The following is a 113454-nucleotide window of genomic DNA, read 5'->3' as shown; positions in this document are numbered from 1 at the left end:
GTCCTCGATGGAGTCGATGGCCACGCCCACCTTGCCCACCTCGCCGTGCGCGATCGGGTCGTCGGAGTCGTACCCCATCTGGGTGGGCAGGTCGAAGGCGACCGACAGGCCCATCGTCCCGGCCCGCAACAACTGGTGGTAACGCGCGTTGGACTCGGTGGCGGTACCGAAGCCGGCGTACTGACGCATGGTCCACGGGCGGGAGGTGTACATGGTGGGGTAGACCCCACGGGTGTACGGGAACTCGCCCGGCCCGCCGAGGCGGGAGTCCAGGTCGCCGGGAAGGTCGTCGGCCGTGTAGACGCCCTTGATCGGGAAACCGGACTCGCTTGACCGCCGTTCGCTCATCACCGGATGGTAGGACGGGTGGAACGGGTGGCGGGTGAGGGATACCGCACACCGCGTCGCCCGGCCGCGACAAGGCACGACAAGAGGTGAGTGGCTGCACACGTACCGTCGAGTACTGGAAACGTCCGCCGCGCCGGCTTTCGCATCGGGCGTCTGAACCAGCAAGATAGGGGGGTTGTGTCCCAGCCCTCTCGACTTCCCCCGGTGGCTTTTCTGTGACTCAGATCCCGACGTGGAGCGGCGGACCAGTCAGCACTCCCACCAACGGACGCGCGACACCCGGCACCGTCATCGGTGACCGGTACTCGCTGCGCTCGGCGGTGGGCAACGGTGGCATGGGTACGGTCTGGCGGGCCACGGACACCCTGCTGCGCCGTGACGTGGCGGTCAAGGAGGTCGTCCTCCCGCCCGGCCTGGCGCCGAGCGACCGCGACGCGATGTACGAACGCACCCTGCGCGAGGCCCGCGCCGCCGCCGCCATCGCCCATCCGGCGGTGGTCCAGGTGTACGACGTGGTCACCGAGGCCGGCCGCCCCTGGATCGTGATGGAGCTGCTGGACGCCCGCAGCCTCGCCGACATGGTGATCGAGGACGGGCCGATCGCTCAGCGCGTGGTTGCCAAGATCGGCATTGCGCTGCTCGGCGCGCTCGAGGTGGCGCACGCGATCGGCGTGCTGCACCGCGACGTCAAGCCCGCCAACGTGTTGATCTGCTCCGACGGCCGCTGCGTGCTTACCGACTTCGGTGTCGCCCGGATGCCCACCGACGTGCAGCTCACCACCCCGGGGATGGTGCTGGGCTCACCGCACTTCATCTCGCCAGAGCGGGCCATGGGGCAGGAGTTCGGCCCGCCCAGCGACCTGTTCTCCCTCGGGGTGACGCTCTACACGGCCGTGGAGGGCCGCCCGCCCTTCGACCGGGGCGACCCGATCGAGACCATGCACGCCGTGGTCGAGGATCCGCCCGCCCCGCCACAACGCAGTGGTCCGCTGACCCGGGTGCTGATGGGTCTGCTGGAGAAGGATCCGGCCCGCCGGCTGGACGTGCACACCGCCCGCGCCATGCTGCGCGAGCTGCTGGCCGGCCCGCTGAGCAGCAGCGCCGCCGGGGTCAACTCGATGACCGACCAGTACTCAGTGATGCCGGTGCCGCTGCCCGCACCGATCAGCGCGCCGGCCGCGCCGGCAAAGCCGGTCCCGTCCGGGCAGATCGGCGGCCGGGCGATGCTTGGCCCCGGCGAGTCGCTGACCGACCGGCTGGCCGCGCTGCGCCGGGGCGAGCGCCCCGGCCAGGCTGCCGCGGCCGGCGCCGCCGCGATGGAGGACACCAGCGCCGACGCCCTGGCCCGTCCCGGGCAGCGGGGTGCCGCGATGTCCCCGCCCGCCGGCCGCACCTACGGTGGCGCCGAGGCGACCCAGCGGGTCGGTGGGGACACCACCCAGCGGGTCGGGCCGGAGATCTTCGGTTACGGCGGGCAGCCCGACGCGACCCAGCGGATCGGCGGCTACGGCGCCGGGCCGGACGCCACCCAGCAGCTCGGCGGCTACGGCGCCCAGCCCGAGGCGACCCAGCGGGTCGGCGGCTACGGCGGTGCCCAGCCCGACGCGACGCAGCAGGTCGGCGCCTACGGTGCCGCGCAGTGGCCGGCCGCGCCGAACCAGCCGTACGGCACGCCGGCCCCGGCTCCGGGTGGCGGCAGCAGCCCGGTCGACCGGGCGAAGGCCGCCGGCACCCGGGTGGTCGATACCGTGAAGGGCTGGCCACGCAAGATGCAGCTGGCGGCGGCCGGTGGCCTCGCGGTGCTGCTGCTGATCGGCATCGTGGCCTTCTCCAGCGGCGGCGATGAGACGCCCACCACCCCGGTCGCCGAGCCGTCCGCCTCGGCGGACGAAGGCCCCGGCATCGAGATGCAGGAGCACTCGGCACGCGGGGTGCAAGTGCTGGTGCCCAAGGGCTGGAAGCGGGCCGCGCCGGCCGGTGGGGTCTACATCGACTACACCGACCCGGAGGACAGCGGCCGTCGGGTACGCATCCTCAACGAGAAGTGGAGCGGCACCTCGGCCCGTTGGGCAGAGGTGGCCGAGAACGGGCTGAAGACCCGTTCGGCCTCCTGTGCCAAGCCATACACTCAGGTCGCCATGGCCGAGAAGGAGCTGGCCGGTAAGCCGTCGGCCGAGTTCGAGTACACCTGCGGCGAGGGCGACGAGATGCGGCACGGCATCTGGCACGGGGTGGCCCACGACGGCCGGCTCTACTCGTTCTACCTCACCTCGACCGACGCCCGCTTCGAGGAGAGCAAGCCGATCTACGCGGAGATGCTCAAGTCGTTCCAGCTCACGTCGGCTGGCTGAGCCAGGGCACACGCCCGTGGAGATCCGCGCCGTGCTATCAAGAGGCCATGGCGGCGGAGACCAGCGACATCGACACCATCCGCGAGCGGGCCGAACGCTGGCTCGCCGACGATCCCGACCCGGCCGGTCGGGCGGAGCTGCGGGCGGTGCTCGACCAGTTGCCGGGTAGCGCACCGGAGCTGGCCGACCGGTTCGCCGGGCCGCTGACCTTCGGCACGGCCGGCCTGCGCGGGCCGCTGCGCGCCGGCCCCAACGGGATGAACCTCGCGGTGGTCACCCAGGCCGCCGCCGGGCTGGTCGCCTGGCTCGCCGCCCAGGGCGGCACCGGCCCGCTGGTGATCGGGTACGACGCCCGGCGCGGCTCCCGCGAGTTCGCCGAGCGCACCGCCCAGGTGGCCACCGGGGCTGGCCGCCCGGCGCTGCTGCTCCCCCGCCCCCTGCCCACCCCGGTGCTCGCGTACGCGGTGCGTCACCTGTCGGCGGTGGCCGGGGTGATGGTGACCGCCAGCCACAACCCGCCGCAGGACAACGGCTACAAGGTGTACCTCGGTGCCGAGTTGGGTGGAGAACTGGGCGCCGGGGCGCAGATCGTGCCGCCGGCCGACGCCGGCATCGAGGCCGCCATCCGCGCGGTCGGCCCGCTGGCTCAGGTGCCGCTCGGCCCCGCCGGGCAAGTGCTCGGCGACGACCTGGTCGCCGCGTACGTGGCGCGGGCGGTCGGTGTCGTCTCCCCGGGCGGTCCCCGGGAGCTGACCGTGGCGTACACCCCGCTGCACGGTGTCGGTGCGGCGGTGCTCACCGCCGCGTTCGCCGCCGCCGGTTTTCCGACGCCCGGCGTGGTGCCCGACCAGGCCGAGCCGGACCCTGACTTCCCCACCGTCAGTTTCCCGAACCCGGAGGAGCCGGGCGCGGTGGACCGACTGGTCGCGCTCGCCGAGCGCACCGACGCCGACCTGGCCATCGCCAACGACCCCGACGCCGACCGCTGCGCCGTCGCGGTCCGCGACGCTGCCGGCGGGTCCGACGGTTCGGGTTGGCGGATGCTGCGCGGGGACGAGGTGGGTGTGCTGCTCGCCGATCACCTGATGCGACGCGGGGTCACCGGCCTGTACGCCACCACCATCGTCTCGTCGTCGCTGCTGCGGACGATGTGCGCCGCGCGCGGGCTGCCGTACGGGGAGACGCTCACCGGATTCAAGTGGATCGTCCGGGCCGGTGACGGCAGCGAACCACTGGTGTTCGGTTACGAGGAGGCGCTCGGCTACTGCGTCGCCCCGGAGCACGTACGCGACAAGGACGGCATCACCGCCGCGCTGACCGTGGCCGAGCTGGCCGCCGGCCTCAAGGCGCAGGGGCGCACGCTCGCCGACCGGCTCGACGAGTTGGCCGCCGAGTTCGGCGTGCACCAGACCGACCAGCTCTCGGTACGCGTCGACGACCTGCGCCTGATCGCCGACGCGATGGCCCGGATCCGCGCCGCCACCCCGACCACCCTGCTCGGTCAGCCGGTCACCGAGACGCAGGACCTGCTTCCCGACGCCGACGTGATGATCCTGCGTACCGCAGCGGCCCGGGTGGTGATCCGACCCTCCGGCACCGAACCGAAGCTCAAGGCGTACCTGGAAGTGGTGGAACCGGTCGCCGACGGCGACGTAGCCGCGGCCCGCACCCGCGCGGCGTCCGCCGTCACCACCCTCCGCACCGAAATCGCCCACGCCCTCGGCATCCCACCCGGTTGATCATGAGGTTAGCGACGAAGTTGATCCAGGAGTGCCGCCAACCTCATGATCAACGCGATTCGGGCGGGCGGCGGGGGCCGAGGGCGTGCTCGACGGCGCGGCCGAGGGCAGCCACCACCAGGGCCACCGACGGGCGGATCACGCTGTCCTCCAGGTTGACCTCGCCGGAGAAGCCGGCGCCGCTGGCGATCTCCTCCAGCCGGCGTCGGGCGGCGTCGGCGTCCTCGCCGGTGACCCCGAGTGCGGATTCCATCCGCAGCACGGCGACCAGGGTCGCGAGCGCGGCGGTCCGCTCGTCCGGAGCAGCGCCGGTGAGCACCACGGCGAGCCGCTGCCGGGTCTCCTCCTCCACCGACGGGTCCACCACCGGGTAGCGGTGGACGTGGATGAAGCCCAACTCGGTCTCGTCGACGTCCCGGACGACGCCCTGCTCGCAGAGGTCGCCGAGGATCCGGTCGCGCAGGCCGTGCCGGAGCCGCTGCACCCAGGAGGAGGGGCTGTGCGGCGTGTCGGCCACGATCTTGGCCAGCACCGCGTCGGTGACCGGTTCGCCGGTCGGCGTCGGGTCCACCGCGGTCAAGGCGCCGTCGGTGTACGCGATCCGCCCGGCCAGGGCCAGTTCGATGAGAACGGCGGCGGCCATGCCCAGGTCGAGGCTGATCCGCGGCAGGGTCGCCTTACCCGTTTCGTCGTCGTAGGCGAGCAGGAGCAGTTCCTCGGCGAGTGGCACACCAGTCATGGCCCGAGACGCTAGCCGCTGAACGCCATCATCCGCAGCACAAACCGCCGCCGGGGTCAGCGGCCGTCGCCATGCTCAGAAGCGGGGCATGCCGCCGAACTGCCGGTCACCGGCGTCGCCGAGGCCCGGCACGATGAACATGCTGTCGTTGAGGCCGTCGTCGATGGCGGCGGTGACCAGGCGCAGCGGCAGTCCGGAGCGCTCCAACCGCTGAATGCCGGCCGGCGCGGCGAGCACACAGAGCACGGTGATGTCGGTGCAGCCCCGCTCGGCCAGCAGTCGACAGCAGTGCTCCAGGGAGCCGCCGGTGGCCAGCATCGGGTCGAGGACCAGCACGGGCAGGCCGGCGAGGTCCCGGGGCAGCGACTCCATGTAGGCGCGCGGCTCGAAGGTCTCCTCGTCGCGGGCCAGGCCGACGAAACCCATCGAGGACTCGGGCAGCAGCCCCAGCGCGGCGTCCGCCATGCCGAGACCCGCCCGCAGCACCGGCACCAGCAGCGGCGGGTTGGCCAGCCGGGTGCCCTGGGTGGCGGTCACCGGCGTCTGCACCGGGTACGTCTCCACCGGGAAGGAGCGGGCGGCCTCGTACACCAGCATTGTGGTGAGTTCGTGGAGCGCCGCCCGGAATGTCGATGAATCGGTGCGCTCGTCCCGCATGGCGGTCAGCCGGGACTGGGCGAGCGGGTGGTCAATGACGAGTACGTCCACGATCGCTCAACCTACCCGCCCGGAATGTCGGCGCGCGGGTCCCGGCCGCGACCAGCGACCTCGCTCACCCGTGCGCGCTCGTCGACCGCGGTGACCAAGATCACTCGGTGTCAACCTGCGTAGACTTCGAGACATGACGGCGACAGCGACGTCGGCCCGCTCGGACCTCTCCGAGCTGGGACGATCCGAGACCGCTCTGCGGACCTTCCTGCACGGCCTACCGGGCGTGGACCAGGTCGGCGCGGAGCAGCGGGCAGCCCAACTCGGCACCCGATCCATCAAGACCACCGCCAAGGCCGAGGCGATCGACCTCGCCATCCGGATGGTCGACCTGACCACGCTGGAGGGCGCGGACACCCCGGGCAAGGTACGGGCGCTCGCCGCGAAGGCGCTGCGGCCCGATCCGGCCGACCCGTCCTGCCCGCACGTCGGCGCGGTCTGCGTCTACCCCTCGATGGTCCCGTACGTGGCCGAGGTGCTGCGCGGATCCGGGGTGCACCTGGCCAGCGTGGCCACGTCCTTCCCGTCGGGTCAGGCGCCGCTGGAGATCAAGCTCGCCGACACCCGCGCCGCCGTCGAGGCGGGCGCCGACGAGATCGACATGGTGATCAACCGGGGCGCCTTCCTGGCCGGCCGCTACGCCGAGGTGTACGACGAGATCGTCGCCACCAAGCAGGCCAGCGGGGACGCCCACCTCAAGGTGATCCTGGAGACCGGCGAGCTGGCCACCTACGACAACGTGCGCCGCGCCTCCTGGCTGGCGATGCTCGCGGGCGGCGACTTCATCAAGACCTCCACCGGCAAGGTTCCGGTCGCCGCCACCCTGCCGGTGACCCTGGTGATGCTGGAGGCGGTACGCGACTTCCGGGCCGCCACCGGGCGGCAGGTAGGCGTGAAGCCGGCCGGCGGCATCAAGACCACCAAGGACGCGATCAAGTACCTGGTCATGGTCAATGAGACCGTCGGCCCGGACTGGCTGCACCCGGACTGGTTCCGCTTCGGCGCGTCCAGCCTCCTCAACGACCTGCTGATGCAGCGCACCAAGCTGACGACCGGCGTGTACGCCGGCCCCGACTACTTCACCCTGGACTGACCGCGATGTTCGAATACGCACCCGCCCCCGAGTCACGCTCGGTGGTAGACCTCAAGCCCTCGTACGGGCTCTTCATCGACGGTAAGTTCGTCGACCCGGCCGACGGCGGCAGCTTCAAGTCGATCAACCCGGCCTCCGAGGAGGTGCTGGCCGAGATCGCCGAGGGCGGCGCACAGGACGTGGACCGGGCGGTCCGGGCGGCCCGCAAGGCGTACGACAAGGTCTGGGGTCCGATGCCGGGCCGGGACCGGGCCAAGTACCTGTTCCGGATCGCCCGCATCATCCAGGAACGCTCGCGTGAGCTGGCCGTGCTGGAGTCACTTGACAACGGCAAGCCGATCAAGGAGTCCCGCGACGTCGACCTCCCGCTGGTCGCCGCCCACTTCTTCTACTACGCCGGCTGGGCCGACAAGCTGGAGTACGCCGGGTTCGGCCGGAGGCCGACGAGCGAGCACAGCGGCACCAACCCGCAGCCGCTCGGCGTGGCGGCGCAGGTCATCCCGTGGAACTTCCCGCTCCTGATGCTGGCCTGGAAGATCGCCCCCGCGCTGGCCGCCGGCAACACGGTGGTGCTCAAGCCGGCCGAGACCACCCCGCTCACCGCACTGCTCTTCGCCGAGATCTGCCAGCAGGCCGACCTGCCGGCCGGCGTGGTCAACATCGTCACCGGTGCCGGCGAGACCGGCCGGGCACTGGTCGAGCACGCCGACGTGGACAAGGTGGCTTTCACCGGCTCCACCGACGTCGGCCGGGCCATCGCCCGCGCGGTCGCCGGCAGCCGCAAGAAGCTCACCCTGGAACTCGGCGGCAAGGCCGCCAACATCGTCTTCGACGACGCCCCGGTCGACCAGGCGGTCGAGGGCATCGTCAACGGCATCTTCTTCAACCAGGGGCACGTCTGCTGCGCCGGCTCCCGGCTGCTGGTTCAGGAATCCGTCGCCGAGCAGGTGCTGGAGTCACTCAAGCGGCGGATGGCCCAACTGCGCCTCGGTGACCCGCTGGACAAGAACACCGACATCGGTGCCATCAACTCCGCCGCCCAGCTCTCCCGCATCCGGGAGCTGACCGAAGCCGGCGCCGCCGAGGGCGCGCAGCAGTGGTCGCCACCCTGCGAGCTGCCCGAGCGGGGCTTCTGGTTCGCGCCGACCATCTTCACCGGCGTCACCCAGGCACACCGGATCGCCCGCGAGGAGATCTTCGGCCCGGTGCTGTCCGTACTCACCTTCCGCACCCCGGCCGAGGCCGTGGAGAAGGCAAACAACACTCCGTACGGGTTGTCGGCCGGGATCTGGACCGAGAAGGGCTCCCGGATCCTGTGGACGGCCGACCGGCTGCGCGCCGGAGTGGTGTGGGCAAACACGTTCAACAAGTTCGACCCGACCTCGCCGTTCGGCGGCTACAAGGAGTCGGGCTACGGTCGCGAGGGCGGCCGGCACGGGCTGGAGGCGTACCTCAATGTCTGAGCGGGTCGCGGTACGCAAGACGTACAAGCTCTTCATCGGCGGGAAGTTCCCGCGTAGCGAGTCGGGACGGTCGTATCTCGTGCAGGACTCCAACGTGTCGCTGGCCTCCCGCAAGGACGCGCGGGACGCCGTGGTGGCCGCCCGCGCCGCCGGAAAGGGGTGGGCCGGGGCGACCGCGTACAACCGGGGTCAGATCCTCTACCGGGTCGCCGAGATGCTGGAGGGCCGACGCGAGCAGTTCGTCGCGCTCGGCGTACCCGCCGACGAGGTGGACGCGGCGACCGACCGCTGGGTCTGGTACGCCGGCTGGTCCGACAAGCTCCCGCAGGTGTACGGGGGCGCGAACCCGGTCGCCGGGCCGTACTTCAACCTGTCGGCGCCCGAGCCGACGGGTGTGGTGGCGGTGGTCGCCCCCGAGACACCGGCCCTGCTCGGGCTGGTCAGCGTGATCGCCCCGGCGATCGTCACCGGCAACACGGTGGTGGTGGCCGCCTCACCGACGGCGCCACTGGCCGCGGTGACCCTTGCCGAGGTGCTGGCCACCTCCGACCTGCCGGGCGGCGTGGTCAACATCCTCACCGGCCGGCTGTCGGAGACCGTACCCACGCTGGCCGCGCACATGGACGTCAACGCCATCGACCTGACCGGGGTGACCGACCCGGAGCTGGCCGCCGACCTGGAGGTCAAGGCCGCGGAGAACCTCAAGCGGGTGCTGCGGCCGGTAGCGGCAGGTCACGACTGGTCGGCGGATCCCGGGCTCGGCCGGATGACGGCCCTGCTGGAAACGAAGACCGTCTGGCACCCCAAGGGGGTCTGACTCTCCCTGCTTCCGGGATTTCCAGTCCTCGCTCGAGTGGGTTTCCGGGGAGCCTTGGCTTGAGTGGGTTCCGGGGAGCCTTCGCTTGAGTGGGGTTTCCTTCCGGGGGGCCTCCGCTCCTGGGGTTTCCGGGGAGCCCCACCCGCTCCGGGCGGTCAGGCTTGATCCCTGCGCGGGCGGGGCTCCCCGGAAACCCGGACCTGGGCGCGGCAGTCCGTGGGTCACGGCTTACGGGGGGCTGCCCAGCGTCGGTTGCCCGGCCTGCCATCTCTCCTGCCTGCCGTCTCTCCTGCTCGATCGTCTCCCCGCTCGGTCGTCCTCGTCCTCCCGCTCGGTGGTCTCGCCGCTCGGTCGTCTCACCGGCCTGCCGTCTCCCCTCTCGCCCCTTCCCCTTCCGGCCTCTGTTGCCTGGCGCCGCCCCGGGTGCTCGCTCAAGATCCGGACAACTTCGCGGAAACTGCTGGGTCGAGTGGTGACGAAGCAGCAGTTTCCGCGAAGTTGCTGGGATGGCCGGAGGTGGACGTGGGTGGGGTGGGGGTGGGTGCGGCGGAGGTGGGTGCGGGGGTGGGTGGGGTGGGCGCGGGTGCGGGTGGGTGGAACGTCCGGGGTGGGGGTGGGTCTACTACGGGGGGTAGGATTGCGGGGTGACTCGGCTGGGGGATCTTGAGCGTGCGGTGATGGACGTGCTGTGGGACACGGTTCCCGCCACGTCCGATGGGGTCACCGTGCGCGAGGTGGCCGAGGCGCTGGACGGACGCGAGTTGGCGTACACCACGGTGATGACCGTGCTGGACCGGCTGGCCGGCAAGGGCATGGTGCAGCGCGAGCGGGAAGGGCGGGCGTGGCGTTACCGCGCCGCGGCCAGCCGTGAGGCGTACATCGCCCAGCTCATGCTCGATGCGCTCGATCTGGGCGGCAGCCGGGACGCGGCGCTGGTCCGATTCGCCCGCTCGGTGACCGGCACCGAGGCCGACGTGCTGCGCGCCGCGCTCTCGGCGCAGGCCGGGTTGGCATCCGACACACCTGGGCAGGCGGCGGACAGCCCGGACCGTGGGCTGACCGACCGGGTCGAGTCGCCAGCAGACCGGGCGTCGCGCGCCGGCCTGGCCGACGAGGCCGCGGAGCGGTAGGGCGAGGCCGTGGCGCACACCCTGCACTTCGCCGCCTCGATGGTGGCGTGCTGGCTGCTCGCCCAGGTGCTGGCCCGCTCCACCTGGACGTGGCGCAGCCCTCGGGTGGCGATCCTGTGCTGGCAGGCGATCGGTCTGGGGGTCGGTCTTTCCGCGATGGGGCTGCCGATCGCGCTGGGTTTCGCCCCGTACCAGCGGGGCACCGGCAGTGCACTGCTGGCGCTCGCTGACGATCTTTGGCGCGGTACCCTGCCGGCCGGTCTCGGTGCCGTGCACCTGGGGCTGGTCGGCGTCGGTCTCGGCATCGGGGCGGTGCTGCTGACCACCACGGTACGCAGCGTCCACGGCGCGGTACGCGCTCAGCGTCGGCACCGGGATCTGCTCACCCTGGTCGCCCGACGGGATCCGACCGTGCCGGGCGCGCTGGTGCTCGACCATCCGGGTGCGGCGGCGTACTGCCTTCCGGGGGTGAAGCCCCGGGTGGTGGTCAGCGCCGGCACCCTCAGCCTGCTCGACCGGGCCGAGTTGGCGGCGGTGCTGACCCACGAGCGGGCGCACGCGCAGGAGCGGCACGATCTGGTGCTGCTGCCGTTCACCGCGCTCTGTCGGGCGCTGCCCTGGTTCCGCTGGGTCCGGCAGGCACACGAGCGGGTTTCGCTGCTGGTCGAGATGCGCGCCGACGACAAGGCCCGTGAGCTGCACGCCGAGGCCCCGCTGGCCGGTGCGCTGCGCCGGTTCGCGGCCGCCGGGAATCGGATCACGCCGGCCGGCGCGCTCGGCATGGGCGACCGGGATCTGGACGTACGGGTGCAGCGGCTGCTGGTCACCGCACGCCCGCCTCGGCTGCTCGGTGCCATTGCGCTGTCCGTGACCACGACCGTGGCTGCTTTGCCCGTCTCGCTCTTCCTCAGCTGACGGACCCTGAACTAACCCTGATGATGTCGGCCCGACTCGCACTGCGGACCTATATGTAGCGTCGCTACGTGTAGTCTCCCTATCCGCAACGAACCCGCCCCGGGAGAGCCGACATGGACACCCTGCTCCTCGCCCGCCTACAGTTCGCCACGACCGCCTCGATCCACTTCCTCTTCGTGGCTGTCACGCTCGGGCTGGTCACCCTGCTGGTCGGGATGCAGACCGCCTGGGTGCTGACCGGCAACCATCGCTGGGAGCGACTGACCCGATTCTGGGGCCAGCTATACGTGATCAACTACGTGCTCGGCATCGCCACCGGCATCGTGATGGAGTTCCAGTTCGGGCTGAACTGGAGCGGGCTGTCGCGCTACGCCGGCAACGTCTTCGGCGCGCCGCTGGCGATCGAGACCCTGGTCGCCTTCTTCCTGGAGTCGACCTTCCTCGGCATGTGGATCTTCGGCTGGCACCGGCTACGTCGCGGCGCGCACCTCGCACTGCTCTACGGGGTCGCAATCACCGCGTACGCCTCGGCTTTCTGGATCATGGTGGCCAACTCCTGGTTGCAGAACCCGGTCGGCTACGAGGTACGCGACGGAGTCGCCCACCTGACCGACTTCGCGGCACTGCTGACCAACCCGACCCTGTGGATGGCGCTCGGGCACGTGGTGTCGGCGGCGCTGCTCACCGGCGGCCTGCTGATGGCGGCGGTCAGCGCCTGGCACCTCAATCGGCGCACCACCGACCATGCGCTGTTCCGCACCTCGCTGCGGATCGGGCTGGTCACCGCCGCGCTGTCGATCACCCTCGTGCAGGGGTTCGGCTTCACCCAGTTCGGGCCGGTGGGCGGCGTACAACCCACCAAGTTCGGGAGCAACCCCGAAGCCGACGCGCTGATCGCCGACTGGACCACCAGATTCGGCCCCGGCGACTACCTGCCTCCCGCGCTGGCCAACGTCGGGCTCGGCTTCATGATCCTCATCGGATTCGCCCTCGGCCTGCTCTGGCTGCTCGTCCCGCTGCTCTGGCGGGACTGGATCATCCGCCTCCGGTTCCCGCTCTGGCTGATCATGCTCACCCTGCCCCTGCCGTTCGTGGCGCTGATCCTCGGCTGGATCGCCCGCGAGGTCGGCCGTCATCCCTGGGTGGCGTACGGGCTGCTGCCGGTCGACCAGGCGGTCTCGCCGATCAGTCCGTGGTTGATGGCGACCTCGCTGATCGGCTTCACCCTGCTGCTCGGCACGCTCGCCGTCACCAACTGGACGCTGCTCGCCCGGCACGCCGCCCGGGGTGCCGGCGACCCCGCTCTCGGCCGCCCACCGGCCCAACCGCCGGCCGACGACCCCCGCCCCGAACCCGCGTTCGCCTGAGGAGCCGGAGATGGAACTCGCCTGGTACGCCCTGCTCGGCCTCTTCTTCGCCGGCTATCTGGTGCTCGGCGGCTACGACTACGGCGTCGGTCTGCTGCTCGCCCGCGGAGCCGACGCGCCACGCCGACGCGCCGCCCTCAACGCGCTCGGGCCGTTCTTCCTCGGCAACGAGGTGTGGCTGGTGGCCGCCGTCGGCATCCTGTTCGGCGCGTTCCCCGTACTGGAGGGCGAACTGCTCGCCGGCAGCTACCCGGCGGTGGCCGCCGCGCTCGCCGGGGTGATCCTGGTGACCGCCGGGGTGCAGCTGCGCAGCCGGCCGGGCGGCGGACGGGCTCGGACCGCCTGGGAGCGGGTGATCGTGGTCGGCAGCCTGCTCGCCGCGCTCGGTTGGGGCGTGGTGCTCGCCGGACTGCTCCAGGGGGTACCGCTGCGGGCCGACGGACATGTGGCCGGGGTGACGCACCTGTTCACCCCGTTCGCCGCCGCCACCGGGCTGGCCGTGCTGGCACTGGTCGTGGCGCACGGTGCGACCTTCCTCACCCTCCGGCTACCCACCGTAGAAAGCGACCGGCTCCGTCCGCTGGCGCGCCGGCTGCTCCTCACCGCGACCGTCGCGGTCGGCGCAGCCGCCGTCGTCGCGCTTTTCTCCGACCGGGTACGCACCGCCGCGCAGCGCCCCGCGGTCGGCGTACTACTGGCGATGTTGCTGGTGGCGGCCCTGCTCGCGGCGCGGGTGGCGCTCGGGCGGCGACGGCCCGGCGTGGCCTTCGCCGCCACCGCGACGGCGCTCGCGCTGCCGGTGCTGCTGGTCGGGGTGACGCTCTGGCCGTACGTGCTGGTGTCGACCGTGGAACCGGGCGCGTCACTGACGGTGACCGACGCCGCCGCCAGTGGTCCAACCCTGCGGCTGCTGGGCTGGCTGGCGGTGCCGCTGCTGCCGGCCCTACTAGGCTTCCAGGCGATGTGCTTGTGGATTTTTCGAGGACGAACCGACGGCAGGGCACCGGTGTACTGGTGAACCGCCGCCCCTTCGACCCGCGGCTGCTGCGCCGGGTTCCTGCTGCCCGACGCGACCTCGCCCTGCTCGCGCTGCTCGGCGTACTCGCCGCCGGGCTGGTCGTGGCGCAGGCGACCGCCCTGGCCGTGCTGCTGGCCACGGCCTTCACCGGGCAACTGGACCGCGCCGCGCTGGTCGGGCTGCTGGCCACGGTCGCGGCCCGCTCGCTGGTGGTCTGGGCGCAGGGCGCGGTGTCCGCGCAGGTGGCCGCCACGGTCAAGGCGGCGCTGCGAGCCGACCTGCTGGGTGCCGTCGCCCAACATGGACCCGGCTGGGTGGCCGGACAGCGCGCCGGCCAACTGGCCACGCTCGCCGGTCGGGGTCTGGACGCACTCGACGCCTACTTCACCGGCTACCTGCCACAACTCGTGCTGAGCGTGACAGTGCCGGTCGCGGTGCTGGGCCGAGTCCTCTTCGCCGACTGGAGTTCGGCGGTGATCATCGCGCTGACGCTGCCGCTCATTCCGATCTTCGGGGCGCTGCTCGGCTGGCAGGCGCAGGCCGCCACCGAGCGCCAGTGGCGACGGCTTTCCCTGCTCGGCGGGCACTTCCTGGACATGGTGGCCGGGCTACCCACACTGCGCGCGTTCGGTCGGGCCCGAGCGCAGACCGACGCGGTACGACGGATGGCCGACGGGCACCGGGTCGCCACCATGAAGACGCTGCGGATCGCCTTCCTCTCCGCGCTGGTGCTCGAACTCGTCGCCACCCTGTCGGTGGCGCTGGTCGCCGTACCGGTCGGCATCCGGCTGCTCGGCGGCGGGCTGGCCCTCCAGACCGCGCTGCTGGTGCTGCTGCTGACCCCGGAGGCGTACCTGCCGCTGCGGGCGGCCGGTAGCCGCTTCCACGCCAGCATGGAAGGGCTCACCGCGCTGGACGAGGCACTCACGCTCTCCGGCTCGGCGCCGCCGGCACGGGCGGGTCGAGCGAGCACGCAACCGGACGGGCCCGCCGAGATCCGCTTCGAATCGGTGACGGTGGCGTACGAGCGCACCACTGCGCTGCGCGACGTGACGCTGACCATCCGACCCGGCGAGCGCATCGCGATCATCGGGCCGAGCGGCGCCGGCAAGAGCACCCTGCTCAACCTGCTGCTCGGCTTCGTGCGCCCGACCGACGGCCGGGTCACCGTCGGCGGGATCGACCTGACCGAGATCGACCTCGACGGCTGGCGGCGACAGGTGGCGTGGGTGCCGCAAAGGGCCCACCTGTTCGCGGCGTCGCTGGCCGACAACATCCGGCTCGGCACCACCGATGCCACGCCCGCCGCCCTCTCCGCCGCGGTCCATGCCGCCGCGCTGGACGAGGTGGTCGCCACCCTGCCCGACGGGCTGGACACCCTGCTCGGCGAGCGGGGGTACGGCCTCTCCAGCGGCCAGCGGCAACGGGTGGCGCTGGCCCGGGCCTTCCTGCGGGACGCGCCGGTGGTGCTGCTCGACGAGCCCACCGCGCGCCTCGACGCCGCCGCCGAGGCGGTGGTGCTGTCGGCCACCCGCAGTCTGGTCGCCGGCCGTACCGCCCTTCTGGTGGCCCACCGGCCAGCGCTGCTCACCGACGTCGACCGCATCCTGCGGGTCGAGGACGGGCGGGTCACCGAACTGACTCCGGTACCGGCCGGTGAGCGCCCATGAGCGAGCGGATCGTTTGGCGCCGCGCGATGAACGAGCGGATCGTGCTGCGGCTGGCCCGGCCGTACCTGAGACGCCTGATCGGTGCCGGGCTGCTCGCCGCGGCCACCGAGTTCGCCGGGCTGGCCCTGATGGCGACCGCGACCTGGCTGCTGATGACCGCCGCCGGTCAGCCGCCGCTGGATCGGCTCACCGTGGCGATCGTGGCGGTACGGGCGCTGGCGGTGAGCCGGGGCGTGCTGCGTTACACCGAACGCCTGGCCGGGCACGACGCGGTGCTGCGTCTGATCACCGACGTGCGGGCCCGGGTCTTCGCCACCCTGGCGACGCGGCGCGGCGACCCGCCCCGCAGTGGGGACGCGCTGAGCCGACTGGTTTCCGACGTGGACGCGGTACAGGACCTGCTGCTGCGGGTGCTCGTGCCGGCTGCGGCGGCCGGGCTGGTGAGCGTACTGGCCGTCGGGCTGACCGCACTGGTTTCATTGCCGGCCGCGCTCGCGCTCGCCGTCGGGCTGCTGGTGGCCGCCGTTGCCCTGCCGGCGTTGGCGACCGCGCTGACCCGACGGGCCGGCGCGGAGGTGGCGCCCCTGCGCGGAGCGCTCGCCACCGACGCGGTCGATCTCACCCACGGCGCCGCCGACCTGGCCGCCTTCGGGGCGACCTCGGACGCGCTGGCGGCCGCCGGGCGGCGGGCCCGCCGACTGGCGCGGCTGGAGCGGCGACTCGCGGCGCTCGGCTTCGCCGTCGACGCGGCCGGGGTGCTGGTGGCCGGTCTGACCGCCGGGGCGGTGGTGTACGTGGCCCTCGGCGCCGATGTGGACGGGGTGCTGGTCGGCGTCCTGGCCGTCGGCACCCTGGCCGCCGTGGAGATCGCCCTCGCGCTGGTCGGCGCGGCCCGTCAATGGACCGGACTGCGGTCCGGCCTGGCCCGGGTCGCCCAGCTCCTGGCACCCGGCGACGCCAGCTCCGAGACCCCCCGGGACTCCGTCAGCGCTCCTGCGGTCGCCCCGGCACCGTCGGTCCGGTTCGAAGCGGTGACGGTTCGATACCGGGTCGGTGCTGCCTCCGCACTCGACGGCGTCGACCTGGAGCTGCCACCCGGACGTCGGGTCGCGGTCGTCGGTCCGAGTGGCGCGGGCAAGAGCACCCTGGCCGCCGTGCTGACCGGCGCGGTTTCCCCCACCGCCGGCCGGGTCACCCTGAACGGGCGGGACGTGTCTGCGTACCCGTCCCAGGAGCTGCCCTACCTGGTCGGGGGGTTGCTCGCCGAGGCGTACGTCTTCCACGCCACCGTCCGGGACAACATGCTGCTCGGTAGTCCGAATGCGGACGAGGACGCGCTGCTCACCGCCGCCACCGCCGCCGGGCTGGCGGACTGGGTCCGGGCCCAGCCGGACGGCTGGGACACGGTCGTCGGCGAGGAGGGCGGGCAGCTCTCCGGTGGTCAACGGCAGCGTCTCGCGCTGGCCCGCGCCCTGCTCGCCGCGCCGGGCGTCCTGGTGCTCGACGAACCCACGGAGGGCCTCGACCCGACCGCCGCCGACCAGGTGCTGGCCAGCGCGTTGGCCGCCACCGTCGGGCACTCGGTGCTGCTGATCACCCACCGGCTCAGCGGCCTCGCCGAACTCGACGAGATCGTGGTGCTGGACGCCGGCCGGGTCGTGCAGCGGGGCCGACACGCGGCGCTCGTGGCGACGCCCGGCTGGTATCGGGAGCAGTGGGTGTTGCAGCAGGCCGCCGAGCACGGCTACCTCGCGCTGTCGGGCTGATCCGTCGGGGCCGCCTCCGGGATGTCCCCGAGGCCGGGACGCCAGCGACATGGCAGGGTTGGGCCATGCCGGTCGGGGATGACGTGTTGGTCGAGGAGCACCTGCGGCAGCTCGCCGGTCGGCTCCGTGGGCCACGCCGGCTGCGGGCCGATCTGATCACCGAGGCGCGGCACGGGCTGCTCGACGCCGCCGAGGCGTACCGGGACAGCGGCCTGCCGGCCGGTGAGGCGTCGCGCCAGGCGGTCGCCGATTTCGGTACGCCGGATCAGCTCGCCCCGGCCTACCAGGCCGAACTCGCGGTGGCCGCGCTGCGCGGGTTGTCTCTGCGAGTGGTCGCCATCGCCGCGATCGGCTCGATCGCCGGTGACCTGACCTGGCACGGATCAAGCTGGAGCAGCGGACCGCGACCACCCTCCGGTTACCTGCTGTTGTCGCAGTCGGTGGAGTGGATCTGGGCGGGTGCCTTCCTGCTCGGTCTGGCCGGGCTCGTGCTGGTCGCGGCCACCGCCCGCTCGGCGCGTCCCGCCTTGACCGCGCTGGCGCGCAGCGCCGGTGTCGCGCTGACCGGGACCGCTCTGCTGGGCGCGGTGGCCGGAGCCGGGCTGTTCTCCTGGTCGATAGTGCTGTGGGATGCGGCCCTCACCTGGCCACCGATGATCATCGGAATCACCGTCGGCGGCGCCGCCCACCTGTGGCTGGGCAGCGCCGCCCGCACCTGGCTGCTGGCCGCACGCTGACGGTCAGCCCGCCGGGGTGGGTGTGGTGCCCGGGCCCAGAAAGCGGCCGACCGTCGAACTGAACTCACGCCACCCCGACCGCTGGTCGGCAAGCGCCCGCCGGCCGGTGTCGGTCAGCTCGTAGGTCCGCCGTTCCCGCCCGTTGACGGTGCTCCACGCGCTGACCACGTGTCCGGCCCGCTCCAGCCGTCGCAGCGCCGGGTAGACGGTGCCGGTAGGCAGGTCGAGTCGACCGTCACTGCGCGCCCGCAGGGCCTCGATGATCGCGTAGCCGTGCAGGGCCCCCCGCTCCAGCACGGCCAGGAGCAGGGCGTCGAGGTGTCCGTGCAGCGCCTGGGCGTTCATGCGTAGACACGCTACTTGTTATCCGCCTGGCGAGCCATCGGGGTGCGGCCAGCGGTTACCGAGCGCAGCCAACTAGGGTATGTGCCCAGAGTCACTCACCGGCATCAGCGCCGGGGGTGGTAGCCCGACGCACACGGAGGTCACCGTGGCACGCCAGTCGCCCCAACGGCCGGACGCCGACGAGCCCGAGCTCGATGACACGACCGGCACCAGCGAGCCGGACGTCGCCGAGCCGGCCGACGCCGCGCCCGACGTCGCCGCGGCGGAGACCGCGAACCGCGCGCTCTGGGACGAGCTGCGGATCGATCCGGTGGAGATCGCCCTGCCGGCCGGCACCGGCTTCACCCTGCGCGCGTACCGGTCGGCCCGTGAGCTGACCCCGACCGACGTTGCCGAGCGCGATGCCGACGACCCTTTCCTTGCCCGTCGGCAGGTCAGCCCGACCGAGAGCGACGACGAGGAGGAGGGTGACGTCGTCATCCTCGACGAGGACGTCGCCCGCGAGTTCGCCGAGAGCGAGGACGAGGAGAAGCAGGCGCAGCGCGGCGACGCCGCCGAAGACGGGAAGGAAGACGCCGACGAGGTCACCGCCGACGAGGCCGGTGACGAGGAAGTCCCGGTCTTCCTGACCCACAAGGGTCGGCTGCTGCTGTTCAAGACGCCCGAGTCGCTTGTCAGTTTCGTCCGTTCCGGCGCACCCAACGATCTGTCTCAGCTGGACAGTTGGGATGAACTGTCCGAACGGGTGGAACCGGCCGACATCGCGCCGCTGGACGATGACGTCTACGAACTCGACCTCGTCGTGGAGAACCTCCGCGGCGGGCACGACACCTGGGACCCGACGCTGCTCATCGAGGCCGGCGAGGTAGCCCGCGACCTGGCGTACGCCCTGCGACTGCCGGCGGTGCTGGACATGCTCTCCACCGGCTCCAGTCTCGACGACCTGGACGAGGCGCTACGGGCATCGGTCGGCGGCGGCATCGGCGGCTTCATGGGACGGCGTAGGCTGAAGAAAATCGGGGCACAAACCGCAAGTCTGGGTTGGCGGACCATTGTCGGAAAGATCTCTGCGGTCGTGGACTGGCGCGACTGACCCACACCAGGGAGCATCAGTCTCTGGCAGAGAAAGCCCTGTGTCCCGGGAGGAGGACGACGCCGTGGCGCTCGTGCGCGTGTACTGCGGTCTGACCTCGGCGGACCCGGCCGACCGACCGGTCTCGACCGGATCGGCGCTGACGTCCGCTGTGGTCGACGACGCAGGCCGTCTGCTGCATGTCTGCGAGATCGGCGACGACCCGACGGGCTACGCCCGGCTGGTCACGCTGCTCGTGGAACGCTCGGGCGGGCCGAGCGGAGCGGCGATAGCCGCCGACAGCGACGACCACACCATCACCTCTCTGCTCAGCGCCGCCGGTCGCCCGCTGGCGATCGCCGACGACGACTCGGTCGACGACTTCGCCGAACGGTTCGCCGACGACGACTCGCTTGAGGAGATGCAATCGCCGCCGGCCGTCCGGCGCGCCGTCGGTCTCGCCCGGGCGTTGCAGGCCGGCGCACTGTCGGCGGTGACCCTGCCGGCTCCCCGTGAACTCGCCGGGTACAAGCAGGTCCTCGCCGCACACGCCGCGCTGGCCAGCGGTCGGCACTCCGCCGCGGTCGCGCTGCGCGAGGTGCTCCGCGAGCTCTACCCGGCGGCGTTGCGCGCCTACCCCGACCCGGCCGAGTCGATCCCGCTTGCCGTACTGGACGCGCTGCCCGAGCCGGGCATGCTTACCGACGCGGCCGGCCGGGGCCGCGACGCCGCGGTCACCGCGGACGCCGTCACCGCTCAACTCACCGCCGACGGGGCAGGCGACGCGGAGGCGATCGACGAGGCGGTCACCGCGCTACGCGTCGCCATTTCCGAGACCCCACGGCGGGCCACCGTCAACCGGGCCCTCACCTCAGCCGCCGCGGAGACCATCCGACAGGCGGTCGCCTCGGTCCGCGCCTGCGACGCCGGCTGCGAGGCGCTCGTCGGTGCGCTGCGCGCCCGTACCGCCGGACCAACGGCGGCGTCCGGCCGGCGAGCCGCCGCGCGACGCGGCGAACAGGTCGGCGAACTGTCGGCGAGCACTCCCGGCAGCCAGACCGGCCTGCGGTCGGTGCGCCCTGGCGGCCCCGAGCCGGCCGGTGGCCGTCGCAGTCGGCCGGAGCCGGTGCCGGGCAATGCCCAGCCGGCCGCTCCGCGTCCACTCGGCCCCCCGCCGGTGGCACCCGCGCCGATGACTCCCCCACCGGTCGCGCCCGCGCCGGTGACGCCGGCCGCTGTGGCCGGGCCGCCCGCCTCGCCGTCGCGGGCCGAGTCGCACCCGTCCCGGGTGGACGGCCCGACCAACCGGCCGATCTCCGCGCCGCCACCGCCGCCGCCCGGCATCACGCCGATCGCACCGACGCAGCGCGGCTCGATCCCGCCCGCCGAAGCGGGCGAGCCGTTCCGGCCGACCCTCACCACGGCGGCGATCAACAGCGCCCGCGCCGAGCGCCAGCGCACCGTCATCCCGCCCCGGCCGAAAACGAACGGCGAGCCACCGACACCGACCGGCGGATTCAGCGCCACCGACCTCAGTGTCCCGGTGCCCGCACCCCGCCCCGAGCAGGAGAAGACCGCTCCCCCGGGATCCCGCTCGAACTGGCCCCTGGTCAACAATCCGGAGAACCCGGCCGACACCTCGCCCCGCAATCCGGTCGTCGGTTCGTACGACGACCGTGGCCGGCGCGGTGCTCCCGAGCCTCCCACCGACCAGGGTGCAGACCGCCGGGTCACTCCGCCGTGGCTCGCCGACGACCTGCCGCCGGAACCGCCCGTGCTGCGGCTGGTCGAGCCGCCGCCGCTGGCCGACCGGGCGTTGCGCAACGGCACCCAGCCGTCACCGGAGACGCCGCCGCTACGGCTCGTCGACCGCAGCGGCACCGAACGCGGCAATCGGGGGGACGAGCGACTGGAGCTACCGGCCCGCCGTGCGGCGGAACCGCCGGTCGAGCACCGGCCGCCGCCGGTCTCCGACGAGGGCGACGGCGATCTGCTGATCTTCGCGCAGGCCCGTTCCGCCTGGTTCGTGGGGCACGGCGAAGAGGCCGACCTGGACTGGTCGACCACGGCCGACACCGGATGGCAGGCCGCCGAGCAGGCGGCCCGTCCCGCAGTGGGTGCCGAGACGAACGCGGGGCTGCCCAAGCGCGTACCGCAGGCCAACCTGGTGCCCGGTTCGCCGCTACGGGAGGAGCGCCCGCTGCGGATAGTGCGTGACGCCGCCAGCCTGGCCGAGAACACCACCGGATACTTCCGCGGCTGGCGTCGGGGGCAGGAGATCGGCGGGTTCGCGGTCGGCGGGCGCCCCGGGCGGGAATCGGCCGGCGGCTGGGACTTCAGCCGCGACACAGGTGACCGCGACGACGATCGGGAGTACGAGTACCGCTCCGCCGGCTACCGCTCCTGATCCGCGCCGCAGTGCTGCCGATTGACCTCTTCAAGGCCGTTCACCTGCGTGTTTCTGCCCACACCCGGATAATTTGACGCCGGGTCGGCAGGGCCGGGAGCATACCCGCGGAACATCCGGCGGCAGTTCGCCGGGCGGGAAGGCGACTCATGGCGACACCGGTAACCGGCCCATCCGTGGTCACTCGACGTGGCGTACTGGCTGCGGCGGCGAGCACCCTGCTGCTGAGCGCCTGCGGGCGCGACGGCGGACGGGAGGATGCCGTCGCCCGGCCCACCCCCGGTCATGAGTTGGTCATCGGCGCCACGCTGGAGCTGAGCGGCCCCGGTGCGGCGCTGGGCGTGCTCCAACAACGGGCGCTGGCAATCAGTGCGGCGGCTCTCAACGAGAAGGGCGTGGCGGTCGGCAACCTCCGCCGACGGGTACGCGTCGAGGTGCTGGACAACCGCAGCGATCCCCGACTGGCTGCCCGGCAGGCGACCGAGCTGGGCCGCCGGAACGACGTGCACGCCCTGCTCGGTGCCACCCTGGCGGAGACCTCCATGTCGGTCATCGGGGTGGCGCAGAAGCTCCGGCTGCCGTTCGTGTCGTTGGCGTTCGGCGACTCCATCGCCGTGCCGCTGGCCCAGCGGGCCTACGTCTACAAGGTCACCCCGGACGCGGGCGACGTGGCACGGCGGCTCGCCCAGCTGATCAGCTCCGAAGGGCTACGCCGGGTCGTGGTGCTGGCCGAGGACGGGCTGCACGGCGACTCGGGTGTCCGGGCCATGCGGGGCGCGTTGCGCACCGCAGAGGTCGGTCTGACCAGCACCGTGCGGCTGCCGGCCGGCAGGGCCGGCATGGCCCGCGCCGCCGAGCAGGCCGTCGCGGCCGGCGCGGACGGTGTGGTGGTCTGGGCCACCGCACCCCATTCCGGTGCCGCCGCACGGGCACTACGCGCGGCCGGACATGACGGCGAGTTGTTCTTCGACGCCGGGGCGGTGGCCGAGGAGACCCTTGACCGTCCCAATCTGGCCGCCGTCGAGGGTTCCTACGCGGTCCATCCGTCCTCGCTGGGCGGCTCCACCATCGCCAACAGCAGCGCCGCCGGGCGCGCCTACCGCGACCTCGTCTCGGCGTACATCCGCGCGCACGGCGCCTACCGTGGCTTCGCCCCGTACGCCTCCGACGCGCTGCTGCTCATCAGCACGGCGGCCCGGTTGGCCGACAGCGTGGACCGTGGTCGACTACGGGCGTACCTGCAGAACCAGGTCACCGATGGCCTGGCCGGGATGTACTCGTTCACGCCGATCCGGCACAGTGGCATGGACCGCCACTCCCTCGGGGTGTACCGCGTCGACGGCGGTGCCTGGAACCGGCTCAGCTGACGACGGTGGGTGCCCTGGGGCACCCACCCACGTCACCGGGGCAGCACCCAGCGCCCGGTGTCGGCGGTGGCCGTCACCGGACGCTGGTGCCGAACATCAGGCGGGCGCGACGGCCCGGGAGCGACGCATCGTGAGCACGTACTCGACCAGCGAGATCAGTACGTGCTTCGTCGACTCCCGGTTCCGGGCGTCGCAGGCCACCACCGGCACGTCGCTGGAGATGGCGAGCGCATCCCGGACGTCCTGCGGATCGTGGTACTGCATCCCGTCGAAGCAGTTGATGGCCACCAGGTACGGCAGCCGCCGGTGCTCGAAGAAATCGATCGCCGCGAAGCAGTCGGCCAGCCGGCGGGTGTCCACCAGCACGACCGCGCCGATCGCTCCCCGCACCAGCTCATCCCACATGAACCAGAAACGGGTCTGACCCGGCGTACCGAACAGGTACAGGATCAGGTCACGATCGATCGAGATGCGGCCGAAGTCCATGGCCACCGTGGTCGTCGTCTTGCCCGGCACCTGCCGGGTGTCGTCGACGCCGACTCCGGCGGAGGTCATGATGGCCTCGGTGGTCAGCGGCGTGATCTCCGAGACCGAGCCGACCAGCGTCGTCTTGCCGACGCCGAATCCACCGGCGATAACGATCTTCGCCGACGTCACGCGCCCGCTCGGGGCCGGCGGCCGGTGCGACATGTCAGAGCCTGCGAAGTCCACTCAGCACCCTCTCCAGCAATTCAGTGCCCACCGCGTCGTCCGAGTCGTCCAGGATGGTCGGCTCGTGGACCGCGACCAGGCCGTCCGTCGCCATGTCGGCGATGAGCACCCGGGCCACGCCGAGCGGAAGCTGCATCCGCGCCGCGATCTCCGCGAGCGACTGCACGCGTCCGTCACACAGCGCGGCGATGTACTGGTGCTCACGGCCTTGGCCACCATTGCCAGTGGCAGCGGCCCGACCGCGCACCGTCGTCTCGACAAGCGCCTCCAGGGCGATGTCGAGGCGGGGACGGGTACGACCGCGGGTCACGGCGTATGGACGGACCAGCGCGCCGGTCGGCTCGTCACGATCAGCCATGTTGCCGCTCACCTCCTTCGTACCCGGCACCGGTTGGACCGGTGCTACCCGTCGTATGCAATGTTGTCGCCCCGCCTGCCCCCACCGGCCGGCGCGACGATCAGCCCATCATCCCCACAGCCGTACGCGGCTGCGGGGTCAGGGCGTCGCCCACCCGGTCAACGAGCAGGGCCATTTCGTAACCGACCTGTCCCACGTCGCAACTACGCGCGGCGAGCACCGCGAACGACGAGCCGTCGGAAATCGACATCAGGAACAGGAAGCCATTGTCCATCTCGACCACCGTCTGCAGCACGGCGCCTCCCTCGAAGCAACGGGCCGCGCCCTGGGTCAGGCTGACCAGGCCGGAGGCGATCGCCGCCAGCTGGTCCGCCCGGTCCCGGGGGAGGTCTCGGGACGACGCCAGGAGCAGGCCGTCCGCGGAGACGGCGACCGCATGCGCGACACCGGGTACCCGATCGGCGAAGTTGGCCAGCAGCCAACCGAGATCCTGCGTACTAGTCATCCTTCTTGCTCCTTCTGCCCGCTCCCGGCCACCGGGCCAGAGCCAGACTGCGAGGATTGCTGCCCGCCCGGAGTTCCGTCCGGGCCGGTCGGGTTGCTGTCCGAGGGGTGACTACGTCCCCGTTGGACACCCCGGTGGTAGGCGGACAGCAGACCGCGTACCGATTCCGGGTTACGACGCTGCACCGAGGTGGTGGGCTTCTCCACCGCCCCCGGCACGAGCTGTGCCATCGGCGTACGCTTCGGCAGCCCGGTCTCGGTGGTGCCGGCCGCCGGCGCCTGGCTGGCGGCACTTGCCGCGCGCCAACCGTCGTCGGCCGCGGTCCGCCACATGTTCTCCTGAGGTGTCGGGCGGTGCGAGGGCGCGCTGTCGGCAGCGCCGGGCCGGGGCCCGCCACTCGCTGCCGCGCCGCTCCCGCCGGAAGCGCCCGCCCCCGTCGGAGTCTTTGGTGCCATCGGTGCGTTACCTGTCGTCCCGGTCTGGGTCTGCTGCTGGGCCGGCCGATTGACGACGTCGACCGTGGAGAGCTGCTGGGTCGTCGCGGCGGCCGTGGCGGACTGACGCGCGCCGGCCGACTCCTCCGGACCCGGCCGGCGGGTGCGGAACCACGCCGACTCCAGCTCTCGGAAGATCGGCAGTTCCATCGTCTCGTCGGCGTACCGCTGCCGGTTCTGGGCCTGCGGCGGCGTGGGTGCGGTCGGCTGGTGCTGCGCGGGAGCGGGCCGGGCTGCCGGGGTCTGACGCTGCACCCGGGGCAGTTCGGTGGTCATGTCCAGGGCGGCGGCCAGCCGCTCGGGCACGGGCGGTGCGGCCGACTCCCCGGCGACCGGCGGCCAGGCCGGGGGTGCCGAGGGCGCACCCGCGCTGGGCGCCGCCGAGACGGGCCGCTGCGGCAGCGGACCACCGGGCGGAGTCGAGACGGGTGAGCCGGAGACGGGCGAGGCCGACACGGGGTGACCGGAGACCGGGGCCGCCGAGACCGGCGGGGCCGAGTACGGCGTGCCGGAGACGGGGGGCGACGACACCGGGGGCACCGGCGGCGCCGACACCGCCGGCGGAGCGTAGGAACCGGTCTCCGGGCTGCTCGGCAGCTGACGCGGGATGGCCGGTGGCTGACCGCTTGGCTCGTCGGTGGACCGGCGCTGCGGCAGCGGATCGATCGGGTGACCGTTCGAGGTGAGCGGCGCGAAGCCGTTGCCGTTGCCGTTGCTGGCCCCGGTCAGATCCGACCAGGCGGGCAGGTTGCCGCCGCTACCCACGGTGGTCGGCGTACCGGAGCCGTTACGGCTGGCCGGGTCGAAGGGCCGACCGCCGAGGGTCACCTGGTTGCCCGAGCTGCCCGGGGTACGCGCGGCGGGCGGGGCCGGCGGGTGAGCGCCATTGCCGAGCGCGGCCAGCGCGCCGAACGCCGGAGTCGGCCCGGACGACGGGCCGGCCGCGGCCGGCAGTGCGGGAGGCTGCTGCCCCCGGCCGGACAGTGCCCGAGGCACCAGCACGGTGGGCGGCAGCGTGACCTCGGCGACGGTGCCCCGGTCGCCGCCGGGCCGCAGCTCGACCTTCACGCCGTGCCGGGAGGCCAGGCGGGCGACCACGACCAGGCCCATCATCCGGGAGACGGCGACGTCCACCTGCGGCGGCGTGGCCAGTCGCTCGTTCAGCTCGGCCAGCTGCTCGCCGCTGATGCCGATACCCCGGTCCTCGACGTACAGCGAGGCACGGTCGCCGACCCGGCGAGCCTCCACCAGCACCTGAGAGTCCGGTGGTGAGAAGGCTGTCGCGTTGTCGAACAGCTCGGCGACGAGGTGGACGAGATCGTTGACCGCGTGCGCGGCGACCTCGATGTCCCGGTCGATCACCCCGAACTCGATCCGGGTGTAGTGCTCGACCTCGGACTGGGCGGCCCGCAGCACGTCGATCAGTGCGGCCGGCTCGCGCTGCACGCGGGTCGAGTCGGCACCGGCGAGGACCAGCAGGTTCTCGTCGTTGCGGCGCATCCGGGTGGCGAGGTGGTCCAGCTGGAACAGCTCCGCCAGCCGGTCCGGGTCCTCCTCACCGCGTTCCAGCCGGTCGAGGTGGCCGATCAGCCGGTCGACCAGGATCTGCGACCGGCGAGCCAGGTTGACGAACATCGTCGCGACCGACGACCGCAGCGCGGCCTGCTCGGCCGCGGTACGGACCGCCTCCAGGTGGACCGCGTTGAACGCCTCGGTCACCTGGCCGAACTCGTCCTTGCTGCGTACCGGCAGCGGCTCGGCGATCTGGTTGGCCAGCTGCACCGGCGAGAGCTGTCCGGTGACCTGCGGGTCGCGCAGTCGGGCCACCGCCTGGGGCAGCCCGTACTGGGCGATGGAGAGCGCACCCTGACGCAGCTCACGCAGCGAGCGGGCCATCGAGCGGGCCACCAGGAACGCCAGGAAGATGGCCAGCAGCAGCATCGTGAGCAGCAGGCCGGTCTCCAGGAACACCGTGCGCTGCACCTCGGAGCGCAGCTCGCCGGCCTGCTCCACCACGTCGGAGTCGAACTTCGACTCGACCGAGCGGATCAGTTGGCCGTTGGCGACAAGCGCGGCGTCCCACTGCTCAGGGGTGAACGAGATGCCGGCGAGGTTCTGCGAGTTGTCGGCGTTGACCTGGCTGATGTAGATCGTTGCCTGCCGGCGGTCACCGCCGCCGATGGTCTGGGCGTGGAACTCGGCCTCCGCCTCGGTGGCCACCGCGTCGAAGCTCTGCTGCGCCTGCTGCTGACCGGTCTCGCTGGAGATGTAGTCGGTCCGCAGGGTCGAGCTCATGCCGCCCAGGATCAGCGCCCGGTGCACGACCACCCGGCGGACGGAGAGCCACTCCTTCTCCCGGGCCACCGCGGCGGCGGCCCGCATCCGGTCGCTCAGGTCGTTGTCACCGGCCAGCTGGCTGGCCGAGTCGCGAACGGTGAGCAGCTGATTGATCAGCTCGTCGTAGGACTGGATCGCGTCGGTGATCCGGAACTTGCCGTTCAACACCTGGCTGCGGGCGCCGGGCAGGTCACCGAGACCCTCGTCGATCTGTTCGAGCAGCCCGTTCAGGCTGACGGGCAGATCGCTGAGGTCGGACCGCTGCTGCGAGTAGGGGGCCTTCTCCTGGTCGACCCGCGACGAGACGTCGTTGTAGCGGGTGGCCGCCGCCTCCTTCTGCGCCGCGGTGGCCTTCTCCGGGTCCAGGCCCAGCAGCAGCACCGCCGCGGTCCGCTCGTCCTGCAAGCCGTCCACCAGGTCACCGGAGTGGCTGATGAGTTCGGCGAGGTCGCCGGCCCGGTTGGCGTCGTTGAGCGCGTCCAGGTGGTCGACCAGACCGCTGGTACCCACGACGACCGTGGCGATGGTCGGCACGATCATGATGAGACCGAGCTTGGACCAGATCGGCATGTCGCGGAGCCGACCTGCCGGCCGGCGTAGACGCGACAGGAGAGAACCTGCCGTCTTCGGCCGTTTGCTCACGTCACCGCCCTCGTGATTGCAGCGTCCGCGTTGCCCCCGGACAACGCCCAGCAGCCGACCCGGCGGGTCGGACCATCCGAGATTCCATCACGCCGCCACGGAAAGAGAAAGCCCAGGTTGGCCGCAGCCGGAGGTGTGATGAGATGTTGATGCAATTTGATCGCGGTCCGTCTGTTCGGAGTTACTTGAAGTAATGAGCAACCCGCACCGAGTCGTCCTCCTCGCCGGCCCCTCCGGCTCCGGAAAGTCGTATATAGCGCAACAAACCGGGCTGCCAGTGCTCTGTTTGGACGATTTCTACAAGGACGGCGATGACCCAACGTTACCGATACGGAACGGTCAGATCGATTGGGAGTCGCCCGATTCGTGGGACGCCGAGGCAGCGGTGGAGGTTATTGACCAATTGGTCCGACACGGCCGGGCGGACGTGCCGGTGTACGCCATCAATGAGGATCGCCGGGTGGCCACTCGGCGCTTCGAGCTGGCCAGTTCGCCACTTTTCGTAGCCGAAGGGATCTTCGCCGCCGAGATCGTCGGGGAGTGCCGGCGACGCGGGCTCCTCGCCGGGGCGTACGCCCTGCGCCGGCCGCGCAGCGCGACCTTCCTCCGTCGGCTCGCCCGGGATCTCGCCGAGCAGCGCAAGGGCCCACGGGTCCTGCTGCTGCGCGGCCTGGCGCTGCTGCGCGCGGAACCGGCCGTGCTGCGTCGGCAGACCGGTCTCGGTGCGGAGGCCGCCCGTGGCCGGGACGTGCTGCGCCGGGTGGCCGGTCTGCTCGCCGCCGGCCACCCGCCGCAGATCGGCTGACCGCCGACCGGACGTCGGTCAGCCGAGCAGCTTCGCGTACGCCGGTTTGATCACCTCGTCGATGATCCGCAGCCGCTCGTCGAAGGGGATGAAGGCGGACTTCATCGCATTGATCGTGAACCACTGAAGCTCGCGCCAGCCGTAGCCGAACGCGTCGACCAGCAACGCCATCTCCCGGGACATCGAGGTGCCGCTCATCAATCGGTTGTCGGTGTTGACGGTCACCCGGAAACGCAGATCCCGCAGCAGCCCGATCGGATGCTCCGCGATGGACGCGGCGGCACCGGTCTGCACGTTCGACGACGGGCACAGCTCCAGCGGGATCCGCTTGTCCCGCACGTACGCGGCCAACCGGCCGAGCTGGGCCTGCGGGCCGGGGGTGATGTCGTCGACGATGCGGACTCCGTGGCCGAGACGGTCGGCGCCGCACCACTGGATCGCCTGCCAGATGGAGGGCAGCCCGAACGCCTCGCCGGCGTGAATGGTGAAGTGGAAGTTCTCCCGCTGGAGGTATTCGAAGGCGTCCAGGTGCCGGGTGGGTGGAAAACCCGCCTCCGCACCGGCGATGTCGAAGCCCACCACGCCGTGGTCGCGGTGCCGTACGGCCAACTCAGCGATCTCCTGCGAACGAGCCGCGTGCCGCATCGCGGTGAGCAGCGTGCCCACCCGGATCGGCGTGCCGGCCTCGGCCGCGAGCGTGCTGCCCTCCACAAAACCGGCCAGCACCGCCTCGACCACCTCGTCGAGGGTCAGGTCCTGCTCCAGGTGCTGCTCCGGAGCGAACCGGACCTCGGCGTAGACCACCCCGTCGGCGGCCAGGTCCAGGGCACACTCCCGGGCCACCCGGCGCAGCGCGGAGGCGGTCTGCATCACGGCGACGGTGTGCGCGAAGGTTTCCAGGTAGCGCTCCAGGGAGCCGGAGTCGGCCGCCGCCACGAACCAGCGCCCCAGCTCCGCCGGGTCGGTGGTGGGCAGTTCATGACCGATCTCCGCGGCCAGGTCGACGATCGTCGCGGGGCGCAGGCCGCCGTCCAGGTGATCGTGCAACAACGCCTTCGGCGCCCTGACGATGTCCTCGTACCCGATATCCGTGCTCATCGCCCCTCGCCCCGCTCACAGCCCATGCTCCCGACCCTAGTCCGCGCTTCCTGTCGAGTGCCCGCGCAGGGCGTGTGTCGAGGCCCTCCGTAGGCAGGATGGCTCCGATGCCCGCCCTAGACTCGACGCGTGAGACAGCCGTGATGCCTTCCCGCGTCGTGGCGTGGCTGCGTTGCCCCGTCTGCCAGGACCCGCTCGCCGAGGTCGTCACCGGTGGATCCCGGGCGTTGCGGTGCCCGCGCCGACACAGCTTCGACATCGCCCGCCAGGGCTACGTCAACCTGCTCACCGGCCGCGCTCCGCACAGCGGTGACACCGCCGAGATGGTCAGCGCCCGGGCGGACTTCCTGTCCGCCGGTCACTACGACGTGATCTCCGCCGCCCTGGCGGACGCCGCCGACACCGCCCTCGCCGCCGACACCGCCCTCGCCGCCGACCCGACTGCCCCCGGCGCGCACCCGCTGGTGGTGGACGCGGGCGCGGGTACCGGCCGGCACCTCGCCGCGGTGCTGGCGGCCGTGCCCGCGGCCGTCGGTCTCGCGCTGGACATCTCCAAACCGGCGCTCCGTCGGGCCGCCCGCGCCCACCCGCGGGTCACCGCCGCGCTGGCCGACACCTGGCAGCGACTACCGCTGGCGGACGCCTCGACGGCGCTGCTGCTGAACGTCTTCGCACCCCGCAACGGCGCCGAGTTCCGCCGGGTACTCGCCCCGGGCGGGCGGCTGCTGGTGGTGACCCCGGCCGCCGACCACCTCACCGAACTGGTCGCCGCACTCGGCCTGCTGCGGGTCGACCCGGCCAAGGCGGACCGGGTGGCGGCCAGTCTGGCCGGGCACTTCACCGAGGAGTCGACGACCGTGCACCGGCAGGAGTTGACGCTCTCCCGCCCGGAGGTCGCCACCCTGGTCGGCATGGGCCCGAGCGCCTGGCACACCGATCCGGCGGGGCTGGCCGCCCGGGTCGAAACCCTCGGCGAGCCGGTCCGGGTGACCGTCGCGGTGCGGCTCGGGACGTACCGGCTCCAGGGCGCGTCTCCCGGAGACCCGCCCTAGGTGGAGAGGTCGACCTCTTCCCAGCCCGGGGGCTCGTCGTGGTACGGCCCGCGCAGGATCACCGCCCACTCCAGCGCCCACCGCCGCTGACCTATCGCGTTGGCGTCCACCAGCCCCGGCAGGCTCCGGCCGGCGCGGCTCACCTCCAGGTACGACCAGTCCAGGCAGTAGTGCAGGTCGAGCAGGGCAGCCGCGTCCGCCGGATGCTGCGGCGCGGCCAGGATCCGGGACCGCCACTGCCGGAAGGTCTCCCCCTCGGCGATGTGCGGCAACCGCTCCACCAGCCGGTCGTCGGCCGGCATTGTGGGATCCAGCTGCTTGGTCAGGCCGAGCACCCAGGCCAGCGAGAACAGCGCGTCATGGTGCAGCACGAAGGAGCGGTGGTCGCCCTTGGCCCCGGTGACGAAGTGGAACTCCGGCGGAGTGACCATCTCCACCAGGTGCGAGGCGAGCAGCCAGCTCATCGCGGCCTGGGGCGGCATGCCGAAACAGCGGGCCAGGATCAGGTGCAGCACCGCGATCCGCGCCTCGATCTCCGCCGTCGGCCGCAGCTCGATGTCATCGCCAGGCTCCCAGACCAGCGGAAACTGCGGCGGGGGCAACGGCAGCCGCAACCGGGACAGTTCGTCCAGGCTCGCCTCACGCACCTCACGGGGGTCGGGGGCAGGCACGATCACGGCAACATCCCTGTCTGATCACGATGTCTCGGCGCCGACGGTCCCCCCTGGCCTGCGAGAATAGCGGCCCTCACGCTCCGACACCATGGCCGGGACCGGGGTTTCGTCACTCGACGCGCTCGATGACGAGCGGCACCGCGACCGGTGGCCGGGCGGCGACGGTCACCGCCGGGGCGGCCTCCGCCAACGCCGCCGGGATCAGCTCCGCCCGTTCGGCCCGCAGCTCGTAGAGGGGTTCCCCGGCGCGTACCGGGTCGCCGGGACGCTTGTGCAGCAGCACGCCGGCCGGCACGCTGACCGGGTCTTCCTTGCGCGCCCGACCCGCGCCGAGCCGCCACGCGGCCACCCCCATGGCGTACGCGTCGACCGCCGCGACGTGACCGTCCGTGTCGGCGCGGACCACCTCGACCTCGGGTGCCCGGGGCATCGGAGCGTCCGGGTCCCCGCCCTGTGCCTGGATCATCGACCGCCAGACGTCCATCGCCCGCCCGTCGCGCAGCGCGGCGGCGGGGTCGGCATCGGGCAGCCCGGCCGCGTCGAGCATCTCCCGGGCCAGCGCCAGGGTCAGCTCCACCACGTCGGCCGGCCCGCCGCCGGCGAGCACCTCCACCGACTCGGTCACCTCGATGCCGTTGCCGATCGCCCGACCGAGCGGGGTGGACATGTCGGTGAGCAGGGCGACGGTCTTCACCCCGTGCGCGCCACCCAGCTCCACCATGGTGCGGGCCAGCTCCCGGGCGTCGTCGACCGACTTCATGAACGCGCCGGAGCCCACCTTCACGTCCAGCACCAGCGCGCCGGTTCCCTCAGCGATCTTCTTGCTCATGATGGAGCTGGCGATCAGCGGAATGGCCTCGACGGTGCCGGTGACGTCACGCAGCGCGTAGAGCTTGCGGTCGGCCGGGGCGAGCCCGGAGCCGGCAGCGCAGATCACCGCGCCGACGTCCCGCAGTTGGGCGGTGAACTCCTCGTTGCTCAGCGCCGCCCGCCAACCCGGGATCGACTCCAGTTTGTCAAGCGTGCCGCCGGTGTGGCCGAGACCGCGCCCGGACAGCTGCGGAACCGCCGCCCCGCAGGCCGCCACCAGCGGGGTCAGCGGCAGAGTGATCTTGTCACCGACCCCACCGGTCGAGTGCTTGTCGACGGTCGGCCGGGTCACCGAGGACAGGTCGAGCCGTTCGCCACTGGCGATCATCGCAGCCGTCCAGCGGGCGATCTCCGGGCCGGTCATCCCGTTCAACAGGATCGCCATGGCCAGCGCCGACATCTGCTCGTCGGCGACCACCCCCCGGGTGTACGCGTCCACCACCCAGTCGATCTGCCCGTCCGACAACACCCCCCCGTCCCGCTTGACCCGAATCACATCAACCGCCGCAAAACCACTCATCAAAGGATCTTCCTAGTCGTCTGCAATGCAAGATTCGCGCACCGTGCCCACCGCCGGGCAAGCGCGCCGTGACCGTCGCACGGCCGCTGACCACGACGGGCCGGGGGCCTGCCGTGCCCGGCGGAGGGATCAAGCCTGACCGCCCGGAGCCGGGTACGGCAGGCCCCCGGCCCCAACCGCAACCGCGGTCGCACGGTCGACCCCGGCCCCAAGCGCAACCAACGACAAGCTCAACCCCAGCGAACCGGGATCTCCGACGGTGGCTCGCCCTCACCGGCCCAGAAGATCGTGCCGGACGCGTCGACCACCACCACCCGGGGCGTACGCGCCAGCCCCCAGCCGATCGCCTCCGCCGGGTCGTCCCAGCTCGGCCCCTCCTCAAGCACCCCGGTCTCGGCACCCGCGTCGTCACCGGCCGAGCGCTCCCAGTAGGCCGTCCAGACCTGCTGGCCGTCCGACAGGTCCGGGTGCACGAAGACGGTGCCCCGGCCACGCCAGGCGGCCAACCGGTCGGGCACCACCGGCACCGGCCGCTCCCCGGTGACAGCCTCGATGTCGGCCACGTCGAAGGCGTGCGGCAGCAGTTCGGCCATCCGCAGCGGGCCGCCCTTGGCCTCGACGAGACATTCCGGCCCGCCCTGCTCCCAGAGCAACTGCCGGCAGCGCCCGCACGGCATCAGCGGTTCGCCGGTGGCGTCGACGCAGGACAGCGCGACGATCCGACCGCCGCCGGTAGCGTGCAGTGAGGAGACCACCCCGCACTCGGCGCAGAGCACAACGCCGTACGCCGCGTTCTCGACGTTGCAGCCGACCACGACCCGCCCGTCGTCGACGAGCGCCGCGGCACCGACCGGAAATTTCGAGTACGGCACGTACGCGTGCCGCATCACCTCGGTGGCGGCGGCCCGCAGCCGCTCCCAGTCGATCTCACTCATCCCGACATTCTGCCGCATGGCTGCTGACCAGCTTTAACGCGGCGTCACCCACGGCAGTGGCACCGACCCTCCTGAACCGCGACGCCCGGGAGGCAAAGGCCCAGCCCGATCACGCTCCCAAGATCCGCACAGATTCAGGGATGCTGCTGCCTCAACTCCGGCCGAGGCAGCAGTATCGGGGAAGTTGCGTGGAGACTGGACGGCGGCACCCGACGACCTCGTCGAGGGGTAAGAGCACGGTCAGCCCTTGATGTACGGCTTGCCGTCGGCGGCCGGTGCCCGTACCCGACCGACCAGCCCGGCCACGGCCAGGATCGTCGCCAGGTAGGGCAGCATGGCCAGGAACTGTCCCGGGATCACACTGTTGATCGCGCCGAGGTAGGTGGCCAACTGGTCGGCGAACCCGAAGAAGAGCGCGGCGAGCAGCGCGCCGGTCGGGCTCCACCGGCCGAAGATCAGTGCCGCCAGGGCGATGAAGCCCTTGCCACCGATCATGTTCTTGGTGAACGAGAAGAGCGCCAGCGTGTAGGAGGCACCACCGATGCCGGCGACGGCACCAGCCATGATCACGTTGCGGTAGCGCAGCCCGAGCACCCGCACACCCAGGGTGTCCGCCGCCGTCGGGTGCTCACCGACCGACCGGGTCCGCAGGCCCCACCGGGTCCGGAACAGCGCGATGTGGATCACGAGCACCAGGAGCAGGGCGAGGTAGAGGAAGATGTTGCCCCGGAACAGCGCCGGCCCGAGCAGTGGGATGTCCGACAGCAGCGGGATCTCCCAGTTGCTGAACCGCGGCGCGCTGTTGTACCGGGCGGCGTCGGTCTGCATCAGCCGCTCGTAGAGGAAGCCGGTGATGCCGAGCGCCAGCAGGTTCAGCACGATGCCCATGACCACCTGGTCGACCAGGTAACGAATGCTGAACACGGCCAACAGCAGCGAGATGAGCGAGCCGCCGATGGCGGCGGCGACGAGTCCCACCCAGACGCTGCCGGAGATGCTGCCGAACAGCGCGCCGCTGAAGGCACCCATCAGCAGCTGCCCTTCGATGGCAACGTTCACCACGCCGGAGCGCTCGCAGAGCACGCCGGCCAGCGAGCCGAAGATCAGCGGCAGGGCGAGCAGGAAGGTGCCCCGCACGATGTTGACAAGCGGCATGAAGTTCTGGCCGGTCGGTGCGGCGGAGACCTGCCAACACAGGAACGACAGCACGAAGGCGACCAGGCCGACGGCGAGCACCGGTACGAACCAGCGCTTCGGCAGCCCGGCGAGCATCGAGCCGCCGGCCGCGAGCGCGATCAGGCCGAAGACGATCGCACCGACGGTGCCGTTGATCTCCAGCGCGGCGCCGGCGGCATCCTCGCTGAGCGTGAAGCGGGCCTGCTCGCCGGTGGCGAGCGCGCCGAACAGCACGGTGGCCAGCAGGCCCAGTGCCACCAGCACCAGGCCGACCTTGCGGGTACGGGTCCAGAAGCCCTCGTTTACCGACGCGACAGCGACGTCGGGAACAGCCGTGGTGGACATGCCTCACCAGCCCTTCGCGAGGCTCGTCTGCAACCGGGCGGCCCGCGCGGCCCGGAGCTGGAAGATCGCCTTCACCAGTGCCGGCGCGGCGATGAAGATGACGATCAGGGCCTGGAGCACGGTGACCAACTCCAGCGAGATCCCCGAGTACGACTGCATCCGGTTGCCGCCGGCCTGCAACGCGCCGAAGAGCAGCGCGGCCAGCGCCACCCCCCACGGTTTCACCCGGCCGAGTAGGGCGACCAGGATGCCGTCGAAGCCGATCTGGGCGACCACCAGGGGAGTCAGGGCCGCGGCGGTCGTGCCGAGCACCATCTGCGAGCCGCCGAGTCCGGCCAGCGCCCCGGCGAAGACCATGATCAACACGTACGTCCGGGTGACGCTGATGCCGGCGGTGCGGGCGGCGTCCGGGTTGGCGCCCACCGCCCGCAGCTCGAAGCCGAGCGTGGAGCGGTTGAGCAGCCAGGCGACCGCCCAGGTGGCCAGCACGGCCAGGATGATGCCGGCGTGGGCCCGCAGCCCGTCACCGAAGAGTCGCGGCAGTTGCGCGGAGGCGTCCACCGGCCGGCTGATCGCATCGGTACGGTTCGGGTCCTGCACCCCGTTCTGGACGATGAGCCAGGTGAGGAAGTAGACCGCGATGTAGTTGAGCATGATCGTGTTGATCACCTCGTGGGCGCCGGTCCGTGCCTTGAGGATGCCCGGGATGAAGCCCCAGATGGCCCCGCCGAGCGCGCCGGCCAGGACGGCGACCAGCAGGTGCAGGCCCGGCGGCAGCGGCAGCAGGAAGCCGGCCAGCGCGGCCAGGATGACGCCCATCGTCGCCTGCCCCTGAGCGCCGATGTTGAACAGGCCGCCGCGGAAGGCCAGCGCCACCGAGAGACCGGTGAAGACCAGCGGCGCGGTGTAGGTGAGCGTCTCCGAGATGGGGCTCAACGCCGCGTTGAAGCTGCTCGCGGCCGGGTCGAAGACCGAGCCCTTGAACAGGTTCGCGTACGCCTCACTGACAAGCGTCCAACTGGCGTTTATCGCGTCCGAGGGACGGGCGGTGATGTAGCTGTAGGTGGCCAGCACCTCCGGGTCGGAGATGATCATCAGGACGGCGCCGACGACCATCGCCAGCACCAGCGAGAGCAGGGTCACCGTGAAGGTGTTGGCGGCCCACAGGTTCTCCAGGAAGAGCCGCCCCAGTGTGGGGCGGGGTCCCGGCCCACCGGTGGTGGTGGCCGTCTCCGCGCGTTCGGTGTTGCCGACCGCGGTCCGGGCGGCCTGGTCCTCACTCGCCGGTTCCTTGTCCGGGGAGCCCGGCTGGGCGTTGGGGTCACTCATGCCGGCAACTCCGCTCCGCTCCGTGCCGCCGCAGGGCCGCCGTGCCTGATGGTTCGCTCGCTCATCGGTCCTTCTCGTCTTCGCTGCCTGGCCCCTCGGCCGACACCACGCCGTCGGTGGTGGCCGGGACGTCCCGGTCGGTGGTTGCCGGGGTACCCGCGTCGGACACGACGTCCGCGTCGGTGGTGGCCACCACGTCCGGGTCGGTGGTCGCGGTCGGCGCGGACCCGTCCTGCGGGGAACCACCCGTCGCGTCCGGGGTGATGCCGGCCATCAGCAGGCCGATCTCCTCGCGGGGGGTGTCCGGGCCGACCACGCCGATGATCCGCCCGCGGTACATCACCGCGATCCGGTCGGCCAGCCCGATCACCTCGTCGAGTTCGCTGGAGACCACCAGCACGGCGGTGCCGGCGTCGCGCTCGTGGACGACCCGGCTGTGGATGAACTCGATCGAGCCGACGTCCACCCCCCGGGTCGGCTGGGCGGCGATGAACAGCTTCAGCGGCCGGGACAGTTCCCGAGCCACGATCACCTTCTGCTGGTTGCCGCCGGAGAGGGTGCCGACCGGCGCATCGGCCGACGAGGTACGCACGTCGAACTGCTCGATCCGTTCCCGCGCCGACCTGTTGATCTCGTCCGGCCGAAGGGACAGGCCCCGGCCGAAGGGCGGCCGGTCGTACATGTCCAGCACCAGGTTCTCGGCGACGGTGAACTCCTTGACCAGGCCGTCGACGCTGCGGTCCTCCGGCACGTAGCCGACGCCCGTCCGGAGCACCTTCTTGGTGGACCAGCCGTCGATGCGCTGCCCGTTCAGGGTGATGGTGCCGGCGAGCACCGGACGCAGCCCCATGATCGCTTCGATCAGCTCGGTCTGTCCGTTGCCCTGCACACCCGCGACACCGAGCACCTCGCCCGCGCGTACGGTCAGATCGACGCCGTCCACCGCCCGCACCTGACGGTCGTCGTCGACCACCAGGCCGGAGAGTTCCAGGACCGGCTCGCCCGGGGTGGCCGGGGCCTTGTCCACGGTGAGCCGGACCGTGCGGCCGACCATCAGCGCAGCCAGCTCGTCCCGGCTGGCCTCGGGCGAGGCCGTACCCACGGTCTTCCCGCGTCGGATCACCGTGATCCGGTCGGCGATCGCCTTGACCTCGCCGAGCTTGTGGGTGATGAAGACGATCGACTTGCCGGCGGCCTTGAGCGACCGCATCACGGTGAGCAGTTCCTCGGTCTCCTGCGGGGTGAGCACGGCGGTGGGCTCGTCCAGGATGAGCAGGTCGACGTCCCGGGTGAGCGCCTTGACGATCTCCACCCGCTGCTGGATGCCGACCGGCAGGTCCTCGATCACCGCGTCCGGGTCGACCCGCAGGTTGTACCGCTCGGACACCTCGGCGACCTCGCGCCGGGCGCGACGCCGGTCCAGGAAGCCGGCGATGCCGCCGCGTACCTGCTCGGCGCCGAGCATGATGTTCTCGGTGACGGTGAAGACGGGCACCAGCATGAAGTGCTGGTGCACCATGCCGATGCCGGCCGCGATCGCGTCGGAGGGGCCGCGCAGCCGCAGCGGCTTGCCGTCGACCAGGATCTCGCCCTCGTCGGGCTGGTAGAGCCCGTACAGCACGTTCATCAGGGTGGACTTGCCCGCGCCGTTCTCGCCGAGCAGGGCGTGGATCTCTCCAGGCTCCACCGTCAGGTCGATGTGGTCGTTGGCGACCAGATCACCGAACCGCTTGGTGATGCCGCGCAGTTCGAGTCTCAGCGCAACCTCCTGGAGTGCGAAGCGATGGTGCAGCGTAGCTGCTGGCGGGCGGGCCTGGCGTCGGCCGGACCGGTGGCGCGGATCGGCCGCTGCGGCACGGCGGGTCTCCCCCGTGCCGCAGCGGCCGGATCAGGTGTGGCTCTGCGCGCCGGCCGCCCTCGGTGATCGTCTCACCGGGGACGGCCGGCGACGGGTCACTTCGGCTGGGCGGCCGACTCGACCTTGACGGTGCCGGCGGCGATGTCCGCCTTCAGCTTGTCGACCTCGGCCTTCAGCTCGGCCGGAACCTTGCTGTCGAAGTCGTGGTACGGGGCGATCGAGACGCCGTCGTTGGCCAGGGTGCCGATGAAGCCCGGGTCCGCCTGGAGCTGCTCGCCACCGGCGGCCTTGAGCACGGCCTCCTTGACCGCGCCCGGGATGTTCTTCACCACGGTGGTGATGATCGCCGGGCAGTTCGGGGTGCTCTCGCAACCGTCGACGTCCACCCAGATGGTGTTGTACTTGCCGTTGGAGGCCTGGGCCGCACCGGTGGTGCCGAGGCCGGCGCCGCCGGCCACCGGCATGATGATGTCCGCGCCCTGGGCGACCAACGCGTCGCTGACCTTCTTGCCCTCGTCCTGCTTGACGAAGTCGTTGGTGAAGGAGCCGTTCTGGGTCTCCTTGTTCCACCCGAGGACCTGGACGTCCTTGCCCTTGGCCTCGTTGTAGTAGGCGACCCCGTCGGCGTAGCCGTCCATGAAGATGGTCACCGGCGGGATCTTCAGACCGCCGTAGGTGCCCACCTTGCCGCTCTCGCTCATGCCGGCGGCGACGTAGCCGGCCAGGAAGGCAGCCTGGGCGGTGTCGAACTGCATCGGGTAGACGTTGGCCACCCCCGGGTCGGCGTCGACGATGCCGAACTGCTGGTCCGGGTTCGCCTCGGCGATCGCCTTGGTCGCGTCGCCCATCAGGCCACCAACCGCCAGGATGAAGTCGCAGTCCTGGTTGACGTACTGGGTGAGGTTCGGCTCGTAGTCCGCCTCGGCCTTGGAAGCGACGTACTTGATGTCGATGTTGTCGTTCTCCGCCTTGGCGTCCTCCAGGCCCTTCCAGGCGGAGGCGTTGAACGACTTGTCGTCGATGCCGCCGACGTCGGTGACCATACAGGCGGTGTACGCCTCGCCGCCGGAGCCGGCGTTGTTGTCCTCATCCGGGGCCTCGCCACAGGCGGCGGCGCTCAGCACGAGCCCACCCGCCGCGATGATCGAGGCGATCCGCATCCCACGCACCGAGCGCAAGACGTCTCCTTCCCATTGCACACCGCGGGGTACGCGGTGGCAGCCCTTGAGCCGGCCTGCGCCTTGCCGCCGGCGTCCCACGTTACGGGAGCAGAGCGTACGCCCGCGCCCACCTGCCGACCGACAATCGTGCAGGACTGTTGGAGCCCTGTTACCCCTACGTAATGCTTGGGTGGGGCACATCACTCAGGGTGCCGGCAGGCGGGCGCACTCGCGCCGGAAAAGCCCTTTTTACCCGGCGGCCCGATGGTTCGCCGGCTATCGCCAGAAGACCGCAACGGCCGCGTTGGCCAGGGTCAATCCCACGATGGCGAGGAAGTGCCCCCGGTTGACCTCGGCCCGCTTACGGGAGAAGAACACCATTACAAAGATCAACAGGGCGAGCACCAGCTTTGTCACAAGCTTCGCCGGTGCCGGCTCGTCACCGTCGCGCAGTGGCGCGCTCAGGCCGATGCCGGTCAGCAACTGGATCACCGAACCCCACAGCATGGCGGCGTTGATCCGGATCTTGCCAGTGAGATATTGGGCGATCGCGCCGCCGAGCAGCAACGCGAACCCGATCAGATGGACGTAGAGGAGGATGAGTCGAAGTGCTTCCACCTGACCCATCCTGCCCTATCAACGACGGTTCGTAGTAGAGGCATCTCGGCGAATCCGGGATGCCACAAGCACCAGCGCCAGTCCGACCACCGCGTAGCCCGCCAGTACGGCGATCGGGCGACCGGCGCCGGCACCGTCGAAGAACGCGACCGAGCGCAGCAGCGTGCCGCCGGCGCCCACCGGCAGCCACTGGCCGAGCGCGCCCCACGGCTGGGGCAGCAGCTCCGGCGCGGCGCCGACCGCGGAGAGCGGGTTGCCGATCAGGAAGACCAGCAGCGCGCCCAGTCCGATGCCGGGTCGCCCGAGGAGTGCACCGAGACCGGCCACCACCGCCGACGCGGCCAGGGCGAACAGGCCGATGGCGGCAGCCTCGGCGAGCCAGTCCCCGGCGATGACGCCCAGCCAGCCATCCAGGACCACCACGCCCACCAGACCCGCCAGTACGCCGGTCGCCGCCAACCCGACCAGGCGCGCCAGGCCACCGGCGACCAGCAGGACGAGCAATGCACCGGCGAGCAGGCTCGTCATCGCCAGGGGCAGGAAACCGGCGGCGAAGCCGGCTCCCCGAGGATCGTCGGCGATGGTGGGCACCACCTCGACCACGGGCACCGGCCGCCCTCCGCCCAACTGGCCGGCCGCCTCGGTGAGCAGTGCGGCAACCGTGGGGCTGGCGGCCGACGCGGTGTGCAGGGTGACGCCGTCGGCTCCGATCACGAATGCGCCATAGACCTCCCGGTCGCGCAGCGCCCGGTCCGCAGCCTCCGCGTCGGGCAGCGTGGTCACCGAGAAGGCGCCGGGACGCGCGGCGGCGAGCCGCCCGGCCGCCTCGGCCACGGCGGGCGCCGGGCCGGCGACGGCGACCGGCAGGTCGCGTGGGGCCAGGTTCGCCGCCGGAGCCGCGAACAGGGGTACGAGCAGTGCCTGCCCGGCGACCGCGAGGGCGGCGACGAGGACGGCTAGTAGCAGGGGTGACCGGTTCCTGGTCGACATCGCTCCACTCTCCAAAACGAATGCTCGTTCTTTTATGCGTCCCAGACTCCTCCCGCCCATCGATTCCTGTCAAGAACGAACGCTCGTCTTACGATGTAACCCGTGCCACGTGTCTCGGAGGAACACCTCGCCGCCCGTCGCCGTCAGATCGTCGAGGCGGCACGCCGTTGCTTCCTGCGTGAGGGTTTCCACCGCACGACGATGCAGGACGTGATCGCCGAGGCAGGGCTTTCGGTAGGCGCGGTCTACCGCTACTTCCCGAGCAAGGCGTCCCTGATCAGCGCGATCGCCGAGGAGACCATCGGCGGCGCCGAAGAGGTTCTCGACGAGTTGGCCCGGCAGGATCCGCCGCTACCGCTGGACAAGGCGCTGGAGTACGCGCTCGCGTACATGGAGAACCAGGCCGGCGACGAGGGGATGCTGCGGATCGCGATCCAGGTGTGGGGCGAGGCCCAACGGGATCCGGCACTTGGCGAGTTCGCGGCAAGCAGATACACCAAGCTTCGCGGCCACTTCGAGGTGCTGGTCAGAAGGGCTCAGGAAGCCGGCGAGTTACCCGCCGACGCCGACCCGGCGGCCGTGGCCGCGGCCCTGTTCGGCCTCTTGCCAGGCTGGTTCCTGCAGCGCATCATCACCGGCGGTCCAGATGTGGCGACCTATCTGTCCGGCGTCCGCGTCCTGTTCGGCCGGCAGCGCTGACGACCACCGTCGGCGCGGGTGGGCGCTGTCAACTGCGCCCACCCACGCCCGGTCGGTCAGCCCTTCGTGCCGCCGGCGGTCAGCCCGGAGACCAGGTGCCGCTGGGCGATCATGAACACCACGCCCGCCGGCACGGTCACCAGGACCGCCGCCGCCGTCAGGTACTCCCACTGCGGGTTGAATTGCGGCACGAACTGCTGGAGCCCGTACGCCAGGGTGAACTTGTTGTCGGTCTGGATGAACGCCGACGCGTACATCACCTCGCCCCAGGCGGTGAGGAAGGTGTAGAAGGCGGTGACCGCGATGGCCGGCCGGGCCAGCGGCAGCACCACCCGCCAGAAGATCGCGAACGGGCCGCAGCCGTCCAGCGCCGCCGCCTCGTCAAGCGAGGTGGGGATGGAGTCGAAGTAGCCCTTGAGCATCCAGGCGCAGAACGGCACCGCGATGGTCAGGTACGCGATGATCAGCGCCGGCAGCGTGTTGATCAGACCGAACCGCGCCATGATCGTGTAGATCGGCACGATCAGGATGGCCGCCGGGAACATCTGGGTGATCAGGAAGGTCATCATCAACGGGCGACGCCCGGGGAAGTTGAACCGGGAGACCGCGTACCCGGTGGTGGCCGACAGGAAGATGCCGATGAGCATCGTGAACGCCGCGACGATCACCGAGTTCAGCAGCCACTTCGGGAAGTTCGTGTCGAACAGCACGTAGCTGTAGTTGGCCAGGGTCGGGTCCTTGACCAGCGTCAGGTCGCTGCTCTGCACCGCGTACCCGGGCTTGAACGAGGACAGCAGCACCCAGACGATCGGGCCGAGCGCGATAAGCGAGGCGACGATCAGCGTGCCGTGCAGCAGCAGCGACTTCGCCGGGCTGCGCCGGCTGCGGCCGGGCCGCTTCGCGGTCTTCGCCGGGGCGGCCGGGACGGCGGCAGCCGGCGTCGCGGCTGCGGGAGTGGTCAGTTGGCTCATGTCACCACACCTCGCCTTGCTTACGCAGCGCCCGCCGGTAGAACATCGAGAACACCAGCAGGATCGACAGGATCAGCACGCCGTACGTGGACGCGAGCGAGTAGTTGCGGATGCCCTCGAACGCCGCCCGGAAGGCACCGGTCACCAGGATCTCGGTTCCGCCCGCCGGCTGACCCTCGGTCACCAGGAAGATGATCGGGAACATGTTGAACGTCCAGATCGTGCCGAGCAGGATCACCGTCATGCTGACCGGGCGCAGGCCCGGCAGGGTGATGTTGCGGAACCGCTGCCAGGCGGACGCGCCGTCGATCTCGGCGGCCTCGTACAGCTCGCCGGGAATCGTCTGCATCCCGCCCAGCAGGGCGACCATCATGAACGGCACGCCGAGCCAGATGTTGGTGATGATCGCGGTGAACAGCGACGTCCACTGGTTGGCGAACCAGTCGACCGGGTCGATGCCGAGCGAGGTGAGCAGCGAGTTGGCCAGGCCGAAGCGCTCGTTGAAGATGAACTTCCAGGCGAAGGCGCTGACGAAGGCCGGCACCGCCCAGGGCAGCACCAGCAGCACGCGGTAGAGGCCGCGGCCCCACATCGGGCGGTTGAGCATCACGGCCAGGCCGAGGCCCAGGCCGTAGTGGAACACGACGCATCCGAGGGTCCAGATCAGCGTGATGCCGGTCCACTGCCAGAAGTCGCCGACGTTGCCGCTGAGCACGTTCAGGTAGTTGTCGAGGCCGACGAACTCCCACCTGTTCGGGTTCTCGGCACAGACCTCACCACCGGTGATCGACCTGGTGCAGATCTCCGCGGCCTGGTTGGCCTCGGTGAGGTTGGTGAGGGAGAGCCAGATCCCGCGGAACAGCGGGTAGAAGATCAGAATCGCCAGGACGATGACGACGGGCAGCACCATCGCCCAGGCGTACCAGTGCTTCTCCCAGCTGCGGCGCAGCCGGGAGGGACGAGCGGATCGGCCGGACGGCGTCGAGGGAGGCGCCGGATCGGCTGTCACGGTGGTCATCAGCTGCGCTCCATGAGGGGAGGTCCGGCAGGGCCGCGCGATCGGGTACGGTCACGCGACCCTGCCGGGTGCCGAGAGGTCACCGGCGGGAGAGCCGGCGGTGAGATCAGTTCTCGTAGGTGGGGACGACCTCGGCCTTGTACTTCTTGGCGACGGTGTCCAACGCGGCCTTCGGGTCCTTGTCCTGGATCAGGACCTCGGTGGCCATCTGGTCGAGCGGGCCGAAGAACTGACCGGCCTCGGGGATCCACGGGCGACCCACCCCGGCCTCCACGACCGGCTGGAACGCGGCCACGGTCGCGTTGTCCTTGACCGCGTCGAGTTCGTACGCCGAGGTGCGGGTCGGCAGCAGGCCCAGCTTCTCCGAGAGGAACGCCTGCGACTCGGCGGAGCTCATGAACTTGACGAACGCGACGGCGGCGTCGACCTTCTCCTGCGGCATGCCGGACCAGATCACGTAGTTGTGGCCGCCGACCGGGCCACCGGCCTTCACCGAGCCACCCGGCACCGGCGCGATACCCAGGTTCTCCAGGCCACCGAAGCCCGGTGCCTGCTGGACGTTGTTGACCTCCCACGGCCCGTTGATGATCATGGCGACCTTCTTCTCCTTGAAGAGGGTCATCATGGTGCCGTAGGCGTCGTTGGCGGACGGCTTGGCGGCCGCACCGCTGTCGATCAGGTCCTTGGCGATCGCCAGTCCGGCCGCGTTCTGCTCCGAGTTGATGACGATCTTCTTGCTCGCGGTGTCGACCAGGTCGCCACCCTCGCCGTACATGAACGGCAGCAGGAAGTAGCCGGCCGGGTTGATGTAGACACCCTCGGCGTCGGTCTTCTCCTTGATGGTCTGCGCCGCGGTCTTCAGCTCGGCCCAGGTCTTCGGGGGCGCACTGATGCCGGCCTGGCTCAGCAGTTCCTTGTTGTACATCAGCGCCAGGCTGTCGGTGACCTGGGGAACGCCGTAGGTCTTGCCGTCGAACTTGTTGGAGGCGAGCGGGGTCTCCAGGAAGTCGGACTCGTCGGCGAGCAGCTCGGAGCCGTCCAGCGCGTACAGGTAGCCCAGCGAAGCGAACTCAGGCACCCAGGCGACCTCGGCCCGCAGGATGTCCGGGGCACCGTTGTTGGCCTGGGCGGCGGTCTTGAACTTGTTCTGCGCCTCACCGAACGGGACCGACTGGTAGTTGATCTTCACGTTCGGGTAGGTCTGGTTGAACTTGGCGATCAGCTCCTGGAACGCCGGGCCCTCGTTCTTCGGGTCCGAGGTGTCCCACCAGGTCAGTTCTGCGGTGAGGGAAGCGGGGTCTACCGCCGGCTGCTCCTCGGCCGCCTTGTCGTCCCCTCCGCCGCACGCGGCGACGGAAAGGGCGAGAGTGGCAGCGGCGAGTACGGCGGTCCCCCTGGCTGTGCGGCGCATGTTCGCTCCTAAATTGCCTGCCGGGTAACGGCGGGGACAGTAGCAAGAACTTTCGTAACTAGAAACCCCTTGCGAACACCCCTGCAACAACCGTGCCCCATCCGCAACTTCAGCAGTTGACAACTGCGGCCATCTGGGCATTTTGCCCCCGACTGGGGTGACCGAACTCCCAACCAGCGTCACCTTGCGCATACCTTGAGACCACCCATCGTCCCGTCAGGGCTCGACCCGGGCCGACGCTATGGGAACGCTCCCGACGGACGCTGCTCGATTCTGCAAGTTCTTGCTGACTAATGCGCAAGAACTTGGCGGTGAGCTACAGTGCCGCCATGCGCGCTCGCCTGTCCGACATCGCCCAGCAGGCCGACGTCAGCGAGGCCACGGTGTCGCGGGTGCTCAACGACCGCCCCGGCGTGGCACCCGAGACTCGGCAGGCCGTCCTGACCGCCCTCGACGTGCTCGGGTACGAGCGTCCCGCCCGGCTGCGCAAGCGCAGCGCCGGACTGGTCGGTCTGGTGGTCCCGGAGCTGGACAATCCGATCTTCCCGGCGTTCGCCCAGATCATCGAGTCGGCCCTGGCCCCCACCGGCTACACCCCGGTGCTGTGCACCCAGACCCCCGGCGGCGTACGCGAGGACGAGTACGTCGAGATGCTGCTGGACCGGCAGGTCTCCGGGATCGTCTTCGTCTCCGGCCTGCACGCCGACACCGCCGCCGACCACGACCGGTACCGGACCCTGCTCGCCCGCCCGCTGCCGATCGTAATGATCAACGGGTACGCGCCGGGCATCCCGGCGCCCTTCGTCTCCTGTGACGACCGGGAGGCCGCCGAACTGGCCGTGGCCCACCTGGTGGCCCTGGGCCACCGGCGGATCGGCCTGATCACCGGCCCCGACCGCTTCGTGCCGGTCCAGCGCAAGGTCAGCGGCTACAAGGCGGCGATGGAGCGCCTCGCCGGTGTCGACGACGACGAGTTGGCCGAGCTGACCGAGCTGTCGTTGTTCGGCGTCGAGGGCGGCGAGGCGGCGGCCGGTCGGTTGATCGAGCGCGGCGCCACAGGCATCGTCTGCGGCTCCGATCTGATGGCACTCGGCGCCATCCGGGCCGCCCGGCAGCGGGGCATGTCCGTACCGGAAGACCTCTCGGTGGTCGGCTACGACGACTCGCCACTGATGGCCTTCACCGATCCGCCGCTGACCACGATGCGGCAGCCGGTGGCCGCGATGGCGGTCGCCGCGGTGCGCGCCCTGGTCGACGAGATAAACGGACACGGCGCCCCGCACTCGGAGTACCTGTTCCGGCCGGAGCTGGTGGTGCGGGGGTCGACGGCGGTGGCCCGGCAGGACGCCGCGTCCACGCAGAGCGGCCCGGGCCGGCAGCGGCCGACGCCGTCCGCACTCGCCGTCCCGGCGTGACGTAGCCCGCAGCAACAGCATCACCAACCTTTCTTGCGCAAGAAATGCTTGACTCTTGCAGAGCTGGCGCGGCATTCTGCTCAGACACCCGTGCGTCCCCACCTCGCCAACGCCGGGTTACCGCCGTCCCGCGCCACAGAACGGGGAACACCCGATGACCGTCAGCACCCCCTCGCCGCTGACCTCCGACGCCGACTGGTGGCGATCCGCCGTCGTCTACCAGGTCTACGTCCGCAGCTTCGCCGACTCCGACGGCGACGGCATCGGTGACCTCCAGGGCATCCGGGAACGCCTGCCCTACCTGCGCGAGCTGGGCGTCGACGCGCTCTGGCTGACCCCCTTCTACACCTCGCCCATGGTCGACGGCGGCTACGACGTCGCCGACTACCGCGACGTGGACCCGATGTTCGGCAACCTCGCCGACTTCGAGGCGATGATCACCGACGCCCACGCACTCGGCCTGCGGATCATCGTCGACATCGTGCCGAACCACACCTCCGACCAGCACCCCTGGTTCGCCGCGGCACTGGCCGCCGCCCCCGGGTCGCCGGAACGGGCGCGCTATCTCTTCGCCGACGGCAAGGGCGACGACGGCGAGCAGCCCCCCAACGACTGGGAGAGCATCTTCGGCGGCCCGGCCTGGACCCGCGTCCCCGACGGCCAGTGGTACCTGCACCTGTTCGACCCCGCCCAGCCCGACCTGAACTGGCGGCACCCCGAGGTACGCACCGAGTTCGAGGACATCCTCCGTTTCTGGCTGGACCGGGGCGTCGACGGATTCCGGATCGACGTGGCCCACGGCATGATCAAGGCCGATGGGCTGCCGGACGTCGGGTTCAACTCGATGACCACCGGCCAGCGCCAGTCCGAACTGCTCGGCAAGGGTCGGCTGCCCTACTTCGACCAGGACGAGGTGCACGACATCTACCGCGCCTGGCGACCCATCCTGGACAGCTACCCGGGCGGCCGGATGGCCGTCGCCGAGGCGTGGGCCGAGACGCCGCAGCGGCTGGCGCGCTACATCGGCCCGGACGAACTGCACCAGGCTTTCAGCTTCGACTTCCTCGACGCCACCTGGTCGGCCGACTCGTTCCGCAAGGTGATCGACACGGCGTTGGCCGAGTCGACGATCGTCGGCGCCCCGACCACCTGGGTGCTGTCCAACCACGACCGGCAGCGGCACGTCACCCGCTACGGCGACGGCGAGATCGGGCTGCGCCGCGCCCGGGCCGCCGCGCTGCTGATGCTCGCCCTGCCCGGCTGCGCCTACCTCTACCAGGGTGAGGAACTGGGCCTGCCCGAGGTGCTCGACCTGCCCGACGAGCTGCGACAGGATCCGGCCTTCCTGCGCACCGGCGAGAGCCGGGACGGCTGCCGGGTTCCGATCCCGTGGAGCGGCGACCTGGCGCCGTACGGCTTCGGGCCGGCCGGCAGCGAGTTGAGCTGGCTGCCCGCCCCGACGACCTGGCGTGCCCTCTCGGTGGGCGCGCAGACCGGCACGCCCGGTTCCACACTGGAGCTGTACCGCGCGGCGCTACGGATCCGCCACACCCATCCGGCGCTGGCCGGCCTCGGGGGCATCACCTGGCTGGAGTCCGGCCCGGGGGTGCTCGCCTTCCAACGCGAGGCCGGCGACACCGTACTGACCTGCGTGGTCAACATCAGCGACGCGCCGGTGGTGATCGACGGGTACGGCACGCCGCTCGTCGCCAGCGCGACGCTCACCGAACGCGACGGCGGCCACCTGCTGCCGGTCGACGCGGCGGTCTGGTTCGAGCGGAACTGACCGGGTAAGCCCGCCATCGACTCGGCCGTCCGGCGTGCTCCGCGCCGCCGGGCGGCTGGGCACGACCCCTTGTGGTGGGGGGTGCGACGGTGCCGGTGTCCTCGGGGCGATCCCCCGGGGCACCGGCACCTGTGTTTCGGCCACCTATCGACCGGTTCAGCCGCTGGTGAGCTGGGCCGCGATCCGGGCGAGCCCGGCACGCAGTTCGGCCGCGTCCGGCACCGCCAGCGGGCCGGCGGCCCGGTCGTGCTCGGCCGCCTCCAACTCCTCCTCGTCGATGGTGTCCTCGTAGTCGCCGTAGAGGTCGGCCTGGTCCACCCGCGCCACCTCGTCCTGCGCGGCGAGTTGCGCGGCGGCGATCTCGCCCCGGATCTGCTCCAGCGACACCGCCGGCACCAGCGGTTCCACCACCGCCATCAGCTGTTCGTCGGCGACCACCGCCTCGGCCAACGCCAACGCGTGCGGTCGCTCGTACGGGCCGCACACCACCGGCTCCCACTCGTCGGCGTCACTGAGCGGACCGAACGTGATGATCCACGGCAGCTCCAGCATCGGCGAGTCGGCCGGCAGGTCCAACGTCACGAGTGCCCCCACGATCCCCATCATCGTCGGTGTCCGGGCAGGTGGGGGTGGGTTCGGCGGAACGTTCAGCCGGCCGGATCAGCGGCTCAGCCCGCCCCGCCGGGTGTGCCGGGATCGGTGTCCACGTCAAGGTCGACCGGCGGACGTCGACCGGCCAGGTCCACCGTCCGCCCGCGCCGGCTCGTCGCCGCCAGCGCGGCGCCGAAGAGCACCAGCTGGTTGAGCAGGTAGAGATAGACCAGCAGCCCGACGGCGGTGGCCACCACCGTGTACGCGGGGTTGTGTTCTACCCGGCCCACCCAGAACCGGCCGACGGTGTTGAGCAGGGTGATGCCGACCGCGACGATCAGCACCACCGGCCGCAGCCGGGACCGACTCATCCGCACCCGAGGGACCGCAACCAGCAGCAGCGTGGCCAGTACCGCGTTGACCAGCACGCTGAGCAGCGCACTGACCGTGGTGAGCGCAAACGAGCCGGTGCTGCGCAACAGGAACCGCAGCAGCGTCTCCAACGCGTCCACGGCCGCCACCGAGAGGCCGAGCAGCACGAAGACGACCAACAGCACACCCAGGTCGACCAGGCGGCGCACGACCAGGTTGCCCGGGTGCTGGTTGAGCCCGTGGATCAGCCGCTGCGAGGAACGGATCGCCTCCACCCAGCCGATCCCGGTCAACACCAGGATCAACAGACCGACCACCCCGGCGGTGCCGCTGCTGTCGGCCACCTGGGCCGGATCGAGGAACGGCAGGTTCTCGCCGAGGAACTCCTCCGCCGCCGCGCTCACCTCGTAGTTGTCCTCCAGTATCGCGCCGAAGATCGCGTACGCGACCAGGGCCAGCGCGAAGACCGCGAAGAAGCCGTAGTAGGCGATCGCGGCGGCCAGCCGGCCGCCCTGGAGATCGGTGTAGAGCACCCCGGCACGCCACAGGTGACCGAAGGCAGGGGAGCGGCGGCGCGCGGCGGTCAGCCGACTGTCGACGGCCGCCTCGACCCGCCCCAGAACGTTCACGTCGTCATCCTCACCGATCCGTCGTCGCCGTGTCAGAGGTACCCGACGTGCCGGCCGGGGCGGTCAGCCGCCCAGTCGGAAGTCCCGGCGTGGCTGCCAGCGCGCCTGCCCGCTGTGCGAGAAGAGGGTGAAGTGGTCCACCTCGAACATCGCGGAGAAGTCCGCCAGGTCCTCGTACGCCTTGTCCAGGGCCTCCGGCGCGACGTCCTGAGCGACCGTCACATGCGGATGGTAGGGAAACCGAAGCTCCCGGCGTAGCTGCGGGGCGGCGTTGATCGCGGCGGCGAGCAGTTCGCATTCGCTGATGCCGGCGGCGACCGCGACGAACACCACCTGGGTCACCGGCCGGAAGGTACCGGTGCCGCGCAGATGCAGGCTGAACGGTAGATGAGCGGCGGCAACCCGGGCGAGGTGCCGCTCCACGGCCGGCAACCCGCTCACCGGGATCTCGGTCGGCCCGAGCAGGGTGACGTGGGCCGGCACCGCGTTCGGGTCACCGGCCTCCAGCCGACGCCGGGTCAGCAGACTGCCCCACGGCTCCGGAATGTCGACCGCGATGCCGATCTGGACGCTGTCACCGACCGCTGGCGCTTCGGTCCCCTGCTCCACGCTGCACGCCACCCCTCCGGCCATCGGCCCCTGCCCGCACCGCCGCCCCCGCTCGGACGCTCACTCGCCGCGTACGGGTGGAAAGAAACCGACCCGCTCGTACGCGGTCCGCAATGTCGGCGCCGCCACCGCGCGGGCCTTCTCCGCGCCGGCGGCGAGGAGCTTGTCCAACTGGGCGGGGTCGTCGAGATACGAACGGGTGCGCTGCTGGATCGGGCTGACGAATTCCCGGACCACCTCGGCGAGGTCCTTCTTCAGGTCGCCGTAGCCCTTACCGTCGTACGCCGCGACCAGGTCGTCGATGCCCCGACCGCTCAACGCCGAGAAGATGGTGAGCAGGTTTGAGATACCCGGCTTGGTGGCCTCGTCGAAGACGATCTCCCGGCCGGTGTCGGTGACCGCCGACCGGATCTTCTTCGCCGAACGCGCCGGGTCCTCAAGCAGGTCGACGATGCCGCCCGGCGAGGAGGAGGACTTCGACATCTTGGCGGTCGGGTCCTGCAAGTCGGTGATCTTCGCCGTGGCCTTGACGATGTGCGGTGCCGGGACCGTGAAAGTCCGGCCGAACAGCGAGTTGAACCGCTGCGCCAGATCCCGGGAAAGCTCCAGGTGCTGGCGCTGGTCCTCGCCGACCGGTACGGCGTTGGCCTGGTAGAGCAGGATGTCGGCGGCCTGCAGGATCGGGTAGGTGAACAGGCCGACGCTGGCCCGCTCGTTGCCCTGCTTCTGCGACTTGTCCTTGAACTGGGTCATCCGGCTGGCCTCGCCGAACCCGGTGATGCAGCCCAGCACCCATGCCAGCTGGGCGTGCTCGGGCACCTGGGACTGCACGAACAGGGTGCAGCGTTCCGGATCCAGGCCGACCGCGAGCAGCTGCGCGGCGGCCACCCGGGAACGCTGGTGCAGCACCTTCGGATCGTGCCCGGCGGTGATGGCGTGCAGGTCGACCACGCAGTAGAAAGCGTCGTGCGACTCCTGCAACGCCACCCAGTGCCGCACCGCGCCGAGGTAGTTGCCGAGATGGAACGAATCGGCCGTCGGCTGGATGCCGGAAAAGACGCGGGGGCGGACGGGAACGTCGGACATGCCGGCAATTCTGTCAGCTGGCCCGGCGTACGTCATGACGGGCCGGCGGGTCGGGCCCGGTCGGCCGCCGGGACCACCTCGCGCCGCTGCTCGGGCAGGCGCGCGACGGTGACCGCCAGCCGGGCCACCCGTCGACCCTCCAGGGTCAACACCCGGAGCAGCCAGCCGCCGGCCGACGTCTGCGCCGACTCGGCGGGGACCGGTATCTCGTCACCCGGCGCCGGCAGCCGTCCCAGCGCGGCCATCACGAACCCGCCCACCGTCTCGTACGGACCCGTCGGCAGGGCAACGCCCGTGCGTTCGGCGAAGTCGGCGAGATTGAGCCGACCGTCCACCACCGCCGGCAGCCCGGTGTACGCGGGCTCGGGGACGTCCGCGTACTCGTCATGGATCTCACCGACGAGTTCCTCGATCAGGTCCTCGCAGGTGACGATGCCGGCGGTGCCGCCATACTCGTCGACCACCACCGCCAGGTGATGCCCCTCCCGTCGCATCTCGGTCAACGCGGCGAGCACCCGTTTACTGGCCGGCAGCCGCTTGACCTCGCGAGCCAGTTGACCGACCGTGGTGCCCGGCGCCCGGTCCGGGCCGAGCAGCAGGTCTCGCAGATGCACCACACCGACCACGTCATCGTGGGTGCCGTCGACCACCGGGTAGCGGGTGTGCGGACCGGCCCGCACCAGCGGCTCCGCCTCGGCGATCGTCAGCGCCGCGGAGAGGAACACCACCTCGGTGCGGGGCATCATCACCTCGCGTACCAGGCTCGCACCGGCCACCAGCACGTCGTCGATGATGCGCTGCTCCACCGGATCCAGGACCGTGTTGGCGGCGACCAGGTCCCGCAGTTCCGCCATACTGATCCGTTCCCGGCCGGCGGTCGGGCCGGCACCGAGCAGGTCGGTGACGAGCCGCAGGGCACCGTCGGCGGCCCGGACCACGACCCGGGCGACCGCTCTGGCCACAGGTCCCGGCTGACGGCGGTGCGGGTCGTGGCCACGCCGTCGGGGTATGCGCCGACGCGAGGCCCGCATGGGAGTGATGGTAGCCAGCCCCGGGCCGTAGGGTGACCACCAAGGCCGCGACCGTGTTGGCCAGGCGGGAGGAACGACGTGAAACTGCTCGTCACCGGCGGGGCCGGTTTCATCGGCAGCGTGGTGACCCGGATGCTGCTCGACGCCGGGCACGAGGTGGTCGTGCTGGACGACCTGCGCACCGGTCACCGGGCCGCGCTCGCCCCCGACGCCACCCACGTCGAGGCCGGCATCCACGACGCGGCCAGGGTGCTCACCCCGCAGGCCGGCTTCGACGGGGTACTGCACTTCGCCGCGCTGATCGCCGCCGGCGAGTCGATGGTCGCCCCCGAGCGGTACTGGCACAACAACACCGTCGGCACCCTGGCGCTTATCGACGCGGTGCGGGCCGCCGGCGTGCCGCGGCTGGTGTTCTCGTCCACCGCCGCCGTCTACGGCAATCCCACCGAACTGCCCATCACGGAGACCGCCGTCAAGGCCCCCACCAACACGTACGGGGCGACGAAGCTCGCCGCCGACATGATGCTCACCGCCGAGGCGATCGGACACGGCCTGGCCGCCGTCTCGCTGCGCTACTTCAACGTCGCCGGTGCTCACCTCGACGGTGACGTGGTACTGGGCGAACGACACGACCCCGAGACCCACCTCATCCCGATCGCGCTGGAGGTGGCCGCCGACCGGCGGGACAAGCTGCAACTCTTCGGCGACGACTACCCCACCGTCGACGGCACCTGCGTCCGCGACTACATCCACGTCTCCGACCTGGCCCGGGCCCACCTGCTCGCCCTGGACGCGGCGACCGGCGGACAACACCGCATCTACAACCTCGGCAACGGCAACGGTTTCACCAACCGGCAGGTGGTCGAGGTCGTCCGCGAGGTCACCGGGCACCCGGTGCCGGTCGAGGTGGCGCCCCGCCGCGAGGGCGACCCGGCCGAACTGGTCGCCTCCTCCGCCCTGGCCCGCGCCGAACTGGGCTGGGAACCCCGCAAACCCACCCTGCACGACATGGTCACCGACGCCTGGGCCTTCTACCGCGCGCAGGTTCTGGACCGCCCGTGACCATCCACCCCGACGAGGTGGCCGACCGCGCCACCACCTGCTTCCAGCACGCGTACGGTCGGGCACCCGCCGGCCGCTGGGCGGCTCCCGGCCGGGTCAACCTGATCGGCGAGCACACCGACTACAACGACGGGTTCGTGCTGCCGTTCGCGCTCCCGATGCGTACCGTCGTCGCGGCTTCGCCGCAGCCGACCGGCAGCTGGACGGTCTGCTCCGAGCTGACCGGCGAGACGGTCAGCTTCGGCACCGACGAGGTGACCCGCCCCGGCGGAGTGACCGGCTGGGCGGCGTACGTGGCCGGCGTGGTGTGGGCGCTGCGGGAGGCGGGACACCCCGTGCCCGGCGCCCGGCTGGCCATCGCCTCCGACGTGCCGCTCGGCGCCGGGCTCTCCTCCTCGGCCGCACTTGAGGCTGCTGTGCTCGCGGCGCTTGTCGACCTGGGCGGGTTGGCGCTGCCGGCCGAACAGCAGCCCCGGCTGGCCCAGCGCGCCGAGAACCAGTACGTCGGCGCGCCCACCGGCATCATGGACCAGTCGGCGGTGATCCGCTGCCGGACCGGACACGCCCTCTTCCTCGACTGCCGCACCGAGCAGGTCGAACACATCCCGTTCGACCTCGACGGTGCCGGCCTCGCGATCCTGGTGATCGACAGTCGAGCCCCGCACCGGCACGCCGACGGCGAGTACGCGGCCCGCCGCGCCAGCTGTGAGAAGGCAGCCGCGCTGCTCGACGTACCCGCCCTGCGTGACGTGCCGCCCGCCAACCTCGACGACGCGCTCGCCCGGCTCCCCGACGACGAGACCCGCCGCCGGGTTCGTCACGTGGTCACCGAAAACCAGCGGGTACTCGACACCGTGGCGCTGCTGCGCGACGGGCAGGTCCGGCAGATCGGGCCGCTGCTCACCGCCTCGCACGCCTCCATGCGGGACGACTTCGCCATCACCGTCCCCGAGGTGGACGTCGCGGTCGAGGCCGCGCTGGCCGCCGGGGCGCTCGGCGCGCGGATGACCGGTGGTGGCTTCGGCGGCTGCGTGCTGGCCCTGGTCGAGGCCGACCAGTCCGACCGGGTCGCCGCCGCCATCACCGCCGCCTACGCCAACCGCGCCTTCACCACCCCCACCGTCACCCCCGCCACCCCCGCCTCCGGCGCCACCCGCCTGCACTGACCCCACTACGCGTTGATCAAGAAGTTTTGGTCGGGATCGCGCGCGATCCCGACCAAAACTTCTTGATCAACCAGGGTTCCCGGGGGCTCCGGGTAAGTGGGTCAGGGGGTCAGGGGGTTTCGACGATCATGCCGGCGCCGACGGTGCGGTTGGTGGCCTCGTCGATGATGATGAACCCGCCGGTGGTGCGGTTACGGCGGTACTCGTCGGCCAACAGCGGGATGGTGGTCCGCAGGCGGACCCGACCGATCTCGTTGAGCCGCAACTCGTTGGCCGACTCGTCGCGGTGCAGCGAGTTGATGTCGAGACGGTAGTGCAGGCCCCGCACGATGGCCCGCGCCGCACGGGTCGTGTGCTTGATCGAGTACTTGCCGCCGACCTGCAACGGACGCGTCTCGTCCATCCAGCAGACCATCGCCTCGATGTCCTGCGCCACCGCCGGCGCGTTGTTCGGCCGGCAGATCATGTCACCACGCGAGATGTCGATCTCGTTCTCCAGGCGTACCGTCACCGACATCGGCGGGAACGCCTCCGCGACCGGCCCGTCGGCGGTCTCCACCGCGGCGATCCGGCTGGTGAAGCCCGAGGGCAGCACCATCACCTCGTCACCCGGCTTCAGCACCCCGGAGGCCACCTGACCGGCGTAACCCCGGTAATCGGTGACCGTGGTCGACTGCGGGCGGATGACGTACTGCACCGGAAAGCGGACGTCGACCAGGTTACGGTCGCTGGCGATGTGCACCCGCTCCAGGTGATGCAGCAATGCCGGGCCTTCGTACCAGGGCATGTTCTCCGAGCGGCTGACGATGTTGTCGCCCCGCAACGCGGAGATCGGCACCACCGTCAGATCCGGCACGTCCAGCTTCGCGGCGAACGCGGTGAACTCGTCGGCGATCCGCTCGAAGACCTCCTGCGAGTAGTCGACCAGATCCATCTTGTTGACGCAGAGCACCAGGTGCGGCACCCGCAACAGCGAGCAGAGGAAGGCATGCCGGCGGGACTGCTCGACCAGTCCCTTGCGGGCATCCACCAGGATCAGCGCCAGGTCGGCGGTGGAGGCCCCGGTGACCATGTTCCGGGTGTACTGGATGTGCCCGGGGGTGTCGGCGATGATGAACTTGCGCCGAGGCGTGGCGAAGTAGCGGTACGCCACATCGATGGTGATGCCCTGCTCCCGCTCGGCCCGCAGGCCGTCGGTTAGCAACGCCAGGTTGGTGTACTCGTCACCGCGGGCCGCGCTGACCGCCTCGACCGCCGCCAACTGGTCGGTGAACAGCGACTTCGTGTCGTAGAGCAGCCGACCGATCAGGGTCGACTTGCCGTCGTCCACACTCCCGGCCGTGGCGAAACGCAACAGATCCATCGGCCGGCCCTCGGCCACGGGAGCGGCGTCCAGAGTCTCGGTGCTCATCAGAAGTAGCCCTCCCGCTTGCGGTCCTCCATCGCGGCCTCGCTGACCCGGTCGTCACCCCGGGTCGCGCCACGCTCGGTGATCCGGGTCGCTGCGACCTCCTCGATGACCTTCTCGACCGTGTCCGCGTCCGAGCGCACCGCCGCCGTGCAGGAGGCGTCGCCCACCGTGCGGTACCGCACCCGGGCCTTGAACCGCTCCTCACCGGCCCGCGCCGGCAGGAACTCGTTCACCGCGTAGAGCATCCCGTCACGCTCGACCACCTCACGCTCGTGCGCGTAGTAGATCGACGGCAACTCGATCCGCTCGCGGGCGATGTAGTGCCACACGTCCAACTCCGTCCAGTTGGACAGCGGGAACACCCGGATCGACTCGCCCGGATGATGCCGGCCGTTGTAGAGCGCCCACAGCTCCGGCCGCTGGTTCTTCGGATCCCACTGGCCGAACTCGTCCCGGAAGCTGAACATCCGCTCCTTCGCCCGGGCCTTCTCCTCATCCCGCCGAGCCCCGCCGAAGAGGGCGTTGAACCGGTGCTTCTCCACCGCCTCCAGCAATACCGGCGTCTGGATCCGGTTACGGGTCCCGTCCGCGGACTCCCGGACCAGACCACTGGCCAGAGCCTCCGGCACGCTGGCCACCACCAGTTGCAGGCCCAGCTCGGCCACCCGCCGATCGCGGTAGTCGAGCACCTCCGGGAAGTTGTGACCCGTGTCGACGTGCATCACCGGGAACGGAATGTGACCCGGCGCGAACGCCTTCTGCGCCAGCCGGAGCATGACGATCGAGTCCTTGCCACCGGAGAAGAGCAGCACCGGCCGCTCCAACTCGGCGACCACCTCGCGCATCACGAAGATGCTCTCCGCCTCCAGCGCGTCGAGATGGGTGACCTGGTACGCAGCGCTGGTCATGACACCGGCTCGATTCGCTCGGTCATCCGCTTTCCAGACCTTTCCGGTCGGGGATGTCAGGAAGTAGCGACAGGCTACCCGCAATGCCGATGCAACGCCGCAAGTAACCGGCTGGCGAGATCCTTACGGCACACCAACAGGTCCGGCAGGCGCGGATCCGCCTCGTTGTATTTCAGCGCAGAACCATCGATCCGGGAAGCGTGCAGTCCGGTGGCCGTCGCCACAGCGACCGGCGCCGCCGAATCCCACTCGTACTGCCCGCCGGCATGGATGTACGCATCCACCTCACCTGTCACAACCGCCGCGATCTTCGCCCCGGCCGAGCCCATCGGCACCAACTGCGCCCCGACCTCCTCCGCGAGATCGGTCAGGAACACCGGCGGCCGACTGCGGCTGGCCGCCAACCGCAACCGCCCCGCACCGCCCGCCGTCGCCGCCTCCGGCGTCATCGGTGGATAGGCCGGGGGCAGATCCGTACCCAGCACCCGATGCTGCGCCGGCAGCCCGACCGCACCGGCGACCAGACCATGCGAGGTGGTGGCGTTACGCGCCCAGAGCGCCACGTGCACCGCCCAGTCCGCGCGCCCCTCCTCGCTGAACTCCCGCGTACCGTCCAACGGGTCGATGATCCAGACCCGGTCGGCGGTCAGCCGCGAAACCGCGCCGGTGTTCACCTCGGCCGCCCACGCCAGCCGGGAACCCTCGTCCTCCTCGGAGAGCACCGCGTCACCCGGGCGCCACTTCGCCAATTCGGTACGGATCAGGTCATGCGAGACCTTGTCTCCCGCCGACTTCAACGCACCGGCATCGGCGAACCCCATCTCCGCCCGCAGGCCCAGCAGCGCCTGCCCGGCACGATCCGCCAGCCACCGCGCGAACGCCCCGTCGATCATTGGTGGACCGCTCATGCTTCCGCTCCCGTCGCCACGATCCGCGTACGCCGAGCGGCCGGCCCCCGCCCCGACCGCCGAACCCGCAGACTACCGGGCCACCGGCAGACCCGACCGCCGCAGTTCGCCCCCGAAACGTGTGTCGGAACCTCCGTGACGCCGAGGCCGACGTCGAGCGGGCGCCCCGGCACCTGCGCTAGACCCCGTGATAGAGGTTCTGAGTCGGCTCCACACCCCGGCTGACCACGGATTCCACCACGTCCGCGGCGCGGTCCACCAGAAAGTCCAACTCCTTGCGTTCCGCCGTGCCGAAATCCGACAGCACATAGTCCGCCGGATCCTGCCGCGCCGGCGGTCGACCGATCCCGAACCGCACCCGCACGTAATCCTTCGTGCCCAACGACTTCGACATCGACCGCAGGCCGTTGTGCCCGCCCTCACCACCGCCGCACTTGACCCGCACCTGGCCGTAGCCGATGTCCAGCTCGTCGTGCACCGCGATCACCCGACCCGGCGGCACCTTGTAGAACTGCGCCAGGCTGGCCACCGGCCCGCCGGACAGATTCATGTAGGTCAGCGGCTTGGCCAGCACCAGCTTCGGCCCGCCCAACCCCAGCCGCCCCTCCGCGACCTCCGCCACCGCCCGCCGATGCCGGCCGAACTTCCCAGCCAGCCGACCAGCCAGCAGGTCGGCGACCATGAACCCGACGTTGTGCCGGTTGCCCGCGTACTCCCGACCCGGGTTACCCAGGCCGACCACCAGCCACGGCCCGGTCTCGTCCGTCACCGCCCGCCCCTCCCGCTCGCACCGACGGCCAACCACCGCCCACGCCGCCGATCATCCGATACGCCGACAGGCGCCCCCGAAGAACCTGGGGACGCCTGCCGCAGAACTGAGAGGCTGTCAGGCCTCGGTACGAGCCTCGGAGCCCGCCTCGCCCTCGGCGGACGGCGCCTCGGCAGCGCCCTCGGTGACCTCGCCGACCTCGGCCTCGGCCTCCTCGGTGGCCTCCTCGACCTCGGGCAGCGTCGACTCCAGCTGCTCGGCGGTCGGCGCGGCGGTGATCGAAGCGATCAACATCTGCGGGTCACCGGCCAGCTCCACACCCGCCGGCAGCGTCACGTCAGCGGCGGTGACCTGGGAACCCGGCTCGGCGCCCTCGATCGAAGCCTCCAGGTGATCCGGCACCTTGGTCGCGTCGGCGCTCACCGAGAGGGTGTCGTGGTCGTGCACGATCAGCGTGTCGCGCGCGGCCTCACCCGTGAGCTGGACCGGGACATCCACGGTGACCTTCTCGCCGCGACGCACCAGCAGCAGGTCGACGTGCTCGAAGGTGTCCTTGATCGGGTCCCGCTGGATCGCCTTCGGCAGCGCCAGCGCCTGCGTGCCGTCGCTGATGTCCAGCGCGAGGAGCTGGTTGGCACCACCGTTACGAATGGCCGCCGCGAACTCGCGGGCCGGCAACGCGATGTGCTTGGGCTTCTCGCCATGGCCGTACAGCACGGCGGGCACCATGCCGGCCCGGCGGGTACGGCGGGCACCACCCTTGCCGAACTCGGTGCGGGGCTCGGCGCTGATCTTTACCTCGGACACGGGGAAACTCCTGATGCTTCGCTGCGGCAGCTTTGTCGTCTGGCGGTGCTGGGCGGGGGGCTCGCAGGGGCTCATGCGTCAGCAGACTGCCCGGAGCACCGCGTCGATCACGGTGCCTCCGTGCGGCGCTTCTCAGCAGCCCGCAGGGCACCCTCGCCGTGGCAACCGCACCAGTCTACCCGAGCGGTTTCCCAGGTTTCCGGCAGTCCCCGTACCCGCCGGGACACCCCGCCCAGCCGACTCAGTCGTGAATCGCGCTCAGCTCAGCCCACCGAAAAGCGTGGTCACCGAGCCGTCGTCGAAGACCTCGCGGATCGCCCGGGCCAGCAGCGGCGCGATCGACAGCACGGTGAGCTTGTCGAGCTGCTTCTCCGGCGGCAGCGGGAGCGTGTTGGTCACCACGACCTCGCTGATCGGGCTGTTCTTCAACCGCTCCGTCGCCGGGTCGGACAGCAACGCGTGGGTGGACGCCACGATCACGTCCGCCGCCCCCGACTCCTTCAGGATGTCCGCCGCCCGGCAGATCGTGCCGCCCGTGTCGATCATGTCGTCGACGATCAGGCAGACCCGATCCTCGACCTCACCGACCACCCGGTTCGCCACCACCTGGTTCGGCTTCATCGGGTCCCGGGTCTTGTGGATGAACGCCAGCGGGCAACCACCCAACCGGTCCGTCCACCGCTCGGCCACCCGTACCCGGCCAGAGTCCGGCGCGACCACCGTCATCGGCCGGCCCGCGTACTTGCGCTCCACGTACTCGGCCAGGATGTCCATCGCGAAGAGGTGGTCCACCGGGCCGTCGAAGAAACCCTGGATCTGCGCGGTGTGCAGGTCAACGGTGAGGATGCGGTTCGCCCCGGCCGTCTTCAACAGGTCGGCGACCAGCCGCGCCGAGATCGGCTCCCGGCCGCGGTGCTTCTTGTCCTGGCGGGAGTACGGATAGAACGGCAGGACGACCGTGATCCGCTTGGCCGAACCACGCTTCAGCGCGTCCACCATGATCAAGGTCTCCATGACCCACGTGTTCACCCCGTGCGTGACCGACTGCACCACGAAGGCGTCCGAACCACGTACCGAGTCCTTGAACCGTACGAAGATCTCGCCGTTGGCGAACTCGTACGCGTCGGCCGGCGTCGGCGCGACGCCGAGCACCTCACCGATCTCCTTGGCCAACTCCGGAAAACCACGTCCGGAGAAGAGCATCAGGCTTTTGCGGTTTTCGGCGACGATGCTGCCCATGGGCCCGTCTGCTCCCGTATTCGGTCGGCGGTACCCGGCCTGCGGTGGTGGTCGGCCGGGGACTATTCGGTTGCAGTATCTCCCGGCCCGGGCGTACCGCCCACCGACTCGGCGGTGCCGTGGATTGCCTCACCTTCGCTTGCGGAGGGCGTCGCGGCCGGAGCACCCTGCCCACCCCGAAGGGCACGCTCGGCCGCCTCGGCGGAAGCAGTGCCCGCGCGCTTGCGCGCCACCCAACCCTCGACGCTGCGCTGCGGCGCCCGGGTCAGCCCCAGCGCCCCCGGCGGCACGTCCTTGCTGATCGCGCTACCCGCCGCCACGTACGCCCCGGCACCCACCTCGACCGGTGCGATCAGGCTCGTGTCGCAGCCCACGAACGCCGCCTCGCCGACCACGGTGCGGTGCTTGCTCACCCCGTCGTAGTTCACGAAGATCGTCGCCGCGCCGATGTTCGCCCGCGCTCCGATCGTGGCGTCACCCACGTACGACAGGTGCGGCACCTTTGCGCCGGCACCCAGCTCGGAGTTCTTCACCTCGACGAAGGTGCCGACCTTCGACCGCTCCGCCAGCCGTGCGTCCGGCCGCAGGTACGCGTACGGCCCGACGCTGGCGCCCGGTCCCACCTCGGCACCGACCGCGTGGCTGCGCAGCACCGTCGCGCCGGGCCCGACCACCGTGTCGATCAACGTCACGTCCGGCCCGACCACCGCGCCGCTACCGACCACCGAACCGCCACGTAGCTGGGTGTTCTGATCCACCACCGCGTCGCGGTCCAGGGCCACCGTCACGTCGATCCAGGTGGTGTCGGGGTCGAGCAGACTGACGCCGGCCCGCATCCACCGCTCGTTGACCCGGTCACGCAGCAGCCGGCGCAGCGCCGCCAGCTCCACCCGGTCGTTGCAGCCGAGCGTCTCGGTGTGGTCGACCGCCAGGTGCACCCCCACGGGCTCGCCGGCGGAGACCAGCATCTTGAAGACGTCGGTGAGGTACTCCTCGCCCTGGTCGTTGTCGGTCGACAGCTTGCCGAGCACGTCCCGCAGCCGGGTTGCGTCGAACGCGTAGATCCCGGCGTTGATCTCCCGGACAGCCAGCTGCGCGGGAGTGGCGTCACGCTGCTCGACGATCTGCTCCAACCGGCCCGCCGCGTCCCGCACGATGCGTCCGAGCCCGGTCGGGTCGGGCACCTCCGCCGCGAGCACGGTCGCCGCTGCGCCCTCGCTCTCGTGGGCTGCCACTAACGCACCTACCGTCTCGGGTCGCAGCAACGGCACATCGCCGTTGAGCACCACCACCGTGCCGGTGACCTCCGGGGCGGCCTCCAGCGCGATCCGCACCGCGTGCCCGGTGCCGAGCTGTTCCGCCTGGTGCACCGCGGTGGCCTCGGGGGCGATCCCGGCGAGGTGGGCGCGGACCTGGTCGGCGCCATGCCCGACCACCACCAGGGTGCGCGCCGCAGCCAGCGGATCGGCGGCGTTGAGCACGTGGCCCACCAGCGTCCGACCGAGCAGCGGATGCAGGACCTTGGGCAACGAGGACTTCATCCGCTTGCCCTCACCGGCGGCGAGTACGACGACGGTACGGGTGTGGGGCTCGGGCACGACGTGGCTCCCGTCGGAACGCGGACAGTCTCGCGGCCATGCTAACCAGACAATCCGGCCTGTTCGGCGGGGGCACGAGGATCGGCAGTTGAGGGTGCTTGCTGGGGTGCCTGGATTCGAACCAGGAGCTCAAGGCTCCAAAGGCCTGCGGGTTGCCGTTACCCCACACCCCATAGAAATGTCAAGCCGACAGGCCGCATCAAACCGCCGAAGTGTGCTCAGCCGCGGACCGGAACAGCTCGGCGATCATACCCTCTATTCGCCAGTAGAGCTCGCGGCTACGCGGCACATTGATCACCAGACAGCCCTTGTACTCGTCACCGGCGTTTCGCCGGACGGTGGAGGACCTGTGCTTCTTCAGGGTCGCCCGGCGAAAGCGCTCGCGTGGCACTCCGAGCTCGGCGGCCCACCACTCGGCCGCCACCTCCGGATCGGCAGTCTCGTGGATGCTCACCCGGTAGGTCGGCACGGTGCGGTCAACTCCGCAGACTTCAAGAAAACGCAGGAAGAGAGCGTGCAGGCCCGGATCGCTGTTGACGAACTGAAGATGGTCATCGCGACGCCACGGCTTCGACTTGGTGCCCTCGCACCAGTAGATCGCCGCACCGAGGATGAGCAGATCACGCTCGTCGAGTTGACCAACCAGCCGCCCGGCCACCGCACGCGCCTGCCGCTGGGCTTCGTCCCGCGCCCGACGGTGATCCGCCCACCGCGCCTCGGCCATCAACTTCGAGTGGGCACGCCGGCGCTGGCGCTCCTCCTCGGGATCGCGTTCGAGCGGGAGGTGCCGGACCCAGAGGTAAGCCGTCGACCGGCTCACCCCGAGCTGCCGCGCGATCTCCGGCACCGGACGGCCCGACGAGCGCAGCGCCACCGCCTCCGCGCGCAGGTCGTCCTTTGCCCTGGGGCGTCGGACCCGGTCCGGCGCGGGGATGCCCCGCAGCATCTCGTAGATCCGGTTACGGCCGAGGCCGGTGCGAGCCCGGATCTCCCGGACCGACAGCTGCTCCTCGGTGCGCAGTCGGCGCACTTCGGTGGCGTCGAAACCAGTCATGGGGTGCAGGTTAGGACGAACGTACGACACATCAGGCATCCATTCGTGTCCCTGTCTGATGTGATCTACCGGGCCCTTAAGTTACGGTGACGTAGGCGTAGATTGCGAACCGATCGTCCCCTGCGAGGTGCCATGTCCGCCGCCGTTCTCGGCCCGCAGCCGACCAGTCCGAAGCCCCTCACCCAGGGCACCCAGTCACGCGGCATTCTGATCGCGCTGTGGTCCTTCGTGGTTATCCCGTTCGCGGCGCTGATCGCCGCCGTGCCGGTGGCCTGGGGTGGCTGGCTCAGCTGGGTCGACGTGGGCATCGCAGCCTTCTGGTACGTGCTGTCCGGCCTGGGCATCACGGTCGGCTACCACCGCTACTTCACCCATGGCTCGTTCAAGGCGAAGCGGTGGCTGCGCATCGCGATGGCCGCCTCGGGCTCACTCGCCGTGCAGGGCGAGATCATTCAGTGGGTGGCCGACCACCGGCGGCACCACGCCTTCTCCGACCTGGAGGGGGATCCGCACTCGCCGTGGCGGTTCGGCACCACCGTACGGGGTCTGATCAAGGGGTTGTTCCACGCGCACATGGGCTGGCTGTTCGGCCGGGAACTGTCCAACCGGGAGCGTTTCGCCCCGGACCTGCTGGCCGACCGGGACATCCGGCGGATGGACCGGTTCTTCCCGGTGCTGGTGATCGTGTCGGTGCTCGGGCCGGCGTTGATGGGCGGGTTGCTGACGTGGTCCTGGCAGGGCGCGTTGAGTGCGCTGTTCTGGGCCGGTCTGGTCCGCATCTCGTTGCTGCACCACGTCACCTGGTCGATCAACTCGGTGTGTCACGTGTACGGGGAGCGGCCGTTCATGATGCGCCACGGCGACCGGGCGGCGAACTTCTGGCCCCTCGCGCTGCTCTCCTTCGGGGAGAGCTGGCACAACCTGCACCATGCCGATCCGACGAGTGCCCGGCACGGTGTCCTGCGGGGGCAGATCGACATCTCGGCCCGGGTGATCTGGCTGTTCGAGAAGGTCGGGGCGGCGTGGGACGTGCGCTGGCCGAAGCCGGAACGGATCGCGGCGAAGCTGGCCAAGCCGGCGGCCTGAGACGCTCGCTTGGCGTTTGTGGTGGGCAGCGATCGTGACTTCCCACCACCACCCGGACGGTAACCGGGCGGCCAACCCGCAAGTTACCTGGCAGTATGTTCGGGTGACCGGGCGGAAAACAGGCAGCATCCCACGACAGGGCGTCACTGAGCGCCAGCGAGGTGACGAGATGGCCGAGACTTCCCACGTGGAGGGCGGCAAACGACGGCGGCCGGTGCCCGCCGCAGCGGCCAAGCCGACGTCCCGGGTACGCATGTCCGCCGCTCAGCGTCGCGAGCAGTTGATCTCGATTGGTCGGCAGATCTTCGCCGAGCGTGGCTTCGACGCCACCTCCATCGAGGAGGTGGCGTCGCGTGCGAAGGTTTCCAAGCCGGTGGTCTACGAGCACTTCGGCGGCAAGGAGGGGCTCTACGCGGTGGTGGTGGACCGGGAGGTCCGATCCCTGCTGGACCGGATCACCACGGCACTTACCGCAGGTCATCCGCGGGAGTTGCTGGAGCAGGCCGCGCTGGCCCTGCTCGGCTACATCGAGGAGGAGACCAGCGGGTTCCGGGTGCTGGTACGGGAGTCGCCGGTGCTCTCGGCGACCGGAAACTTCAGCAGCGTGATGAACGACGTGGCGCACCAGGTGGAGCACATTCTCGGCGCGGAGTTCTCCAGCCGCGGTTACGACCCGAAGCTGGCCGAGTTGTACGCGCAGGCGTTGGTGGGGATGGTCGCGTTGACCGGCCGATGGTGGCTGGAGGTGCGTAAGCCGCGCAAGGAGACGGTCGCCGCGCACCTGGTGAATCTTTCCTGGAACGGGTTGTCGCATCTGGAGGCCAAGCCGGGCCTGATCACCGCGTCCGGACGCTGACCGCCGGCGCACCCGTCAGCGGCGGTGGATCTCCGCGACGGGGTGGTTCCGGCGGTTCCGCTCGGCCTCGGCGTCCTCGTGCGGGCCGATCTTGTCGTAGAGGCCGGTGCCGAGCAGGATCAGCCCGAAGAGCATCGAGACGATCACCGTCGACATGGAGAAGTTCAGGAAGTTGGCGTCGGTCTGGAGCACCGACATCATCAGGATGCTGGTGACCAGGAAGACGGCTCCGGCGGTGAGATTCATGTAGTGACCGAGGTTGGTTCGCCGGGACGCGCCGATGATGAGCACGATCCCGAAGGCGATGGAGGCCAGTGAGAAGGCCAGGTTGGTGCGCAGGCCCAGAGCCCAGTTGCCGTTCCGACCGAACAGCGGGTCGCCCCAGGTGAGCGCGGTCCCCCAGACACCGAAGATCAGGATGTAGAGCCCGACCAGACCGGACAGCGCCCGGTAGAACGGCCGCGCCGGATGGTTGACCGGAAAGTGCGGCATCGGTTCCTCCACGCAAAGCGGAACAATAACGACATTGTCCCGCAACCACGCGGTTCGCGTCCCTCAAACGCCAACTCCGGCCGCGAGGCTGGCTGAGGCGCAACCAGCCTCAAGATCCCCCGCCCCGGCCGGGCGCTCCGTACGGATGCCCAACCCCACAGGTTTTCGCCGGAGCCCGACCCGCGCAGGGATCAAGCCTGACCGCCCGGAGCGGGTCGGGCTCCGGCGAAAACCCACAGCCAAAACCGGGACAGGTCGGGCTCCGGCGAAGACCCCAACCGGAACCAAAAAGCGATACCTCAGAGCACGAGCCGAGCCTTCTGCCACGCCTCGTGCTCCTCGTCGCTACCGACCTTGCCGTACATGCCGGCCATCAGCAGCACCAGGCTGAGCACCATCTGGACGATCACCGTGGCGACGCTGAGGTTGAAGATGTTGGCCTCGGTCCGGATGAAGGCGAGGCCCGCCAGGCTCACCACCATGATCAGGTACGCCGACCACTGGTTGACCAGCACGTCGAGGTTGCGCCCGATCGCGGTGCCGGCCAGCACGATCGCGCCGACCACGATGTTGAACAGGGAGAAGCCGAGGTTCGTGCCCTGCCCCAGGATCTGGGTGTCGCCCTGGCTGAAGAAGGGCTCGCCGGTGCTGGTCAGGAGCCCGATCACACCGAAGGCCACCAGGTACAGACCGATCAGCCCGCCGATCGCCCGGTAGATCGGCCGCGCGGGGTGGTTGACGGGGGTGTGGGCCATGTCTGTGTCTCCAACGCCGTTGGGTGAGGGTCGACGGCGATTCTCCCGCATCCGACCCTGTGACGCCGCACACGGGGTACCACGAACGCCACGTCGAAGCAGCGTCGGCGGCGAGTGGGACGGTCTAGCTCGCGGGGATCTCGTCGGCCAGAGCGAGCCAGGCCTGCTCGACCTCCTCCCGCTCACCGCGTACCTGGGTGAGCTGGGCGTCCAGCTCGGCCACCCGGGTGTAGTCGGTGGCGTTGGCGGCGAGCTGGTCCAGCAGGGCGGCCTCCTTCTGTTCCAACTTGCCGACCTGCCGTTCGAGACGGGCCAGTTCCTTGCGGGCCTGCCGGGCCTCGGCGGCACTCATCCCGCCGTCGACGGGTGCGGTGGTTGGTGCCGAAGCTGCCGGCGTACGCCCGAGCCCCGGCCGGTCGTTGGCGCGGGAGAGGTACTCGTCGACACCACCGGGCAGGTGCACCAGCCGGCCGTCGCCGAACATGCCGTACGCCGAGTCGGTGACCCGCTCGATGAGGTAGCGGTCGTGGCTGGCCACCACGATCGTCCCGGGCCAGGAGTCGAGCAGGTCCTCCAGCGCGGCGAGGGTGTCGGTGTCGAGGTCGTTCGTGGGTTCGTCGAACAGCAGCACGTTCGGTTCGCCGGCCAGCAGGCGCAGCATCTGGAGCCGACGCCGCTCGCCGCCGGAGAGGTCACCGACCGGAGTCCAGAGGCGCCGGTCGTCGAAGCCGAACACCTCGGCGAGCTGGGCGGCGGAGATCTCCCGATCGCCGAGGCGGACCCGCCGGGCGACCTCCTCGACTGCTTCGAGAACGCGCAGGTCGCTGGGCAGCTCGGCGAGTTCCTGGGAGAGGAACGCGGGCCGTACGGTGCTGCCGGTGGCCATTCGTCCGCTGTCGGGGCGGGTGACGCCGGCCAGCATCCGTAGCAGGGTGGTCTTGCCGGCGCCGTTGGCGCCGAGGATGGCGACCCGGTCGCCGGGGCCGACCTGCCAGGTGACGTCGTCGAGGATGGTCTTGGGGCCGGCGTGCAGCCGGACGTTTTCCAGGTCGTAGACCTGCTTGCCGAGCCGGGCGGTGGCCAGTCGTTGCAGCGACATGGTGTCGCGCGGCGGCGGCACGTCGGCGATGAGGGCGTTGGCCGCGTCAATGCGGAACTTCGGCTTCGAGGTGCGGGCCGGGGGGCCACGGCGCAGCCAGGCGATCTCCTTGCGGAGCAGGTTCTGCCGGCGCGCCTCGGTGGCGGCGGCGATTCGTTCCCGCTCGGCGCGGGCGAGGATCCAGGCGGCGTAGCCACCCTCGTAGGCCCGCACGGTCTGGTCGGCGACCTCCCACGTGGTGGTGCAGACGGCGTCGAGGAACCAGCGGTCGTGGGTGACCACGACCAGAGCGCCTTTGCGGCTGAGCAGGTGCCGGGCCAGCCAGTCGACGCCACTGACGTCGAGGTGGTTGGTGGGCTCGTCGAGGATGAGCAGGTCGGCGTCGCGGACCAGCAGGGCGGCGAGCGCCACCCGGCGGCGCTCACCACCGGACATCGGCCCGACCGGGGCGTCGAGACCCAGGTGCGGCATGCCGAGCCCGTCGAGGATGGCGCGTACGCCGGCGTCGCCGGCCCATTCGTGCTCCGCGCCCATGCTCTCGGCGAGCCACTCGGTGCCGAGCACGACGTCCCGGACGGTGGCCTCGGGGCTGAGGGTGAGGTTCTGTGGCAGCCAGGCGACGCGCAGGTCGCGGCGGTGGGTGACCCGGCCGTCATCGGGCTGCTCGGTACGGGTCAGCAGTCGTAGCAGGGTGGACTTGCCGGCGCCGTTGAGCCCGACGACGCCGATCCGGTCGGCGTCCTCCAGGCCGAGCGAGACCTCGGTGAGCAGCGGCCCGGCCGCGCCGTAGCCCTTGGACACCCGGTCCAGGTTGACGATGTTGGCCACGTACCCACCTTTCATGATCAAGGCGTCCCGGGTGCCGGGGGCACCTGGGGACGCCTGTCGTTCCAGGGTACGCGGGCGGGTCGCCGGTGCTGCGGGTCGGCTATCCCGCGTCGGGCAGGCCGATCAGGTCGGCCATCTGCCGGGTCTGGTGGTCGAAGTACTCCTCCCGGGCCTCGATCACGCCGTTGAGCTGGCCGAAGAGTTCGAAGCTGACAGCTCCGAAGCAGTGGATCCAGGCGGTGGCACCCCGGGCCAGGAGCGCTTCGGGCAGGCCGGGGAAGAGCCGGTCGCGGACGGTGGCGAGGTCGGATCGGACGGGACCGGGCAGCTCTCCCGGGTCGGGACGGGCCAACGCGCCGGTGGCGAGCCCGTCGGCGAGGATGCCGATCAGGACGGCCGGGGTCCGGGCCGCCGCGGCGGTGGTTTCCTGCGGGGCCGCGTACCCGGGCACCGGGCTGCCGAAGAGCAGGGCGTACTCGGCGGGGTTGGACAGCGCCCAGCGGCGGATCGCCTGGCAGACGGCGAGCCACCGGCCCCGCAGGTCGGCCCGGTCGGCCACCTCGGTGTCGGCGGCTTCGGCGGCGTCGCCGAGGGCGTGGTAGCCGTCGACGATCAGCGCGGTGAGCAGTTCGTCCCGGCTTGGGAAGTACCTGTAGATCGCCGAGGAGACCATTCCCATCTCCCGGGCGACTGCGCGCAGGGACAGGTTTGCCCCCTCCGCCGCGAGGTGTCGGCGGGCGATCGTCTTGATCTCGTTGATCATTTCGGCCCGGGCCCGGGCCCGGATGGCGGCGGCGGGCATGCCAGCGATTGTCGCACACATTCGAGAGCACTGCTCTTGACGACGGGCACCCAAGTGAGTGAGCATTGGTCTCAACAGAGAGCGCCGCTCTCATTCAGGGGGTTTGTCATGGCCACACATCTGATCGTCGGTGCCGGGATGGTCGGTTCGACCACCGCGCGACAGCTGGCCGAGCGCGGTGAGCAGGTGGTGATCGTCAGCCGCTCCGGGCGTGGACCGGCCCACCCACGGGTCGAGCGGATCGCCGCCGACGCGAGCGACGCCGACCGGCTGGGTGAACTCGCCGAGGGTGTGACCGCCATCTACAACTGCCTCAACCCGGCTTATCACCGGTGGCTCACCGACTGGCCGCCGATGGCTGCCGCGCTGCTCACCGCCGCCGAACGCTCCGGCGCACCGCTGGTGATCGCCGGCTGCATCTACGGCTACGGCGAGATCACCGGCCCGATGACCGAGGAGAACCCGCTCGCCGCCACCCACCCGAAGCTGAAGATGCGCGCCGACATCTGGCGTGCCGCCCTCGCCGCCCAGCGTGCCGGTCGGATCCGCGCCGTGACGGAGGTACGCGGCAGCGACTACCTCCAGGCGCAGTCGATCTTCAGCTTCTTCATCGGTAAGCCGCTGCTCGCCGGCCGTCGCACCTTCGTCCCTGCTCCGCTCGACGTGCCGCACACCTGGACGTCGATCAACGACATGGCGGCGATGCTGGTCACCGCCGCAACCGACGAGCGGGCCTGGAACCGGCCCTGGCATGTGCCGAGCGCGTCACCGCTGACGGTTCGGGAACTCGCCACCCGCTTCACCGAGGTGGCCGGCGCGCCCGCCCCGAAGCTCACCACAATTCCCGGCGCACTCTTCCGCGCCGGTGGGCTGCTCTCCCCGATGCTTCGTGAGTTCCAGACCACGGCGTACCAGTTCGCCCGACCGTTCGTCATGGGCTCCACCGCCGCCACCGCCACCTTCGGTCTTCGTCCGCAGCCGCTGGACGAGGCGCTACGCGAGACGGCTGCGCTGCTCGGCGGCGTCCCGGGCAGCGGGCACCGGCGGACGCAACCGAGCATCACCTGACCCGCCCCGGGTCGGTGGGTGCCGTCAGGTGATCCGGGCGCCGTGTACCGGGCCGTGGGCGACGCGCGCCTGCCGGCACACCCCGGCCGCCGCCAACTCGGCGGCGACGCGTTCCGCGTCGGCGGCGTCGGCGGTGAGGAACACGCAGGTGGGCCCCGAGCCGGAGACGATGCCGGCCAGCGCCCCGGCGGCCTCGCCGGCCTTCAGGGTGTTCGCCAGCGACGGCCGCATGGCCAGGGCGGCGTCCTGAAGGTCGTTGCCGAGGGTCGGGGCGAGCACCCGGGGGTCGCGCTGCCGCAGCGCGGCGAGCAGCCCGTCGGTGCTGCCCAGGGGCGGCCCGGCGGCGCCGGTCTCGCGGAGCCGGTCGAGTTCCCGGTACGCCTGTGGGGTGGACAGGCCGCCGTCGGCGATGGCGACCACCCAGTGCCAGGAGGTGGGCCGGGCCAGCACCGGACTCACCGCCTCGCCCCGGCCGGTGCCCAACGCGGTGCCGCCGTGGATCAGGAAGGGCACGTCCGAGCCGAGGTCGGCGGCGATGCTCGCCAACTCGTCACGGGCCAGGCCGGTGCCCCACAGCGCGTCGCAGGCGACCAGGGCGGCCGCCGCGTCGGCGCTGCCGCCGGCGAGCCCACCGGCCAGCGGGATCTGCTTGCGCAGGTGCAGCCGGGCGTGCGGCATCACCCCGGCGTACCCGGCGAGGGCGTGCGCCGCCCGGATGATCAGGTTGGAGTCGTCGAGGGCGAGTTCCCCGGTGCCCTCGCCCTCCATGGTGAGGGTCAACGTGTCGCCGCGCCGCGCGGTCAGCTCGTCGTAGATCGAGATCGCGTGGTACACGGTGTTCAGCTCGTGGTAGCCGTCCCGGCGCAGCGGACCGACCCCCAGGTGCAGGTTGACTTTGGCGGGCACCCGTACCCGAACCGGACCGGTCGCCCCGCGCGGCTCGTCGTCGTCCGGTCGCCAGGCCTCGGTCACGGGGCGATGTCCCGGACGGGCAGCCGCACGTCGAACGGCTTGGTCACGATCAGCTCCTCGGGCACGGGCTCAGCCTACTGGGCCGCCGGCGTACGGCTCGGGGCCGACGCGGCCACGGCGGCGAACTGCTCGACGGTGAGTGACTCGCCGCGTGCGCCGGGGTCGACGCCGGCGGCGGTGAGCACGGCGGCGGCCCGGTCGGCGCCGCCGGCCCAGCCGGCCAAGGCCGCGCGCAGGGTCTTGCGCCGCTGCGCGAAAGCGGCGTCCACCACCGCGAAGACCTGGTCGCGGGGTACATCGGCGCGGGGCGGCTCGCGGCGGGTGAAGGCGACCAGACCGGAGTCGACGTTTGGCACCGGCCAGAACACGTTCGGCGGCACCTTCCCGGCGGCCCGGGCGTGGGCGTACCACGCCAGCTTGACCGACGGTATGCCGTACACCTTGGAGCCGGGACCGGCGACGAGCCGGTCGGCGACCTCCTTCTGCACCATCACCAGTCCGTGCCGGAGGCTGGGCAACGCGGCGAGCAGGTGCAGCACCACTGGTACGGCGACGTTGTAGGGCAGGTTCGCCACCAGCGCGGTGGGTGCCGGGTCGGCCAGGTCGGCGGCGGTGATCCGCAGGGCGTCCGCGTGGTGCACGGTGAGTCGGTCGGCGGCCGGGCCGGCATGCCGGGCGGCGGTGCCGGTGAGCGCGGCGGCCAGCGTGGCGTCGATCTCGACGGCGTGCACGTGGGTGGCAGCGGGCAGCAGGGCGAGGGTGAGCGAACCCAGTCCGGGGCCCACCTCCAACGCCACGTCATCGGGAGCGAGACCGGCGGTGGCGACGATCCGGCGGACCGTGTTGGGGTCGTGCACGAAGTTCTGGCCGAGCTTCTTGGTGGGTGCGACGCCGAGCCGGGCGGCGAGGTCCCGGATCTCCGCCGGGCCGAGCAGGTCTGCGGCCATAACCCGACAGAGTACGGGTCAGCCGCCGACGCCGGCCGGGTGCCAGGGACCGAAGGCCCGTTCCCCGGTGGCCGAGATGGCGGCGCAGAGCTCGTCGAGGTCGGCGCCGGTGGCGGCGGCCAGCGCCCGGACGGTCAGCGGAATCAGGTAGGAGGCGTTGGGCCGACCTCGGTACGGGACGGGAGTGAGGTACGGCGCGTCGGTCTCCACCAGGATCTGATCCAGCGGGGTCAGCGCGGCGGCCTCCCGCAGCGCCCCGGCGCTGGCGAAGGTGACCGTACCGGCGAAGCTGAGCAGGTAGCCCCGGCGGACGCACTCGGCGGCGAACTCGGCGTCGCCGGAGAAGCAGTGCATCACCACCGTGTCCGGTGCGCCCTCGTCGTCGAGGATGCGCAGCACGTCGGCGTGCGCGTCCCGATCGTGAATCACAAGCGTCCGGCCGTACCGCTTGGCGATGGCGATGTGCGCCCGGAAGCTCTCCTCCTGCGCGGCGCGGCCCTCGTCGCCGGTTCGGTAGCGGTCCATTCCGGTCTCACCGACACCACGGACCCGCTCCTGACCGGCCAGTGCCTCGATCTCGCGCAGAGCACCGTCGAGGTCGGCCAGCCGGGGCGCCTCGTTGGGGTGCAGCGCGACCGTGGCCAGCACCACCGGGTAGCTGCCGGCCACCTCGGCGCCCCAGCGGGAGGAGGCGACGTCCACCCCGACCTGCACCAGCCGGTCCACCCCCACGGCGGCGGCGACGTCGATGGCGGCGGCGACCGGGTCGGCGGGATCGCCGCCACCGGGTACCCCGGCCTCGCTTACGGTGATGTCGAGGTGGGTGTGGCTGTCCAGCACCCGTCGGGGCAGCGGCTCGGGTACGGGTGGGAACTCTCCGGCGCGGCGGGCGGCACGCTGGCTACGGGACTCGGTCGATTCGCTCATCTCCTCGACAGGATCACACACCTGACGAGTCCATCCGGAGGCCACCCGGAGTTCACCTCGGCTACGCCCCGCGCACCTACCGTCGCGACGTGGACGCGCGAAGCGAGCTTTTCCGGGCCGGAGGTGCGGTGCCGGAGCGGACCGGTCTGCGGGTGGCGTTCGGCGGCGCGGTGTACCCGGCGGAGGAGATCGCCCGGGGCGCGGCGTACGAGTTGTTCAGCGCCGACGAGGTGGCCGGTTTCGAGTGGGCGCCCCGGGTGAACTCGGCGCTGCCGTGGCGACGGTTCGTGCACGTCACCGAGGTCGGCACCGTGTACGGGGCGACCGAACAGGCCGAGGACCCGGAGACTCCCCTGCTGGTGCCGCTGCACCGCGAGCGGGGCTGGGCGGAGGTGCACCGGCTCGCCCAGCAGCCGGCCGCCGCGGACGATCCGCTGATCACGGCGGTACGCGCCTCGGCCGGCGTACGGCGTGGCACCCGGATGATGAAGATCCTCTCCGCTCGGCAGCTCGCCGGATACGTACGCGGCTGGCTGCCGCACGGTTTCTGCTACCGGGAACACGACGTGGCGCACCTGCGCACCCCGGTGACGACGAGTGTGCTGCGTACCGACGGCGAGGACAGCCGGGACGGTGCGGACGTGACGTACGCGTTGCGCTGGCGTGCGGCCGACCCGGGCGACTACGACGTGCCGGCGGGCGCGGCGTACCGCGGGCTGACGGCGTTGGGCGCCCGGGACCGGTTGGGTCCGGCGGTGCTGGGTACCGGCTTCACGCCGAGCAGTCACCACCTGCTCCCCGAGTTCGTCACCCGGGACTTCGCCGACCTGCCGATGCCCGCGAACGCCACCCTGCTGGCCTACCCGGCGGAGGGCCTGGAGGTGGTGCTCTACGCCTACCAGGCCGAGCAGCGGGGCTGGCTGCGGATGGTCGGGCCGCAGTGGCGACACCTGCTCGCCGCGGTGCCGGGTCTGTCCCCGGATCAGGAGTACGTGCCGACCGGGGAGGCGCCACGGTCGACCCGCCTGGTGGGCACGTACGCGGGCGGGGAGTACGAGGCGGTCGCCGACCTGCCCGGTGATTTCCGGGTGCTGGCGCTGACCCGGGCCGCCCGGTACCCGGTCGACGGGGTGAGCCGACGGTTGCGCCTGGCCGCCTGGCGCGGGGTGCCGTGTCTGGTGCTGCGGGAGGAGGCGGGCTGGCTGCGGTTGCGGTTGCGACGCCCGGATCCGGACGCGGTCGCCGTGACCGGCGCACAGTGCCACGAACGGGGCGTCTACGAGACGTGGGCCCCGGGCGGTGAGGTCACCGACGACCAGGTGGTGGACCACCCGTATCTCCTCTGACCTGGTCCTGTCGGGCGGGGTGGGGCAGGAATATCGGATGCCCGCCGGGGAAGCCTCGGTTTCCCACCCTGACAGGAGGACGAGATGCCCTTCATCACCGTCGGCACGGAGAACTCCGCGCCCATCGACCTGTACTACGAGGACCATGGGTCGGGTCAGCCGATCGTGCTGATCCACGGCTTCCCGTTCAACGGGGCGACCTGGGAGAAGGTCTCCGGACCGCTGCTCGACGCCGGCTACCGGGTGATCACCTACGACCGGCGCGGCTACGGCAACTCGGCGCAACCGGCGTTCGGGTACGACTACGACACCTTCGCCGCCGACCTCGACGTGCTGATGACCGAGCTGGACCTGCGCAACACGATCCTGGTCGGCCACTCGATGGGTACCGGCGAGGTGACCCGCTACCTGGGCGCGTACGGCTCGGATCGGGTGGACCGGGCGGTGCTGCTGGCGCCGCTGGCGCCGTATCTGCGGCAGGCGCCGGACAACCCCGAAGGTGTCGAGGCGAGCCTCTTCGAGGGGTTCAAGCAGGCGATCACGCAGGACCGCTTCGCCTACCTCACGCAGTTCTGCAACAACTTCTTCAACTACGACGAGAACAAGGGCAAATTGGTCAGCGAGGAGGCGTACCGGGCGCACTGGAACATCGGGGCGATGGCCTCCGCCAAGGCCACGCACGACAGCGTGGACGCCTGGGGCACCGACTTCCGGGCCGACGTGTCCCGGATCGACGTGCCGGTGCTGATCGTGCAGGGCGACAAGGACAACGTGCTGCCGTACCCGAAGACGGGCCAGCGGTTGCAGCCGATGCTCGCCGACAGCCGGTTGGTCACCCTCAAGGGCGCGCCGCACGGCACCCCGTGGACCAACGCCGACGAGGTGAACAAGGCGATCATGGAGTTCATCGGCTCCCCGGCCATGGCCCGCGCCTGATGCGGGCCGGGCCGACGTCCGGCGCACGCCGCGCCGGACGGGCGGCCGGACACGTCACGCCACGGGCGCGACCCCGAACGGGTCGCGCCCGTCGCGGACGGCCGGAGCGTCAGCCTTCGAGCCGGGCCAGCTCCTCCTCGACGATCGAGGGATCGAGCTTGCGGAAGACCGGCTTGGGCGCGGCGAGCGCCCGGCCCACCACGAGTGGCACGGACTCCCATCGCGCGCCCTGGGTGTAGTCCCCGGTCAGCACCGGGTACGCGGGCCCGGCGTCGAGGTCGGCGACCTCCTCGATCACCGGCATCGGCGCGTGCACCCCGGTGCCGCCGAGCAGCTCGTGGATCTTCTGCGCGGAGTGCGGCAGGAACGGGGTGAGCAGCGTGTTGGCGTCGCTGACCACCTGGAGGGCGACGTGCAGGATGGTGCCCATCCGGGGCTTGGCGGCCTCGTCCTTGAGCTTCCACGGCGCCTGCTCGGAGAGGTACTTGTTGGCCTCGGCGACCACCTTCATCGCTTCGCCGATGGCCTGCTTCTGCCGGTGCCGGGCGATCAGGTCGCCGACGGTGCCGAAGCCGGCGCGCGCCACGGCCAGCAGCGCCTCGTCGGCCTCGGTGAGCCCGTCCGGGCCGATCGGTGGGATCTCGCCGAAGTTCTTCGCCGCCATCGAGATGGACCGGTTGACCAGGTTGCCCCAGCCGGCGACCAGTTCGTCGTTGTTGCGGCGCAGGAACTCGGCCCAGGTGAAGTCGGTGTCGTTGTTCTCCGGCCCGGCGACCGCGATGAAGTAGCGCAACGCGTCGGCGTCGTAGCGCTGGAGAAAGTCGCGCACGTAGATGACCACCCGACGCGAGGAGGAGAACTTGCGTCCCTCCATGGTCAGGAACTCGCTGGAGACCACCTCGGTGGGCAGGTTGAGCCGTCCAAGCCGACCCGGCTCACCGTCGCGATCGCCCTCGCCCGAGTAGCCGGCGAGCAGCGCGGGCCAGATCACCGAGTGGAAGACGATGTTGTCCTTGCCCATGAAGTAGTAGGCCTGCGAGTCCTTCCCCTCCCCGTCGGTGGACCACCACTTCCGCCAGGCCTCGGGGTCGCCGGTGCGGCGGGCCCACTCGATGGAGGCGGACAGGTAGCCGATGACGGCGTCGAACCACACGTAGATCCGCTTGTCGGTGCGGTCCCGCCAGCCGTCGAGCGGGATCGGTACCCCCCACTCCAGGTCCCGGGTGATGGCCCGGGGGTGCAGGTCGTCCAGCAGGTTCTTGGAGAAACGCAGGACGTTCGGGCGCCAGCCCTCCCGGGTGTCCAGCCACTGCCGCAGCACGTCGGCCAGGGCGGGCAGGTCGAGGAAGAAGTGCTCGGTCTCGACGAACTCCGGCGTCTCCCCGTTGATCTTCGACCGTGGGTTGATCAGGTCGATCGGGTCGAGCTGGTTGCCGCAGTTGTCGCACTGGTCGCCTCGGGCGCTGTCGTAGCCGCAGATCGGGCAGGTGCCCTCGATGTACCGGTCGGGCAGGGTCCGCCCGGTGGACGGCGAGATGGCCCCCATGGTGGTCTTCGGCACGATGTACCCGTTGCGGTACATCCCCTCGAACAACTCCTGCACGACGGCGTAGTGGTTGCCGGTGGTGGTGCGGGTGAACAGGTCGTAGGAGAGGCCGAGGCCGTGCAGATCCTCGACGATCACCCGGTTGTACCGGTCGGCCAGTTCCCGTGGCTTCAGTCCTTCGGCGTCGGCCTGCACCTGGATCGGGGTGCCGTGCTCGTCGGTGCCGGAGACCATGAGCACGTCGTGGCCGGCCATCCGCATGTACCGGGCGAAGACGTCGGAGGGAACGCCGAAACCGGAGACGTGGCCGATGTGGCGCGGGCCGTTGGCGTACGGCCAGGCCACTGCCGCGAGAACGTGACTCATGGACAGAAAGCCTAGTGACCCCCGGAAGGTGACCGCGAACCAATAGGGGTCCCTGGTCGGCACGATGGGCCAACGGCCCTCGGCAAATAGTCCGAATTGTCATCGACACGCTGCCTGAGCTGCCCGATCAACCCCGCTCGCCGGTGTCAAATGAAACGCGTGACTGGCAGCCGAGCCGCCCGAGACCACTCCGACGGCCCTTTTTCCGACCCGGGGGTGGATTCCACCGCGTCGCCGCGTACCCAGACGGTGGCACCTCAGCCCCGCGCGGTGCCCTCGGCGGCACCGGAGCTTGAGACCGGCGCGGCCGGTCCGGAGCGGGCCGACCCCGCCACGGTCGAGTCACCCACCGGAGTCGAGGTGGAGCCGACGACCGGCGCGCCGGTGGACACGCTGCCGCGACGGGTTCCGGTCCGGCCGCCCGGACGTCGGGGCCGTCGGGGCCGATCACCTGACGACGGTACGCCGGACGAGGACACCTTCTGGGCACCGATCGAGCAGGTGCACTGGGACGGCACGCCGGTGCGGCAGGAGGAGCCCGGCGACGTCGAGCCGTGGTGGCGGCGGTTCTGGCCGGTGCACCGGCGTCGGGAACGCAGCAGCCACCCGCCGGATCCCCTGGCGGGGTTGTCCGCGCTGATCGGGTTGAGCCTCGCGGCGGCCTTCTTCGCCTGGGTCAGCGCCGGTCCGCTCTGGCTCGCCGTCGGGCACGCCACCTCCGGCACGGTGGTTGTCACCAGGTGCACCGGCGACGGCCTGACCCAGCGGTGCCGAGGCATCTTCACGGCGGTGGAGGAGGAGTTCCGGATCCACGGCGTACGGGTCAGCGGGGTGTCCCGGGACCGCGCGGTGCCCGGCTCGGCCCTACCCGCCCGGGTGACCGGCCCGGACGGTCACGTCGCGTACGCCGACGGTGGGGTGGGTGCTCACCTGCGCTGGCTGCTCGGCGTACTCGGGGTGCTCGGCTGCGCGGTGGGCATCGCCCGCTGGACCGGTGCGACCCGGCTACCCGATCCGACCGAGCGGCGTTGGGCGATCGCCGCCTCCCTGGGCGGCCCGCTGCTGACCGCCCTCGGTTTCCTGATCGCCGCCTGGTAGCACCCGCCCTCACTTGTGCACCAGCGCGTAGACGTCGCGCCGGCGCAACCCGTACTCGGCCGCCACGTCCGTGATCGCGTCCCGGCGGCTCCGGCCCGCCGCCTCCCGCTCGGCCACCGCGGCGCGCAGCGCGTCGTCGTCGGGGCGGACGCCGGGCACAGTGGGTGCCCCGGCCACCACGAGAGTGATCTCGCCACGCGGGTCGCCGTCGGCGGCCCACCGGGCCAACTCGCCGAGCGGACGACGCAGCACCTCCTCGTACGTCTTGGTCAGTTCGCGGCAGACAGCGGCGGGCCGGTCGGCGCCGAACGTGTCAGCCAGGTCGGACAGTGCGGCGGCGATCCGGTGCGGCGCTTCGAAGAGAACCAACGTCCGTTCCTCGGCGGCCAGGGCCCGCAGCCGGGCGCGCCGGGCGCCGGGGGCACGCGGCAGGAACCCTTCGAAGCAGAACCGGTCGCTGGGCAGCCCGGACAGCGCCAGGGCGGTGGTGACGGCGCTGGGACCGGGCGCGGCGGTTACCGGCACCCCGGCGTCCAGGGCGGCGCGGACCAACCGGTAGCCGGGGTCGGAGACGCTTGGCATGCCGCCGTCGGTGACCAGCGCTACCACGTATCCCTCAGTGAGCACCTCGACCAGTTCCGGGGTGCGCCGCTCCTCGTTGCCCTCGAAGTACGAGACGATCCGGCCGGGGATGATCACGTCGAGGTCGCGGGCGAGCCGGTTCAGCCGGCGGGTGTCCTCGGCGGCGACCACGTCCACGGCGGCGAGAGTGTCCCGCAGCCGGGCGGAGGCGTCGGCGGGGTTGCCGAGCGGCGCGCCGAGCAGAATCAGGCGACCGGTTTCGGACATTCCACCCACAGCAGCGCGCTCCTTCATCGATGGGCGTACCGGATATGGGGACGACAGGCACCACCGACCCCCTTGGCAGCCTACGATCGCCGGGTGACGAGTGCGTCGACAGCACAGAGCGCGAGTTCCGACCAGCCCTCGGAGCCGGGAGCCACCACAGCCACCGCCCCCGGCCCGGCGGGGGGTGGCGTACCGGCGATGATCCGCCGCCGGCTGGCCACCGTCGAGGCCGGGCTGGACGACCGTTCGTGGCTGGCCACGGCGGTTGTCGTGGTCATCGCGGCGGTTCTCCGGTTCGCGAACCTCAGCCATCCGCCCGGCAAGATCTTCGACGAGGTCTACTACGCCCGGGACGGCTGGGGGCTGATCGACAAGGGCGTGGAGTGGAACTACACGAACAACGCCCCGTCGTACGTGGTCCACCCGCCGCTGGGCAAGTGGTTGATCGGCTTCGGCGAGTGGGCCTTCGGCTACAGCGACGCCGAGCACGGCATCTCGGTGCCCGGCCACCTGTTCACCACCGCGCCGGAGTTCGGCTGGCGCTTCTCGGCGGCGCTGCTGGGCACCCTGTCGGTCCTGCTGCTGGTCCGTATCGGCCGCCGGATGTTCCGCTCCACTGTGCTGGGCTGCGCCGCCGGCCTGCTGCTCGCGGTCGACGGATTCCACCTGGTGCTCTCCCGCACCGCGCTGCTCGACATCTTCCTGCTCTTCTTCATCCTGGCCGCCTTCGGCGCGCTGGTGCTGGACCGGGACGCGACTCGCCGCCGATGGGCCCGGGCGCTGGAGTCCGGGCTGGATCCGGCCGCCCGGGGGCGGGCCGGTCGCCCGCCCGGCGGCTGGCGGAACTGGCCCTGGTGGCGGCTGGCGACCGGGGTGCTGCTCGGTTGCGCCTTCGCGGTCAAGTGGAGCGCACTGTTCTTCGTACCCGTCTTCGCCCTGCTGATGTTCCTCTGGGACGTCGGTGCCCGACGGTCGGCCGGGGTACCCCGGCCGTGGCGGGACACCCTGCTCGACGGCGTGCCGTGGATGGTGCTCGCCGGTCTGCTGATGGCGGTGACCTACGTCGGGACGTGGTCCGGTTGGTTGTTCAGCCAGGAGGGCTACTACCGGCTCGCCGAGCGGTACCCGGACGCCGGGCTCAGCGATGCGCCCGTCGTCGGCCCGCTGTGGAACCTGATCCAGTACCACCAGGCGGCGCTGGGCTTCCACAGCCAGCTCGACGATCCGCACAAGTACCAGTCGTGGCCGTGGCAGTGGCTGCTGCTGGGTCGGCCGGTGGCGTTCCACTGGACCGGCGAGGGCCCCTGTGGCGCGGCGAGCTGCGCCGAGGAGGTCCTGCTGCTGGGTACCCCGCTGCTGTGGTGGTCGTTCCTGCCAGCGCTGGTGGCGCTGGTCTGGCTCGGCCTGGCCCGGCGGGACTGGCGGGCCGGAGCGATCCTGCTCGCCGTGGCGGCGGGGCTGCTGCCCTGGTTCTGGTTCGCCCTCGACGGCCGGACGATGTTCTCCTTCTACGCCGCGCCCACGCTGCCGTTCCTGGTGCTCGCCGTGGTCTACGTGCTGGGCGCCATCGCCTCGCCGGCCGGGCCGAGTGGCACCCTGGCCGTGACCGGTGCCGACGAGGAGGCCAGCCGGGACCGCCGGCTGGTCGGCGGGGTGATCGCCGGTGCCTACGTGGCGCTTGTCGTCCTCTGCTTCGCGTACTTCTATCCGATCTTCGTGGGCTTGGTGCTGCCGTACGAGGACTGGTCCGCGCGGATGTGGTTGGACGGCCGCTGGATCTGACCCGAAGGAGGGCCCGTACGCCTCGGCGTACGGGCCCTCCTTGGGAAATAGGACGCGCCCCGATCGCCTGCCACGGGGGAAGCGGGCGATTGGGGCGCGCACCAGCAGCTTAACCACCCGCGACCGAGGGCACAACGGGGCGGCGTGGGTCAGATTTCCGACGAATGCTGAATGCGACAAGAAGTTGCGGCCACTGTTGCCACAGCGTGACTCGTCGCGGACTCTGCGCCGCCCGGAGCCACCGTCCGGCGGATGGCTGAACCGTTACGTCCAGCCACGCAGCTTCACGTGGCATAGCCCGACATCGAAGCCGGGTCCGGTCTGGACGATCGTCCGGACGAGCGAGTCAGTGTCGTCTCGGGCGTCGCGGCAACCAGCCGAAGAACCTGTCCTGCAACGACGTCGACCCGGCGAGATGCAGGTCCTCGGCGGCGGCGGCGAGACAGGCCCCCAGGTAGACACTGAGCATCGGTCGATCCACGCCGTACTCGGTCAGCAACTGCTCCCGTTTCCGGGCGCAGGGCCACTCGGCGCCACAGGTGCCACACGTCCATTCGGGGGTCACCGGGGCGTGCTCGCCCACCCGCCCGGACGACGCGGCTCCGCCCGCCTCCGCCACGGTGACACCCGAGCGATCCGTAACACCCGTCATCGCGCTCCTCTCCGCCTCCACCGGTGACGGCGGGCCTGCCACCCGCCGTCACTTCAAACGTGCCCGTGCTCAATTACAGCGTCCGGGAACGCTGCGGCGTTACGCCGTTGCGGTACGTTGACCAACCATGGCCGCCGCGACCCGCCCCAGGAACTGCATCAACCGTAGGTATTCATCGTCGCCGGTCGCTGGTACCGGCAACACTGGCCGAAAGCACTACCCCGGAGCCGCAGGTGCGTGATCTGCTCCCGCCCGCCGTCGCGGTGGCCGTGGCGGGTCCGGACGACTGGTCCGGACGGTTGCACGCGGCCGAGGCGGCCTGTCTCGGGGACCGCGCGGTGGAGAGCCGCCGCCGCGACTTCACCGCTGGCCGGATGTGCGCCCGCCGCGCCATGGCCGCACTCGGTCTGCCACCGGCCGCCGTACCGTCTGCCGCCGACCGCTCACCCGTGTGGCCGGCCGGGCTGGTCGGCACCATCACGCACACCCGGGGCTACTGCGCCGCGGCCGTCGCCCGCAGCGACGAGATCCGGGCGGTCGGCATGGATGCCGAGCAACACCGCGAGCTCAGTGCGGGGGTACGCCGACTGATCTGCCTGCCCGAGGAGGACGAGCAGGTCGCACAACTACCACCGGGCATCCACTGGCCGGCGGTGATCTTCAGTGCGAAGGAAACCGTCTACAAGGTGTGGCACCCGGTCGTCGGCAACTGGCTCGACTTCCACGACGCCCTGGTACGTCTCGATCCCGACGCCGGGACGTTCACCGCGCGAATCTCCCCCGCGCGGGTCGCCGAGGCTCCGGTCGACCACCCGCCCACGCTGATCAGCGGCCGTTTCGCTGTCGACACCGACCTCGTACGCACGGCCGCCACGCTCACCCCCCGGTAGCGAACGGCACGGCAGCACCGCTCGCACCGGCGACCGGCGACCGGCGACCGGCGACCGGATGATCTGTCCTGAGTGGACTTGTCTACACTCCGCTCGGTGATCAACAAGAGATGGTCGTCAGCCGCCCTCCTCGGGCTGCTGACGGCGACGACGCTGGCCGGCCCGGTGCCGGCACTCGCCGACGACCGAGCGGAACCGCCAAGCGAGCCACCCCGGGTCCAGCTCGTCCTGGATGTGAGTGGTTCGATGCGGGCCACCGACATCGACGGACGGAGCCGGATCTCGGTGGCCCAGCAGGCGTTCGGCGAGGTGGTGGACGCCCTACCCGACGAGACCCAGCTGGGCATCCGGGTGCTGGGCGCCACCTATCAGGGCAAGAACAAGCAGCAGGGCTGCCTGGACACCCAGCAGATCGTGCCGGTCGGCCCGGTCGACCGGACGCAGGCCAAGGCCGCCGTGGCGACCCTGCGCCCGACCGGCTTCACTCCGGTCGGGCTCGCCCTGCGCGAGGCCGCCAAGGATCTCGGTGCCGGCACCACCGCACGCCGGATCGTGCTGATCACCGACGGCGAGGACACCTGCGCCCCACCGGATCCCTGCCAGGTGGCCCGGGAACTGGCCGCCAAGGGCACCACGCTGGTGGTGGACACCCTCGGTCTCGCACCGGACGAGAAGGTGCGCCGGCAGTTGCTCTGCATCGCCGCCGCGACCGGCGGTACCTACACGGCCGCGCAGAGCGCCGAGGATCTGACCGACCGGCTGAAGCAACTGGTGGACCGGGCCCGCGACACGTACGCCACCACCCCGGCGAAGGTCGACGGGACGAACGCCTGCCCGGGTGCGCCCCTGCTCTCGCCCGGCGTCTACACCGACCGGGAGAGCTTCTCCGAGCATCGCTGGTACCGGGTGCCGGTACGGCCGGGACAGGAGCTGAGGGCCTCGGTCAGCATCGCGCTCGACCGCCCCGTCAACCCCGATCACGGCGTGCTGCTGCGGGCCACCACGGCGGACGGCCGGGAACTGGTCCGCGGGGTGGACGCCGGCAGCGGACGTACCGACGTGGTCTCCACCGGCCTGCGTTGGTCGGCCGGGGACGACGTCGAGCGGCCCGAGGCCAGCGACCCGACGCCGGAAGCCAGCGCGTCCTCGGCCGTCACCACCGTCTGCCTGGTGGTCAGCAACATGTTCTCACCCCGAGCGGATACCGCCGCGGACCCGGGCATGCCCGTCGAGTTGACCATCGACGTGGTCGCCGCCTCGTCCGCTCCGGACGGGCCGGACCTGGGCCGCGGCTGGGTGCTGCTGCTCCTGCTGACCCTGGCCGGCCTGCTCACCGGGCTCGTCACCGGCCTGCTCACCCGTTGGTGGGTAGCCACCTGGAGGAACTGACAGATGCGTATCCGTTGGGCAACCGCCGCCGCCCTGATCGCCGCCGGTGTCGCCCTGACCCCCGGCACGGCGCTCGCCGCGCCCACCCCCACCCCTTCCCCCGGTGCCGTCACCGTCACCAGGGCCGGCACCTCGTACCTCACCGCCACCCCGGTCGCCGCCGGCCAACCCGTCCGGGTCGCCGCCTCGACGGGTGAACACCTCTACTGGTCGTTCCCAGCCGCCGCGGGTGAGGTCCACGAGATCACCGCGGCGGTCACCCTCGCGCAGAACCGCAACGGCCGATCCACCTGGACCTTGGAGGTCTTCGACGGGCTGCGCCGCCGGCAGGCGTGCACGGCCGGCGCGCAGACGCCGACCGCCGACGCCGCGGCGCGTACCGTCGGCATCAGCTGCACGATGCGGCGGGTGCGCCCCTGGGCCGAACCATGGTCCGGCGACCCACTGCCCGGCACCTACTACGTGCGCCTGGCCGTGGTCGACGTGCCCGAGCCCGACCTCGGCCTGCCGATCGACGTGGACCTGCTGGTCTCGACCACCGACGACGCCGGCAGCTCCGCCGACGACGGCAGGCTGGAGGCGGCACTGGTGCCACCGACAAACGCCGGCACCGTTCTGGACGCCGAACCGACGGTCGCACCGGAGGGCGACGGGGACGACGGCTGGGACCTGAGCCTCACCGGCTGGCTCCCCGAGGCCGGCTCCCGCTGGATCTGGACCACCGCCGGCGGAATGCTGGCCGCGGTCGCGGGCGTGGTCGGATTCGCCCTCACCCGGCGTCCCGCCACCAGATGAGCCCCGCCGGCAGGTCGTGCTGAGGTGCCCACCCGACCTGCCGGCGGTCCCCGCGCATGCGGCCGTTGGCGGCAGCCGATCAGCACCACCGGATCCGGAGGCGTACGGCGGTGCGGATTGGTGCCCGGGCGGCGGGAGCGCCCGGGCACCGGTCGGTGTCACAGCCGGGCGAGGATCTTCCTCATGGTGTCGATCTCGGCCTGCTGCGTGGTGGCGATCCGCTGCGCCAACGCTCTGGCGTCCGGGTTGGCGCCCTGGGCGGACTCCTCCTCGGCCATCGTGACGGCCCCCTCGTGATGGGCGATCATCATGGTGAGGAACTGCCGATCGAACTCGGTCCCGGAGGCTGCCGCGAGGCGGGTCATGTCGGCCTCGGACATCATGCCCGGCATCTCGTGGTCCATCTCGGGCATGCCATGGCCGTCGCCGTTGGCCATCGGCATCGGTGCCCCCCAGGACGTGAGCCAGGCCCGCAGTTGGGCTATCTCGGGCGCCTGAGCGTCCTTGATCTGCGTGGCGAGCTGCTTCACCTCCGGGTCGGACGCACGGGTGGTGGCCAGGTCGGACATCTCGACCGCCTGCTCGTGGTGCGGAATCATCATCTGCGCGAACATCACGTCGGCCGCGTTGCTGGTGGCGGATTCGCCGCTGATCGCGCTGGCGGACGGGTTACCCGGCATGTCGTGGCCAGCGCCGGCCGGATGGTCGGAGCCGCAGCCGGCAAGACCGATCGCCACGCTGAGGCTCACGCCGGCCCAGACGGCACGGCGTGTACGGGTGCGATTCATGGTTGACAGGGCCTTTCGGAGTCGGGGGACAGAAGCGGGTCGGCGCGGCCACCCACCAGGGGTGACCGCTGGTCGCTCCTATATCCGCAGTACCGACACAGCGGCCGTGGTCAGGCCGATCAGGCGAAAGGCGGGCGGGGCACGGCCGCCCAGGGCTCGGGTGAGCCGACGGTCCCGTGGCAGCACACTGCGCGTACGCCGAAGGTGGCGGACAGCGAGCGCGACGGCGAGCGCGAAGCCGGCGACGATCGCCACGCAGACCGCCCAGCCTGAGGGGTGGCCGTGCCCCGGCTCCTCGATGGGGTGAGCGGCCGGTGCCACGCACTGCTCGGTGTGGCAGCCATCGACGTGACTTGGCAAGGTCGGTGCGGCATGGCTGCCGTGGCCGGGCGCGCCGAGGGCGGGATCGTGGCCCAGGCTGTGCATCACGGCCAGCCCGAACAGGGTGCACGCCAGCAGCACGAACCGGAGCCATCGCCCGTTGGTTGCCGCCTCGCCGCGCACTCGATCACGATATCGCGCGGCAAACCACCAGCACCGCTTTCCCGGCGGCTACCCGGCCGGTCTGATCTGGCGGGTGATCGACACGTCCGTGATCTCGGCGTCCCTGGCCAGCAGCATCGCCTTGCTGAGGATGACCGCGAGCAGGCCGTCCCCCTCGAACGGCAGGAACTGCTGCTCCCCGGTCCGGCCCGCGCCCCGGTCCGGCACGATGCAGAGGTACTCGTCGTTCGGGCTCATCAGGATGTTGCCCGACCCCAGGTGGATCCGGTACGTGCGCAGGTCACCGTCGACCACCAGGAAGCGGCCGTCGATGCGGGCCCGCTGGCCCACCGCCAGTCGGGGCAGCAGCCGGGCCAGCAACTCGCGCCGGGTCTCGGCGGTGGCGGACAACTCCCCGAAGCTGTACGACGACCAGTAGTCCCGGAAACGGCCCTGCGGGCCGCCGTCCGACCAGGTCGGGTCGTTGCCGACACTGGCCACCCCGACGAAGAGATCGACGTCTCGCATGATCTCGCTGAACACCAGTGGCGGAATCCGGTCGAGCGGCAGGGGGTCCCCGGGTCGCGCGTCCGTCCACCGCTGCGCCGAGTAGCCGCCGCCGGAGGCGTGCGACCAGTTCTGCGCGGCGGCGATCGGGTAGAAGCGCACCTGGTCGGTGACGAGCCGCAGGTACGACCCGCTGTCGGTGGTGTCGGCCGTCCAGTCGTCGCCGATCCCCTCCACCCAGTACTCGGCCCGCAGCCCCCACCCGGGCAACTCCCGCGCGGTCGGCGGGTAGGAGTCGTCGACCATCAACCGCAGCCGGTCCGTCCAGCCCCGGACCGCGGCCAGGGCGTGGAACTGGTGCTGACGCAGGATGTGCCCGGCGAACCGGTTCGAGTACGTCCCGGTGGTCTCCTCGGCCGGCGTCAGCAGGTAGACCTCCCGATGTGCCTGCTTGAACGGCTGGACGATCCGGTGCCGTTCCAACCACTCCCGCCAACCGACCACCTCCGGCACCGGCCGACCGATCGGGTGCCAGATCCGCACCTCGGCGTCGTCGCCAGCGGACACCGGAGTGTCGTCCACGGTGCGCAGCGCACCGTCAGCCCAACCGCAGGGCACTCCGTCGACCTGCCAGAGCAACCGACGGGCCAGTGCGCCGACCAACGGATGATCGAGGTAGCGCTGCCGCCATACGGCCAGCGTCCAGCTGCGCTGGGCCAGGAAGAGCCGGTCCAGCCGGGCCACCTGGGCGGTCAGCATGCCGGTGATCTCCTTGGCCAGGCCCTTCAGGTCGGCCAACTCCGCCGCGTGGTCCCGGCGTACCGCCGCCGGTGGGCTCTTCACCTGCCGGCCGGCCTCCGTGTACCAGACCAGGGCTACGCCGGTGGAGACGATCGACAGATCCGCCCGACAACCGCCCAGGGGCACCTCGTGCCGCCCCACCCCGGTCAGGCCGTAGTCCGGAACGGCCAGCTCCTCGATCTCGTCCCGGCTGATGCCGAGGGCTGCGGCACGAGCGTCGAGCGCCTTGTCGATCTCCTTGCGGGTGCCCTTGTAGGTGACCCGGGCCGACAGCCGGGCGAGCTGCGCCAGCGCTGGCTCGCCGTCGAGCCGCCCGAGCACCCCGACCGCCGCGTTTGCCACCTTCGGGCAGGCCGGCCCGACGCCGGGCAGGCGACGCAGCATCGCCTCGACCAGACCGCCGACGCGGCGTACCTGTTCCGGTGTCGGTCCGGTCCGCTCGACCAGCCAGAGCAGGCCACGCAGCAGGTCGGCGTTGACCGAGGTCGGCTGTTGGTGCGGGGCGCGGGCGGCGGTGGCCAGCCATCGGTCGAGGAGCTGACCGGCCTCCCCCAGGTCGACCTCGGCGAGCAGTCGGGTCGCCTCGGCCGACCAGCCGGCGCTCGGTCGGGGCATGGTGGCGGTGCTGGCGTGGGCGACCAACTGCCGCCACGGCGGGTCGAGGGTGGGTAGTTCGGTGAGGATCTGCCGGGCCCAGGGGTCGTCCGGGTCGAGACGTGGCCCGGCCACCTCGGCGATGAACTGCCGCAGGCGCTGGCTCTCGTCGGACCGGTCGACAAGCGCCTCCATCAGGTCGGCGGGGATCGGGCCGGTGGCGGCCAGGCCCCGGGCCACCGTCTCCAGTGCGGTCGGTGACAACGCGTACGGCTCCTCGACGGCGAACGCGGCGAGCTCCTGGAGCTGCTCCGGTGCCAGCTCGGTGGGCAACCGGCGGGACAGCTGGCCGATCAGGTCGCGCGGCGGCCAGAAGTGCTTACCGTCCTGCCGCAGGCGGGCGGCCATGGCCAGCACCAGACGCGCCACGTCCGGACGGGGCAGTGCGCGCAGTGCGGCGCGTACCTCGGGGTTGTCGCGGCAGAGTCGGGCATGCGCGTGCAGGTGCCCCGCCAGTTTGTCCAGGTCGTTCGCGGCAACCAGCTCGCGGGCCCGGTCGGCGTACCAGACGGGTTCGGTGGTGGTGGTCATCAGCCGCCCACCAGCGGGACGAGCTTGAGGAAGGTGACCTCGGTGTCGCGACGCAGATCGACCTCGTCGTCCAGTTCCTCGACCTGCCGGTCGCCGACCAGCACCACGAAACCGTTGCCGCGGAACGCCTGCTCGGCGAGGGCGATCTGCCGCTGCGGGTCGACGCGGCGTCGAGGCTGCTCGCCCCGGTCGCCGTTGAGGGCCCGTTCGGTCGAGGTTGGCCGCACCAGCAGCCGGCGCGGCTCCGGACTGGCCGCGTTGTGCTCGGCCACCTCCTGGTGGATCCGCCGGCGGATCAGCTCACGAAGCGTCAACCGCTCCTCGAAGATCTGCAAGGCCCACGCGGGAGTCCGAGCACCCGCGGTGCTCTCGTCCACAAAGGTCACCGTCGCCATGTCGCGAGAGTTTAGGTACGCCCTCCGACAGGAAGACTTCGGCACGGGCCGCGACTGGCTACTCCAGGGCGAAGGTGGCCGACGCGCGTCCGGCCGCGTCCGGTACCGCCTCCAGGTAGAGCAGGCCGTCGCGGTGACGGACGTACTGGCCGGGGAAGTTCACCGACTCCAGGGACAGCTTCGTGGCGTCGGCGAGCCCGGCCCTCCGGGTGAAGGTGGCGTCCTGACGGAAGAGATTCGATCCGTCGTTGCGTTCCACCCAGATCTGGTGGTTCCGGTGCCGTAGGAAGTAGCCGGGATAGTTGGTCGACTCCAACGAGATCGCCGTGGAGTTCGACAGTCCGGCGACGATCCGGAACTGCGAGTCGGCCAGGTTTGTCACGTCCGGCTCCAGCCGGACCCGGAACTCCCAGTGCCGCAGGTAGCGATCGGGCAGGTCGTGGGCGCGCAGCCGGACCGGGCTCAGTCCGTCCGGCACCGGTACGCCGAAGTTCGGGGTGCCGTCGGCGTTCCAGTAGACCCGCTGGATCCGGGTCCGCCGGTTCGGGTCGTTGAGCGGGTCGTAGCCGTTGCCGAGGTACCGCTCGTAGTTGCGGGAGTGGTAGACGATCACGTCGCTGCCGTCCTCGGCGACGGTGAACGAGTTGTGCCCCGGGCCGTACTGGCCGGTCCGGCTGTCGCTGGCCAGCAGCGGTGTGGCCCGTTTGGTCCAGGACGCCGGGTTCAGCAGATCACTGTTCGCCGAGGCGGTGAGCAGCCCGACGGCGTAGCTGGCGTCGGTGGCGCTCGCCGAGTAGGTCATGAAGACCCGGCCGTTGCGGATCAGCACCGCCGGTCCCTCGTTCACCCGGTAACCCCGGGTCTCCCAGGCGTACGTCGGGCTGGCGATCAGAGTCGGGGTGCCCGCGTACGTCCAGGGGTTGACGGCTCGGGCGAGGTAGATGTTCGAGTTGTTGCCGGCGTACTCCGCCCAGGCCAGGTAGCGCTGGCCGTGGTGCACGAAGGTGGTGGCATCGAGGGAGAAGCTGCTGCGCGCCGGCTGGAGTTGGCCACGCTCTGTCCACGGGCCGTCGAGCGGGTTCGCGGCGCTGCTCTCCAAGACGTACGGCCGGATGGCCCAGATGTCGTCGGTGCGGCCGGCGGCGAAGTAGACGTACCACCGGCCGTCGATGAAGTGGATCTCCGGTGCCCAGATGTGCGCGCCCATTTCGCCGCTGGCGTGCCGACGCCAGATCACCCGCTCGGTCGCGGTGGCGAGCCCCTGAAGGGTGGTGGCGCGGCGCAGCACGATCCGGTCGTACTCAGGCACCGTGGCCGTGAAGTAGTAGTAGCCGTCGGTGTGCCGGTAGATGTGCGGATCGGCACGCTGCTCGGCCAACGGGTTGGTGAATGTGACGGCGGCGGCCCGCGCCGGGACGGCCGGCCCCGCCAAGGAGCTGATCGCCGCCATCACCAGGGCGGCGGTCACCGCTAACCAGCTGCGGTACGTGAGCTTCCGACGCGCCATCGCCATCGCCCTCCCGCCGACCGCGGGCCGGTCATCCGGGACGGGCACGGTCCCCGTCCGACCGTGCCCGCCGTGCCCGCTACCTCATTGATAGCGTTAACATTTATCAACGTCAAGGCAATGACATGTATCTGAATCCTGGCCGTAACGCATTGACGGCGGCAAACACCGTCGCCCGCCCGACCGCACCGAAGGGTTCGGGCCTGCGCGCGGGGCAGGATGGCCGAGCGGCACCGCCGACGCCGTGGCGGGTAGCCACCCAGCCCGTGACGGCAGGCCGCTCAAGCGGTCGCGCCGCCGTCGATGGCGATCGAAGCGCCGGTGATGTGCCGTCCGCCGTCGCCGACCAGGTGACTGACCGTGGCCGCCACGTCGGCCGGCGCCGCGTACCGACCGAGAGCGATGTGCGACCGCTGGGCGTGCGCGCCGACACTGTCCGCCGGGTTCATGTCGGTGTCGGTCGAGCCGGGCAGGATCAGGTTGACCGTGATCCCGCGCGGCCCGAGTTCCCGGGCCAGCGCCCGGGTCAGCCCGTTTACCGCGCTCTTGGTCATCGCGTACGCGCTGACCCCGGGCGCCGGGACGCGGCTGGCGAAGCTGCTGCCGATGTTGACGATCCGGCCCCCGTCGCCCAGGTGGCGCACCGCCGCCTGGGTGGCCAGGTAGACCCCGCGTACATTGACCGCGACAGCTCGATCGAGGTCGTCGAAGCTGACCGACTCGATCGGCCCGCCCGCGAACACCCCGGCGTTGTTCACCAGGATGTCCAGCCGCCCCAACTCGGCGACGGTCTGCTCCACGGCACCGACGACCGCCGCCGGATCCGCGCTGTCCGCACGGACCGGCAGGCCCGTACGCCCGTACGCCTCGATGTCGGCCAGCACGGATTTCGCGCTGTCCCCCGCGGTGCGGTAGGTGAATGCGACATCGATGCCGTCAGCGGCGAGCCGCCGCGCGACGGCGGCACCGATACCCCGGCTGCCACCCGTGACCAGCGCGACCCTGTTGCCACATTGGACCGTCATGCCGGCAATCCTGACAGTTCACTCAGGACAGCGGCGAGGTGGGGCCGTGCTCAGAACGGGTGAAACCGCTCGAAGGGCGGTTCCACCAGCGCCTCGGGCAGCCGGATGGCCCGGCAACGGGGCACCAGTTCCGCCGTCGGGTCGTCGCCGATGTGGCGCAGCGTTCCGTCGGCGAAAGCGTCGGGAATCGCGGTCCAGCCCAGGTTCTTCTCGTAGTACCGCACGGCGGTGCGCACCGACGGCGTCCAGTCGTCATCCAGCACGATCAGACCGCCCGGCCGGACGATCTTGCGCAGGAAGTAGAGATCCACGAAGACCTCGTGAAAACGGTGGCTGCCGTCCACGAACGCCGCATCGACGACCAGACCGTCGGTGACGAGTTCCGGAAGCGCGATCGAGGACCATTCGCGTATCAGTCGCACGGTGGAGTCCAGACCGGCGGCGCACAGCAGCTCCCAGCCGACATTCGCGTACGCCGGCTCCTGAAAGGGATCGACAACGATGTGCCGGGGATGCGGCGGGTCAATCGTGACCAGCGCCTCCCCGATCGCGAGAGCGGAGCTGGCGTACGCGAGCCCGACCTCGACGAGAGCCTCGACCCGATCAGAGATCAACAGGTCACGGAGCAGGTCACAGTCCCGTTCCGGCAGGGTGACCGTCTCGAAGTCCCGCTCATGATCTCGGGTCCACGGCGGACCGTACTGCGCGAGCTGGCGGCGCACCCTGCGAACCCGTGCTGCCCGGTCGTCATCCTGCATCCCGCCAGTCTGAACCAGCTTGGGCTCCCCAGCCGTGATCAGCTGCCGGACAAAGACGAAGGGCAGGTGCTCGATTTCCGAGGACCCGCCCTTTGTCTACTGCTTCGGTGGTGGAGCTGAGGGGATTTGAACCCCTGACCCCCTCGATGCGAACGAGGTGCGCTACCGGTCTGCGCCACAGCCCCTCCGCCGGCCAACCGGCGTCGGTCCCACCCGGCTGTCACCGGGCGGGCCGGCGACAAGGCTAACAGGTCGAGCGCTTCCGCCGCGAACCACCCCACCCACCCGGCCTCGCAAGATCCGCCACTGCCGTCCACGCTATCGCCGTCGGCGATCCGTCCATGCCATCAGCAGTTTCCCCGATAGTGCAGCCTTCGGCCCGGTTGAGGCAGCGTCTTCCCCGAACTTGTCGCCTCGCCCGATCGAGGGGTTCGCGCGTGGGGCGGGGTCAGGCGCTGTGGGAGCCGGGGCCGGCCTCGTAGGGGCGGCCCCGCAGGCCACCGGCACGACGGTAGGACACCGAGCCGCCGCCGTTGGCTGCCTGCGGGAGGTCGGCCGGGCGGTCCAGGCCCATCGCGCTGCGCCGGACGGACTCCCGCTGGGCCGCCAGGCGGCGCTGCGCCTCCCGGCGGGCAGCCGACCGGCGCGCCTGCTCCCGGCGTACCTCGGCCTGGCGGGCGGCCAGCCAGGCGGCCTCGCGGGCCAGGGCCCGGCGTCGGCGGCGGTCAGCCACCGCGCGGGCGCGCAGGTGGACGACGTACACGATCAGCAGGGTGGCGGTGACCGCGAAGCTGATCCAGAAGCCGGGGCCCACGACCAGCACGCCGACCAACTCGACGGCGTTGAGCAGCACCAGCGCGGCCAGCACCCGGCGGCGGCGGTAGATGGCCGGGGTGTGGTGGTGCCGCCGGTCGGGGCGGCGGCGGGACCGGCCCCCACCCGCCGGTACGGCACGCAACCGGCTCGGCCGACCGGAACGTCGGGGCAGCGCCCGCCCGGCCGCCCCACCCCGCGCTGCCTCATCGGTGCGGCCATCACCTGCGTCATCAGCGGGACGTGAGCGCGGTACCCGGCCGGGTGCCTCACCCGAACGAGGCGGGGTGGGAACCGCGCGCCGCAGGGCGGCCGGGCCGGAGACCGGGGTGGCCAGCTCTCCCGAGTCGGGATCCTCGCTGAGCGTGATCACCAGGGCACGGGACGGGTTGACCGGTCGCCGGCCGGGGACAGTGCGACGGCGTCGGCGGCGCTGGAGCACCCGCGCCGTCGACTGCGCCCGCTCCGCCACCAGCCGCTCGGCGGCGTCGTACCGGCGGACCAACGCCGGCGCGAGGGCGAGCAGCCCGGCGGCGGCGAGGACGGCGAGGAGCACCGAGGTCGGCACCCTCACCCCTCCCGTCACCAGATTCGGAGCAAGCGCCGACCGGCCGCAGGATCTTTCACCGATCGGCATCGGCGACGTGAATCGTGCGGGGCGGGCAGCGCCTGCCGCAGCTTGCAGTTACCTGAGGTTACGGGTCACCGTCGCCGGAACCGCCGCGCCGCGCCGATCCCGCACGTGGGACGGCTCACGGGGTACGGGCGCGCAGCCGGTGCCACCGGGCCAGCAGGCCGCCCTCGGCGGCGATCTCCTCGCTGGTCATCGCGTAGCCGATGTGATCGCGCCAGGCACCGTCGATGTGCATGTAGCGCGCATGGTACGCCTCCTCGCGGAAGCCCAGCTTCTCCACCACCCGACGGGACGGGCGGTTCTCCGGGCGGATGTTGACCTCGATCCGGTGCAGACCGCCGGAGCCAAACGCGTGGTCGACGGCGAGCGCCAGCGCGGTGGGGATGACCCCTCGCCCGGCGACCCGCCGGTCCACCCAGTAGCCGACGTACCCGGAGCAGAAGGCCCGACGCACGATGTTGCCCACGTTGATGTGACCGACCAGCCGCTCCACGCCGTCCTCTTGAAGGCAGACTGCGAACGGCATCCCCTCGCCGGTACGCCCCGAGCGTCGCAGGTCGCGATAGACCCAGCGGAACGTCGCCGGAGAGTTCAGGTCGTCCCAGTCACCGGGTACCGACGACTCCCAGGGGGCCAGCCACTCCCGGTTGGCCCGGCGCACCTGCGACCAGGCCGCCGCGTCCGACCGCCGGTACGGCCGCAGCAGCACCGGGCCGTCGGAGAGCACGGCCGGCCAGCCAGGCGCCCGTCGGAACACCGAACCTCCACTCCCGAGCGTCACCGGCGGGTCACCGGCGGCGGTCCAGCAGCAACACGTCGACGGTGGAGCCGGCGGCGGCGGCGGTCACCCGCTCGCCGAGAACGAGAAGTCCGTTCGCCTCTGCCAGGCCGGAGAGCGTGAACGGGCCGCCATTGAGCGGCTGAACAGTGTAACCCCCACCACGCCGCTCAGCGACGTGCGCGGGCCGGAACTCGCGTAGCCCGGCCGGCGAGGAGACGGTCTCCAGCAGGTGCGCCCGTACGCTGGGACGGAAGACCGGCTCGGCGCCGGCCAGCAGGTTGATCGCGGGCCGGGCCAGCACCTCGAAGCCGATCATCGCGGCCCCCGGGTCGCCGGGCAGACACACCACCGGCACCTCCTCGGCACCGACAGTGCCGAACCCGAGGGCGGTACCGGGATAGAGCGCCACGTCGGTGAAGGTGACCGGACCGGCGCGGCTGCCCTCCCGGCGCGACAGGATCCGACGGACCATGTCGCCCGGCCCGGTGCCGGTGCCGCCGGTCGTGATGATCAGGTCGGCCCGCAGGGTCTGGTCCTCCAGCAGCCCACGCAGCCCCTCCGGGTCGTCGTCACAGATGCCCACCCGGTAGGCCAGCGCCCCCACCTCCGCCGCCGCGGCGGTCAGGGCGTGTGAGTTGGCGTCCACGACCTGGCCGGGCTGGCTGGCCCGACCCACGTCGACAAGCTCGTCGCCGGTGGCCACGATCACCACCCGCGGGCTCGGACGCACCACCACATGGCCGATGCCGGTCGCGGCGAGCACCGCCACCAGGGCCGGCGAGACGTAGGTCCCGGAGCGGGCGAGCAGCGCGCCGGCGGCCACCTCCTCGCCCGTCCGACGGACCCCGTACCCCCGCTTCGGAACCCGGAAGATCTCCACCGCCGCCATGCCCTGGTCGGTCCACTCCACCGGGACGACCACGTCAGCGCCGATCGGCAACGGCGCCCCGGCCGCCACCGAGAAACACGAACCCGGGGTGAGTCGGACCGGCCGCCAGCTCGCCGCGCCGAGATCACCTACGACATTGAGCCGTACGGTGCGACCGCCCGGCCGACTCGACTGGGCCGGGACGTACCCCACGCCCCGGCCCCCGCCCGAGATGTCCTCCCAGCGCGCGGCGTACCCGTCGACGGCCGCCTGGTCGAAGGCCGGGAACGAGTGCGGGGCGACGACGTCCTCGGCGAGGACGTTGCCGTACGCCTGGGTGAGGTCGAGGTCGAGCGGAGGCAGCGCGCGCAACCTGCGCAGCACGCTGCCCAGGTAGTCGGCGAGCGGCGTCAACCCGTTTTCGGCCGCCTCGGCGTCGGCCGTCGCGGTCATGTATTCGGACCGCCCGACGCGTCGGAGTTGACGAACTCGGCCAGCCACTTGCGGAACTCGCTACCCAGGTCCTCGCGGTCGGCGGCGATCTGGACCACGGTCTGCAGGTAGCCCAGCGGCATGCCGGTGTCGTAACGGATGCCGCGGTAGACGATCGCGTGCACCGGTGTGCCCTCGGTACGCAGGATCTCCATTGCATCGGTCAGTTGGATCTCACCGCCGCTGCCGGGCTGCGTCCGCCGGATGGCGTCGAAGATCTTGCCGGGCAGCACGTACCGGCCGAGCACGGCGAGGTTGCTCGGCGCGTCCTCCGGCTTCGGCTTCTCCACCATGCCGGTCACCTTCACGACCTCACCGATGTCGGTCAGCTCGGCCTCGGCCGGCTCGACGGAGGCGATCCCGTACCGCTTCGTCTCCGCCGGGTCGACCTCGAAGAAGGCGAGCACCACCCCGCCCGTACGCGCCTGGAGTTCCAGCATCGCGGGCAGCAGCGGCTCGCTGAGGTTTACGAACTCGTCGCCGAGCAGCACCGCGAAGGGCTCGTCGCCGACGTGCGACTCGGCGTACCCGACGGCGTGCCCGAGACCCAACTGCTCCGGCTGGCGGCAGGTGTAGATGGACGCCAGTTCCTCGGTGCGCTTGACGGCGGCGAGCAGGTCGGGCTTTTCCGCGAGCCGTTCCTCCAGGTCGGGGCGACGGTCGAAATGGTCCACCATCGACGTCTTGCCTCGGCCGGTGATCAGCAGCACGTCACCGATGCCGGCCTGGGCGGCTTCTTCGACGATGTACTGCAACACCGGACGGTCGACCACCGGCAGCAGTTCCTTGGGCACGGCCTTGGTGGCCGGCAGGAACCGGGTGGCCAGGCCGGCGGCCGGGATTACGGCCTTGACGGCACGGGGACGGCCGGTGGCGGTGGCCGCTGAGGGGTTCGCTGAGTGCTCCGACATGTCGCGAGACTATCGGCCATGGCCCTGCCTCGGCGGGTGAGGACCAGAAGACGCGCCGCCCGCCGGACCGGTTCTGCCGGTGCCGATGACCCCCGGTCCGGCCGGCGGAGCGCCGGTGACCGGCCCCGCCCCGACCGATCTCAGGCCCAGCCGACGGATCGTCGCCGACAGGTGCGGGCCCGGCCCGAGTAACCGACGCCGACAGGTCCGGGCCCAGCCCGATGATCGTCGCCGGCAGGTCAGGACCCGGTCGACGGGTCGCTGGCGGCGACCGGCATGTCGGGCCCTGCCCGGGGCAGTCCGTCGACGGGGCTGCGGGCCGCCGCCGGCACCGGTACCTCACGGGTCGGCGACGGCTCCCGGGCCGGTGCCAGTCGCCAGGTGTCCCGGCTGGCGGTCTTCGCGGCGTACAGCGCCTCGTCCGCCGCCGCCAACACCTGCGGGCCGGTGTCGGCGTGATCGGGGAAGACGCCGATGCCGATGGAGACGGTCACCGGGATCAATTCGCGGACACCGGCGTGCCCCACCGCCGTCACCGGGGTGTCCCGCACGGCCGCGCCGAGCCGTTCGGCGACGATTGTCGCGCCCCGGGCGTCGGTCTCCGGCAGCAGCACCACGAACTCCTCGCCGCCTCGGCGGAAGGCCAGGTCCACCTCGCGGATCTCGCCGCGTACCCGCCGGGCGAACTCGGCAAGCACGGTGTCCCCGGCCGCGTGCCCGTACGTGTCGTTGACCCTCTTGAACCGGTCCAGGTCGAGGGCGAGCACGCTGACCATTCGGCCGAACCGGCTGGCCCGTTCCACTTCCCGGCGCAGCGACTCCCGCAGGTACCGGTAGTTCCACAACCCGGTCAACGGATCGGTGAGCGACAGTCGTTGCGCCTCCTCGTGTACGCGTACGTTGTCCACGGCGACCGCCGCGTGCCGGGCGAAGGTGCGCAGGGTGGTCAGGTCGTCGTCGTCGAACTCCTCCCCGCCCAGGCGGTCGTAGAGGGCCAGCACACCCAGCACCACCTCCGCCGGTCGATCCGGCGCGTCGGCCACCGGGGCCACACCCGGTGCGTCGCCGGTCGCGTCGGGGGCGGCGAACGGCACCGCGATGTACGTCCGGCAGCGCGGCTCGTCCGGTGCGACGCCTGTCGATTCCAGCCGACCTCGCCGGGGCTGACCGGTCGCGGCGACCGCGCCGACCACCCCGCTGCCCAGCGGCACCCGCATCGGCGCGGCACCGGGCCCACTGTCGTCGAGGCCGGCGCTGCACCGGGCGACGAGTTGCTCACCCTGCTCGGTGAGCAGGACGGCACCGGCCCGGGCCCCGGTCGCGGCGAGCGCGCTGTGCAGGATCACCCGCAGGATCCGGGGCAGGTCATGGGTGCTGGCCAGGGTGTCGCCGAGTACGGCAAGGTGGCCGCGCAGCTGGTCCCGGCTGCTGGCCAACGCCGCCAGGTAGCCACCCGTCTCGCGGGTCATCCGATTGAAGGCGACGGCCAGCCGACCGATCTCGTCGCCGCTGCGTACCGGCACCCGGGCGGTGAGATCGCCGGTGGCGACCCGGTCCGCCGCACCGGCCAGTTCCACAAGCGGCCGGGTGGTGACCCGGGCCAGCCGCCAGGCCACGGCCACCCCCAGCAGGGCAGCCATCAGCACCACGGTGACCAGCACCGCGTGCAGGCCGGGCGGCTGGTCACTGGGCACCGAGAGCACCAGGGGCAGCGGCTGCCCCACGGTCGGGCCAGCACGGCGCACGTACCGACCGTCGGTGGTGCCGGTGACCTGCTCGTCGCGCAGGGAGGCCGCAGCGGCGAGCACCGCGTCCCGACCGGTGCCGGACTCGGTGGTGTGGGCCACCTGGATGGGGGCGAGCCCGTCGAGCAGGGTCACCGCCACCCCGGTCGCCGCAGCGAGCCGCGCGACGAAGGCGGGATCGATCGGGAGGGCGGCGGCGACCGTACCCAGTGCCGAGCCGGCGGCGTCACGCAGCTGCACCCGCGCCACGAGGGCGCTCACCGGGCCGCCGGGCGCGGCGCGCGCCGTGCAGTCCCGCCAGGGGGCCGGGGGCGGGTCGGGGGTGGCGTAGCTGACCCGGCCGGTCACGTCGGTGACGAGCACCGCGGCGGCCAGGCCACGACTCACCACCTGAGCAGCGGTTCCGGCGTGGTCGGCGGTGACGGCGACCGCGTCGGCGGCGGCGCGTAGCTGCTGGCAGAGGGCGTCGATCGAGGTACGGACGGCCGTTGCGGCCACCGCCAGCCGCTCGGTGGCACGGCTGCGGTCGACCGCCGCTACGGTGGAGGCGACGAAGACGGCACCGAGCAGGACCGGGCCGAGCGCCACCGCCAGGAAGGCTGCGGTCAACCGCCCGCGTAGCGTCAACGCTTCCCCTTCCCCCCGGAAGTTGCGCGACCGATACCTGCGATGCTGACACAGAGCGACGACGGGACGAGCGTTGCGTGAGGAGTGTTGCGTGCCGGAATTTGCTGAAGGAGCGGAAGTGGCGCATGACGCGAAGCGCGTCGCGCGAGTCGGGCTGCTCGCGCAACGTCGCGCCCGCACCGAAGACGAGCGCGCGGCCGCTGCGGCGCGCGTCCAAGCCGAGCTGACCTTCCTGGTACGCCGGCTGCGGCCGGGCCGGGTGGCCGCGTACGCCCCGGTCGGTGCGGAACCGGGTGGGCCGGAGCTGCCGACGCTGCTCGCCGACGCGTTGCCCGCCGGGGCGGATCTGCTGCTGCCGGTGCTCCGCGACGATCTCGACCTGGACTGGGCCGCCTGGGACGGGCCGCAGGCGATGGTCGCCGCCGGGCGGGGCATCCGCGAGCCGGTCGGGCGCCGGCTGGGCGTCGCGGCCGTCGCCACCGCCGACCTGGTGGTGGTGCCGGCGCTGGCGGTGGACCGACGGGGGGTCCGCCTGGGTCGCGGCGGCGGGTCGTACGACCGCGCCCTGGCGCGGGTGCCGGCGACCGCCCTCACGGTGACGCCGCTGTACGACGGCGAGCTGCTTGCCGAGGTGCCGGCCGAGCCGCACGACCTGCCGGTACGGGCGGTGGTCACGCCGACCCACGGCCTGCTGACCCTCTCGGGTGTCGTGCCCCACACTTCCGCTGGACGAATCGGGGGGCGATGACGCACCATTGGCACTCGAATACGTCGAGTGCCAATCGGCCGTGCCAGATCCGGAGGAGAACGTGCCCACGTACCAGTACGCCTGCACCGCGTGCGGTCACCAGCTCGAGGCGGTGCAGTCCTTCTCTGACGAGCCGCTGACCGACTGCCCGGCGTGCGAGGGACGACTGCGCAAGCTGTTCAACTCGGTCGGCATCGTCTTCAAGGGCTCGGGTTTCTACCGCACCGACTCCCGCTCCTCGGCCTCGGAGACCACGTCGAACGGGTCCAGCGGCAAGTCGGAGTCGTCGTCCTCCGCCTCGAATTCGTCGAACGGTTCCAGCTCGTCCGGTTCCGGCTCGTCCGGTTCCACCACGTCCAACGGCGGCTCGTCCGGTGCCGGCAGCGGGTCGTCCGGGGGTTCGTCGGGAGGATCCTCCGGCGGCGCGAGCAAGCCGACCGCCACGGCCAGTTCCTCCTGACCGGTCACCGGTGCCAGGCCGGCCGGCACGGGCGCTCACGGCCTCTTCGCCGCCCTGCACCGGGCCGGCCTGCGGCGTCAGCCTTCCCGGTGCGAGCGGCTGGCCCGGGCTCAGTCCCAGTGTGGCGGGCGCTCGGCGAGCAGCCAGTCGTCGTTGCCGCCGGCCCGCTCGCCCCACCCGTGGTCGGTGTCGTCCGCCGTCTGCTCCGGTAGCACCACGAAGTCGTCGGTCAACTCGACCGCACGATCATCATCGCCCCGCCTATCGGGTTCGCGAGTGCTCACGAGCGGCAAGACTAACGCAGCTGCGGCGCTGGAGAATCCCGAGCAACTTCGGCGATGGTGCTGGGTCTCGCTCGCGGGAGGCAGCACCATCGCCGAAGTTGTCCGAGCCAACCGCTACGGGCGCGGCCTGACGGTGCGGCGATGAGGTGGTTGGTAGCGTCGGACGGCGTGACGATGCCCCGACCCGGTCCGGATCCGGACGATCCGTGGCGCCGACCCGACTCCGGCGACGGGCCGGTCTCCGACCCCATGACCACCCTGAGCCCGACCAGCGGCACTGACTCCGATGGCGGCGGTGACCTGACCGGTGCCACCAACCCACCTCACACCTCGGCCCCGGGCACCCCCGCCCCGGGCACCCCGGGCACCCCAAGGCCGGACGGCGGCCCGAGTCCCAGCGGCACCCCAGCCCCGCGTCCTGGGCAGGTTGCCTCGGGCGGAGCTGGCGGCTACGCCGGGCCGCCACCCACCACCGCGCCGCCGCCCGGTTGGCGGCCCCCGGTGCACCTGCAAGCGGCACCGCCCCGCCAACTACCGGCCCAGGACATGGTCAGCCTGGACGCGCAGGAGCAGCGGGCGCAGCGGGTCACCTGGGCCGTCGGCGCGGTCGCCGGAGCCGTCCTGGTGGTGCTGACCTGTCTGCTCTGCACTCGGCTGCTGTTCTGACCAGTCACCGGGACCACGTGCTCGTAACGGCCGTGGACGGCCTACTCGTAGGTGTTGCCCCAGACCATCTCGGAACCGGAGTGACCGGTGAGCCAGACGTAGACGAGCGCGGCGACGCCCAGGCCCAGCACCACGACCGACAGCACCGCAGTCACCCAGCCGGGCAGCTTCGGCACCCGGGGGTGGTTGCTGGTGGCGACCAGCAGCAGGATGACCGCCAGGCCGAGCCCCAACGTCACGCGGAACAGCACTTCGCCGTGCGCCGCATGATCGTTGATCTTGTCGAGGATCTCGCCGGAGAACCCCCGCTCGATCTGCCGGGCCTGTAGCGCCTCACCGGATCTCGTGGCGACCCACGCGGTGATCGGGGCGACCACCGCCAGGGCCGCCAGCGCCCAGTCCAGCCGGGCGCGGAACCGGGGCAGCACGATGTACGCGAGGGCGAGCAGCACCAGCAGCGGCACGAACACGACGACCGCGTGCACCACCAGTACGTGTAGGGGCAGGCCCAGCGCCTTCTCGAACATCGGCACCTCCGAAGGTGATCGTGGGTGTCAGCGTACGGGCCCATGCTTGATCCGCCCAACGCCCTGTTGCTCCACACGCAGGCCCGACCCGACGGGTTCAGGTCGGTCGGCGTGGCACCCTTGACTCGTGGATACCGTCGACGTCGGCCTGTTCGGTCCCGGTTCGGTCACCTGGAAGCTGCACCAGGAGCCCATCCTGTTCGTCGCCGGTCTGCGTTCCCTCTACCTTCAGGCGTTGCATCCACGGGCGATGGCCGGAGTGGCGCAGAACAGCAACTACCGTCAGGACGCCTGGGGACGTCTGATCCGCACCGCCGACTACGTGGGCACCATCGTCTACGGCACCACCGACGAGGCGGAGCGGGCCGGACGGCGGCTACGTCGACTGCACGCCCGGATGACCGCGGTCGATCCAGCCACCGGCGAGCGGTTCCGGATCGACGAGCCGGAGCTGCTCCGCTGGGTGCACGTCACCGAGGTGGAGTCGTTCCTCGACACCGCGCGGCGGGCCGGCGTACCGCTGGACGCCGACGAGGTGGACCGCTACTACACCGAGCAGCGACGGGCCGCCGCGCTCGTCGGGCTGGCACCCGAGACCGTGCCAGGCACCGCCGCCGAAGTGGCTGACTACTACCAGCGGATCCGACCCGAGCTGCGGATGACCCGCGAGGCCGCCGAGACCGCCCTGTTCCTGACCGCTCCACCCCTGCCGTGGAAGCTCAGCCTGCCGGCCCGGATCGGATTGAATCTCGGCCCGCCCCGGTGGGCGTACCTGGGCATCGCCGGCACGGCGCTCGCCCTGCTGCCGCCGTGGGCCCGGCGGCTGTACGGCGGACTGGGCCTGCCGACCACCGCGCTGTCGGCCGACGTGACCGTACGCGCGCTGCGGCTCGCTCTCACCGCCCTGCCCCGCGACTGGCGGGAGGGGCCCATGCAGCGCGCGGCAAAGGAACGCGCGGCGCGACTCATCGCCGCCTCCAGCACCACCTGAGCCACCGCCACGTTGCCTTCATCCGATCGTCCACCGCCGCTACGGGTCAGTCTTCCTCGGTTGCCGGCCCGGCGAAGCGTTCCACGGCGGCCCACGGCTCCTTGCCCGGTAGGGCGGCACCGGTCGGGCACGTGCGCCGATAGTCGCACCAGGCGCAGCGCGGGCCAGGGGCGGTCGGAAAGGCGTCGTCCGGATCAGCGCCGTCGGCGACGGACCGTTCGGCGGCCATGATGTCGCGAGCGGTCTCCTCAGCGCGGGTCACCTGCCGCGCCAGCGACTCGGCACTGTGCTCGTGTGCGGCGACCGTGCCGCTCGGCAGGTGGTGCAACTCGACCCGACGGCAGGGTCGACGGAACACCCGCTCGGCCGCGTACGCGTACAGCGCGAGCGCCTGCGAGCCGCGCGCGTCGTCGCCGTCCAGCCCGGCGCGGCCGGTCTTGTAGTCGACGATGACCAGCTCGGGCCCGTGCGGGCCGGGCCGCGAGTCGATCCGGTCGGCGCGGCCGTTGAAGGCGAGCACCCCGGTCTTCACCGCCACCACCCGTTCCACCCCGATCGGCTCGTCGGCCGGATCGAGCCCACCAACGTACGCCTCCAGCCAGCCGAGCGCCCGCCGGTAGGCCGCACGCTCCTGCTCGTCGTCGCGGTAGCCCTCGCGTACCCAGGTGCCCTTGAGCAGGGTCGGCAGCACCTCCGGACGGCGTCGGTCAGCGGGCAGCGCATACCAGTTCTTCAGGGCGGTGTGCACGCTGGCGCCGAGCGAGTTGTGCGCCCAGGGCGGCCCCTTCGGCGGCGCCGGACGATCAACGTAGGAGTAGCGGTATCGCCGTGGACAGTCGGCGTACGCACCGAGGCGGCTCGGCGTGCAGACGAACAGTCGCTCCGGCATGCCCTCGAAGCCGAGTTGCTCGGGCTGCGCGTCACGGGGCCGGGGCGCGCGGCCACCGGCGGCGGGTCGTCCGGCTGGAGAGGCTCGTCGCACGACCTGATCCTGCCATCCACCCCCGACAGACCGGGCGGGCCGGTCAGCCGCCGCCGTTGTACTGGGCCACGAACGCCGCGATCGCGTCCGCGATGAGCTGTACGGCGATCGCCGCCAGCAGCAGGCCGGCGATCCGGGTGAGCACCTCGATCCCGCCCGGACGCAGCACCTTCACGATGCCGCCGGAGAATCGCAGCACGATCCAGACCGTGAGCATCACCGCGACGATGGCGGCGGCGATCGCGGCGAAGTCGCCCGCCCCGTCGGCCCGCTGCACGAAGAGCATCGTCGCCACGATCGCGCCGGGCCCGGCCAGCAACGGCGTACCCAGCGGCACCAGGGCGATATTGGCGGTGGCCTGTTTGGTCGGGTCGTCGGTCTTGCCGGTCAGCAGTTCCAGCGCCACCAGGATCAGCAGCAGCCCACCGGCCGCCTGCAACGCCGGCAGGTCGACGTGCAGGTAGGCGAGCAGGGTCTGACCCGCCACCGCGAAGATCACAATCACGCCCAGCGCCAGCGCGACCGCCTGCCAGGCGGCCCGGTTGCGCTCCCGCGCGGACAGCGGGCCGGTCAACGCCAGGAAGATCGGCATCATGCCGGGCGGGTCGACGATCACCAGCAGGGTCACGAAGACCTCGCCGAAGAGCTTGAGATCCACCCGGTCACCGTAGCCGTGCCGGTCGGCGTCGAAACCCAGGTCAGCCCGAAGCGACCTCAGTCACCCCGGAGGCGGCGGCGACGATCCGTTCGTACGCGTCGACGCCGGTGGTGAAGGCGCCGAGCCGGACCGTCTTGTGACTGCCGTGGAAGTCCGATGAACCGGTCACCAGCAGGCCCAGTTCGGCGGCGAGACCGCGTACGTGGGCCCGCTCGGCGGGTGAATGGTCCTCGTGGTCGGCCTCCAGGCCGACCAGCCCCGCCGCCGCCAGCTCGGCGATCAGCTCGTCCGGCACGAGCCGGCCGCGCCGACTGGCCCGGGGGTGGGCGAACACCGCCACGCCGCCGGCCGCCCGGATCAGCCGTACGGCCCGAAAAACGTCGATGTCCTCCTTGGGCAGCCGGTACCGTTCCCCCAGCCACTCCGGCCCGAACGCCTCAGTGGTGGTGGCGACCAGACCGGCCCGGATGAGCGCCTGGGCGATGTGCGGCCGGCCCACCGTCCCGCCGCCGGCCAGGGCCAGGATCTCCGGCCAGTCCACATCGATGCCGTCAGCACGCAGCAGGTCCACCATCCGCTCTCCCCGGGCCAGCCGCGCTGCCCGCACCCGGGTCAGCTCGGCGACCAGTTCCGGGTGCTCCGGATCGAAGAGGTACGCCAGCAGGTGCAGCGGCACCGGGGGCTGCTCGCCGTCCCATCGGCAGGAAAGCTCCGCGCCACGGACCAGCCGCAGCCCGGGTGGCAGGGCACGCAGCGCCGGCTCCCAGCCGTCGGTGGTGTCATGGTCCGTGATCGCCACCACGTCCAGTCCCGCCACGGCGGCGGCACGCATGAGCTCGGCCGGGTCGAGCGTGCCGTCGCTGGCCGTGGAGTGCGCGTGCAGGTCGATCCGCGAGGTCATCGCCCGCCGTCACCGGATGCCCGGTCAGCCACCGCTCACCACCACCGGTAGCTCACCGGCGGGGAGGCCGGGCAGGGCGGTCGGCACGGCGGGACGGCCTTCGGTGACCCGGTCGACGGCCACCCGCACCAGGCCACCGGCGGCGTCGGCGTAGTAGGCCGTGTCGGGCGTACTCCAGACCACGGTGCCGGTCATCGGCGGCCCGGCGGGCCGTACCCCGGTGGACGTGTCGAGCCTGGTCAGGTCCACCAGCAGCGCCGAGTCCTCACCTGCCGACCGACCGTTGACCAGCAGCCAGCGCCCGTCCGGCGACACCGCACCCCGGCCGTCGCCGGCCGACTCCGGCCCACAGTCCGGCTGGCCGGTCCCGAGATCCCGGGCCGGGTCGAGCAGGATCAGGCAGGCGGTTGGCCCGGCGCCCGGGGTGATCTCGCCGACCAGGCGGCCGTCGGGCAGCGCACCGAAGATGTGGGTGCTGGCCCGGTCAGCGCCCTGGACCAGTGGGCCGGGCCGCAGTGGCCACAGCACGTGGCCGGGGCGGTCGGGCGCCAGCCTGACCAGCACGGCGCCGTTGACGAACCGCAGCGGCACCGCCTCGGCTGGCGCCTCGGCCCGTACGGTGGTGGCGAGTTCACCGTTGACGATCCCGGCGGCCGCCAGCACCGTGCCCTGTTTCCAGGCGACCTGCCGGCCGTCTGCGTCCAGGACGATCTCGTCGGCACCGGCCAGCAGCACCTGCGCGCTGCCGTCCGCAGCCACCGCCCACAGGAACCGCCCGGCCAAGGTCGGTGCCCCGACGGCCAACCAGCCACGGCCGTCGGTGAGTCGATGTGCCCGTTCCACCTCGCCGGTGCCGAGCAGCGCCACCCGCCGGCCCTGCGCGGTGGCGATCGATCCGTCAATCAGCAGGTCGACCTCGGCGAGCGGGGGCGCGGTGTCCGGCCCGGGCGGCGGGATGGTGCGATCGACGAGCGGCCGTTGATCCGGGTCTCCGATCACCACCGTGCCGCCGGTCGGCGGCCGGTTGTCGCGCAGCTGCAGGCTGCCCGCGCTGACCGCAACGATCGCCAGCACGGCCAGGCCCACGCCGGCCATGGTCCGGCGGCGCTGAATCCGGTTGGCCCGTCGGATCGCCGCACCGGCTGGATCGGCGGCGACCGCACGCGTTACGGCTGCCCGCCGGGACATCATCTCCCGGAGGGCACCTTCCAGGTCATTGGGCGGCACGTCCAATGAACGATCCGGGAACCGGCTCTGGTTGTCATGAGCTGGTGGTTTGCGCTTCACCGTCGCTCTCCGACAAGCGCCGTTCCGGGCCGGCCGGCACCCTCCGGTTGCGGATTTCCGGCGCCGGTCCGGTTGCCCGGCTGCTCGACCCGCCCCACCGTTCCGGTCGGCTGCGCAGCCTGCGCCGACCTGCCGGTCGGCTGCGCGGTTGTCTCCGACCTACCGGTCGGCCGCGCCGTCGACTCCGAACTGCCGATCGGCTGCTCGGCTCGCTCCGGCCTGCCCGCGCGGAAGCCGAAGGTTTCCTCAGCGCCGATCCGTCGACGCAGGGTGGCCAGTGCCCGGGAGGTCTGACTCTTCACGGTGCCCGGCGAGATCTCCAGCATGGCGGCGGTTTGCGCCTCCGACATGTCCTCGTAGAAACGCAGCACCAGCACCGCACGCTGCCGGGCGGGCAGCGCCCGCAGGTGCCGCCAGAGCACGTCCCGGTCCAGTTGGCGTTCGATCTCGTCGGTGGCGGCCTGTTCGGGCAGCACCTCGGTCGGACGCTCACCGTGCCAGCGACGCCGCCACCAACTCGTCGAGGTGTTGACCATGACACGTCGGGCATAGGGCTCGATTGCCTCGATCCCGCCCAGCCGCTTCCACGCCAGGTACGTCTTGGTCAGTGCGGTCTGGAGAAGATCCTCCGCCGTGCCCCAGTCCCCGGTGAGCAGGTACGCGGTACGCAGCAGGGCGCCGGAACGGGCCGCGACGAAGTCGCGAAACTCCTCCTCCAGCGGGTTGCTGCTGGCCACACGCCACCTCCGTGCCTGATCCTGCCGCAGCCTGCCACAGCGTGACCAGCGGGTCGAGGACGGAAGGTGCGCAATATCTCCGATGTTCGGTCAGGAAGTTTCAGGCGCCGTCGTCGGCCTTCGCCTCGTCCTGCTCCTTGCCCAACCGGGCCTCGACTGCCTGCGGCTCGTACATCTCCTCGACGACGCGCAGATAGAGCTCGTTGGGGTTGGGCAGGTTCTTGACCTCGCGTAGCGCCTGCTCCTGACCGGCGGACTCCAGCACGAAGGTGCCGTAGTTGAGTGCCCGACCCGCTGGCGTCTGCTCGTACTTCATGTCGGTCACCCGGACCAGCGGCATCATCGCCACTCGCCGGGTGATGATCCCGTTGACCACCATGACCCGTTTGTTGGTCAGGATGAAGCGGTCGTACCACCAGTCGGCGACCCGCCACGCCACCCAGCCCATCACCGCGAACCAGAGCAGCACCGCGATCGTGGTGAGCGCGCCGACGTCCTGACCGGCGAGGAAGCCGGAGAGGTAGCCGAGCACGAAGGTGGCGGCGATGCCGACGATGATCGGGGTGACGAGGTGGACCCAGTGCCGCTTCCACTCGCCCCGGTACCGCTCGGTCGGGAACAGGTATCGCGCGACAAGCGAGCTGGGCTCGTCCTCCAGCGGCAACACCCGGCGGGGGGTGGCACCGCTGGCATCGGCGCGCAGTCCGGCCAGCTCCTCCTCGGAGATCTCCGGAGGCAGATAACCGGCCTCCGGATCGCGCACCCAGGCCCGACCCGACCGCCCCTCGCCGGCGTACCCCGGACCGTCGCCATAGCCGGCGTCGTCGGAGAAGGACGGACCGTCGGAGAGGCGAGGGCCGGAGCCGTAGCCCGGCCCCTCGTCCGGATCGATTCGGGGGATCGGCTCTGTGTCGCGTTCCCGGCGGGCCCGGTCGGGGTCGTCGGGATCGAAGGGTGGGCCGGAGGGGCTTCCCATCGGAGGCTAAGCGACCAGTGAGGTGAAGAAGTCGCCGAAGCCTTGGGCGATGTCCATGATGCCGCCACCCAGCGACTTGAACACGTCCGCGGCGGAATTTGGCCGGTAGGCGACGAAGAAGATCAAGAATGCGATTCCGGCCCAGGTGAGGACCTTCTTGACCATGGCGGGCCATCCTCTCGCGCGGCGCCGGGTCCCATTACCGCAGCGGCACCCAGAGTATCAGCGTGGTGTCTTACCGTGAATATCTACGTCCGTTCTCCGACATTCCGGGAGACTTGTCAAGCCTTCCCGTGCAGGTACGGAGATGGGGCGCCGTACACGAGCTCGGGCGGCGTCCACTCGACCAGGTCGTGCAGCAGCACGTCCTCCGCGAGCAGATGCCCCGCACTCGCCGGCCAGGCTATCGCATAGAGCCACATTCCCCGAGCCTCGCCGGCGTACGCGCTTCGATCCGGCAGTGAGTTCACCAACCACAGTGGAGTCGGGTGGCCGGCCACCCTGATCCCGGCGCGTCCGACATGGCCGGGGTGCCCCGGGCCCGGGTCGGTAAGCGCCTCGGCCAGTTCCGGTCCGGCATCCGGGCCAGGCACCCCGGCGTATCGCGTGCCCAGTCCCACACCGGGCTCCTCGGCCACGAAGACCAGGTCCGCCGGCCCACCGCCCAACGGGGCGGGCCCGGCGCAGGCGACCGCCGTGGCGCGCACTCCGAGCCGGTCGTCGCCGGCCCACGCCACGCCCGTGGTGGTCCAACCCGGAGGCAGCGGCCACGGACACCACAGCGGAACCGAAGGCTGCTGCGGCTGGGCGGCGGCCTGGATGTGTTCCACCACGCTGGCCACGATCTCGGCACCGATGTGCTCGGGCACGTGCAGGGGAGCCACCGGTCCGCAGTCGGGGCAGCGGGATTCCGGATGCATGAGATCCGGTGCCCGGACCGACCCGCCGCATCTGGGACAACTCACCGCAACCGTCACCACTCCACCGTCACCCGCTGGCCGCCACCCGTCAAGCCGAGCGCCCGCATTGCCTCCACCCCACCGGCCCCCACCTCACGCATCGCCGCTCGATCATGAGGTTGTTTCCCTCCCCTCGGCGTGTCGCGCCAACAACTTCATGATCGACCGCAGTTGAGGTGGGGTGGGTGGGCTGCTAGGTGGGAGGTGGGGTGGCGTGGGTGCGGATCCAGGTGTGCATGGCGATTCCGCTCGCCACCCCGGCGTTGATCGAGCGGGTCGAGCCGTACTGGGCGATCGAGAAGATCTCGTCGCACGCGGAGTGCGCGGCCGCGGAGAGCCCCGGACCCTCCTGACCGAACAGGAGGACGCACCGCCGCGGCAGCGTGGCGGTTTCCAGTGGACGACAGCCGGGCAGGTTGTCGATGCCGACCAGCGGCAGGCCGCGCTCCGCCGCCCAGACGATCAACTGATCGATCGTCTCGTGGTGGCGTACGTGCTGGTAGCGGTCGGTGACCATGGCGCCGCGGCGGTTCCAGCGCCGCCGGCCCACGATGTGCACCTCGGCCGCGAGAAACGCGTTGGCGTTGCGGACCACCGTCCCGATGTTCAGGTCGTGCTGCCAGTTCTCGATCGCCACGTGGAAGTCGTGCCGCCGCCGATCCAGGTCCGCGACGATCGCCTCGCGGCGCCAGTAGCGGTACTGGTCGACCACGTTGCGCCGATCCCCCGCGGCGAGCAGCTCCGGGTCGTAGCGGGGATCCTCCGGCAGGTCACCTGGCCAGGGACCCACGCCGACGTCGAGCTGCTCACCGGTCACGGTCACGCAGGTTACGCCCAGCAGCGCGGACACCACCCCGCCGCCCGGCCACCGAGCGACACATCGGTCAGCGCAGGGCCAGGGCGCCGCCGAGCCGGTCGAGGAAACGGCGGTCGGCGGGAGCCAGCGGGCCGCCGGGCAACGCCCGGGAGGCGGTACGACAGACGCGTGCGGCCACTGACTGCACCCATTGCCGGTAGGCCGCCGAATCGGCGGGATCGGCATGACGGTCCAGTACCCGCACGACGGCCCGGCAGGCGGCGAGCACGTCCAGCTCGGCGAGCTGGGCCGCCGGCGGGGATGGGCCGTCGTGCCGAGCGTAGATCGCGGCCACCACCGCCCGGACCAGATCACTGTCGAAGGCCCGCCCGGCCGCCACCGCGTCCAGTCCGGCCAGGCCAGCCGCCACGCCCCGGTGCGGACGCCCCGGGCCGGGCTGGGCAGCGGCCACGATCACCCGCCCGGGCAGACTGGTGAGCAGATCCCACTCGGTGGCGGAGTAGGCGGTGGCGGTGGTGATTCGCTCGCTCATGGCGGGACCTCCGGCGCCAGCATATGCGCCCGGACCGGGGGCCGAACGCCTAGGCCGGGAACCCGCTGCGCCGCGCCGCCGTGCCCCCACCGGCCGCGAGTGACCGGGCGCGGCGAGCCCGGCCCTCTGCCGAAACCACCCGCGTACGGGTCAGCGGGGCTCGGGGAAGCTCGGCCGCTCGGGGTCGACACCGTCGGGAACGGCTGCCGCCGCGTACTCCCGTTTGGGGACCATCACCTTGCGCCGGAAGACGCAGACCAGCGTGCCGTCCTGGTTGTAGCCGCGAGTCTCCACCGCCACCACGCCACGATCCGGCTTGGAGGCGGACTCCCGCTTGTCCAGCACCGTGGTCTCGCCGTAAATCGTGTCGCCGTGAAAGGTGGGTGCGACGTGCCGCAGCGATTCGATCTCCAGGTTGGCGATGGCCTTGCCGCTGACGTCGGGCACCGACATGCCGAGCAGGAGGGAGTAGATGTAGTTGCCGACCACGACGTTGCGCTTGAACTGACTTGCCGTCTCGGCGTAGTGCGCGTCCATGTGCAGCGGATGGTGGTTCATGGTGAGCAGGCAGAACAGGTGGTCGTCGTACTCGGTGACCGTCTTGCCCGGCCAGTGCCGGTAGACCGCGCCGACCTCGAACTCCTCGTAGTAGCGGCCGAACTGCATCCTGGTCTCCTTCGACGGAGGCGGCGGAGTTCGGCACAGCATGCCTTATCGAGGGTTAAGGCGGGCCGCGGGGCGGGACAGGCATCGGAATGTCACACCAGCCGGCACCGGGAAAGCTGTCTGATCAGCACGTGCGGGCGGGACTGGCGCGCGTCGACCGGGGCCGGACGCAATGAGCGGCGGGGCCCTCCCCGGCACCCGCCGCCCACGCTCTGATGCTTCAAGATTCTGCCGTACGTCCGTCCGGCCGCACAGAGACCGAGGTCACATTTATCTTTTTGTTACATTACTCTGAGTGACTGATCATCGGTCAAAAAGCGATCTCCGCAGGTCGAATCCCCGCTCGTCAGCGCCGAAGTTACCGCTTCGTACCCGGTCAGAGCGTTGATCTCATTGGAAACGCTCCCATTACGGGCGGTCACGCAAATGCGACATGCATGTGCGATCTGCGGACACCTTCCGAAGACCGACACCCATCGATGCGGACAAAGGCCCCACCCGGACTGCGACCAGGGTTACGGTGGCACCACGGCGGGAATGCGATGGGGTACGCCCGAGTTCCACCAGACGTAGCTGTTCCGCGTGATCGGAGAGACTCACATGGCAACCGTCGAGCTGACCACGGCTAATTTCGACCAGGTGACCGAGGGCAACGGCATCGTGCTGGTTGACTTCTGGGCCGACTGGTGCGGCCCCTGCAAGCGGTTCGCTCCGGTCTACGAGCGATCGTCCGACAAGCATGCGGACATCACCTTCGGCAAGGTCGACACCGAGGCGCAGCAGGAACTCGCCGCCAAGTTCGACATCCGGTCCATCCCGACCATCATGGCGATCCGCGACGGCGTGATCGTCTTCGCCCAGCCGGGCGCGCTGCCGGAGTCGGCCCTGGAGAACCTCATCGAGCAGGTTCAGGCGCTCGACATGGACGACGTGCGCAAGAAGCTCGCCGAGCACAAGCACTGATCTCACAGACACGATGGCCGGGCCCGTAGCGGGCCCGGCCATCGGCGTCCGAACGCCCACGTGACTCCGGGCCTCGTCACAGCTGGGACACGGCCCGTCGATAGGGCCGCTTGAACGCGCGCCGGTGCCGTAAGTTCAGCGGACGATGGATGCGTTGACGAGCCGCGGCCGTACGGCGCGGGTGGCGGTGACGGCACTCGGCCTCGCCGTCCTGCTCGCCGGCACGATCTGGGGGGTGGACGACCACTTCCCGTTCGGCCCCTTCCGGATGTACTCCACCTCCGATCCGGCCGACGCGGACGCCCCGGACACCCGGGTGGAGGGGGTCGACCTGAGCGGCAACCTCGTCGACCTGGGCGAGCGAGCGACAGGCATCCGCCGAGCCGAGATCGAAGGCCAGCAGAGCCGGTACGTCGCCGACCCCAGCCGG

Annotated in this window: 106 protein-coding genes, 2 tRNA genes and 3 pseudogenes (2 of these 111 only partly in view); 39 read left to right on the top strand and 72 right to left on the bottom strand. The window is 71.3% G+C overall.

Going from position 1 to position 113454, the window contains the following annotated elements; genetic code table 11:
- A protein-coding gene (locus tag ACN26Z_RS05875; RefSeq protein ID WP_093406216.1) for an acyl-CoA mutase large subunit family protein crosses the window boundary here: on the bottom strand, window positions 1-348 show its 5' portion. Its footprint begins 1236 nt before the window's first position; the window shows 348 of its 1584 coding nt (coding positions 1-348); its start codon is at window positions 346-348; its stop codon lies off the left edge, out of view.
- A 215-nt stretch (window positions 349-563) separates the two neighbouring features.
- Between ACN26Z_RS05875 and ACN26Z_RS05870 the strand changes: the two genes are divergently transcribed.
- A complete protein-coding gene (locus ACN26Z_RS05870) occupies window positions 564-2699 on the top strand; it encodes a serine/threonine-protein kinase (protein WP_421460162.1) in 2136 nt (711 codons plus the stop codon).
- A gap of 47 nt (window positions 2700-2746) precedes the next feature.
- The gene (locus ACN26Z_RS05865; RefSeq protein WP_421460160.1) at window positions 2747-4438 is read left to right on the top strand and encodes a phospho-sugar mutase; all 1692 of its coding nucleotides are present in this window, start codon (window positions 2747-2749) and stop codon (window positions 4436-4438) included.
- A gap of 49 nt (window positions 4439-4487) precedes the next feature.
- Here ACN26Z_RS05865 and ACN26Z_RS05860 read toward each other — a convergent pair whose 3' ends face one another.
- Window positions 4488-5177, bottom strand: a complete 690-nt coding sequence (locus ACN26Z_RS05860; protein WP_093406206.1) for a GOLPH3/VPS74 family protein — start codon at window positions 5175-5177, stop codon at window positions 4488-4490.
- Between the two features lie 75 nt (window positions 5178-5252).
- Complete coding sequence (gene upp / locus ACN26Z_RS05855) at window positions 5253-5885, bottom strand: uracil phosphoribosyltransferase (RefSeq protein WP_093406203.1); 633 nt, start codon at window positions 5883-5885, stop codon at window positions 5253-5255.
- A gap of 133 nt (window positions 5886-6018) precedes the next feature.
- Here upp and deoC point away from each other — a divergent pair, with 133 nt between their 5' ends.
- The 10 genes from deoC (at window position 6019) to ACN26Z_RS05805 (ending at window position 17861) form a co-directional block, all read left to right on the top strand.
- Window positions 6019-6978, top strand: a complete 960-nt coding sequence (gene deoC, locus ACN26Z_RS05850) for a deoxyribose-phosphate aldolase (RefSeq protein WP_421460158.1) — start codon at window positions 6019-6021, stop codon at window positions 6976-6978.
- A gap of 5 nt (window positions 6979-6983) precedes the next feature.
- Window positions 6984-8441, top strand: a complete 1458-nt coding sequence (locus ACN26Z_RS05845) for an aldehyde dehydrogenase family protein (RefSeq protein ID WP_421460157.1) — start codon at window positions 6984-6986, stop codon at window positions 8439-8441.
- A complete protein-coding gene (locus ACN26Z_RS05840) occupies window positions 8434-9258 on the top strand; it encodes an aldehyde dehydrogenase family protein (RefSeq protein ID WP_093406195.1) in 825 nt (274 codons plus the stop codon). Before ACN26Z_RS05845 ends, ACN26Z_RS05840 begins: the two co-directional genes overlap by 8 nt.
- 644 nt (window positions 9259-9902) lie before the next feature.
- Window positions 9903-10388: a BlaI/MecI/CopY family transcriptional regulator gene (locus ACN26Z_RS05835; protein WP_421460156.1), complete on the top strand. Its 486-nt coding sequence runs from the start codon at window positions 9903-9905 to the stop codon at window positions 10386-10388.
- Between the two features lie 9 nt (window positions 10389-10397).
- Complete coding sequence (locus ACN26Z_RS05830) at window positions 10398-11303, top strand: M56 family metallopeptidase (protein ID WP_421460155.1); 906 nt, start codon at window positions 10398-10400, stop codon at window positions 11301-11303.
- A gap of 113 nt (window positions 11304-11416) precedes the next feature.
- The gene (locus ACN26Z_RS05825) at window positions 11417-12670 is read left to right on the top strand and encodes a cytochrome ubiquinol oxidase subunit I (protein WP_421460153.1); all 1254 of its coding nucleotides are present in this window, start codon (window positions 11417-11419) and stop codon (window positions 12668-12670) included.
- A 10-nt stretch (window positions 12671-12680) separates the two neighbouring features.
- Window positions 12681-13688 carry a cytochrome d ubiquinol oxidase subunit II gene (cydB, locus tag ACN26Z_RS05820; protein WP_421460152.1) on the top strand — a complete coding sequence of 336 codons (1008 nt, stop codon included), beginning with the start codon at window positions 12681-12683 and terminating at the stop codon, window positions 13686-13688.
- Window positions 13685-15358 (top strand): thiol reductant ABC exporter subunit CydD, encoded by a 1674-nt coding sequence (gene cydD, locus ACN26Z_RS05815; RefSeq protein WP_421460151.1) that lies wholly within the window; start codon window positions 13685-13687, stop codon window positions 15356-15358. The genes cydB and cydD overlap by 4 nt, the downstream gene beginning before the upstream one ends.
- A complete protein-coding gene (gene cydC / locus ACN26Z_RS05810) occupies window positions 15355-17124 on the top strand; it encodes a thiol reductant ABC exporter subunit CydC (RefSeq protein WP_421460150.1) in 1770 nt (589 codons plus the stop codon). The genes cydD and cydC overlap by 4 nt, the downstream gene beginning before the upstream one ends.
- Window positions 17125-17189: 65 nt before the next feature.
- Complete coding sequence (locus ACN26Z_RS05805) at window positions 17190-17861, top strand: permease prefix domain 1-containing protein (RefSeq protein ID WP_421460149.1); 672 nt, start codon at window positions 17190-17192, stop codon at window positions 17859-17861.
- 3 nt (window positions 17862-17864) lie between these two features.
- Here the strand turns inward: ACN26Z_RS05805 and ACN26Z_RS05800 are convergent, their stop codons facing one another.
- A complete protein-coding gene (locus ACN26Z_RS05800) occupies window positions 17865-18206 on the bottom strand; it encodes a PadR family transcriptional regulator (protein WP_282240067.1) in 342 nt (113 codons plus the stop codon).
- 79 nt (window positions 18207-18285) lie between these two features.
- On the opposite strand from ACN26Z_RS05800, the gene ACN26Z_RS05795 reads away from it, so the two are divergent.
- The 4 genes and pseudogenes from ACN26Z_RS05795 (at window position 18286) to ACN26Z_RS05780 (ending at window position 23052) form a co-directional block, all read left to right on the top strand.
- Window positions 18286-19299 carry a DNA primase gene (locus ACN26Z_RS05795; protein ID WP_093406176.1) on the top strand — a complete coding sequence of 338 codons (1014 nt, stop codon included), beginning with the start codon at window positions 18286-18288 and terminating at the stop codon, window positions 19297-19299.
- Between the two features lie 40 nt (window positions 19300-19339).
- Window positions 19340-20294, top strand: a pseudogene (locus ACN26Z_RS05790) (transposase); the annotation flags it as partial.
- An 80-nt stretch (window positions 20295-20374) separates the two neighbouring features.
- Window positions 20375-21685 (top strand): annotated as a pseudogene (locus ACN26Z_RS05785) (transposase); the annotation flags it as partial.
- A gap of 176 nt (window positions 21686-21861) precedes the next feature.
- A complete protein-coding gene (locus ACN26Z_RS05780) occupies window positions 21862-23052 on the top strand; it encodes an ABC transporter substrate-binding protein (protein WP_421460147.1) in 1191 nt (396 codons plus the stop codon).
- Window positions 23053-23148: 96 nt separating this feature from the next.
- On the opposite strand, the gene ACN26Z_RS05775 is transcribed toward ACN26Z_RS05780, so the two are convergent.
- The 4 genes from ACN26Z_RS05775 to ACN26Z_RS05760 form a co-directional block, all read right to left on the bottom strand.
- Window positions 23149-23742 (bottom strand): GTP-binding protein, encoded by a 594-nt coding sequence (locus ACN26Z_RS05775; protein WP_091260490.1) that lies wholly within the window; start codon window positions 23740-23742, stop codon window positions 23149-23151.
- A gap of 1 nt (window position 23743) precedes the next feature.
- A complete protein-coding gene (locus ACN26Z_RS05770; protein ID WP_091634396.1) occupies window positions 23744-24121 on the bottom strand; it encodes a DUF742 domain-containing protein in 378 nt (125 codons plus the stop codon).
- Window positions 24122-24221: 100 nt separating this feature from the next.
- Entirely contained in the window at window positions 24222-24626 is a 405-nt protein-coding gene (locus ACN26Z_RS05765) for a roadblock/LC7 domain-containing protein (RefSeq protein WP_013731521.1), read from the bottom strand.
- Entirely contained in the window at window positions 24623-28099 is a 3477-nt protein-coding gene (locus ACN26Z_RS05760; RefSeq protein WP_421460145.1) for a nitrate- and nitrite sensing domain-containing protein, read from the bottom strand. Before ACN26Z_RS05760 ends, ACN26Z_RS05765 begins: the two co-directional genes overlap by 4 nt.
- 460 nt (window positions 28100-28559) lie before the next feature.
- Between ACN26Z_RS05760 and ACN26Z_RS05755 the strand changes: the two genes are divergently transcribed.
- Window positions 28560-28904, top strand: coding sequence for a hypothetical protein (locus ACN26Z_RS05755; protein WP_282240071.1), 345 nt, complete (start codon window positions 28560-28562; stop codon window positions 28902-28904).
- Window positions 28905-28922: 18 nt separating this feature from the next.
- Here the strand turns inward: ACN26Z_RS05755 and ACN26Z_RS05750 are convergent, their stop codons facing one another.
- A complete protein-coding gene (locus tag ACN26Z_RS05750; protein ID WP_093408154.1) occupies window positions 28923-30002 on the bottom strand; it encodes an adenosine deaminase in 1080 nt (359 codons plus the stop codon).
- A gap of 143 nt (window positions 30003-30145) precedes the next feature.
- Between ACN26Z_RS05750 and ACN26Z_RS05745 the strand changes: the two genes are divergently transcribed.
- On the top strand, window positions 30146-31054 hold the full coding sequence (locus ACN26Z_RS05745) for a putative RNA methyltransferase (RefSeq protein WP_421460143.1): 909 nt from the start codon (window positions 30146-30148) through the stop codon (window positions 31052-31054).
- Here ACN26Z_RS05745 and ACN26Z_RS05740 read toward each other — a convergent pair.
- From ACN26Z_RS05740 to ACN26Z_RS05700, 9 genes are all read right to left on the bottom strand, one after another.
- On the bottom strand, window positions 31051-31731 hold the full coding sequence (locus tag ACN26Z_RS05740) for a DUF4272 domain-containing protein (protein ID WP_093408157.1): 681 nt from the start codon (window positions 31729-31731) through the stop codon (window positions 31051-31053). The genes ACN26Z_RS05745 and ACN26Z_RS05740 overlap by 4 nt on opposite strands.
- Before the next feature lie 106 nt (window positions 31732-31837).
- On the bottom strand, window positions 31838-33118 hold the full coding sequence (locus tag ACN26Z_RS05735) for a thymidine phosphorylase (RefSeq protein ID WP_282240074.1): 1281 nt from the start codon (window positions 33116-33118) through the stop codon (window positions 31838-31840).
- Window positions 33119-33348: 230 nt separating this feature from the next.
- On the bottom strand, window positions 33349-34053 hold the full coding sequence (locus ACN26Z_RS05730; RefSeq protein WP_093408160.1) for a cytidine deaminase: 705 nt from the start codon (window positions 34051-34053) through the stop codon (window positions 33349-33351).
- 240 nt (window positions 34054-34293) lie between these two features.
- Window positions 34294-35574 (bottom strand): ABC transporter permease, encoded by a 1281-nt coding sequence (locus tag ACN26Z_RS05725; protein WP_093408163.1) that lies wholly within the window; start codon window positions 35572-35574, stop codon window positions 34294-34296.
- A 3-nt stretch (window positions 35575-35577) separates the two neighbouring features.
- Window positions 35578-36903, bottom strand: a complete 1326-nt coding sequence (locus tag ACN26Z_RS05720; RefSeq protein WP_421460142.1) for an ABC transporter permease — start codon at window positions 36901-36903, stop codon at window positions 35578-35580.
- 61 nt (window positions 36904-36964) lie between these two features.
- A complete protein-coding gene (locus ACN26Z_RS05715; protein ID WP_421464541.1) occupies window positions 36965-38602 on the bottom strand; it encodes an ABC transporter ATP-binding protein in 1638 nt (545 codons plus the stop codon).
- Between the two features lie 254 nt (window positions 38603-38856).
- Window positions 38857-39921 (bottom strand): BMP family lipoprotein, encoded by a 1065-nt coding sequence (locus ACN26Z_RS05710; RefSeq protein ID WP_093408172.1) that lies wholly within the window; start codon window positions 39919-39921, stop codon window positions 38857-38859.
- 276 nt (window positions 39922-40197) lie between these two features.
- Window positions 40198-40539, bottom strand: coding sequence for a hypothetical protein (locus ACN26Z_RS05705; RefSeq protein WP_093408563.1), 342 nt, complete (start codon window positions 40537-40539; stop codon window positions 40198-40200).
- 18 nt (window positions 40540-40557) lie between these two features.
- Window positions 40558-41529 carry a hypothetical protein gene (locus ACN26Z_RS05700; RefSeq protein ID WP_421460140.1) on the bottom strand — a complete coding sequence of 324 codons (972 nt, stop codon included), beginning with the start codon at window positions 41527-41529 and terminating at the stop codon, window positions 40558-40560.
- A gap of 102 nt (window positions 41530-41631) precedes the next feature.
- On the opposite strand from ACN26Z_RS05700, the gene ACN26Z_RS05695 reads away from it, so the two are divergent.
- Window positions 41632-42228, top strand: coding sequence for a TetR/AcrR family transcriptional regulator (locus ACN26Z_RS05695; RefSeq protein WP_198413224.1), 597 nt, complete (start codon window positions 41632-41634; stop codon window positions 42226-42228).
- 56 nt (window positions 42229-42284) lie between these two features.
- Here ACN26Z_RS05695 and ACN26Z_RS05690 read toward each other — a convergent pair whose 3' ends face one another.
- The 3 genes from ACN26Z_RS05690 to ACN26Z_RS05680 form a co-directional block, all read right to left on the bottom strand.
- Window positions 42285-43199, bottom strand: coding sequence for a sugar ABC transporter permease (locus ACN26Z_RS05690; RefSeq protein WP_093408177.1), 915 nt, complete (start codon window positions 43197-43199; stop codon window positions 42285-42287).
- A 1-nt stretch (window position 43200) separates the two neighbouring features.
- Window positions 43201-44217 (bottom strand): carbohydrate ABC transporter permease, encoded by a 1017-nt coding sequence (locus tag ACN26Z_RS05685; protein WP_093408179.1) that lies wholly within the window; start codon window positions 44215-44217, stop codon window positions 43201-43203.
- 106 nt (window positions 44218-44323) lie between these two features.
- Window positions 44324-45628 carry an extracellular solute-binding protein gene (locus ACN26Z_RS05680; RefSeq protein ID WP_421460138.1) on the bottom strand — a complete coding sequence of 435 codons (1305 nt, stop codon included), beginning with the start codon at window positions 45626-45628 and terminating at the stop codon, window positions 44324-44326.
- A 329-nt stretch (window positions 45629-45957) separates the two neighbouring features.
- Here ACN26Z_RS05680 and ACN26Z_RS05675 point away from each other — a divergent pair, with 329 nt between their 5' ends.
- Window positions 45958-47043, top strand: coding sequence for a LacI family DNA-binding transcriptional regulator (locus ACN26Z_RS05675; RefSeq protein WP_170863543.1), 1086 nt, complete (start codon window positions 45958-45960; stop codon window positions 47041-47043).
- A gap of 154 nt (window positions 47044-47197) precedes the next feature.
- The gene (locus tag ACN26Z_RS05670) at window positions 47198-48829 is read left to right on the top strand and encodes a glycoside hydrolase family 13 protein (RefSeq protein WP_421460137.1); all 1632 of its coding nucleotides are present in this window, start codon (window positions 47198-47200) and stop codon (window positions 48827-48829) included.
- A gap of 156 nt (window positions 48830-48985) precedes the next feature.
- On the opposite strand, the gene ACN26Z_RS05665 is transcribed toward ACN26Z_RS05670, so the two are convergent.
- The 5 genes from ACN26Z_RS05665 to ACN26Z_RS05645 all read right to left on the bottom strand — a co-directional run bounded on the left by ACN26Z_RS05665 (window position 48986) and on the right by ACN26Z_RS05645 (window position 53147).
- The gene (locus tag ACN26Z_RS05665; protein WP_093408568.1) at window positions 48986-49423 is read right to left on the bottom strand and encodes a hypothetical protein; all 438 of its coding nucleotides are present in this window, start codon (window positions 49421-49423) and stop codon (window positions 48986-48988) included.
- Window positions 49424-49497: 74 nt separating this feature from the next.
- Window positions 49498-50421, bottom strand: coding sequence for a YihY/virulence factor BrkB family protein (locus tag ACN26Z_RS05660; RefSeq protein WP_093408187.1), 924 nt, complete (start codon window positions 50419-50421; stop codon window positions 49498-49500).
- Between the two features lie 63 nt (window positions 50422-50484).
- The gene (locus ACN26Z_RS05655) at window positions 50485-51054 is read right to left on the bottom strand and encodes a 2'-5' RNA ligase family protein (protein WP_093408189.1); all 570 of its coding nucleotides are present in this window, start codon (window positions 51052-51054) and stop codon (window positions 50485-50487) included.
- A gap of 36 nt (window positions 51055-51090) precedes the next feature.
- Window positions 51091-52116 carry a tryptophan--tRNA ligase gene (gene trpS / locus ACN26Z_RS05650; RefSeq protein ID WP_093408192.1) on the bottom strand — a complete coding sequence of 342 codons (1026 nt, stop codon included), beginning with the start codon at window positions 52114-52116 and terminating at the stop codon, window positions 51091-51093.
- Window positions 52117-52148: 32 nt separating this feature from the next.
- Window positions 52149-53147, bottom strand: coding sequence for a hemolysin family protein (locus ACN26Z_RS05645; protein ID WP_093408194.1), 999 nt, complete (start codon window positions 53145-53147; stop codon window positions 52149-52151).
- A gap of 78 nt (window positions 53148-53225) precedes the next feature.
- On the opposite strand from ACN26Z_RS05645, the gene galE reads away from it, so the two are divergent.
- On the top strand, window positions 53226-54209 hold the full coding sequence (gene galE, locus ACN26Z_RS05640) for a UDP-glucose 4-epimerase GalE (protein WP_093408197.1): 984 nt from the start codon (window positions 53226-53228) through the stop codon (window positions 54207-54209).
- The gene (gene galK, locus ACN26Z_RS05635) at window positions 54206-55375 is read left to right on the top strand and encodes a galactokinase (RefSeq protein WP_093408199.1); all 1170 of its coding nucleotides are present in this window, start codon (window positions 54206-54208) and stop codon (window positions 55373-55375) included. The genes galE and galK overlap by 4 nt, the downstream gene beginning before the upstream one ends.
- 109 nt (window positions 55376-55484) lie before the next feature.
- Here the strand turns inward: galK and cysN are convergent, their stop codons facing one another.
- The 9 genes from cysN to ACN26Z_RS05590 form a co-directional block, all read right to left on the bottom strand.
- Entirely contained in the window at window positions 55485-56786 is a 1302-nt protein-coding gene (gene cysN, locus ACN26Z_RS05630; RefSeq protein WP_282240083.1) for a sulfate adenylyltransferase subunit CysN, read from the bottom strand.
- Window positions 56786-57694: a sulfate adenylyltransferase subunit CysD gene (gene cysD, locus ACN26Z_RS05625; protein WP_093408204.1), complete on the bottom strand. Its 909-nt coding sequence runs from the start codon at window positions 57692-57694 to the stop codon at window positions 56786-56788. The genes cysN and cysD overlap by 1 nt, the downstream gene beginning before the upstream one ends.
- A 74-nt stretch (window positions 57695-57768) precedes the next feature.
- Complete coding sequence (locus ACN26Z_RS05620; RefSeq protein WP_093408207.1) at window positions 57769-58602, bottom strand: inositol monophosphatase family protein; 834 nt, start codon at window positions 58600-58602, stop codon at window positions 57769-57771.
- Between the two features lie 178 nt (window positions 58603-58780).
- Window positions 58781-59371 (bottom strand): aminoacyl-tRNA hydrolase, encoded by a 591-nt coding sequence (gene pth / locus ACN26Z_RS05615; protein WP_421460136.1) that lies wholly within the window; start codon window positions 59369-59371, stop codon window positions 58781-58783.
- Between the two features lie 117 nt (window positions 59372-59488).
- Window positions 59489-60178: a 50S ribosomal protein L25/general stress protein Ctc gene (locus ACN26Z_RS05610; RefSeq protein ID WP_421460134.1), complete on the bottom strand. Its 690-nt coding sequence runs from the start codon at window positions 60176-60178 to the stop codon at window positions 59489-59491.
- A 258-nt stretch (window positions 60179-60436) separates the two neighbouring features.
- Complete coding sequence (locus tag ACN26Z_RS05605; RefSeq protein WP_093408215.1) at window positions 60437-61417, bottom strand: ribose-phosphate diphosphokinase; 981 nt, start codon at window positions 61415-61417, stop codon at window positions 60437-60439.
- 62 nt (window positions 61418-61479) lie between these two features.
- Window positions 61480-63015: a bifunctional UDP-N-acetylglucosamine diphosphorylase/glucosamine-1-phosphate N-acetyltransferase GlmU gene (gene glmU, locus ACN26Z_RS05600; protein WP_421460131.1), complete on the bottom strand. Its 1536-nt coding sequence runs from the start codon at window positions 63013-63015 to the stop codon at window positions 61480-61482.
- A 101-nt stretch (window positions 63016-63116) separates the two neighbouring features.
- Window positions 63117-63188 (bottom strand) — tRNA-Gln (locus ACN26Z_RS05595).
- A gap of 26 nt (window positions 63189-63214) precedes the next feature.
- The gene (locus tag ACN26Z_RS05590) at window positions 63215-64069 is read right to left on the bottom strand and encodes a helix-turn-helix domain-containing protein (protein WP_421460130.1); all 855 of its coding nucleotides are present in this window, start codon (window positions 64067-64069) and stop codon (window positions 63215-63217) included.
- Between the two features lie 132 nt (window positions 64070-64201).
- Here ACN26Z_RS05590 and ACN26Z_RS05585 point away from each other — a divergent pair, with 132 nt between their 5' ends.
- Together ACN26Z_RS05585 and ACN26Z_RS05580 are read left to right on the top strand one after the other, a co-directional pair.
- Window positions 64202-65155 carry an acyl-CoA desaturase gene (locus ACN26Z_RS05585; RefSeq protein ID WP_396886322.1) on the top strand — a complete coding sequence of 318 codons (954 nt, stop codon included), beginning with the start codon at window positions 64202-64204 and terminating at the stop codon, window positions 65153-65155.
- Window positions 65156-65324: 169 nt separating this feature from the next.
- Window positions 65325-66011 (top strand): TetR/AcrR family transcriptional regulator, encoded by a 687-nt coding sequence (locus ACN26Z_RS05580; protein ID WP_093408225.1) that lies wholly within the window; start codon window positions 65325-65327, stop codon window positions 66009-66011.
- A gap of 15 nt (window positions 66012-66026) precedes the next feature.
- Here ACN26Z_RS05580 and ACN26Z_RS05575 read toward each other — a convergent pair whose 3' ends face one another.
- From ACN26Z_RS05575 to ACN26Z_RS05560, 4 genes are all read right to left on the bottom strand, one after another.
- Window positions 66027-66503 carry a DUF4383 domain-containing protein gene (locus ACN26Z_RS05575; RefSeq protein ID WP_093408571.1) on the bottom strand — a complete coding sequence of 159 codons (477 nt, stop codon included), beginning with the start codon at window positions 66501-66503 and terminating at the stop codon, window positions 66027-66029.
- A gap of 299 nt (window positions 66504-66802) precedes the next feature.
- The gene (locus tag ACN26Z_RS05570; protein ID WP_093408227.1) at window positions 66803-67258 is read right to left on the bottom strand and encodes a DUF4383 domain-containing protein; all 456 of its coding nucleotides are present in this window, start codon (window positions 67256-67258) and stop codon (window positions 66803-66805) included.
- 124 nt (window positions 67259-67382) lie between these two features.
- On the bottom strand, window positions 67383-69185 hold the full coding sequence (locus ACN26Z_RS05565; RefSeq protein WP_093408230.1) for an ABC-F family ATP-binding cassette domain-containing protein: 1803 nt from the start codon (window positions 69183-69185) through the stop codon (window positions 67383-67385).
- Window positions 69186-69285: 100 nt separating this feature from the next.
- Complete coding sequence (locus tag ACN26Z_RS05560) at window positions 69286-69987, bottom strand: TetR/AcrR family transcriptional regulator (protein ID WP_093408232.1); 702 nt, start codon at window positions 69985-69987, stop codon at window positions 69286-69288.
- Window positions 69988-70095: 108 nt separating this feature from the next.
- Between ACN26Z_RS05560 and ACN26Z_RS05555 the strand changes: the two genes are divergently transcribed.
- Entirely contained in the window at window positions 70096-71055 is a 960-nt protein-coding gene (locus ACN26Z_RS05555; RefSeq protein WP_093408235.1) for an NAD-dependent epimerase/dehydratase family protein, read from the top strand.
- 24 nt (window positions 71056-71079) lie between these two features.
- Here ACN26Z_RS05555 and ACN26Z_RS05550 read toward each other — a convergent pair whose 3' ends face one another.
- From ACN26Z_RS05550 to ACN26Z_RS05540, 3 genes are all read right to left on the bottom strand, one after another.
- On the bottom strand, window positions 71080-72027 hold the full coding sequence (locus tag ACN26Z_RS05550) for a 4-(cytidine 5'-diphospho)-2-C-methyl-D-erythritol kinase (RefSeq protein ID WP_093408237.1): 948 nt from the start codon (window positions 72025-72027) through the stop codon (window positions 71080-71082).
- 74 nt (window positions 72028-72101) lie between these two features.
- Window positions 72102-72974 (bottom strand): 16S rRNA (adenine(1518)-N(6)/adenine(1519)-N(6))-dimethyltransferase RsmA, encoded by an 873-nt coding sequence (gene rsmA, locus ACN26Z_RS05545; protein ID WP_421460129.1) that lies wholly within the window; start codon window positions 72972-72974, stop codon window positions 72102-72104.
- An 18-nt stretch (window positions 72975-72992) separates the two neighbouring features.
- Complete coding sequence (locus ACN26Z_RS05540) at window positions 72993-73901, bottom strand: TatD family hydrolase (RefSeq protein WP_421460128.1); 909 nt, start codon at window positions 73899-73901, stop codon at window positions 72993-72995.
- 89 nt (window positions 73902-73990) lie between these two features.
- Between ACN26Z_RS05540 and ACN26Z_RS05535 the strand changes: the two genes are divergently transcribed.
- On the top strand, window positions 73991-75247 hold the full coding sequence (locus ACN26Z_RS05535) for a hypothetical protein (RefSeq protein WP_421460127.1): 1257 nt from the start codon (window positions 73991-73993) through the stop codon (window positions 75245-75247).
- 84 nt (window positions 75248-75331) lie between these two features.
- Complete coding sequence (locus tag ACN26Z_RS05530; RefSeq protein WP_093408251.1) at window positions 75332-76183, top strand: alpha/beta fold hydrolase; 852 nt, start codon at window positions 75332-75334, stop codon at window positions 76181-76183.
- 109 nt (window positions 76184-76292) lie between these two features.
- On the opposite strand, the gene metG is transcribed toward ACN26Z_RS05530, so the two are convergent.
- Window positions 76293-78095, bottom strand: coding sequence for a methionine--tRNA ligase (metG, locus tag ACN26Z_RS05525; RefSeq protein ID WP_093408253.1), 1803 nt, complete (start codon window positions 78093-78095; stop codon window positions 76293-76295).
- Between the two features lie 159 nt (window positions 78096-78254).
- Here metG and ACN26Z_RS05520 point away from each other — a divergent pair, with 159 nt between their 5' ends.
- Complete coding sequence (locus ACN26Z_RS05520) at window positions 78255-79193, top strand: hypothetical protein (RefSeq protein WP_373870654.1); 939 nt, start codon at window positions 78255-78257, stop codon at window positions 79191-79193.
- A gap of 9 nt (window positions 79194-79202) precedes the next feature.
- On the opposite strand, the gene rsmI is transcribed toward ACN26Z_RS05520, so the two are convergent.
- Window positions 79203-80069, bottom strand: a complete 867-nt coding sequence (gene rsmI / locus ACN26Z_RS05515; RefSeq protein WP_421460126.1) for a 16S rRNA (cytidine(1402)-2'-O)-methyltransferase — start codon at window positions 80067-80069, stop codon at window positions 79203-79205.
- Window positions 80070-80135: 66 nt separating this feature from the next.
- Between rsmI and ACN26Z_RS05510 the strand changes: the two genes are divergently transcribed.
- The gene (locus tag ACN26Z_RS05510) at window positions 80136-81824 is read left to right on the top strand and encodes a dolichyl-phosphate-mannose--protein mannosyltransferase (RefSeq protein ID WP_093408257.1); all 1689 of its coding nucleotides are present in this window, start codon (window positions 80136-80138) and stop codon (window positions 81822-81824) included.
- Window positions 81825-82170: 346 nt separating this feature from the next.
- On the opposite strand, the gene ACN26Z_RS05505 is transcribed toward ACN26Z_RS05510, so the two are convergent.
- Window positions 82171-82476: a hypothetical protein gene (locus ACN26Z_RS05505; RefSeq protein WP_282240096.1), complete on the bottom strand. Its 306-nt coding sequence runs from the start codon at window positions 82474-82476 to the stop codon at window positions 82171-82173.
- Between the two features lie 233 nt (window positions 82477-82709).
- Here ACN26Z_RS05505 and ACN26Z_RS05500 point away from each other — a divergent pair, with 233 nt between their 5' ends.
- From ACN26Z_RS05500 to ACN26Z_RS05490, 3 genes are all read left to right on the top strand, one after another.
- Entirely contained in the window at window positions 82710-83366 is a 657-nt protein-coding gene (locus tag ACN26Z_RS05500) for a 4'-phosphopantetheinyl transferase family protein (RefSeq protein WP_282240097.1), read from the top strand.
- Between the two features lie 96 nt (window positions 83367-83462).
- Window positions 83463-84755, top strand: a complete 1293-nt coding sequence (locus ACN26Z_RS05495; RefSeq protein ID WP_093408262.1) for a VWA domain-containing protein — start codon at window positions 83463-83465, stop codon at window positions 84753-84755.
- 3 nt (window positions 84756-84758) lie between these two features.
- A complete protein-coding gene (locus tag ACN26Z_RS05490) occupies window positions 84759-85550 on the top strand; it encodes a peptidase (RefSeq protein ID WP_421460125.1) in 792 nt (263 codons plus the stop codon).
- A 158-nt stretch (window positions 85551-85708) separates the two neighbouring features.
- Here the strand turns inward: ACN26Z_RS05490 and ACN26Z_RS05485 are convergent, their stop codons facing one another.
- The 13 genes from ACN26Z_RS05485 to ACN26Z_RS05425 all read right to left on the bottom strand — a co-directional run bounded on the left by ACN26Z_RS05485 (window position 85709) and on the right by ACN26Z_RS05425 (window position 99870).
- Window positions 85709-86338, bottom strand: coding sequence for a DUF305 domain-containing protein (locus tag ACN26Z_RS05485; RefSeq protein ID WP_421460124.1), 630 nt, complete (start codon window positions 86336-86338; stop codon window positions 85709-85711).
- A 78-nt stretch (window positions 86339-86416) separates the two neighbouring features.
- The gene (locus ACN26Z_RS05480) at window positions 86417-86842 is read right to left on the bottom strand and encodes a hypothetical protein (RefSeq protein ID WP_421460123.1); all 426 of its coding nucleotides are present in this window, start codon (window positions 86840-86842) and stop codon (window positions 86417-86419) included.
- Between the two features lie 48 nt (window positions 86843-86890).
- Window positions 86891-89314 (bottom strand): DUF4132 domain-containing protein, encoded by a 2424-nt coding sequence (locus ACN26Z_RS05475; RefSeq protein ID WP_421460122.1) that lies wholly within the window; start codon window positions 89312-89314, stop codon window positions 86891-86893.
- Window positions 89314-89709 carry a hypothetical protein gene (locus ACN26Z_RS05470; protein ID WP_421460120.1) on the bottom strand — a complete coding sequence of 132 codons (396 nt, stop codon included), beginning with the start codon at window positions 89707-89709 and terminating at the stop codon, window positions 89314-89316. Before ACN26Z_RS05470 ends, ACN26Z_RS05475 begins: the two co-directional genes overlap by 1 nt.
- Before the next feature lie 58 nt (window positions 89710-89767).
- Window positions 89768-91222, bottom strand: a complete 1455-nt coding sequence (locus tag ACN26Z_RS05465; protein WP_421460119.1) for a family 43 glycosylhydrolase — start codon at window positions 91220-91222, stop codon at window positions 89768-89770.
- Between the two features lie 275 nt (window positions 91223-91497).
- Window positions 91498-92241, bottom strand: coding sequence for an SDR family NAD(P)-dependent oxidoreductase (locus ACN26Z_RS05460; protein WP_421460117.1), 744 nt, complete (start codon window positions 92239-92241; stop codon window positions 91498-91500).
- A gap of 50 nt (window positions 92242-92291) precedes the next feature.
- Window positions 92292-92999, bottom strand: coding sequence for a class I SAM-dependent methyltransferase (locus ACN26Z_RS05455; RefSeq protein ID WP_421460116.1), 708 nt, complete (start codon window positions 92997-92999; stop codon window positions 92292-92294).
- A 108-nt stretch (window positions 93000-93107) separates the two neighbouring features.
- Window positions 93108-93184: transfer RNA gene (locus tag ACN26Z_RS05450), tRNA-Ala, on the bottom strand.
- A 263-nt stretch (window positions 93185-93447) separates the two neighbouring features.
- Window positions 93448-94386 carry a hypothetical protein gene (locus ACN26Z_RS05445; protein ID WP_421460114.1) on the bottom strand — a complete coding sequence of 313 codons (939 nt, stop codon included), beginning with the start codon at window positions 94384-94386 and terminating at the stop codon, window positions 93448-93450.
- A gap of 178 nt (window positions 94387-94564) precedes the next feature.
- Window positions 94565-95173, bottom strand: a complete 609-nt coding sequence (locus tag ACN26Z_RS05440) for a GNAT family N-acetyltransferase (protein WP_170863557.1) — start codon at window positions 95171-95173, stop codon at window positions 94565-94567.
- Between the two features lie 61 nt (window positions 95174-95234).
- Entirely contained in the window at window positions 95235-96548 is a 1314-nt protein-coding gene (glp, locus tag ACN26Z_RS05435; RefSeq protein ID WP_093408287.1) for a gephyrin-like molybdotransferase Glp, read from the bottom strand.
- Window positions 96545-97498: a UTP--glucose-1-phosphate uridylyltransferase gene (locus tag ACN26Z_RS05430; RefSeq protein WP_282240107.1), complete on the bottom strand. Its 954-nt coding sequence runs from the start codon at window positions 97496-97498 to the stop codon at window positions 96545-96547. Before ACN26Z_RS05430 ends, glp begins: the two co-directional genes overlap by 4 nt.
- Window positions 97499-97737: 239 nt before the next feature.
- Window positions 97738-99870 (bottom strand): diguanylate cyclase, encoded by a 2133-nt coding sequence (locus tag ACN26Z_RS05425; protein ID WP_282240108.1) that lies wholly within the window; start codon window positions 99868-99870, stop codon window positions 97738-97740.
- Between the two features lie 91 nt (window positions 99871-99961).
- Between ACN26Z_RS05425 and ACN26Z_RS05420 the strand changes: the two genes are divergently transcribed.
- On the top strand, window positions 99962-100618 hold the full coding sequence (locus ACN26Z_RS05420) for a 5-formyltetrahydrofolate cyclo-ligase (RefSeq protein ID WP_421460113.1): 657 nt from the start codon (window positions 99962-99964) through the stop codon (window positions 100616-100618).
- Window positions 100575-100772: pseudogene (locus tag ACN26Z_RS05415) on the top strand (FmdB family zinc ribbon protein); the annotation flags it as partial. The gene ACN26Z_RS05420 and the pseudogene ACN26Z_RS05415, both read left to right, overlap by 44 nt.
- Window positions 100773-100834: 62 nt before the next feature.
- Here ACN26Z_RS05415 and ACN26Z_RS05410 read toward each other — a convergent pair.
- Together ACN26Z_RS05410 and ACN26Z_RS05405 are read right to left on the bottom strand one after the other, a co-directional pair.
- On the bottom strand, window positions 100835-101086 hold the full coding sequence (locus tag ACN26Z_RS05410; protein ID WP_421464742.1) for a hypothetical protein: 252 nt from the start codon (window positions 101084-101086) through the stop codon (window positions 100835-100837).
- 102 nt (window positions 101087-101188) lie between these two features.
- Window positions 101189-101362, bottom strand: coding sequence for a hypothetical protein (locus ACN26Z_RS05405; protein WP_396886348.1), 174 nt, complete (start codon window positions 101360-101362; stop codon window positions 101189-101191).
- 174 nt (window positions 101363-101536) lie between these two features.
- Here ACN26Z_RS05405 and ACN26Z_RS05400 point away from each other — a divergent pair, with 174 nt between their 5' ends.
- Window positions 101537-102028, top strand: coding sequence for a hypothetical protein (locus ACN26Z_RS05400; RefSeq protein ID WP_421464538.1), 492 nt, complete (start codon window positions 101537-101539; stop codon window positions 102026-102028).
- A 41-nt stretch (window positions 102029-102069) separates the two neighbouring features.
- On the opposite strand, the gene ACN26Z_RS05395 is transcribed toward ACN26Z_RS05400, so the two are convergent.
- Window positions 102070-102555, bottom strand: a complete 486-nt coding sequence (locus tag ACN26Z_RS05395; protein WP_421464536.1) for a DUF2231 domain-containing protein — start codon at window positions 102553-102555, stop codon at window positions 102070-102072.
- 127 nt (window positions 102556-102682) lie between these two features.
- Here ACN26Z_RS05395 and ACN26Z_RS05390 point away from each other — a divergent pair, with 127 nt between their 5' ends.
- On the top strand, window positions 102683-103546 hold the full coding sequence (locus ACN26Z_RS05390) for an oxygenase MpaB family protein (protein WP_396886349.1): 864 nt from the start codon (window positions 102683-102685) through the stop codon (window positions 103544-103546).
- A 46-nt stretch (window positions 103547-103592) separates the two neighbouring features.
- Here ACN26Z_RS05390 and ACN26Z_RS05385 read toward each other — a convergent pair whose 3' ends face one another.
- From ACN26Z_RS05385 to ACN26Z_RS05335, 11 genes are all read right to left on the bottom strand, one after another.
- Window positions 103593-104435 carry a RecB family exonuclease gene (locus ACN26Z_RS05385; RefSeq protein WP_421464534.1) on the bottom strand — a complete coding sequence of 281 codons (843 nt, stop codon included), beginning with the start codon at window positions 104433-104435 and terminating at the stop codon, window positions 103593-103595.
- A gap of 136 nt (window positions 104436-104571) precedes the next feature.
- The gene (locus ACN26Z_RS05380) at window positions 104572-105186 is read right to left on the bottom strand and encodes a MarC family protein (RefSeq protein ID WP_093408305.1); all 615 of its coding nucleotides are present in this window, start codon (window positions 105184-105186) and stop codon (window positions 104572-104574) included.
- A 40-nt stretch (window positions 105187-105226) separates the two neighbouring features.
- On the bottom strand, window positions 105227-106087 hold the full coding sequence (locus ACN26Z_RS05375) for a PHP domain-containing protein (RefSeq protein ID WP_421460111.1): 861 nt from the start codon (window positions 106085-106087) through the stop codon (window positions 105227-105229).
- A 24-nt stretch (window positions 106088-106111) separates the two neighbouring features.
- Entirely contained in the window at window positions 106112-107314 is a 1203-nt protein-coding gene (locus tag ACN26Z_RS05370) for a hypothetical protein (RefSeq protein WP_282240114.1), read from the bottom strand.
- Window positions 107315-107370: 56 nt separating this feature from the next.
- Entirely contained in the window at window positions 107371-108111 is a 741-nt protein-coding gene (locus ACN26Z_RS05365) for a SigE family RNA polymerase sigma factor (protein ID WP_282240115.1), read from the bottom strand.
- 100 nt (window positions 108112-108211) lie between these two features.
- Window positions 108212-109087: a PH domain-containing protein gene (locus ACN26Z_RS05360; RefSeq protein ID WP_093408313.1), complete on the bottom strand. Its 876-nt coding sequence runs from the start codon at window positions 109085-109087 to the stop codon at window positions 108212-108214.
- 6 nt (window positions 109088-109093) lie between these two features.
- Window positions 109094-109252, bottom strand: a complete 159-nt coding sequence (locus ACN26Z_RS05355) for a hypothetical protein (protein ID WP_007455302.1) — start codon at window positions 109250-109252, stop codon at window positions 109094-109096.
- Between the two features lie 116 nt (window positions 109253-109368).
- Complete coding sequence (locus tag ACN26Z_RS05350) at window positions 109369-110052, bottom strand: DUF6758 family protein (RefSeq protein WP_421460109.1); 684 nt, start codon at window positions 110050-110052, stop codon at window positions 109369-109371.
- 187 nt (window positions 110053-110239) lie between these two features.
- The gene (locus ACN26Z_RS05345) at window positions 110240-110863 is read right to left on the bottom strand and encodes a TrmH family RNA methyltransferase (RefSeq protein WP_282240116.1); all 624 of its coding nucleotides are present in this window, start codon (window positions 110861-110863) and stop codon (window positions 110240-110242) included.
- A 67-nt stretch (window positions 110864-110930) separates the two neighbouring features.
- Window positions 110931-111395, bottom strand: coding sequence for a hypothetical protein (locus tag ACN26Z_RS05340; RefSeq protein WP_282240117.1), 465 nt, complete (start codon window positions 111393-111395; stop codon window positions 110931-110933).
- A gap of 150 nt (window positions 111396-111545) precedes the next feature.
- Window positions 111546-112061, bottom strand: a complete 516-nt coding sequence (locus tag ACN26Z_RS05335) for a MaoC family dehydratase (RefSeq protein WP_093408321.1) — start codon at window positions 112059-112061, stop codon at window positions 111546-111548.
- A gap of 600 nt (window positions 112062-112661) precedes the next feature.
- On the opposite strand from ACN26Z_RS05335, the gene trxA reads away from it, so the two are divergent.
- Together trxA and ACN26Z_RS05325 are read left to right on the top strand one after the other, a co-directional pair.
- Complete coding sequence (trxA, locus tag ACN26Z_RS05330) at window positions 112662-113024, top strand: thioredoxin (RefSeq protein WP_093408323.1); 363 nt, start codon at window positions 112662-112664, stop codon at window positions 113022-113024.
- A 145-nt stretch (window positions 113025-113169) separates the two neighbouring features.
- On the top strand, window positions 113170-113454 hold the 5' portion of the coding sequence (locus ACN26Z_RS05325) for a hypothetical protein (RefSeq protein ID WP_093408326.1). Its footprint extends 156 nt past the window's final position; 285 of the gene's 441 nt are visible here — the first part of the coding sequence; it begins with the start codon at window positions 113170-113172; the stop codon falls past the right edge of the window.

The organism is Verrucosispora sp. WMMD703 (assembly GCF_049178935.1).
Taxonomy (GTDB): Bacteria; Actinomycetota; Actinomycetes; order Mycobacteriales; family Micromonosporaceae; genus Micromonospora; species Micromonospora sediminimaris.
Note: the sequence above shows the minus strand (reverse complement) of the source record. Positions and strands in the feature narration are given on the sequence as shown.

Bases quoted from the DNA above. Each gene is read 5' to 3' on its own strand.
- ACN26Z_RS05865 (WP_421460160.1), top strand. From the start codon at position 2,747: ATGGCGGCGGAGACCAGCGACATCGACACCATCCGCGAGCGGGCCGAA.
- ACN26Z_RS05860 (WP_093406206.1), bottom strand. From the start codon at position 5,177: ATGACTGGTGTGCCACTCGCCGAGGAACTGCTCCTGCTCGCCTACGAC.
- deoC (WP_421460158.1), top strand. From the start codon at position 6,019: ATGACGGCGACAGCGACGTCGGCCCGCTCGGACCTCTCCGAGCTGGGA.
- ACN26Z_RS05845 (WP_421460157.1), top strand. From the start codon at position 6,984: ATGTTCGAATACGCACCCGCCCCCGAGTCACGCTCGGTGGTAGACCTC.
- ACN26Z_RS05840 (WP_093406195.1), top strand. From the start codon at position 8,434: ATGTCTGAGCGGGTCGCGGTACGCAAGACGTACAAGCTCTTCATCGGC.
- ACN26Z_RS05825 (WP_421460153.1), top strand. From the start codon at position 11,417: ATGGACACCCTGCTCCTCGCCCGCCTACAGTTCGCCACGACCGCCTCG.
- cydB (WP_421460152.1), top strand. From the start codon at position 12,681: ATGGAACTCGCCTGGTACGCCCTGCTCGGCCTCTTCTTCGCCGGCTAT.
- cydC (WP_421460150.1), top strand. From the start codon at position 15,355: ATGAGCGAGCGGATCGTTTGGCGCCGCGCGATGAACGAGCGGATCGTG.
- ACN26Z_RS05805 (WP_421460149.1), top strand. From the start codon at position 17,190: ATGCCGGTCGGGGATGACGTGTTGGTCGAGGAGCACCTGCGGCAGCTC.
- ACN26Z_RS05800 (WP_282240067.1), bottom strand. From the start codon at position 18,206: ATGAACGCCCAGGCGCTGCACGGACACCTCGACGCCCTGCTCCTGGCC.
- ACN26Z_RS05795 (WP_093406176.1), top strand. From the start codon at position 18,286: ATGTGCCCAGAGTCACTCACCGGCATCAGCGCCGGGGGTGGTAGCCCG.
- ACN26Z_RS05775 (WP_091260490.1), bottom strand. From the start codon at position 23,742: ATGTCGCACCGGCCGCCGGCCCCGAGCGGGCGCGTGACGTCGGCGAAG.
- ACN26Z_RS05770 (WP_091634396.1), bottom strand. From the start codon at position 24,121: ATGGCTGATCGTGACGAGCCGACCGGCGCGCTGGTCCGTCCATACGCC.
- ACN26Z_RS05765 (WP_013731521.1), bottom strand. From the start codon at position 24,626: ATGACTAGTACGCAGGATCTCGGTTGGCTGCTGGCCAACTTCGCCGAT.
- ACN26Z_RS05750 (WP_093408154.1), bottom strand. From the start codon at position 30,002: ATGAGCACGGATATCGGGTACGAGGACATCGTCAGGGCGCCGAAGGCG.
- ACN26Z_RS05745 (WP_421460143.1), top strand. From the start codon at position 30,146: ATGCCTTCCCGCGTCGTGGCGTGGCTGCGTTGCCCCGTCTGCCAGGAC.
- ACN26Z_RS05735 (WP_282240074.1), bottom strand. From the start codon at position 33,118: ATGAGTGGTTTTGCGGCGGTTGATGTGATTCGGGTCAAGCGGGACGGG.
- ACN26Z_RS05730 (WP_093408160.1), bottom strand. From the start codon at position 34,053: ATGAGTGAGATCGACTGGGAGCGGCTGCGGGCCGCCGCCACCGAGGTG.
- ACN26Z_RS05725 (WP_093408163.1), bottom strand. From the start codon at position 35,574: ATGTCCACCACGGCTGTTCCCGACGTCGCTGTCGCGTCGGTAAACGAG.
- ACN26Z_RS05720 (WP_421460142.1), bottom strand. From the start codon at position 36,903: ATGAGTGACCCCAACGCCCAGCCGGGCTCCCCGGACAAGGAACCGGCG.
- ACN26Z_RS05710 (WP_093408172.1), bottom strand. From the start codon at position 39,921: ATGCGGATCGCCTCGATCATCGCGGCGGGTGGGCTCGTGCTGAGCGCC.
- ACN26Z_RS05700 (WP_421460140.1), bottom strand. From the start codon at position 41,529: ATGTCGACCAGGAACCGGTCACCCCTGCTACTAGCCGTCCTCGTCGCC.
- ACN26Z_RS05690 (WP_093408177.1), bottom strand. From the start codon at position 43,199: ATGAGCCAACTGACCACTCCCGCAGCCGCGACGCCGGCTGCCGCCGTC.
- ACN26Z_RS05685 (WP_093408179.1), bottom strand. From the start codon at position 44,217: ATGACCACCGTGACAGCCGATCCGGCGCCTCCCTCGACGCCGTCCGGC.
- ACN26Z_RS05680 (WP_421460138.1), bottom strand. From the start codon at position 45,628: ATGCGCCGCACAGCCAGGGGGACCGCCGTACTCGCCGCTGCCACTCTC.
- ACN26Z_RS05675 (WP_170863543.1), top strand. From the start codon at position 45,958: ATGCGCGCTCGCCTGTCCGACATCGCCCAGCAGGCCGACGTCAGCGAG.
- ACN26Z_RS05670 (WP_421460137.1), top strand. From the start codon at position 47,198: ATGACCGTCAGCACCCCCTCGCCGCTGACCTCCGACGCCGACTGGTGG.
- ACN26Z_RS05655 (WP_093408189.1), bottom strand. From the start codon at position 51,054: ATGGCCGGAGGGGTGGCGTGCAGCGTGGAGCAGGGGACCGAAGCGCCA.
- trpS (WP_093408192.1), bottom strand. From the start codon at position 52,116: ATGTCCGACGTTCCCGTCCGCCCCCGCGTCTTTTCCGGCATCCAGCCG.
- ACN26Z_RS05645 (WP_093408194.1), bottom strand. From the start codon at position 53,147: ATGCGGGCCTCGCGTCGGCGCATACCCCGACGGCGTGGCCACGACCCG.
- cysN (WP_282240083.1), bottom strand. From the start codon at position 56,786: ATGAGCACCGAGACTCTGGACGCCGCTCCCGTGGCCGAGGGCCGGCCG.
- cysD (WP_093408204.1), bottom strand. From the start codon at position 57,694: ATGACCAGCGCTGCGTACCAGGTCACCCATCTCGACGCGCTGGAGGCG.
- ACN26Z_RS05620 (WP_093408207.1), bottom strand. From the start codon at position 58,602: ATGAGCGGTCCACCAATGATCGACGGGGCGTTCGCGCGGTGGCTGGCG.
- ACN26Z_RS05605 (WP_093408215.1), bottom strand. From the start codon at position 61,417: ATGGGCAGCATCGTCGCCGAAAACCGCAAAAGCCTGATGCTCTTCTCC.
- ACN26Z_RS05590 (WP_421460130.1), bottom strand. From the start codon at position 64,069: ATGACTGGTTTCGACGCCACCGAAGTGCGCCGACTGCGCACCGAGGAG.
- ACN26Z_RS05585 (WP_396886322.1), top strand. From the start codon at position 64,202: ATGTCCGCCGCCGTTCTCGGCCCGCAGCCGACCAGTCCGAAGCCCCTC.
- ACN26Z_RS05580 (WP_093408225.1), top strand. From the start codon at position 65,325: ATGGCCGAGACTTCCCACGTGGAGGGCGGCAAACGACGGCGGCCGGTG.
- ACN26Z_RS05575 (WP_093408571.1), bottom strand. From the start codon at position 66,503: ATGCCGCACTTTCCGGTCAACCATCCGGCGCGGCCGTTCTACCGGGCG.
- ACN26Z_RS05570 (WP_093408227.1), bottom strand. From the start codon at position 67,258: ATGGCCCACACCCCCGTCAACCACCCCGCGCGGCCGATCTACCGGGCG.
- ACN26Z_RS05560 (WP_093408232.1), bottom strand. From the start codon at position 69,987: ATGCCCGCCGCCGCCATCCGGGCCCGGGCCCGGGCCGAAATGATCAAC.
- ACN26Z_RS05555 (WP_093408235.1), top strand. From the start codon at position 70,096: ATGGCCACACATCTGATCGTCGGTGCCGGGATGGTCGGTTCGACCACC.
- rsmA (WP_421460129.1), bottom strand. From the start codon at position 72,974: ATGGCCGCAGACCTGCTCGGCCCGGCGGAGATCCGGGACCTCGCCGCC.
- ACN26Z_RS05540 (WP_421460128.1), bottom strand. From the start codon at position 73,901: ATGAGCGAATCGACCGAGTCCCGTAGCCAGCGTGCCGCCCGCCGCGCC.
- ACN26Z_RS05530 (WP_093408251.1), top strand. From the start codon at position 75,332: ATGCCCTTCATCACCGTCGGCACGGAGAACTCCGCGCCCATCGACCTG.
- metG (WP_093408253.1), bottom strand. From the start codon at position 78,095: ATGAGTCACGTTCTCGCGGCAGTGGCCTGGCCGTACGCCAACGGCCCG.
- rsmI (WP_421460126.1), bottom strand. From the start codon at position 80,069: ATGAAGGAGCGCGCTGCTGTGGGTGGAATGTCCGAAACCGGTCGCCTG.
- ACN26Z_RS05505 (WP_282240096.1), bottom strand. From the start codon at position 82,476: ATGACGGGTGTTACGGATCGCTCGGGTGTCACCGTGGCGGAGGCGGGC.
- ACN26Z_RS05490 (WP_421460125.1), top strand. From the start codon at position 84,759: ATGCGTATCCGTTGGGCAACCGCCGCCGCCCTGATCGCCGCCGGTGTC.
- ACN26Z_RS05485 (WP_421460124.1), bottom strand. From the start codon at position 86,338: ATGAATCGCACCCGTACACGCCGTGCCGTCTGGGCCGGCGTGAGCCTC.
- ACN26Z_RS05475 (WP_421460122.1), bottom strand. From the start codon at position 89,314: ATGACCACCACCACCGAACCCGTCTGGTACGCCGACCGGGCCCGCGAG.
- ACN26Z_RS05470 (WP_421460120.1), bottom strand. From the start codon at position 89,709: ATGGCGACGGTGACCTTTGTGGACGAGAGCACCGCGGGTGCTCGGACT.
- ACN26Z_RS05465 (WP_421460119.1), bottom strand. From the start codon at position 91,222: ATGGCGATGGCGCGTCGGAAGCTCACGTACCGCAGCTGGTTAGCGGTG.
- ACN26Z_RS05460 (WP_421460117.1), bottom strand. From the start codon at position 92,241: ATGACGGTCCAATGTGGCAACAGGGTCGCGCTGGTCACGGGTGGCAGC.
- ACN26Z_RS05455 (WP_421460116.1), bottom strand. From the start codon at position 92,999: ATGCAGGATGACGACCGGGCAGCACGGGTTCGCAGGGTGCGCCGCCAG.
- glp (WP_093408287.1), bottom strand. From the start codon at position 96,548: ATGACCGCGACGGCCGACGCCGAGGCGGCCGAAAACGGGTTGACGCCG.
- ACN26Z_RS05430 (WP_282240107.1), bottom strand. From the start codon at position 97,498: ATGTCGGAGCACTCAGCGAACCCCTCAGCGGCCACCGCCACCGGCCGT.
- ACN26Z_RS05400 (WP_421464538.1), top strand. From the start codon at position 101,537: ATGCCCCGACCCGGTCCGGATCCGGACGATCCGTGGCGCCGACCCGAC.
- ACN26Z_RS05395 (WP_421464536.1), bottom strand. From the start codon at position 102,555: ATGTTCGAGAAGGCGCTGGGCCTGCCCCTACACGTACTGGTGGTGCAC.
- ACN26Z_RS05385 (WP_421464534.1), bottom strand. From the start codon at position 104,435: ATGCCGGAGCGACTGTTCGTCTGCACGCCGAGCCGCCTCGGTGCGTAC.
- ACN26Z_RS05375 (WP_421460111.1), bottom strand. From the start codon at position 106,087: ATGACCTCGCGGATCGACCTGCACGCGCACTCCACGGCCAGCGACGGC.
- ACN26Z_RS05360 (WP_093408313.1), bottom strand. From the start codon at position 109,087: ATGGGAAGCCCCTCCGGCCCACCCTTCGATCCCGACGACCCCGACCGG.
- ACN26Z_RS05355 (WP_007455302.1), bottom strand. From the start codon at position 109,252: ATGGTCAAGAAGGTCCTCACCTGGGCCGGAATCGCATTCTTGATCTTC.
- ACN26Z_RS05340 (WP_282240117.1), bottom strand. From the start codon at position 111,395: ATGAGCGAGCGAATCACCACCGCCACCGCCTACTCCGCCACCGAGTGG.
- ACN26Z_RS05335 (WP_093408321.1), bottom strand. From the start codon at position 112,061: ATGCAGTTCGGCCGCTACTACGAGGAGTTCGAGGTCGGCGCGGTCTAC.
- trxA (WP_093408323.1), top strand. From the start codon at position 112,662: ATGGCAACCGTCGAGCTGACCACGGCTAATTTCGACCAGGTGACCGAG.